Genomic DNA, 115,343 nt, shown 5'->3' on the forward strand with positions numbered 1-115,343 from the left:
TGCGCAAAAATAGTAATCGCACCAATCCGCACATATTCCACAACCTGGAATAAGGCTTGCTCATTTTCTTCTTCATCATCTTCTAAATCCGATGACAACTGGCTGATTTCGGTAAAATCTTTAACCAACTCTTGAATATCTGCGGCTAACTTATTGAGTTCGCTTTGCACCACGCCAAAGCCGACTAAAAAGCTTTGTACCCATTGTGCCAAAGCTTCGGTTCGATCTTCCACCAAGGCTTCCTCATCGGGTAACAATAACTGGAAACCCAATAAGCTATCGCTCATGCCTGCGTAAGTGGCCTCCATCACCTGAGTAAGTTGTTTTTTCAGATCAACGGGTAAACCCTGACCATCGTTGATCAGCATATTCATTTGACTTAACCAGTCGCCATCGGTCGGTAAACCAGCGGCTAACATGCCGCTTAAGATGCCGTGCGCTTCTGCAGGGCTAATCAATATTTTTGAAGACAGTAGCAACTCAGCTAAGTCTTCGTAGTCTGGATAAACTATTCTAGTCACGTGGAATACCTATAAGTATTGGATCCGCTCATCCTAACATTGGACAAGCCTCGTCGTCATGTTATTGACTCACATCACAGGTAAAATCACTATTTTTGTAAGGTCCGTTTGAGTTGTTGACGACGGACTCTCACCCGCTCGATATATTGCTCACGAAATAATTTGATCAGCATCGTTTCTTGCTGACGAACGAAGCGAGCAGGCAGGTAGCTCGTTTTGCTAAATTGCAAACACAACTGCGGGTAAGGATCTCGCTGATTTTCAATCTTTCGGGAGATACGCGCCTGAAATGAGTGTTCATAGCCTTGGGGGCCATACAACAGGCTAAACTCGGCAAACTGTTGTTGAAGCTCCTTTGGCAAATAATCGACAATCTGACTAAAGTCTTGATGGAAAATAAGCCGACCAAGCAATACTTGCCTTGAGATTGGCAAGGGTTCAGCCGTAGTGCGCCACTGGGTACGAAAGCCGCCTTCCGATACATCTAACACTGGAAAAACATGCTTAGCCAGCTGCACCATTGGCATCAATTGACCAATATGAGCCAATTTTTCAGCCGAAACTACGCCATCAATAAAATTTCCGCGGGCCGCTTTAGCATTCACCATTTTGATGAATAACTGGATTAGCCGTACTGGATAAACAACCCGATAGGAACCACGACGTTCCTTTGCTGCAATGCCTGTTTGCGTCATTAAACCAAATTTCCTATGCCGAGTATGTTTAGCGATGCGGACACAAAAGCGCAAGCCGATCGATAATCAAGCCAATGGTCGCCAATAAAACCACGATGTTCAAGCCTAAGCCCACGCTTTATGCCGCAAACAATCTAGATTTGTTTAGCTTTAGAGCAAATTGCTGGTAAATACTCCAGCTTGCCCCTTACTGGGGCGACAACGGTTGCAAGTTAAGCCGCAGCGCTATATATTCAGCGAATAATAGAGTTTAGCTAAGGCAAATCATGGCTCAGGGCGTAGACATAATATTGTTAGGTAAGAGCTATCGGGTGGCTTGCCCGGAAGGTGAAGAAGATAAACTTCGCCAAGCCGCCGACGAATTATCTCAACGCTTACAAACGCTGAAAGAGAAGAGCCGTGTCAGCAGCACCGAGCACTTAGCGATTATGGTCGGCTTGCACCTCGCTTATGAGTTACATAACGAGCAAGCTAAAAATCAAAATTACGCCGATAACATGAATCAGCGAATTAAGGACTTACAATATACCATCGAGCGCGCTTTATTAGAACAAAGCCTGCCCGCTGGCGAGGTCGACGAAAGCAGTTAGCGCACTAACTGAAGTTTGACTAGAGTTAGATAAAAGAGTTTAGTTTTCCTGGGGTGTTTGCCAGTTGGTGATGTCCCTGAGCCGATAATTGTATCTTAAGGGTGATTTTTTTCTGCTTTTGAGCATGCTCAGCCCGACTGAGAAGCCTACGGTATGAAATTTATTTCCCGCCTTGAACCTCATGGTTCAAGGGCTAAAATCAACAGCGGCATCCCGGGTTCTTATTTCTAAAGCGTGACTTGATGTCACCTTCGCTTGTTTTCTTGTGGCTTGTAACACTCCCAAACCGAGCGAGCTTTGATTCATTCATCACCACCTGCAACACTTTATCGCCATTAAACCCACTTTAGCGCAAGCCCTATCGATTCCCATTTCGACTGATTATGCTCACTGGCACCAACTTCTTGTACGCAGGATAAGCCGCATTGTTCAGTCCCTTCCTTAAAACCATACTCAAAAATGAGTTTACTGGCGGCCATTCACGATGATGCGACTCAGTAAGCAGCGGGCTCAACAACTCTGCGCCTTAGCATTCTTCAGTGGGGCTCCTCATGCAGAAATGAACTGGCAACAGCATTGGCAGTTAGAAGCCGAGAGTGGTTATAGTCAAGCCTCAACCAGCCCCCTATTTGCTAGCCAGAATCAAACCTTTAACGATATGGCGCTGCGTTGGTTCCCTCAAACTAACCAGTGGCAGGCTCAGTTGGTTGCCCTCAAGCAAAACCAGCAAACACAATTACGAGTAGCCGAACTATTTTGGAGTGGCGAAGTTAAGGGAAAAGATTTGCTGATTGGCAAGCAAAGGCTCAACTTAGGTGTCGGTTACGGCTTTCGTCCCTTAGACATATTTTCGCCCTACCAACGTAATCCTATCGCCATTCAAGTTGAGCAAGGACTTGCCGTTGTAAGTCTTAGCCAATTTAGCGATGCTGACGAACTGTCCTTATTTTATACCGATGCCTATCTTAGCTATGATAGTGCAGCTTTCGCCCAGCGCGGGATCGGGATCCGCAATTATCGACTTACGGGTCATCAGGAATGGCAAGGTCTAGCGTATGTCGATAATCAGCGTGGATTAAACCTAGGTGGCAGCTGGATCACCACCTTAGGAGATGCTTGGGAACTGCACGCCGAATCTCGCTACCAACAGTATTACAGCCACATGATGAGCCGCCTTGATTTTCCCCCTTTGGATAGACAAGCGCCGATTATTGAGCAGCAATTTGCAAATGGTTGGCAAACCTTATTTGGTATGACTTGGGCAAACTTAGTGGGTGATAATCTGATTATTGAGTATTGGTTTGATAACCGAGCCCTCAGCCTTCGGCAATGGCGAGCCGTGACCCAGCTAAGCCGTGACTTGCAAGTATTAGGCTCGCAATTTGATCCGCTACGCCTTTCGCAAGCGGCGGTATTTCAAGGAAAGAATCTAGTTCAACATAATTTGCTACTGCACTGGCACCGCGATCTGACAGACTGGCAGCCCGCCCTCGACCTACTATTCTCGCCAAGCGACGGCGGACTAATCAGCACTGCAAAAATCAACTATGAATTCAGTCAAGGTTGGACGCTAGGGGCTCAGCTGCGCTATCTTGGAGGCAAGAATGATGCGGTGTATCAACTATTGCCTGAGCGTTACATCGGCTTGATAAAATTAGAGGCACGCTTTTGAAGACTCAACCCTTTTATTCATTATTACGTTCGCTGTTGATTTGTGCGCTATTTTCACTACCGATCGCCTATATGACTCATGCAATTTGGGGTGGCCATTACTCGATGCATTATCGGATTGCAATGAGCTATAGTGTCGTTGGCACCTTCAGCAGTATGTTTGTGAGAGCTCGATTTCCAAAACTCTCTCATCTTTGGAGCTTCACCCTCAGTGCCACTCTCACCCTAAGCATCGGAAGCCTGCAAGTCTGGTATTGGATTAATCCTTATTACAGCAACATTGATTGGCCACTGATGCTAAAAATAATATTGATCTCTTTGGTCTTTATCAGTGTCGTGTACTACTATTTTTTTAGCCGAGAACAGAACTTAGCCATGCTCTCGGCGCTTCAGCAAGCCGAACTCGATAAAATTCGGGCTGAGCAAGCGCTCACCTTAAGCCAACTAAAACTCTTGCAAAGCCAAATTGAACCCCACTTTTTATTTAATACTTTAGCCAACTTAAAGGCGCTGATTGCACTCGATCCAGAGCAGGCTCAGCGACTCCTCGATACCTTGACCGAATTACTGAGGATCACCTTGAAGAAAAGCCGCCAAGCAAGCATTAGCGTCGCCGACGAACTGACTGGCATCCGAGCTTATTTAAGCATTCAACAGATCCGTTTAGGCGAGCGCTTAAGCTTTGCCATTGAACTCACCGATGGTGACTTAAGCCAAGCTCAGCTACCGCCAATGCTATTGCAACCCCTAGTTGAAAATGCGGTATTTCATGGCATCGAGCCTAAACCCGAAGGTGGTGAGGTACGAGTGAAAATAGCCATGTTGCAGCAACGCTGGCAGATTCAAGTTTGTGACAACGGGCTTGGTATCGATAACAAGCAACGACAAGGCAACGGACTTGCCTTGAATAACATTCGACAACGATTGGTCAGTCTTTACCCCGAAAATCAAGCACGCTTGAGTTTAAGCGCTCAAACAGGCGGAGGCACTGTGGCCACTTTGGAATTTCCATGCGAGGCATAGTTGTTGCTAACAAGCCGCGACGGCGCTGCCACCTGAATAAGGACAAGGTGCTGGCCAGAGCTAAGTTATATGCGAGAGTACCCGACTCAGTCACATTGGTTCACAGCCCTAGCCGCTGATGGCATTGGCTCCCACTTGTGCTTAACCCTAGAACTGGAGTTTCTATGCGAGCCATAATTGTTGATGACGAACCGCTACTGCGTTTCCACTTGGATAAGATGCTTGCCGAGTGCTGGCCAGAACTTGAAATTGTTGATAAAGCAGGGGATGGTCCCAGTGCATTGGCGGCGGTCGAGCAATTAGGTGCCGACATCGTATTCTTAGATATTCGGATGCCAGGAATGAACGGAATAGAAGTCGCACAGCAGCTCAATCAACAAGCGGATCCTCCGCAGATTGTATTTACCACCGCCTTCGACCAATATGCGATTCAAGCCTTCGAGCAACAAGCCATTGATTACTTACTGAAACCAATCGATGAGCAACGACTGTTACGCACCTGCCAACGCTTGAAAGCACAAACCCGCAGCAAAAACACGTTTGACTTACCAGCTCTGGTCTGCGCTCTCGAACAAAAGTCGCAGTATCTACAGTGGATCAGAGTCAATAAAGGAGAAACTTTGGAATTGGTGGCTGTTGACAATATCTTGGCTTTTATTGCCGAAGATAAGTACACCACGGTGCGCTGCCAACACGCAGAATATGTTATCCGCACCCCACTCAAAGAACTCATCAAACAACTTGAACCAGAACAGTTCTGGCAAATTCATCGCGCAAGCTTAGTGCGAGTTAGTGCCATTAAGCAGGTGAGCAGAAACTTACTTGGTAAGCTGAGCGTATGCCTGAGCGATGGTCATGAGTATCCGGTTAGCCGTAGTGCGCATCATCTGTTTAAGGCCATGTAGCGATGCTCACATCAGGTTTGTTATCGCACTTTAGCTTTCCCAAAGTGACGATGCCCTGCTAAGCATCTAGCCTTAGATGACCTCTTTTCACCAAAATAACCGTGTCTTGTTCGGCAAAAGGATGGTGTTGACTCAAGTGCGGGCTACGTAGCCAAGTATGTTGTGGGTAACGACCGTGTTCATCTTTCAACTCCCCACTAACCACCAGCAATTCTTCGCCGCCAAAGTGATGGTGAGTCTTAATCACCTTACCTGCAGGGCATTTTACTAGCGCGACTTGCTGTTGTTCGAACTGATGTAAAGGCAGCACAGCAAAGCCACCGAAACCAGACAGCCAAGGCTCGAGATTACTATTGATCCGCACTTCACTCGTATCGGCCAGAGCAAATTGATTCAGCTTCACAAACAGAGTACAGCCCAACTGACTAAAAGGACGATGTTTGCTCCCCGGTGGATTTCGCAAATAAGTACCTGCCGGGTAGTCTCCCTGTTCATCAGAAAAAACCCCTTCCAGTACCAAAATTTCTTCACCTAAAGGATGCAGATGTTCGGCAAAATGAGACTTGGCTTGGTATTGAACAATACTGGTGACATGACCCGATTCTTTGGCCGCACGCTCCAAAGGTTTACGCAATACGCCTATCGATGGGCTAGTTTGCCAGGCCATTTGCTGGGTATTAATCGCCACCGCTTGGTTAAAGTCCATATTCAACATACTCGATCCTGTAAGTTGCTCATAAAACTTGCCCATTAGACTCAGCCTATTTCAACAAAAATGCAAGTATTAAACGATGCTAATTAGCAGCTAAACTAACTCGGGCCACCCGCCGAAACCTCCTACGCCCTTGGCGAAACCAAGATATAACCGCTCATCGCCTTGAACTGCAATTCATCGCAAAGCACTGTCCCCGAGTCGTCTCTCACTTAGGCTTAAACGGTCACTTTCCAATCCCAAGGATGAATCATGAAAAAACTAACGCTCGCAAGCCTATTACTCATCGTGAGTTACTCGGCCATGGCAGATTTAGAGCCACAATTACTAACTCGTTATTTTCAAGCCGCCCAAGGCGATTATTCTGAGTTGGAGCAACTCTATCAGGAAATGCAAACTGCTCAGCAAGGGCAACCCGGCGATGCATGGGCGCTGTTTTATTTGGGCGCAACGGAAACGCTAAAGGGTGATGATGCCTGGCTACCGTGGCGCAAACTTAATTTCACCGCAGATGGCTTGGCTCGAATGGACAAAGCCCTCAATATGATAGGCCCCAACCACTGGCAACAACAATATCGCAGCCTACCACAAGCGCTGTATATGCAGGCAATGGCAGCCATTACCTATAGCAGCGTACCGCAATTTTTTAACTACCAAGAACGCGGCTTCGAGTTATTTCGCCAAGTCCTCGCGGATCCTCAATTACTGAACGCTCCCGTACAGGCCAGCACCTGGATCTACAGTTTTGCCATTGAAACGGCCCTCAAGCAAGACCAACAGCCACTGGCCCAAGCGTGGTTGAAGCAGCTGCGAGCCAGTGGCATCGATGACTCGTATAGCCAACAAGCCGAACAATTATATGCCCAATATAGCAAACGCTAAGGAGCTATCATGTTGCAACTCAACAATATCGCCAAGTCTTATCAAACTGGACAAGTAAAGTGCCAAGCGTTATCGGGCGTCAACCTCCAGATCAAACACGGTGAAATGGTTGCCCTCTGCGGCCCATCGGGCTCTGGTAAGAGTACCTTATTGAACATCTGTGGCTTACTCGACTTGGCATATCAAGGTGAACTATATTTTGACGGCGAGCATCTTCACAACAATGCTCACCATTGTATGTTACTGCGCCGACAGCAGCTCGGCTTTATCTTTCAACGTTTTAATTTGGTGCCCGTGATGAGCGCCTATGAGAACGTGGAATACCCCTTATTACTTAACAAAATGAGTGCAGCCACTCGCCGCAAAAAGGTGTTACAGATCCTTGACGCCGTCGGTATGTCGTCTTTTACCCAGGCGAAACCCGAATGTTTATCGGGCGGTCAACAGCAACGCGTCGCCATCGCCCGGGCGCTGGTTCATCAACCTCGCTTGGTGATTGCCGATGAACCAACCGCTAGTCTTGATAGCGTGAGTGCTCATCAGGTGATTGAATTGATGAAAAGCATCGGTGAAGCGCAACAAACCACCTTTGTAATCGCAACTCATGATAGCCGTATGAGTCTGCATTGTGAGCGACAAATACGACTTCACGATGGGCAAATACAAAGTGGGGGAAATCGCCAATGCGTCGCTTAAAACATGCGCTACTCAATGTACAACGTAATCGCCGTCGCAGCCTCATGTCACTGCTCATTATTGCGATTGCGGTGTTTGCACTGCTCAGTGCCGGCGGTTTCGGTTTATTTACTTACCAATCTTTGGCCGAAGCCGCCGCTCGCGAAACTGGCCATCTTACTTTGTCTAATCGCCAATACCTAAGTCAACAAGAAGACTATTCTCTACAGTTTGGTTTAAACAATTGGCAAGCACAACGCGATAGCTTACTCAGTTTCGCCGCAATTAAGGCCGTACAACCGCGCATCGAATTTAGCGGTTTGATTAGCCACGGCGAGAAGTCTGCCATTTTTGTTGGTCAAGGAGTACTGGCCAGCGAGTTTAGCCAAAAGGGGCCATTTCTGACGCTAAAATCTGGCAAACTGCTCTCCGAAGCTGAAGATCCAACGCAACCACAAATCTTACTTGGAGACACACTGGCAACTTACATGCGAGTTCAAGTCGGCGATTGGCTGACTTTACTCACCACCACGAGCGAAGGTGCTTTGAATGCTTACGATTTTAAGGTGCAGGGCTTGGTGTCCACCGGCGTACCTGACTTGGATAAACGCTTGGTTTACACCTCTCTAAGTTTAAGCCAAGCCTTATTGGGCAGTGATAAAGTGAGCTTGATGTCGGTATTTGCCTTCGCTGATCAAGATATTCCAACTTTACAACGACAAGTGGAACAGCAATTTCCTAGCCTGTTGGTCAGGCCTTGGTGGCAGCAAGCTTTTTTTTATGATGCGGTACGCAACTTATATAACCGCATTTTCAGCGTATTGGGCCTAATAATGGGATTAGTGGTATTTGTTTCGTTATTTAATACACTTAGCATGTCGGTCACCGAACGGACTCGCGAAATTGGCACCCTCGCCGCTTTAGGAACCGCCCCCTCCGAACAACTAAACGGTTTTGTCTTAGAAGCGGTGATATTGGCATTGTTTGGTGCAGCCCTCGGGATCTTGCTGAGCGCAGGGCTATCCCTAACGCTACTATTTGCCGATATTCAAATGCCCGCCCCCCCAGGACGTAGTGTTGGTTACCCCTTATTGATTCACTTTTCTTGGCCGCTCGCCGGCATCGTTGCCTTGAGCGTCGTATTGATCTGCAGCCTAGCTTCAGCCATTGCAGCCCGAAAAGGTCTAAAAAAACCGATTACAGAGGCTCTAATTTATGTTTAATTTATTGAAATATTGGTTATTTTTATGTTTGTTGCCATTTAATGCCGCCCATGCCGACAGCGAAATCCAGCAGCGTTTATTGCAAGCCGACTCTTATCGACTGCAAAGTCGTTCGGCCAAAGTAGTGACCATCGTGAGTCAATATAAGCACCAACAACGAACCAAGCAGCATCGCTATCATGTATATATTCGCCCAGAACAAAAGTCACTGGTGGTATTTAAAGCGTCAGCCGAACGCGGCCAAAAATTACTAATGTTGGGTGATAAATACTGGTTATTAATGCCCAATAGTCGACGGCCGATTCGCATAACACCAATGCAAAAACTACTAGGCGAAGCCTCGGTTGGTGATATCTCGACGCTCACTTGGAGTGAATCTTATCGAGGCAAAATTGGCGACTCTGCCGAACTCAATGGCAAACCCGCTATCAAACTACAATTGCAGGCTAAAACCAGTGGAGCCACTTATCAAAAAATAGAGCTATGGGTGGAGCAAGCCAATAACTTTCCACTTCAGGCCGATCTTTACTTAAGATCCGGGAAACTAGCCAAACAAGCCTATTTTAGTGCGGGTCAGCGCGATGGCAGAATCGTGGTACAAAGCATGACTCTGATAGATAGCATTCAAAGCTATAAAAGTACCCAGATTGACTATCAATCCATCACCGACTATCGCTTAGCCGACAAATACTACAATCCAGCTTATCTCAGTAAACAATCATTAGATCAATTGTAAATTCACATTTTAGATTGTTTTCACCCCACCGAGTCACCCGTTTATTCGAGTCTCTCGGTATTACTCTCCCGCTCCTCGCGTGTGAGGTATTTACAGTTAAATACCTCACGAATTAACAAGTTTAAGGACATTCTTCACCCAGAAACCTACCCAGCCCTTGTTCCCTGCGTTTCAGCTGGTAAAATCCCTCCCAGAATTTTTAAGTATCCGAGAAAGAGCAACCCATGGGCAGAAGTTTTGAAGTACGTAAGGCCTCGATGGCCAAAACCGCAGGTGCTAAGACCAAGGTTTATTCTAAATACAGTAAAGAAATCTATGTTATCGCTAAAAACGGCGGTGCCGATATCGACGCAAATCTGCAATTACGCAGTGTAATTGACCGCGCCAAGAAAGATCAGGTACCTAGCCATGTTATCGATAAAGCCATAGAGAAAGCGAAAGGTGGAGCAGGTGAAGATTACGTACCAGCCCGCTACGAAGGTTATGGCCCTGGCGGTTGTATGGTGATTGTTGACTGTTTAACCGATAATAACAGCCGTACCTTTACCGACGTTCGTCAAGCTTTTGTTAAAACCAAATCAAAAATTGGCAACCAAGGCAGCGTGGCTCACATGTTCGATCACCAAGCAATCTTTGCTTTTCAAGGTGACGACGAAGATGCCATTTTAGAAATCCTATTAATGGATGACGTAGAAGTCACTGACGTAGAGTGCGAAGACGGCATGATTACCGTGTTTGCTCCTCATACTGAGTACTTCAAAGTTAAAACTTCACTGATAACAGCGCTACCAGAACTAGAGTTTGAGATGGAAGAAATTAGCTTCATTCCGCAAAACTACACCAAAATTAGCGGTGATGATGTGGCGATGTTTGAAAAATTTCAAGCTATGTTGGACGACTGTGATGACGTACAAAACGTTTATCACAACGTGGAACTTGACTAATACCAATTGAAATCGGTTGATGATCAAAAGTTACCCGCTTAAGATCGACAAAACAAGGCTGAAATTGAAGTCACCATTACCGGACGCCCAATTTCAAAAACCATGCTTCTCGATTTTAACCCGCTCCTATGATCAGCATCTTGTTTCGCTCGGTATAAACTCAAGTGGACCAACCAAGCCTGATACACTCAGGCTTGGGGGACTTTAAAACTTGCTTCCCTCTGCATCTCATTGCACACTGAAACAATCTAATAGCAACTTAAGCCTTTGGTATGAGCAAACTTGATGCGGCGCAAGATCAGCAGTGGCGACAACAATTACGCCATCAGATCCGCCAACAGCGCGGCAGCTTAAGCCCCACCCAGCAGCAACAGGCCAGCCAAGCGATCCTCGAATACTTACAAGCGGATCCCACCCTAGTAAAACCACAACGAATCGCCTTATATTTAGCCTTTGATGGGGAACTGGATCTTTCATTAATTATCGACTGGTTGTGGCAGCAAAACAAACAAGTCTTTGTCCCTTTAGTCGACCCAAATACCAATGGAAACATGTGTTTTCATCACTATCATGCCAACACACTGATGCAACAAAACCGCTTTGGGATCGCCGAACCCATTTTTGACCCAGCGGCGGTCATTCCCGGCCAGCAATTAGAACTGATCTTAACCCCTTTGGTTGCTTTCGATGCCGAGGGAAATCGACTGGGTATGGGCGGTGGCTATTACGATCGTTTATTGGCGAATATAGAAACCGATCCCCCGCTGGTGGTTGGCTTGGCTCACGACTGCCAGCAAGTCGATGCAGTTCCTGTTCAGGTATGGGATCAGCCCTTAAAACGGATCCTCACCCCCAGCAAAGACTGGCGCTGGTAAGCGCCTAATTTAGCTCACCCGACGCGCAGCCTAAAAACAACAATCGACATTGGCGTTCACCTTTGTGCTTGGTTATACTGCGCGCCAAATAGCCAACTTATTGGCAAATTCTCACAACTATCGCTTCGGAGCATCGCAATGACACAAGATGAAATGAAAAAGGCCGCAGGCTGGGCCGCCTTAGATTACGTACAAAAAGACACGATTGTTGGTGTTGGCACGGGTTCTACGGTTAATCATTTTATTGATGCTCTCGCCACCATGAAGAATCAAATCATCGGTGCCGTATCCAGCTCTGAGGCATCAACCGAAAAACTATTGGCTTATGGCATTGAAGTATTCGACTTGAATAGCGTCGACCAATTGTCTATTTATGTCGATGGAGCCGACGAAATTAACGGCCAAAATCATATGATTAAAGGCGGTGGTGCGGCATTAACCCGAGAAAAAATTGTTGCAGCGGTCGCCGAAAAATTCATTTGTATCGTCGACAATACCAAACAAGTGGATGTTTTAGGTGAGTTTCCACTACCAGTAGAAGTGATCCCTATGGCTCGCAGCTATGTGGCGCGTGAATTGGTAAAACTGGGAGGCGATCCCGTATACCGAGAGGGAGTTGTCACCGATAACGGCAATGTTATCTTGGATGTACATAGCATGAAGATCATCAACCCGCTTGAAATGGAACGTGATATCAATGCTATTGCTGGTGTCGTGACCAATGGCTTGTTTGCCGCTCGCGGCGCAGATCACGTGGTGATTGGTACTCCAGAAGGCGCTCTAAAACGCTAAATAAGCAAGCGAACAAAAAAATGGGTGCTTTCTGCACTCCTTTTTTTGTGACATATTCCAACCAGTCTCAATTCGTCTCTAATTACTGCCAGCCAAGTACAAATATACCAAATATAAAACTATCAATCATGGCAAACTCAGTGTTTTAGCCGAAACATGAATAAATTTTGATGTAATAAAATTACATTCCCTAAGTGGTGCTTTTTTGCTAAATTTACTCGCTCAAGCGGTAACATGGGTTTTAGGAAGCAAACATGGCAAAGTATTCGTTAGGCAAGGAAAAAATTAAGGTTTTGTTATTAGAGGGTCTGCACCCGAGTTCATTACAGTCCTTTCAATTAGCTGGTTATGAGAATGTAGAAATGATCAAAACTTCGCTAGCAGAAGACGAACTGATAGAGAAAATCAAAGATGTTCATTTCATCGGTATTCGTTCTCGCACCAACCTCAACGAACGAGTGCTTGCCGCCGCGAATAAGTTAGTGGCTATTGGTTGTTTCTGTATTGGTACGAATCAGGTTGACTTAGCCGCCGCGCAAAAAAAGGGCGTTCCCGTATTTAATGCTCCCTTCTCTAATACCCGTAGCGTTGCCGAGTTGGTATTAGGTGAAATCATCTTATTGTTTCGCGGTATTCCAGAGAAAAACGCCAAAGCACACCGCGGCGAGTGGATCAAATCTGCGGATAATTCTTTTGAAGCTCGCGGTAAAAAATTGGGCATCATCGGTTATGGTCATATTGGCACCCAACTCGGGATCTTAGCTGAAACCCTAGGCATGCAAGTCTACTATTACGACATCGAAAGTAAGCTATCTTTGGGTAATGCAAGCCAAGTAAATGACTTAAACCAACTCTTGGCGATGAGTGATGTGGTTAGTTTACACGTGCCTGAAACCCCCCAAACCAAATACATGTTTGGAGAAGCTCAATTTGCAGCAATGAAGCAAAATTCAATTTTAATCAATGCTTCACGCGGTACTGTAGTCGATATCGAAGCGCTGGTTGCTGCTTTAGAAAGTAAAAAATTAGCCGGGGCAGCTGTCGATGTATTCCCAACCGAGCCAAAATCAAACAAAGAAGAATTTGTCTCTGCGCTACGTGACTTCGACAACGTCCTATTAAGCCCCCATGTTGGTGGTTCAACTCAGGAAGCCCAAGAGAATATCGGCATCGAAGTGGCTGCGAAACTAGCCAAGTACTCAGACAATGGTTCAACGCTGTCAGCGGTTAACTTCCCAGAAGTGGCTCTGCCTGAGCATACGGGCACCAGCCGCCTGTTACACATTCACCATAACCAACCGGGCGTATTAACCAAAATCAACTTAGCTTTTGCTGAAGATGCGATCAACATTGCTGCTCAATATCTACAAACCAATGCTAACATTGGTTACGTTGTAATTGATGTAGAAACAGCACAAGCAGATCAAGCGATAGCCAAACTAAAAGAAATTGAAGGTACAATACGCGCGCGTATTTTGCATTAATTTGATTCGCTAAGTCGCAAAAAAGCCAGTCTAAATGCTGGCTTTTTTTGTGCCTATAGAAAACCAGTCTAGGCAAATTACTTGTACAAGACTCAAATTGCTATATTCTTAGTGTACTCTGTTTCGTCACTTATCCTAGATAGCTGGCTTAGCCTTCTTAATCCCTTTGGATAATTATGACATCAGCACTGCGGCTTCGTTACCAAACTATCGAGTTTGGTAGTACCGACATTCACCTTTGCACCTTGCGTGACAATCAGCAATTTAGCGACCCAGATGGTATCGCATTAAAATTAGGGATTTCGTCAGCCACTTGGCCACTATTTGGTATTGTTTGGCCTTCAAGCATGGTACTGGCCCATCATATTTCAGACTATCAAACAGGCAACAAACGCATTCTTGAGATAGGCTGTGGTATTGGACTTTCTAGTTTATTGCTTAATCAACAAAATGCCGATATTACCGCGACCGATTACCACCCCGAAGCAGAGTTTTTCTTGCAGCGCAACACCTTACTTAATGGAGATAAATCCATTGACTATCAACGAGTTGATTGGGCAGACAAGCGAGATCATTTAGGTCGGTTTGATTTAATCATCGGCAGCGATCTGCTTTATGAAGATGAGCATATTAAACTACTGGCAAATTTTATTGAAAACCATGCCAACCGTAAATGCGAAGTGATTTTAGTTGACCCCGGTCGAGGTCGAAAAAGTAAGCTGAGTCAGTGTATGACCCAATATGGATACCTTAATACTCATAAAAAACCGCTACATACTGACTATTTAAATACGCCTTTTAAAGGGCATATCTTAAAGTTTTGGCGTGATAGTTAAATCAAGCTGGCAAAATGATGGTCCAGTGCACATGTTGATGTGATTCAGCTTCGCGCGAAATTAGCCCTTAGGGCGACTCAATAAACCTTTGCAAATAAGCCGGAGCTTGGTGTTTACCATAGTATTTTTCAACCACCTTTAAATATTGGCCATTCTCTTTAATCATCTGAAAACCAAGCCAAAAAATGTCTTGTAAATGTTTATACTTATGAGAAAAAATGATATCTCCTTCGTCAATAAATAAGGGCTCCTCAGCCTGCGCAAATTTACTGACATCCTCGGGGAAATGCTGCTTAATGACAGCCCATCCTCCTAGCTCGGTGGCAACAAACATATCATCGCGTTCCGCATACACTTTTTCCACATTTTGATGCAAAGTTCGAACTAATTCTGGTTCAATATCGGCTTTAGCAAACTCTGGGAGTAAAGCACCACCACGAATATAACCGATTTTATAGCCTTGCAAATCACGAAGCTCTTGGTAGTCCAGCCCTTGAGGGAAATGGCTCTTTAAATAAAATAATCGGATATTAACGGCGTAAATAGGTATATATGATATTTGCAACTTCGCATCATCATAGTAGAACCAATTATGAGTCCCCAGGGCTCCGGCGACCGCGTTAGTTGCAACGGCCCGAACCACTCGGGGCAGAGAGTAAACCCGATAATTAACCTTAATTCCCACTGCTGCGAAGGCTGCGCTAGCAAGTTCAGAAAGAATCGCTTCTCGACCCCCCATTAACGGTGGATAGTCTATTGTCGCCAACTCAACGGTATCGATATCTAGTTGAGGGTCCGCTTGAACTCGGCCAGAGGTCACGATGAGAAATGTAATGAGCATTAAGCAAACGCCCCAGAGTCGTCTTGCAAAACAAACCTTCATCGCTCATCACCGCCTTGCTATTAGCTAATAGGGCTGAAATTCATAAGTTTTGTAAGTATAACCAAAGAAAACAAAACACCTAATTTTTACATCGCAGATGCTCACGACCACGACCCACACCTTCGCCGAGTATCTTAAAATAGTAAATGTTAAATATGTTTAGGATCGCCGATTAACTTACACTCTAAATAACAAGCAAACAAAAGCTGAGGAAGCGTTTAAAAGTCATATCAAGTGGGAATGCCAGCCTCATTCAGCTGTTTAGTTAGATCATTTCCGGAGGGGTTGCGCTAGAGCGAACCAACAACTGAGTTGGCACGACCGTATCTTGGTTAACTTTACCACCTGTCAATATTTTTAGTAGGGTATGCATCGCTATTTTACCAATATCTTCTTGCGGTTGGCGAATGGTCGTGAGTTCTGGATTAGTGTATTCGGCAAACAGGAGGTCATCAAAACCTACGATAGATAATTGCTGTGGTACTTTAATACCAAGCTGAGTCGCAGCCTTCATCGCCCCTAACGCCATCATGTCATTAAAACAAAATAAAGCAGTCATCGAGTAATGCTGCTGTAAACGCATAAACGCACTATAGCCAGACTGAAAACTAAAATCCCCCTCCTCAAAAGCCGCTTCATTGAGCGTATATCCAGCTTGAAGTAGAGCATCTTGATAACCCGCTTTACGGTCAATACAGATAGGATTTTCCATGGGACCGGTAATACAAGCTATTTGGTGATGCCCTATATCCTGCAAGTAATCCACCGCCCGTTTAGCCGAACCTCGATTATCGATGCGGACCGTTGGTATAGGAAAATCGGGAAAATATTCACAAGCCATAACCATTGGAATGCTCGTCCCTTGTCGGATCTCCATCGGTAGCTCGGCAGTTAAAGAGATAATGCCGTCAGCCTGCTTGCTGCGGACTAAGTCCATATATTCTTTGGCTTGTTCTACAGTGTGGATAGAGTCACCGAGTAATACTTTATAAGCATTTTGTAAGGCAATCTGCTGTATACCACGCACAATATTTGCAAAAAACATATTGGCGATATCCGGCACAATAATGACCACTGTTTTCGATTCACTTCGCCTCAGGTTACGAGCGATAACATTAGGAGCGTAGCCCGACTGGGCAATCGCCAGCTCAACCTTAAGCCGAGTTTTATCCGATACTTTTGCTGGATCCGTCATAGCACGAGAGACCGTAGCAGTTGATACTCCAGCAAGCTTGGCAACATCTTTTATGGTTGGCATGAACAGTCCTAGTTGCTAATAACACCAGCACAAAGCTTCGGTCGACGCTCCGTAAGTTCATCTAAATGTAACGGATTACATCGGTTTTTGCAAAAGCGCTTTACGCTATTTGCTTTACGGATAACGTTTCTTAACCGGTGACCATTAAAGCTCAACATTGATCACATTTACGCAACAACCGCTAGATAAAAGCCAACATCTTGTATAGATTTTATCCACCAATGAAAAAAACACATGACGAAGCGAAATAAACCACCGGAGTAAATGAACAACATGATAACTCTTAAAATACAAAAATGTAATCGATTACATTTAGTCATTACTGATTCAACGGATCGATAAGGAATACCGATGAAAAACCTACAAGGACCCGCGCTATTTCTGGCTCAATTTGCCAGTGATGAGCCCCCCTTTAATACCCTCGATAATATTGCCCGTTGGGCTGCGAGCTTAGGTTACAAAGGGGTACAAATACCGAGCTGGGATAAACGTTTATTTGATCTGGAGCGCGCCGCCAACGATTTAGCATATTGCCAACAAATTTTAGCGCTGCTTGACGGTCACGGTCTCACCCTGACCGAATTATCGACTCATTTACAAGGCCAACTGGTGGCAGTACACCCCGCTTACGATGAAATGTTTGACGGCTTTGCCCCCGAGCAGTTTTACGGCAAACCAAAAGAGCGTCAACTATGGGCTGTCGAGCAATTGTTACTGGCAGCAAAGGCATCACAAAACCTTGGGCTTCACGCCCACGTCACTTTTTCCGGAGCCTTGCTATGGCCTTATATGTACCCGTGGCCACAGCGTCCAAAAGGGCTAATTGAAACGGGTTTTGCCGAACTCGCTAAGCGCTGGCTGCCCATTTTGGATGCCTTCGACCAAGCTGGTGTCGATCTATGTTATGAAATACATCCCGGAGAAGACTTACACGATGGCGTGAGCTTTGATCGATTCTTAGCTGCAGTTAAATACCATCCACGCTGCAACATCCTATTTGATCCGAGCCATTTTGTTTTACAACAACTCAATTATTTAGACTTTATTGACCGCTACCACCCACGTATAAAAATGTTCCATGTCAAAGACGCTGAATTTAATCCAAGCGGCCAACAAGGTATGTATGGAGGCTACCAAAGCTGGAGTGAACGAGCTGGCCGATTTCGCTCCTTAGGTGATGGGCAGGTTGATTTTGTGAGCATTTTTTCCAAGCTGGCACAGTACGACTTTACAGGGTGGGCCGTGGTGGAATGGGAATGCTGCCTGAAACATCCTCAAGCAGGCGCTGCCGAGGGAGCAACCTTTGTCAAGAGAAACCTCATTCAGGTGACCGATAAGGCCTTTGACGACTTTGCCGATAGCGCAATCGATCAAGCAGCCAACTTACGCATTTTAGGTTTATAAGGAACAAGGTATGACTAAGATTAAATTAGGCATGGTTGGCGGGGGAAGTGGCGCATTTATCGGTGCAATTCATCGCATAGCCGCCCGTTTAGATGATCAATTTGAGCTGGTCGCTGGCGCCCTCAGCGCTGATCCGAACAAAGCCAAACAATCGGCAGCAGAACTTGCTATTGAACCGACACGCTGTTATCTCGATTATCGAGACATGGCCGAAGCCGAAGCGGCACGTAGCGATGGCATCACAGCGGTAAGCATTGTGACGCCAAATCACTTACACTTCCCGATTGCGGAAGCGTTTTTACAGGCTGGCATTCACGTCATTTGTGACAAACCAATGACCTGCTCACTACAAGAAGCCTTAAGCCTGCAAACATTGGCCACTCGCAGCGGAAAATTATTTGTATTAACGCATAATTATAGCGCCTACCCGATGATACGGCAGGCCCGCCAAATGGTCAGCGAAGGGATCTTAGGTAGACTGCGTTTAGTTCAAGTCGAGTATGCCCAAGATTGGCTGACCACCGCCACCGAAAATAGCGGTAATAAACAAGCCGCCTGGCGCACCGACCCCCGACGTTCTGGTCCTGCAGGTTGTTTAGGTGACATTGGTACCCATGCTTTCAACTTAGCCACCTTTGTCTCTGGCTTACAAGTCGAACAAGTCAGCGCAGAACTCACCAGCTTCGTCGAAAATCGAATATTAGACGATAACGTACATGCAATGCTGCGTTTTGAGCAAGGTGTACGCGGTATGTTGTGGAGTTCGCAAGTCGCCCCCGGCAATGAAAACGGGCTGCGGATCCGGGTCTACGGTAGTGATGGCGGTTTAGAATGGGCGCAAGAGCAGCCCAATCAGCTAATTTACAGCCCCTTTGCGCAACCAAGCCGGATCTTAAGTCGAGCTGGTTATGGTTATCAATCAGGATCCCCCCATTTAGTTAGAACGCCGGCAGGCCACCCCGAGGGTTACCTCGAGGGCTTTGCTAATTTATATCAAGAAACCGCGCAAGCTATCCGACTGTGCGCGGCAGGAAAATCTCCCACTGAAATCTTTGCCAACAGCCTATTACCGGGCGTAAAACAAGGTGTTGAAGGCTTACAATTCATCAATGCAATGTTGTTTTCTTCACAAAATAACGGCCAGTGGACCGCTTTGGAGAATGGGCATGAAGCAAGCTGAACCCATTCTAAGCCTAGAGAAAATCAGTAAACACTTTTCTGGGGTACCTGTATTAGATGGCATTAGTGCACAGATAATGCCCGGCGAAGTGATGGGGATTTTAGGCGAAAACGGAGCTGGAAAATCCACGCTACTGAAAATTATTTCCGGTATTTATCAAAGTAGTGGCGGTCGAATTTCAGTCGCCGGAAAACAAGTAAAGATCAATAGCCCTAGCGATGCGAAAGCACTCGGTATCGCCATGATCCCTCAAGAATTTAACCTCATCGCTAGTTTGAACGTATTTGAGAACATCTTTCTTGGGCAAGAACTCAAGGGGCCAATATTACTCAATAAAAAAGCGATGCGCCAACGAACTCAAGAGTTATTAAGTTTACTTGAAACCGAGCTATCAGCAGATGCCCTGATTGAGCAACTGAGTGTCGCCGAAAAACAGATGGTCGAAATAGCCAAAGCCTTGGTTAATGACGCTCGACTGCTGATTATGGATGAGCCAACAACCGTGCTCACCAGCCAAGAAGTCACGGTGTTATTTAAACTGATTGAAAAGTTAAAAGCGCAAGGTGTCACTATTTTATTCATCTCGCACAAGCTTAAAGAGGTAAAACAATTATGCGATCGGCTGATGATCTTGCGTGATGGTTCACTCATCACGATTGAACAGGTAAGTGAAATCAACGAACAAGACATGGCCCGTAAGATGGTTGGTAGAGAACTTAATCAAGTATTTCCTCTGCGCTCGGAAATTCAATCCCAGCAAGCACTAAAGATTCAGCAGCTCTCAATCAAAGGCCTGCTGCACGATATCAGTTTTAGTGTACGCCGGGGTGAAGTTCTGGGTTTTGCTGGCTTAGTCGGTAGTGGCCGAACCGAAATGGCAGAGGCAATCATGGGCCTCCGCCGACGCCATTCTGGAAAAACATGGGTTCAGCAACAAATGGTATCGATCCATAACATTAAGGATGCCCTAAAACACGGTCTGGCTTACTTAAGTGAAGATCGCCAAGGCTGTGGCCTTACCATGAACTTTAACCTACCCGAAAACATCAGTTTGATTTCTTTAAGCCAATACTGCAAAGGCTTAATTAATCATCGTAAAACTCACCAGACAGCCGAACACTATGTGAAGAGATTCGATATTAAAGCCGCGTCATTAAATAGCGAATTATTGTATTTGAGCGGAGGGAATCAACAAAAGGTTTATCTGGCGAAATGGATGGACACCCAACCACAAATTTTAATCCTCGATGAACCCACTCGGGGAGTGGATGTAAATACCAAGAAAGAAATTTATCACTTTGTACAAAACCTTACCGAACAAGGCTTAGCGGTCGTAGTGATTTCCTCCGATATGGAAGAGTTAATAGGCCTTGCTCACCGGGTACTGGTAATGCGCGAGGGTCGGATCCAAGGAGAACTCAAGGCCCAGCAAATTAATGAACAACAAATTATGTTTCTGGCGGCGGGGCTAACCTCACAAGCGACCACCACCACACCTCAACGACAGGAGAGCGAGCATGAATGAGCTTGCAAAAATGAAAACTAAAAACCAGCCGAAGCGAGCAAGAACTTGGCTCAGCAGATTGCCAACACTTAGTATTTCAAATTGGGCTCCACTCCTCGCGCTGTTAATTTTGATCTTACTCTCGGCCTTAGCGAGCGAACACTTTCTGATCCCCAGAAACCTCACGAATGTACTACGCCAAGTCTCTTACACCGGAATTATCGCCCTTGGGATGACCTTTGTGATTATCGCTGGTGGGATCGACTTGTCGGTCGGTTCGATGCTGGCCTTGGTCGGTGTATTAGTCATTATGTTACTCAACTATTTAGGGGATGGTTGGACTAGCGTTGTCATCGTAATTGTCGCAGCAATGGCAATGGGAGCTGCCTTTGGGGCGCTCAACGGCTGGCTCACGACCAAAGGTAAAATTGCCGCCTTCGTTTCGACTCTAGCCACCATGTCTATTTTTCGCTCACTCACCCTTTACATTAGCGATGCTGGAGAAATGGTCTCGCAAAACTCCTATTACCCAGATCTCGGAGGGGGCTACTGGCTAGGTATTCCGATCCCAGTCTGGCTATTTTTGAGTTTAGCGCTATTAGGCCATGTGGTATTGCGCCACAGCGCGTTCGGGCGCCACCTTTGCGCGGTGGGCTCAAACCCTAAAGTGGCAACTTACTCGGCAATCAATGTACAAGGCGTGTACTTATTAAGCTTTGTGATTGTGGGGTTTACCGTGGGTTTATCCGCACTCATGCTTTCGTCACGGCTGAATTCGGTGAGCCCTGGAGACGCGGGCCTATTTTACGAGCTGGATGCGATTGCCGCGGTGGTGATTGGCGGCACTTCGCTATCCGGTGGCAAAGGAACCTTATGGGGGACGGTTATTGGAGCCATCATTCTGGGGATTATTAATAATATGCTGAATTTATTAGGGGTTTCTCCCTATCTACAAGGAACGGTAAAAGGCTTGGTTATTTTGATTGCGGTATTAATGCAATTCAAACGAGACCGCTAAAGCCACGCCGTCAATTTAATACGAAGGAGAGCAAGTCATGAGTTTATTACAACACATAGGAAAACTGCTACTGGGTATTGTGCTTGTCAGTTCACTAAGCATCAATATCGCGATAGCAAAAAACCTCAAAATTGGAGTATCGGTACCCTCAGCAGACCATGGTTGGACCGCTGGGTTGCTGTGGTGGGCAGAAAAAGCTGCCAAAGATTTTAAACAGCAAGAAGATGGGCTGGAGTTTTATGTAGTCGCAGCCAGCTCAGGCTCAAAACAAGTGGGGGATGTGGAAGATTTAATGATTAAAGGGATCGATGCGCTCGTCATTTTACCCCACAATCCAGCAACGCTACAGAAAGTTATCGAAGAAGCCTACAACAGCGGTATTTATACCGTCGTGGTTGACCGAGAACTGGAAGTTCCCGCCCAAAATGTATTTATTGCCGGAGATAACGCAGGTCTTGGCAGAGTCAGTGGTGAATGGCTTGCAAAAGAAATGAAAAACAAAGGAAAGGTGGTTGTGATTGAAGGCATGCCCATTCCGATTAACAAGCAGCGAGTAGACGCCTTTAATCGAGTGATAGCGAAACATCCAGACATCACCATATTAGACAGTCAGCCAGCCGATTGGTCGACCCAAAAAGCCTTGGCTGTCATGGAAAACTATTTACAAAAACACCCTAAAATTGATGCGGTATGGTGCCAAGATGACGATATGTTAAAGGGTGTGATGCAGGCAATCAAAGAATCTGGGCGCAGCGATATTAAAACCGTTTTAGGTGGCGCAGGTTCACAGGACATTATAGCCATGATCGTGAATGGAAACCCCGTGGTAAGAGCCACAGTGACCTATCCACCAAGCATGATTGCTTCAGGGATTGCGTTAGCAATTACCGGGTTACGTCATGAACATTTAGGTAGAATGTATCACAGTGCACCATCACGAGTGATTTTAGCGGCCGAACTGGTTGATACCCACAACGCCCAAGACTTTGTGGTAAGCGATGCCGCCTATTAAGTCGACCGACTAATCGTATATTGATGCAACTCTCCAAGTCACAAGTCCATTCCACGCGGCAGGACTTGACTTGGAGAGTTCTCACAAAATGCCAGGCTTATTCGACGGCTTTAAGTGTTTCAAGGGTAATTGGCTGCTGCATAAAATCGAGCATGTGTTGCGGTAAAGCTCTCCCACCGTAGTACTTTTGAATAATGGTTAAATATTCTCCATTCGCCTTGATGGCTTCAAAACCCTGTTGGAATAACGCAGCCCAATAGCGCTGTTGACTCGCGAAAATAATATCCCCACTAATGTTGAGGATCGCTTGCTCTGCGGACGAAAACTTATCGACATGCTCAGGATAGTAGCGCTCAATAATCGCCCAGCCTCCAAGCTCGGTAGCGGCAAACATATCATCTCGTCCCGCATAAACCTTATGCACATTTTGGCTCAAATTTCTCACTAAATCCGGTTTAATCCCTTCACGTTCAAATACAGGAATCAGTGAACCGCCACGGATATAACCGATTTGGTAGTCTTTGAGTTCGCTTAAATCTTGATACTTGAGTCCCTCGGGAAAACGAGATTTTAAATAAAAGAGCAGCATATTCAGGCTATACATACGAATGAAAGCAACCGGTTCATCAGCGGGCGCATAATGAAACCAACTATTACTGCCTAAGGCCCCTACCACACTATTACTGGTAACCGCTCTCACCACCCTCGCCAACGGATACACTTTATAAGTAACGGTTATTCCCATCGCATTAAAGGCCGCCGTTGTAATATCGGTCATGATGCTGTCTTTCTTGCCCAGTAGCGGCGGATAATCAATAGTGACAAACTCGACTTCGGTGGGCGGCACTGGCTGTGCGGCCAGCGGCAAAGCAAAGTTCATCATCAGCGCCAACCACATCAGCTGCAGCAAAGAGAGCGATTGTTTAAACTTTTTATCCATGTTAAGTGCTCTGACAATTCAAACTAATTCTGCAGGTTCAGCGTAAACCAGCAACTGAAAGCCAACTCGTACACCACAAGCTAAGCCTATTCGTAGTCCGTCGTGAAGTTTGAGAATCGGCACCTTTCATCAACCGTCCGGCACAAGGATACTGGCCGCTACTTGATCGTCACTAGGTTGAGTCAACTACATCCTCTGGCTCGGACTTATGATTCGCTTGTCCAATCAATCATCTTCGGTTAATAAGTTAAAACTAACATCGACGTTATCACTAAATACTAGCTGAGCAGCCTGATAGGAACTACTATTCCCATCCGCAGCTAAATTCGCCCGTTCTGTTTTCATCATTGGCACCCCCGCTTGACTGCGGTAGTTCACCTCGGCGACGGTACCTAAACGGCTATTATATGCATCGGCCAGTTGTTTGGCTTTTGCGTAGGAATCTTCCACAGCCATCGCGCGAACCTGATGCTGATATTGTTCTGCTTGTGAGCTGGTATATTGCAAGCGACGAACCTCATTCACACCACTGAGCATCGCAGCATCCAATACGCGAGTGAGTAAGTCCAGACTTGAGAGCTCTACAACGATACTACGTTGTGCACGGTAACCGACAAATATTCGTTCGCGGTCTTGATAGCGGTACTCAGCTTGAATTTGTAATTGGCTAGCTTCGAAACGATCAGATTCGCTGAGCAGATTAGCCAATTTTGACTGTGTGACCTTCACGATTTTATCCACTTGTTGCTTCGCATCACCAGCGGTCTTCGCCAGACTCGAGGCCTGTAAATCAAGTTGTACCTGATCGGCAATTACCAATAGCTTCGCTTCACCATTCGTATGTAACAATGCGGCAAATACTGGTTGAGCTGTCGCGCAACAGCAAATGACTAGCGCTAACAGATAATTCTTCATCTTATTCCCTCGTAAGCCCTCGGGCATATTCATCTTTTATGGTTAATCTTCTCTAGATAAAAACCCTTGCGGAGCCGTTGAACCGCCTTAGTAGAGGCTTTATCTGCCACAGACCCCGGAAATATATCCGCTCAATCTGCCTTAGCAAACAATCAACAAACATCGCTTCATCGCCGCTGCCCAATCAAGTTGAATTTTTCAGGTGGCGCCACATAACCTTGATAGGCATCCACCGGTAGGCTGGCTAAACGCTCAACTTGCTGTTGATTCTCCACCCGTTGTGCCACCGTCACAATTTGCAAATTTTTAGCCGCACGACAAATAGCACTCAAGAAATGACTATCGCCCCCTTCAACCAAAGCCTGAGCGGTATAACCATAATCAATTTTCACATAATCTGGTTTGACTCGACTTAAGTAACTCAGTGAGTTTAGGTTACGACCATATTGATCGATGCCAATCTGAAAACCAAGGTCACGCAAGCAATCGATGCATCGGCTAAGTTCACTATTTTCATGCAAAAATGCGGTCTCTGGGATCTCAAAAGCCATCCGCTTTGCCACTGTTTGCTGCTGCCGGGCAAAACCAACCAACCAGTTTAAAAACTGAACATCACTCAAGGCCGACAAGGTGAGATTAATGGCTAAGCTTAAGTCTAGCTGTCGATGCAAGGCAATGGCGGCTTTTTCTACCACCATTTGGTCAAATTGAGCGCCCAGTCTAAATTGTTCAATTGCCGGCATAAATTGCCCAGCGGCATAATCTTGAGCATCGACCTCGATAGTCGTAAACAGTTCATGGTGTAACACACTATCGGTATGAATAAACTGAACCACTTGAGTTTTATAATTCAAGCTTTGCCGCTCAATAGTGCTTTCCAGTAACTGTTTCCATTGGCTACGAGGTATCGCATTATCTTCAACCGCTGCCAGACTATAATACCCCTCACGTTGCTCACGCGCGGCATGCAAAGCTGCATCGGCGGCAGTCAGTAATTGGCTAATATTCTCATCATGCTGGCGCAATACTAAACCCATCACCATCGGCCGACTGAGATAATGCTGCCAAGGCCCCAGTCGTTGCATAATGTCTTGATGCGCTTGCTTGGTCAGCGCTAACAATTGTTGCTTATCAAAGCCTTCCGCTAAAATAGCGAACTCTAATTTACTAATGCGAGCAAATACCAATTGTTGTTGTTGCTGGATATAACTAGAAAATAATTCGCCCACGGATTGAATCAAGTGATCACGTGCGACAAAACCATCTCGCAGATGGATGGCTTCTATCACATCAAGTGAGAGCAAGACCACACCTCCAACTCCGGATTCAGCCAACCAAGACTGACTCTGACTGACAAAATAAGCTCGATTGCCCAAACCTGAGACCGAATCCTGAAAAGCTTGCTGACGGAGGATGCTCGCCTCCCGGACCTGTTGCTCAAACTGCTGGGCAATACTATCTGACATATGATTAATCGCCCCCACTACACTGCGCAGCTCTTGAGTGCGAGGCAAGGGGATAGTTTGCCCAAAGTTACGCTGTTCCAACTGTTTGGCTTGCTCTTGAATTTGTTCTAGCGGCTTTAATAAATAACGTAGCGCTCGCATCAGCAATAGTACTGTAACCAAATAGCCCACCACAAACAGTTTGGCGAGATCAAGCATGGCATCCCATAACTGCAAGTAGGCATAGCCAGAGTGAGCAACCACATTTAATTCGCCCAACTGCATCCAACCACTAGTGAGCACCTGCTGTTGGGCGCTCGGTTTAAACCACGCCAGCGAGATAAACCAGTCAGGTACCCCCTCAATGCTGGCGCTATTACGTCGATCAATCAATTGATTATCAGTGAACATTTTCAGGCTAATTTGCTGATAGTAGCCACTGTCGAACATCGCGTTAATCACCGACTCGGCCGCCACTTTATCATTCGCTTCAAGATAAGGACTCAAGGACAATCCCAAAGAGGTAACTGTATTATTCACATCTGAGAGCTGCTGTTCAGACAAATAAGTTCGAGTATTGTTAACATCAATCGTAAATACAACGGCAAGTAAGCCACCATAAATCAGCAATACGACTATCAATAATTGGCGATATAAGGTCATAGTGGTCCCCTAGCCCTCAAAATTCTTTACTGGTTTTTTCAATTGATTGAGCCGCCAGCGCTGTTGTAAATCGGTCCATAATTTAAGCCGAGAAGAGTTACCCGCCAACTGACCTCGACCTTTTTCTTTCATTAGCCAAAGATGCTGACCGTTGAAGCTATAGATCGGTACTAAGTCGCCACGTTGTGTCGCTGGCAGGATCCTTGGATTGATGTTATCAAGAATAATGGGAACCGAAGCCGGAGTTTTATAATACGCAACAACCATATGAAACTGATTATAAGTCAAAGACTTAACGTAGACCAAGCGCATCTTGCTATCATCAACCCCTAATTCGATTAAGGAGAAATATTTGGCGATGCTAAAATCGTCACAATCACCAGCGGCTGCGCCTAAAAATTCAACCGGAGTCGCCCAGTAATCTTTTTGTCCCCAAACTTCAATATCATCGACAAATAACATTTGATTGAAAAAATCATTGACCCGATTGAGCTGCTCGGCCTCTGCAATGGTTTGACTCTCGGCAATCAACTGACGCCAGGCGCGAACTCTTAATTCGGCTCTTTCACCATAAAAACTGCGGACCGTGGCGGCAAGCTCTTCCAGTTGATAGGCCGAAGCGAGTAGCAGCATTGGCCAAATTAAAGCCATCAGCCACCAGCGTGAAAAAAGGCGCCGCATGCCGCTAACCTAAGGCTTTAACTGAGACGTGTAGATAGTCCATTTAGGGACCACATTGCGGTATTTTTGTTGCACAAATATACGGACTCGACGATTGGCAGCCGCCGCTTGAGGTGAATCATCATCCACCAACTGTTGGCTTTCGCCCATAGGCTGTAGTTGGATCCTCTGCTCACTTATTTGAAAACGCTCAACCAGTACCTGGCTCACAGCCTTCGCCCGTTGCCGCGAAAGCTGCAGATTATAGTCTGCACGACCGCTAGCACTGGCGTAACCTTCAACCCCAATTTCAACCTGAGGATAACGCCGCATAAATTCAGCGACTTGCTGTAACTGCGGCTCAAACTCACGCTTCAATTGACTCGAATCATTTTCAAAAAATACCATCAGCTCATAACTATCAACATTTAATTGATAAGCAGCACAACCATTATTATCAATTTCAGCCCCAGATTCGGTATCGACGCAAAGATCTCGTTGATTAATGACCCCATCGCGATCTTGATCAGCACGGTCGTAGCCCGCCAATTCAACCCTATAAGGCTCAACACTCTGGCTACAAGCCATCAGATTGAAGATCGCCAGTAGGATGACTGCGCTCAATTTAAGCATTAAAAAGTCCAATCTTCGGGTCGGTCTACCCGTAATCCTTCGAGCAATTGCCCAGTGGCATTCAGCAGACGGTATTTCGCTCGTAATTCGTCAATATCGGCAGCAATAAACTCATTTTGAGCTTCAAATAACTCGTTCTCAGTATTCAGTACATCCAACAAACTACGCTTTCCCAAATTAAACTGTTTTTTGTAGGCGCTCACTGTTTGGTAACTCGCATCAACGTGCCGCTGCAAGAATGATTTTTGACGAACCAATACATCCCAGGCATTCCAAGCCAAGCGCGTGCCCTCAGTGACTTGACGCAGCGCATCCTCATTCATCGATTTGGCCCGATTGACCTGATAAGCGCTCTGACGAATCGCCGCTGAATCACTGCCACCATTAAATAAGTTATAACGCAAGCGTAGCATCGCCGCTAGCTCATAATCTTTGGTATGAGCGAGACCGTTTTGGTTACGATTCCAATCCCCATCTAACTCTAAAGCAACCTCTGGGTAGTTACGCGACTTAGCCACGGTATTTTGGGCATTCGCGGCTGCAACATCATATTGCGCAGACTTTAATGCGGGGTGAACTTTCAAGGCCGCATCAACCGCACTATCAAGATCCGGCGGTAACAAGTTCATATCGGCCGCCGGCATGACCAAATCCTGAGGGAGACTATTCACCACTCGCAAAAACTGGCTTTGAGCATCCAATAGGTTATTTTGAGCGGAGAGAGCATTGGTGTTCGCTCGAGCCACTCGACCGTTAATTTGAGTAAGATCGGCACTAGAACCTAGCCCGGCATCGGTGCGCTTCTTAATATCCCCTTGGATCGCCAGATGAGTTTGCAAATTATTCTCAGCCAAGGCAAGCAATTGCTGTTGCTTGAGCACCTCTAAATAAACATTCACGACCTGCAACGCAATATTCTCGGCATCGTTATACAATAACCACTGATCGGCCCGCGCCTCATTCTCGGTTCTCGATACCTCACCGGTAGTCGCAAAACCGCTAAATAATAACTGACGAATACTAATACCAAGCTCTGTAGGATTGGCGCTATTGGTACCTGACGCGTTTGTTTCCCGTTGCCCCCACCCCGCGCCAGCATTCAAATCAACCTTGGGATAAAAGCCGCCCTTTGCCCCCTGATATTGCTCACCACTTGCCTTAAACTGGTTAAAAGAAGATTGTAATTGAGGATGCTCGGTTAAAGCTTTGGCCACCGCTTGCTCTAAAGATTGAGCCGAAGCGAAATTACAGCTCATCATCAATCCAAACGTAATGCTTAAGCACAACTTGTTCATTAACTCTCCTTGTTAACTGGTACGTTCACGATTAACGTTCTCTTAACGCAGTCTGTCGCGCCTTCATAATCGGTTTTAATAGATAATCCAAAATACTCTTTTTACCGGTGATAATGTCTACATTGGCCAACATTCCAGGAATAATTGGTAACTGCATGTTATCACTACCTAAGTAGTTTTTATCTGTACGTACCCGCACTAAATAGTAGCTATGACCTTCTTCATCCAAAATCGTATCTGCGCTTATTAATTCTAAATGACCATTCAAACCACCATAAATTGAAAAGTCGTAAGCACTGAATTTAACAACAGTTTTAAGCCCCGGACGAAGAAAAGCAATATCTTTAGGTTGAATTTTCGCCTCAACCAATAAATTATCTTCCATAGGCACGATTTCCATGATGCTCATCCCTGGTTGCACCACTCCACCCACCGTATTGCTATAGATTTTTTTCACAGTCCCCTTGACTGGCGAGACCACTGAAGTACGAGCGACTCGATCCCGCAGACCAACTTGGCCCTCGGTTAATGGCTGCAATTCAGATTCAATTTTATTCAACTGCTGACGCGCATCACTCAAAAAAGCGAGCGCAATATCTCGACGCTTATACACCGTTTCGGCGATAGCACTGCGAATTTTTGGTTCTAATAGCTTGCTACTTTGAAGTTCGCCATTCAGGTCGTTGGCTTGACGTTTCAATTTTAACAATTCGACCTGAGAAACAATACCTTCTTTGGCTAAGGGTTTCGTGAGGGCGAGCTCTTCTAGCACCAAACTGTAACTCCGCTGAGCATGCTCTACCTTAGACTTAAGCTCCAATAACTCCTGTTGTTTCTGCTCAATTTGACCTGCGGTAATCGACAATTGATTTTGTAAGGCCCGCAACCTAGCCATCTTTTGCAACTGCTGACCCTTCACTTCTTCAGGGTACTTTTGGCTAAACTCGGCATCAAAGTCTATGGGCTCATCACTAATTAATACTTGTTTACGCCACTGTGTCATGTCCAACTCGGGGTGCATTTTAATACTGGTAATTTCGCTACGCAGGCGCGCTACATCAGACTGAAGATTAATTAAGCGTTGCTCTCGTTCACGAAAATCGGAACGAAAACGAGTATCGTCAATCAACAATAAAGGCTGGCCTATTTCAACAGTATCGCCTTCTTTCACCAAAATTTGTTTAAGAATACCGCCTTCAAGATTTTGAATGGTTTGAATTTGTTGGGAAGGGATAACTTTCCCCGCGCCGACCGTAACTTCATCCACTTTGGCCCAATGAGCCCAATATAAGGCGCAGATCATCAAAATAAAGATCAACCATAGTAAACGACGCGAACTACGCGGCGTTTTCATTAATATCGCGGCGTTAATATCATCCACAAATTGCAGATCACTCTCAGAAACATTTAGCTTACGCTTGGCCATTTGGTGACCTCACTTGACCAGTACGCAGTAGCTCTAGAACCTTTGCTTTACTGCCATCGGCAACCACTCGACCACGTTCCAATACAATAATCCGATCAACTAAATCCAACATCGACATTTTGTGTGTAATTAAAATAAAGGTTTTATCGGCGACAACTTGTTTCAGTTGTGCCTTCACTAAATTCTCAGAGTGAGCGTCCATACTGCTGGTCGGTTCATCGAGCACTAATACCGGAGGGTTAAACAGCAAAGCACGTGCTAAAGCGACCGCCTGGCGCTGTCCCCCTGATAAATATTGACCCCGCTCGCCCACTTGACGATCTAAACCTTCAGGATCTATATCAGTAAACTCATTCACCCCAGCTAACTCTGCTGCGCGAAAAATCAGCTCATCTTCGATATGCGGCACCCCGAGGGTGATATTTTCCCGAATAGAGCCATAAAACAGATTAATATCTTGAGGTAAACACCCCAGTTTTTGACGAATATCTGCAGGACTAATCTGTTTTAAATCAACACCATCGAGACGAATAGCGCCTTGCTGTTGCGTATAAAATCCCAGCAGAAGTTTTTCAATGCTGGTCTTTCCTGCACCGATTTTCCCGATAATCGCGACTTTTTCCTTGGCTTTAATCGCAAAGCTTACCTGTTTAAGCACTTGAACTTCAGAACCCGGATAAGTGAAATCTACATCGCTAAAACTGATATCGCCATCGAAATGAGAACGATGCATATAACGCTCTAGATTCTCATCCGGCAAAGCCATAATCTGTTCTAGATTTTGCAATGCCGATTGCGCCTGATTATAACGCGTTGCCAATAATGAGACTTGAGAGAAAGGAACCAAAGCGCGTCCGGTTAACATAACCGCCGCCACCAGGCCCCCCATCGACAATTCACCAACAGAGATTTGAAATACCCCAACCACCACTAATAACACCGTGGTACTTTGTGAAACAAAGCCGTTAACGCTGCCCACCGAAGTCGCCAATTTGCGAATTTGCATATTCCAAGTGGCGATATTACCGACTAACTCTTCCCACTTATGCTGGAATTGGCTTTCTGCCCCCGCTAACTTCAAAGACTCGATACCAGAAAGACTTTCGATTAAATGAGCATTCTTTTGACTGGCAAATCGGCTACCTAGCTCGACCTCTTGATGCATCTTACGTTTGATCCAAAATGAATACAGAAGCATCACCAGCGCCGCCCCAGCAGGCACCAATACCAAGGGGCCGGCAACCAGTGCAATAATCGCAAGGAACAGCAAAGAAAATGGCACATCAACTAAAGCGGCAATCGTGGCGGAGGTAATAAATTCTCGGATCGAATCGAACTCTTGTATATTTTTTGCGAAGGCACCTACCGAGGTAGGACGAGTCTCCATCTTCATGTTCAGCAATTTTTCGAAGATTCGGGCAGATAATAAAATATCTGATTTCTTAGCTGCTAAGTCTAAAGTGTAAGCACGCATCTGCTTTAAAGCGAAATCGAACACCAAGACCAGCGCCATTCCAGCTGTCAATACCCATAAGGTATCCATCGCTGAATTGGGCACGACCCGATCATAAACATTCATCACAAATAAGGGCGAAGCAATTGCAAATAAATTCACAAATAATGATGCGACCAAAGCGTCTCGGTAGATAGGAGCCGAGCGACGCAAAGTACTCCAGAACCAATGACCACGGTTACTCTTTAAAGCTTCCGGAGAACGCGCATCAAAACGATAACGTTTACGAACATAACAACAAAAACCGCTATAACTCGGAGCCAATTTGTCTAAAGTAATATGCTCGTGGCTATCAGGTAATTCCGGCCAAGCTACTTCAATATCTTGCTGGTTACGAGCAAGCAATACACAACAGCGACCATCTTCTAATAGCAAAATACAAGGCAATAATAAGTCGGGAATTTTATCAATTGGTTTTTTAACCAAAGATGCATCCATTCCGGCGCGTAATGCCGCGCGAGGTAATAACGCAGGCGTCAACAAGCCCTCTTTTAACGGTAGACCAGCCGAAAGCGCCTTCGCTGAAAAAGGCTTGCCGTAATACTTGGACAAAAATACCAAACTATTCAGTAAGGGGTCACTGCGCTCAGCAGCAATATCTAAATCACGGTGATGGTGTTGCTGTGGGTTGGCTTCCTGCACCTTGCATCCTTTACAATATAAAACATCAAGAGCAAGCCTTAGCTTACTCTTGTAATTAAATTAACCCAAATAAAAAGGTTTAGTTATCGACATTAAGCTGTTGATCTTCAATTAATTGAGTCAATATTTCGCTATCACTCATACCGCTAAAATCAACATTCTCGAGGGTAATAGTCTGATGAACACTGAAACCATTGTCGCCACCATCTTTATCAATTGAAATAATGGTATCGACACCACTTCCATGAGTCACCGTTTCGAAGGAGAGGAAAGATTCCAAACTGGCTTCCGTTTCCCCTTGTAACAAATCACTTAAGTTAAGCACATCACCGCCTTCACCAACAGTGAAATCGGTAATCGTATCATTCACGCTCGCTTGATCATCATTTGCTAACCAAGCAAACATATCACTATCATCACCACCAGTAAGTATATCGTTACCCTGACCACCAATGAGTAAGTCTTCGCCGCTACCGCCAATCAAGACATCATCACCCTGATTTCCTATTAAAGCATCTTGACCGCCGCCACCCAGCAAACTATCGCTATGCTCATTGCCAATTAAAATCTCATCGGCGTCACTACCTTGTAGCGTTTGACTATGTTCACCAACAATTTCGACCGTGGCGGTATCCGAGAGACCATCAGCATTGATGCCATAATCAAACTGCTCCAATACATCTGTTGCGGCCGATTTATTGTACTCCGCAGTATCGGTCAAAATAGTTAAATCAAGTTGATAAGCTTGGCCATTATCAGCACCCTGTTCCGCGACAATTTGAATATAATAATCACCTTGATAATCGGCAGTGTAAGTTTCCTTGGCACCGGCCCAGTAATCATCGATAACGGCTATCTGCTCTCCTGATTCATTATATAAATACACATCCACATCCACGGACCGAGAAGCATCATCATTAGAGCTGACATTAATACGTAACTGTTCGCCTACTGCCAATGTCACCTTAAACCAATCTTGGTCAACACCACCAACGACTGAAATATCACTCTCTAAAGTCCCTTGAAAAGCGTAAGAGTATCCGTCAATGTTATTGGTATTGATGATATTGCGATCATTGGCACTGAATAAAGAGCGGTCACTTAAATCAACCGCCGTTAACAATGAATTATTGATTGGCGATAAACCGCTATCGAGCGGATTTTCAATCGCGATTGTGGCCACGGCTTCAGTTTCAAAATTACTTTCATTAATACCTAAACCGATGCCATCATCGGATTCAAACACGATATTAGCTGAATCATCCAGACTAGCACTACCGCCTTGCGCATCACTAACACCACTCAATTCAATCGCATGCCCCTGATCATTCCATAATAGGGCCAGACTCGGAATACTGATACTGCTGGTGCCATCCTGAGAAGTGATCACATAATCACGATTAGCATCAACAATTGGTTCAAATACAGTATGAATTACAATGTCGGTAACAGCACTGTCACCATCGAAGTCTGACACTGTGACACTGAATTTTTCTTGTTGCGCCCAGCCATCACTATTCAAGCTGAGTTCATAGCTATAGGCACCAGTCACAAAGTTAAGGACTAACAAGCCCCCCAGAGCAGTGGCGATACTCAGGGTTTGTTGCTGCTCTGGTCTAGCATCTGGATCATAGGTATAAGTGGTACCATCAACCTTTATAGCGCTCACGTAGCCATTATCCGCTCCCACCATGAAACCACTGGTTGATGCCGTGTCAACTAAGCCTAACGAGCCACTCACTGCCTCGTCTAAATAACTTTCTACCAAGCTAGTCGATAAATCAGTCACATCATTTACAATAAATGCGTATTCATCATTCGCAGAATCTGAAGCAATGTCTTGTAACACCGATAAGTTGGCATTACCAATCCCCACTCCATAGCTAATATCGACATTCTCATTAACAAAAGTATCCCAAGCATCCTGTCCAGTTAAGCCCTTATACTCGACCGTCTCGTCAATACCATAACCCTGATTCGGTTCACCATCGGAAATAAAGTACAACAGCGTACTATCGGCACTCGGTTGCTCGGCAACGATGCTGGATTGAATAACTTGATTCAAGGCTGAATCATAGTGAGTACCGCCTCCGGAGGCTAAGCTTTGCAAGTAGTCTAAGGCGTCGGCCACGTTATCAATGATCCACCCACTACTCACTTGAGAATCAGAGAAACCAATGATTTGTACATTCACATTGCCCTTATCGTCGGCCTGATCAATCAAATGGGTTAAAGCATCGACGGCAATTTTTAAGTAATCGAGCCCATCGCCATGCTCTCCATTATTCATACTCGCCGATGTGTCTAATACCAAGACTAAATTAGTCGTGACCGACAAGGGGCTCGACTCCAGAGTCAATGCAACCTGACTACCGACAGGGGCATCATCGACAATACTCACCTCAAGTGTCGCCTGACTGGTAAAACCAGCGGGAGCATTACTAACAATATAAGAGAAACTCTCGCTTTGACCATCACCCGCTAAGCGCGAGGTATTTAACTGGTATTGATAGTCTCCCTTACCAAAGCCATCATAGGCTTCGGTATACACCGTTAATACACCCTGCTCAGTGTCAATGCTAATCACGCCATTAACATCAGCAGTATACGGGCTGCCTTCATAGGCAATACTACTTATCGATAACTCGGAAAAATCTCCGCCGTCGTTGGCTAATAAGTTTCCACTTGCTGAACTATTGGCAACCCCAGGTGCCGAGCCTGTGGCCAGGCCCGCTTCAAAGACCTGCGCGCTGTCACTGTTCAAATCAATAATATTGCCACTTACCGTCGCTTGACTTTGTTGACCCCCTTGATCCTCTATCGTATAAGAGAAACGAACATCGCCACCACTATCAGGGTTCGCGGTAAAGCTAATTAAACCCGCTTCACTCACATTCACAAGCCCTTGTTCGACAGCAATAGCCTGGGCGGTTCCGGGAGTTAACAAAGTACCACCAATGGATTTAATGCTAATCGCAGCACCCTCTGGGTCAGAATCATTCGCTAAAAGATCGAGTGATACAGTACCTCCCGATGCGAGTAAATTGAAATGGTCATTAATCGCCTCTGGCGCATCGTTGACCGGGGTGAGATCGAGACTGGCGCTGGCATCAACGCTTAATGGATCGCTGAGGCCATTGGTGCTGCCATTATCGGTAATTTGATAAGAGAAGCTGACGCTGCTGTCATCATTGGCCGCCGGCGTATAAGTCCAGCTACCGTCACCGTTGTCCACTAAACTACCGTTACCGCTGCTCAGTTGCAAGTTGCTGACACTGAGATCGTCGCCTTCCAAGTCGCTGGCATTGGCCAATAGTTCTTCGCTGGTAATCAGCCGCGCGCCGCTGTCTTCGGCGATGGGGGTCAAGACGACCGCACTTGATTCGGGTGCATCATTCACCGGAGTGAGATCGAGACTGGCGCTGGCATCCACGCTGAGTGGATCGCTGAGGCCATTGCTGCTGCCATTGTCGATAATTTGGTATGAGAAACTAACGCTGCTGTCATCATCGGCCGCCGGCGTGTAAGTCCAGCTGCCATCACCGTTATCCACTAAGCTGCCGTTACCACTGCTCAACTGCAAGTTACTGACCGTTAAATCGTCGCCTTCCAAGTCGCTGGCATTGGCCAGCAGTTCTTCGCTGGTGATGGTGCGCGCGCCGCTATCTTCTGCAATAGGCTCTAAGACTACTGTGCTGCTCTCAGGGGCATCATTCACCGGGGTGAGATCGAGGCTGGCGCTGGCATCCACGCTGAGTGGATCGCTGAGGCCATTGCTGCTGCCATTATCGGTAATTTGGTATGAGAAACTAACGCTGCTGTCATCATCGGCCGCCGGCGTGTAGGTCCAGCTGCCATCGCCGTTATCCACTAAGCTGCCCGCGCCGCTGCTCAACTGTAAGTTGCTGACCGTTAAATCGTCGCCTTCCAAGTCGCTGGCATTGGCCAGTAGTTCTTCGCTGGTAATCAGCCGCGCGCCGCTGTCTTCGGCGATAGGCTCTAAGACTACTGTGCTGCTCTCAGGGGCATCGTTGACCGGAGTGAGATCGAGGCTGGCACTGGCATCGATGCTTTGGGGATCGCTCAGGCCATTGCTGCTGCCATTATCGGTGATTTGATAAGAGAAGCTAACGCTGCTGTCATCATCAGCCGCCGGCGTATAAGTCCAATTGCCATCGCCATTGTCCACTAAACTGCCGTTACCACTGCTCAGCTGCAAGTTGCTGACCGTTAAATCGTCGCCTTCCAAGTCGCTGGCATTGGCCAGTAGTTCTTCGCTGGTAATCAGCCGCGCGCCGCTGTCTTCGGCGATAGGCTCTAAGACTACTGTGCTGCTCTCAGGGGCATCGTTGACCGGAGTGAGATCGAGGCTGGCACTGGCGTCCACGCTGAGTGGGTCGCTGAGACCATTGGTGCTGCCATTATCGGTAATTTGATAAGAGAAGCTGACGCTGCTGTCATCATTGGCCGCCGGCGTATAAGTCCAGCTGCCATCACCGTTATCCACTAAACTGCCGTTACCGCTGCTCAACTGCAAGTTGCTGACCGTTAAATCGTCGCCTTCCAAGTCGCTGGCATTGGCCAGTAATTCTTCAGAGCTAATGATGCGCGCGCCGCTATCTTCGGCGATAGGCTCTAAGACTACTGTGCTGCTCTCAGGGGCATCGTTGACCGGAGTGAGATCGAGGCTGGCGCTGGCATCCACGCTGAGTGGATCGCTGAGGCCATTAGTGCTGCCATTGTCGGTGATTTGGTATGAGAAGCTAACGCTGCTGTCATCATCGGCCACCGGCGTATAAGTCCAACTGCCGTCGCCATTGTCCACTAAACTGCCCGCGCCGCTGCTCAGCTGCAAGTTGCTGACGGTTAAATCGTCGCCTTCCAAGTCGCTGGCATTGGCCAGTAGTTCTTCGCTGGTAATCAGCCGCGCGCCGCTGTCTTCGGCGATGGGAGTCAAGACGACCGCACTCGATTCAGGTGCATCATTGACCGGAGTGAGATCGAGACTGGCGCTGGCATCCACGCTGAGTGGATCGCTCAGGCCATTAGTGCTGCCATTATCGGTGATTTGATAAGAGAAGCTAACACTGCTGTCATCATCGGCCACCGGCGTATAAGTCCAACTGCCGTCGCCATTATCCACTAAACTGCCCGCGCCGCTGCTCAGCTGCAAATTGCTGACCGTTAAATCGTCGCCTTCCAAGTCGCTGGCATTGGCCAGTAGTTCTTCAGAGCTAATGATGCGCGCGCCGCTGTCTTCGGCGATGGGGGTCAAGACGACCGCACTTGATTCGGGTGCATCATTGACCGGGGTGAGATCGAGACTGGCGCTGGCATCCACGCTTAGTGGATCGCTGAGGCCATTGCTGCTGCCATTATCGGTGATTTGATAAGAGAAGCTGACGCTGCTGTCATCATCGGCCGCCGGTGTATAAGTCCAGCTGCCATCACCATTATCTATCAAGCTGCCCGCGCCGCTGCTCAGCTGCAAGTTGCTGACCGTTAAATCGTCGCCTTCCAAGTCGCTGGCATTGGCCAGTAATTCTTCAGAGCTAATGATGCGCGCGCCGCTATCTTCGGCGATGGGAGTCAAGACGACCGCACTCGATTCGGGTGCATCGTTGACCGGAGTGAGATCGAGGCTGGCGCTGGCATCCACGCTGAGAGGATCGCTCAGGCCATTGCTGCTGCCATTGTCGGTAATTTGATAAGAGAAGCTAACGCTGCTGTCATCATCGGCCACTGGTGTATAAGTCCAGCTGCCGTCGCCATTGTCGATCAGACTGCCCGCGCCGCTGCTCAGCTGCAAGTTGCTGACCGTTAAATCGTCACCTTCCAAGTCGCTGGCATTGGCCAGCAGTTCTTCGCTAGTGATGATCCGCGCGCCGCTGTCCTCAGCAATCGGATCTAACACAAGCGCCGTACTTTCTGGGGCATCGTTGACCGGGGTGAGATCGAGACTGGCGCTGGCATCCACGCTTAGTGGATCGCTGAGGCCATTGCTGCTGCCATTATCGGTAATTTGATAAGAGAAGCTAACGCTGCTGTCATCATCGGCCGCCGGTGTATAGGTCCAGCTGCCGTCGCCATTATCCACTAAGCTGCCCGCGCCGCTGCTCAGCTGCAAGTTGCTGACCGTTAAATCGTCGCCTTCCAAGTCGCTGGCATTGGCCAGTAGTTCTTCAGAGCTAATGATGCGCGCGCCGCTGTCTTCGGCGATGGGGGTCAAGACGACCGCACTTGATTCGGGTGCATCATTCACCGGAGTGAGATCGAGACTGGCGCTGGCATCCACGCTTAGTGGATCGCTGAGACCATTGGTGCTGCCATTGTCGGTAATTTGGTATGAGAAGCTAACGCTGCTGTCATCATCGGCCGCCGGCGTATAAGTCCAGCTGCCGTCATCGTTGTCCACTAAACTGCCGTTACCACTGCTCAGCTGCAAGTTGCTGACCGTTAAATCGTCGCCTTCCAAGTCGCTGGCATTGGCCAGTAATTCTTCAGAGCTAATGATGCGCGCGCCGCTATCTTCGGCGATGGGCTCTAAGACTACTGTGCTGCTCTCAGGGGCATCGTTGACATGTATGATGGATAACTGATCGCTGGCAGAATCTGTTTGACCGTTAGCCGTTACCTCCACCGTAACACTCAGTTGGCTAAGGTTTAAGCTGTCATTATTCACTGCCGCAACGCCAGCCTCGCTAAGCTTGACAGTGTTACCATCGATCACCAAATATCCATCGTCGTTATTCAATAACTGATGAGTTTGAACATCCCCTTCCGGGTCGCTGGAACTGAAATTAGCAACCACAGTATCAGTGCTAACCGAGTCTTCAGTGATATTGTCTACGGCTAAAACTTGGATACTGGGACCTTGGTCTCCTGCATCAACCCGAGCAATCACAACCGTTGCTGTATCGTTAGTACTAAGTCCGTTAGCCTCGACCTGAACCGTCAAATTTAACTCGGTTAAATTCAGCTGATCATTATTAATTGCAGCGATCCCTTCGGGGGTCAATTTCACCTGATTGCCATCAAGCAAAAAATAACCCTGACTATCATTGATGATGCTGTGACTCAGCGGATCACCATCAGGATCACTAGACACAAAACTGGCAACCACTGTATTTTCATCAACCGCCCCTTCACTAATAGTTTCCGTATTAATACTAATGGTGGGTGCTTGGTCATCCGGAAAAGGTGCAGTTGTATCCTGAACATTCGCTGCGAGTTGATTAACCGTGGGAGTCGGATTAACTGTTATACCTTGGGTATCAAAACCGACTTCAGCAATAATTTCGCTGCCGACTCGCTCAATGCTAACAAAACCACCATTGCCCTCACTCACTGCAGCTGTTTCGCCGCCAGCCGCCGTCGCTTCAAATAAAGTCGTGGGGTCCACACCATCCAAAATCGCTTGTTGTAAGGCTTCGATGTCAACATCATTCACCGCGCTCAGCTGCTGCGCTTGTCCTGTGGTAACATCTACTGGTAACTGAGTGCCGCTGTTCTCTCCTAACTGATATTCAGCACCACCATAATAGAAACCTAATTGCGCTCCCTGGGAACTAATAATTAACTCCCCAGCTTGAACTTGATCGCCTGGCTGCAGAGCCCTAATATTGCCAAGTTCATCCACAGCAAACGCTTGCCCTTGAATAGACACGATTGTTGCACTTGAAGTTGCAATGCTCTGTTCCATATTTATTTCCTTTCAACATGATCGATGTTCTAGATTTCTGCGGCGACAATACTCACAGATAACACAGTTGTTAAAGTATAAATTTTAGCCATCAGATTAACATTTAACGAATGAATTTTACTAATTCAAATTTTAACTTGCGATCTAGGGCCCTGAAACACATACCAATAACAGAATCACCAATCAACAACTGATTGATTCACATACTCTATAAAGAATAACTAAAACATTCATCAACTAGAAGGTGTAAACCAATGAAGAGAAGTATTATCACAATAAACACAATTAAGCAGCGATAAGCTCTAAGTTCCCAGCATAAGTATCAATTTGGGTTGGTGATAATGCGTCTTTAATCAAGACAAATAAGGGAGTGGAAACTTTGAGAACAAGCAAAATAGATGATAATCAATACACTGAAAACAAAAAGGCTCGCCGAGGCGAGCCTTATATCACACGGTATCGCTATAAAATTACAGTACGTCTACTGCATTCAAATCAGCAAAAGCGCGCTCTAAACGTGCAACCATGCTTTCTTGACCTTTACGTAACCAAACGCGTGGATCGTAGAATTTTTTATTCGGTTGATCAGCACCTTTAGGGTTACCAATTTGGCCCTGTAGGTAAGCTTCATTTTCAACGTAGTAAGCACGTACGCCGTCCCAGCTAGCCCATTGAGTATCAGTATCAATGTTCATTTTGATCACACCGTAGCCGATAGACTCTTGAATTTCTGCTTGAGAAGAACCTGAACCACCGTGGAATACGAAGTTAAGTGCATTTGGAGCAATACCAAATTTCTCAGCACAGTAAGCTTGTGAATCACGAAGAATAGTAGGAGTAAGTACAACGTTACCCGCTTGGTAAACACCGTGTACGTTACCGAAAGAAGCAGCAATCGTGAAACGAGGGCTAATCGCGGTTAGTTTCTCGTATGCATAAGCTACGTCTTCTGGAGAAGTGTAAAGCTCAGACGCGTCCATATCAGAGTTATCTACGCCATCTTCTTCACCACCAGTACAACCCAATTCAATCTCAAGGGTCATGTTCATTTTAGCCATGCGAGCAAGGTATTCGCCACAGATTTGGATGTTTTCTTCTAGTGGCTCTTCAGAAAGGTCAATCATGTGAGAAGAGAACAAAGGCTTACCAGTTTGAGCGAAGAATTCTTCACCCGCATCGAGTAGACCGTCAATCCAAGGTAGCAATTTTTTAGCTGCGTGGTCAGTGTGAAGGATCACAGGAACACCGTAAGATTCAGCAACAGCGTGAACATACTTAGCGCCCGCAACAGCACCTTGAATCGCTGCGCCTTGGCCTTCAAGTTTAACGCCTTTACCAGTGAAGAAACCGGCACCGCCGTTTGAGAATTGAACAACAACTGGCGCTTTAGCCTTGGCTGCAGCTTCTAATACACCGTTAATCGTGTCAGTGTTAACTACGTTAACCGCTGGAAGTGCGAATTTGTTTTCTTTAGCAATAGCAAAAACTTTTTGCAAATCGTCGCCAGAGATAACCCCAGGTTTTACTGCATCGAAGATCTTAGACATATCAATGATTCCATCTACTTATATTTAATTAAAATTATGAACACTTCTGTGCTTTATTACTTATCACAGTGCGGAAGCAAAGCTTCCACACTGTCGCCAGTTAACCTTTAGCACGCTCCTCAAGCATTGCTACGGCAGGTAATACTTTACCTTCTACAAACTCTAAGAAGGCACCGCCCCCAGTAGAGATGTAAGAAACCTGGTCTTTAATTCCGAACTTATCAATCGCTGCTAGTGTATCACCACCGCCGGCTACAGAAAAACCAGCTGATTCAGCAATCGCTTTAGAAATGCCTGCTGTACCCGCTTCAAAATTCTTGAATTCGAATACGCCCACAGGACCATTCCAAAGAATAGTTTTAGCATTACCAATGATTTCTGCAAGCGCCGCTGTTGAATCAGGACCCAAGTCGAAGATCATGTCATCATCTTGAACTTCTGAAACATGTTTAATTTCAGCTTCAGCATTTTCATCAAATGCTTTGGCACATGCAACATCAGTGGCAACTGGAATAGCACACTCTTTCATCAATTTTTTAGCGGTTTCAAGTAAGTCCGCTTCGTAAAGAGACTTACCTACGTTATGACCTTCAGCGGCGATAAAGGTGTTTGCAATACCACCACCAACCACTAATTGGTCAGCTATTTTAGAGAGTGACTCTAATACAGTTAGCTTCGTCGAAACTTTAGAACCACCAACAATCGCAACCAATGGACGTTCTGGTTTATCCATTGCCTTACCTAATGCTTCAAGTTCAGCCGCAAGTAAAGGACCAGCACAAGCAACTTCAGCAAACATACCTACACCATGAGTCGACGCTTGAGCGCGGTGAGCGGTACCAAAGGCATCCATCACGTAAACATCACATAGTGCAGCCATTTTTTTAGCTAAAGCTTCTTCATTTTTCTTCTCACCAACGTTGAAACGAACGTTTTCAAGAACCACCAATTCACCAGCTTTAAGCTCTAAGCCATCGAGGTAGTCAGTCGCAAGACGTACTGGCACATCTAAAGCTTCATTTAAGTAGTCAACCACAGGCTGAAGAGAAAATTCTGCGTTATATTCACCTTCAGTAGGACGACCAAGGTGAGAAGTAATCATCAACTTAGCGCCTTGCTCTAAGGCCAACTTAATGGTTGGAATCGATGCTAAGATACGAGCATCGGAAGTCACTTTTCCATTTTTTACAGGAACATTCAGATCTTGACGTACTAATACGCGTTTACCAGCAAGATCTAAGTCGGTCATTTTGATAATTGACATTATCTGTCCTCATTTAGTTTTAAATTAAACTTACAACCCAGCCGCTTGGCTAAGCCGATAATTCCATCTGACTCATTAAAACGGTGGTGTCTAACATACGGTTGGCAAAGCCCCATTCGTTATCACACCAAGCCAACACTTTGACTAAGTGTTGGCCACTTACTCGTGTTTGTGAGCCATCAATAATGCTTGAATGACTATTGTGGTTAAAATCGATAGACACCAAGGGTTCTTCGGTATAGCTCAAGATACCCGCTAATTTACCGCAAACTGCCGCTTGAATGGCTTGATTTATATCAGAAACTGTAACTTTTTTACACAAAGTTACACTCAAGTCCATCGCCGTAACATTCTGTGTTGGCACCCGCACAGCGATAGCCTCAAACTTACCTGCAAACTTAGGAAGAATACGCTCTACACCTTTAGCCAGCTTGGTATCAACTGGAATAATTGATTGCCCGGCCGCGCGTGTTCTACGCAGGTCACTGTGGTAAGCATCGATCACTTGTTGGTCATTCATGGATGAGTGAATTGTAGTAATAGTACCACATTCCACACCGAAGGCCTCATCCAATACCTGAATCACAGGCACGATACAGTTCGTAGTACAAGAGCCGTTAGAGACAACCTTACTCGCCGCATTCAGCATATGCTCATTAACACCATAGACTACCGTGTGGTCAACGCAAGGATCGGCTGGATGAGAGAACAATACTTTTTTAGCGCCAGCGTCAATATGCATTTGCGCATCAGCGACTGAACTAAAACGTCCGGTGCACTCCAGCACGATATCCACCTTAAACTCAGCCCACGGCAAAGCACTTGGTTCACGGTTATGCAGCAGCTGGATCTGCTGACCAGCCACTGATAAACATTCCCCCTGTAGCGAGACATGTTCAGCAAAAGTACCGTGGGTAGAATCATACTTAAGTAAATGAGCCATAGCCTCTGGACTAGCTAACTCGTTAATCGCCACCACTTGGATCTGAGCTTGTCGCTGAGACTCAAATAACGCTCTAAGCACACTTCGGCCAATTCTGCCAAAACCATTAATAGCGACCCGAATAGGATGATGCTGCATAGTATTTTGCATTTCCATAAATAAGCAACAAAACAAAAAACCCTCTATAATTCAGAGGGTTTTACTCATAAATAATAACTAACGACTGTCTTACAACAGTTCGTTAGCCATCTTCACGAGGTTCTCTTGAGTGAAGCCAAACAACTTAAATAGCTCACCCGCTGGCGCAGACTCACCAAAGGTGGTCATTCCTAAGACCTTTCCATCGAAACCAACATACTTATGCCAGAAATCGGCGATACCCGCTTCAACTGCAATTCGTTTACGGACTGCGAAAGGCAATACAGATTCACGATATTCGGCTGATTGCGCATCAAAAACATCTGTTGCTGGCATAGAAACTACTCGAACAGCCTTACCTGCAGCGCTCAGTTCTTCATAAGCAGCCACGGCAAGTTCAACTTCGGAACCCGTTGCAATCAAAATAAGTTCTGGCGTAGCAGCACAATCTTTCAATACATAACCACCACGAGCAACATCAGCCAGTTGTTGAGCATCACGCGCTTGCGGTGCCAAACCCTGACGAGAAAAGATTAACGATGTTGGGCCATCTTTGCGTTCAATCGCATGACGCCAAGCAACCGCTGACTCTACCGAGTCACAGGGACGCCAAGTGCTCATGTTGGGGGTTAAACGTAAACTCGCAGTTTGTTCTACCGCTTGGTGAGTTGGACCATCTTCACCCAAACCGATCGAGTCATGGGTATACACAAAAATAGTCGGTTGCTTCATTAATGCAGCCATGCGTAAGGCATTACGTGCGTATTCCATAAACATTAAGAAAGTCGCACCGTAAGCTTTTAAACCACCATGTAAGGTCACACCATTCATGATTGCCGACATACCAAACTCACGCACACCGTAATGCATATAGTTACCGGAAGCGTCCTCAGCAGTCACCGCTTGAGAACCAGACCACATCGTAAGATTAGACGGAGCCAAATCTGCGCTGCCACCCAGTAATTCAGGCAATTTAGGACAAAAAGCTTCTAAGGTTTTTTGTGAAGACTGACGCGTCGCGACTTTAGCTTGGTTAGCTTGTAAATCAGCAATATACGAATCAGCAAATGCTGTCCAATCACTTGGTAAGTCGCCGTTCATACGACGTTTATACTCGGCCGCAAGTGCTGGGTAAGCAGCTTCGTAGCCAGCAAATAACTGATTCCACTCTGATTGTGATGAGCCACCAGCCTCTTTTGCATCCCAAGCTTGATAAATATCTTGAGGAATTTCAAAAGCAGCATAGGGCCAATTTAAAAATTCACGAGCAGCCGCTATTTCGTCAGCACCAAGTGGTGCACCGTGACAATCGTGGCTACCCGATTTATTCGGTGAACCAAAACCAATCACAGTTTTACAACAAATCATGGTTGGCTTGCTTGTTTCAGCTTTGGCTGCCGTAATCGCAGCCGCAATTGCGTCGCTATCATGGCCATCGACACCACCAATCACATGCCAACCGTAAGCTTCGAAACGTTTCACGGTATCGTCGGTAAACCAACCTTCGACATCACCATCAATCGAAATGCCATTGTCATCCCAAAAGGCAATCAATTTACCTAAACCTTGAGTACCAGCAAGTGAACAAGCTTCGTGAGAGATCCCCTCCATCAAGCAGCCATCACCGAGAAAGGTGTAGGTATAATGGTCAACCACAGGAAAACCATCTTTGTTGAATTGAGCCGCTAATATTTTTTCTGCTAAAGCCATACCCACAGCGTTGGTAAGACCTTGACCAAGCGGACCGGTAGTGGTTTCTACACCCGGCGCATAACCATATTCTGGGTGGCCTGGCGTTTTAGAATGTAATTGGCGAAAGTTTTTTAGTTCTTCGATAGGCAGTTGATAACCAGAAAGATGCAGTAGAGAATACAACAACATCGAGCCATGACCATTCGATAGAACAAAGCGGTCACGATCTGCCCAATTTGGGTCATTCGGGTTATGTTTCAAAAAGTCGCGCCATAGCACTTCAGCAATATCAGCCATTCCCATGGGGGCTCCAGGGTGACCAGAGTTAGCTTGCTGAACTGCATCCATACTTAAAGCACGAATGGCGTTGGCGAGTTGACGACGAGAAGACATGAATTTCTCCTGCAAATTATAGGCTATAGGGTATCGAGAGGCGCGTATTGTCACAAAGTCAACGATGTTACTCAATAATTATCTAAAAAGAATCGGTAAATTTATGGCTGAGTTCCACTTATTGAGTACTCACGTGGACAATTACTCAAAATAATGGCGCAAATAACAGAACCGAAGAGACAATGTCCCAACGCAAAAATGTCTAAGTGATACCGATCACGTTTTTTTGATTAAAATCATACCAACCTGTCGCAAAAGCACGTAACCTAGTTACACACTCCTCGCTCTGGAGTGGTGACAACACAATCAAACATTAAATGATTAGCAATAACGGATTATTCCTTTGATAGATGAGTTATCGGCTTCTACGCCTCTCCACCCCTTAATTCATTTTCGTCATCCGTTACCTGCGACAAGAGCTTATTTTATATGTTTGAACCGCTGAGTCGGCACCAACGAAACAGCATGGTGATTTACTTTCACCCCAACTAAGCGCTGATTAATTTTATGGACGTATGAATAATTATTCATACGTTGAAGTCATTCTTGCTATTAAGGTTTTAGATTTAAAATGCCTAAGTCTCCCAACTTTCGGTTTTTTCAAGGTGGATTAATCAAGCACCGAACCACCCCTAAATTCTTTACCACCCAATACGATTACATGGTTCTGATTGCTCTTTCTGGCTTTGTTGGCGCAACCGTCGGTTTAGTGATCGCGATGTTTGAAGAACTGATTAATTGGGTTGGTGACTTTCGGATTCACTTAGTCGAGAGCGCTTCGCTAAGTCCTTTCTTAAGTATTATCGCAGGTGCCTTGATTGGCGCTCTGATCACCGCCTTGGGATTTTGGTTAACGGCTCGCTTTGCGCCGGAAGCTTCAGGAAGCGGGATCCCGCACTTAGAAGGCGCTCTGGATGGCTTACATGATATCCGTTGGCGTCGAGTGCTACCGATAAAGTTCTTCGCTGGGGCGCTCACCATCAGTTCCGGAATGGTACTTGGAAGAGAAGGTCCTTCGATTCAAATCGGTGGTTCGGTAGGTCGAATGTTTGCCGGCAGGGCCAAACGTTATCAACACGCCACCCATATCTTAACAGCGGCGGGTGCTGCCGCTGGTTTAGCGGCCGCCTTTAACGCCCCTTTGGCCGGCGTGCTATTTGTAATTGAAGAGATGCGGCCGCAATTTCGCTATAGCATTACCTCATTCAAATGCGTCACCTTGTCTAGCGCCGCGGCAACCATTGTGATGCGCTCGATTCATGGCCAATCGGCAGTGATGGATATTCCGAACTTTTCGATTCCAGCACTCAACTCTCTGTGGTTATTCGCTTTACTAGGAATTATTTTTGGTATTGTTGGCGTTAACTTTAACCGTTGGGTCTTGAGTACCACGGCTAAAGTACAACAGCTCCAAAAAAACCGAATTTCGCGGATCGTGATGACAGGTGCGGCATTTGGTGCAGTATTTGCGACCCTGCAAAGCTTGGTTCCCGATATCACCGGCGGCGGAGTAGAACTCATCACCGAGTTGTTTAGAAATCCAATTGTTTGGGGTGTTTGCCTGTTATTGTTTGTGCTTCGCTTATTTACGACCATTGCGAGTTTTGGTTCGGCTGCACCTGGGGGAGTATTCTCTCCCATGCTCGCACTGGGCACTCTGCTTGGATTAGCATATGGCAGCTTAATGGCAAGTTATTTTCCTGACCTGGTTCCTGAACCAGGCATCTTTGCCATTGCTGGCATGGGGGCTCTGTTTGCCGCAACAGTTCGAGCGCCAGTCACTGGCATCATTTTAGTGGTTGAGATGACCGATAACTACCAGCTCATTTTGCCGTTACTGGTTACTTGTTTAGGAGCGACCTTCATTGCCCAAGCCTTGAAAGGGAAATCACTATATTCTGAACTATTGAAGCAATCACTGCGTAACAATCCTGAAATCAAACGTCAGATCAACGAAAGTCACGAGGATAGTAAAACAAGCTAAACTCGCAATCGCTGTGCGTAAGGATCAGGCATTACGGTTCAAAATAGTAAATGACCCAGATATACAGCCATCACATCGGAAAGCACGAGCCCAAAGTTAAAGTCATCGCCAAGAACGATAGCACAATTGCTGAGCTTGTTCTTTTCGTCCCTCGTCGGCAACACTCAGCAGCGACTTGTTATATGGTACATAACATTTGATTCAGCGCTTCCCAAATAAAAATCATCAGTAAAGTGGGCTTTAAGCCCGGTAACAGTATTGCTGCAAGCCCCCTGATTCAGTCGCGAGGGTAGCCATTCTCACAGATTATTCGCAGATTCATGATTTAATGAGCGAATAGAGTGGAAAAATAAAGTCAGCGAAACTAGAATAGACGTCCAGATGGTCATCCATCTATACGTCATCAACATTACATTCTAAGAGAGTCCAATCACATGACTACACACTTGTTTACTTCAGAATCAGTGTCTGAAGGGCATCCAGACAAAATTGCAGATCAAATTTCTGACGCTGTATTGGACGCAATTTTAACCCAGGATCCCAAAGCCCGTGTAGCTTGTGAGACTTACGTCAAAACGGGCATGGTGATGGTTGGCGGGGAAATCACAACCTCAGCCTGGGTGGATATTGAAGAATTAGCTCGCTCAACGGTACGAGAAATCGGTTATACCCACTCCGACATGGGTTTCGATGCAGATTCTTGTGCGGTATTAAACGTGGTTGGGAAACAATCTCCAGACATCAACCAAGGCGTTGACCGTGCTCGACCAGAAGAACAAGGTGCCGGAGACCAAGGTTTAATGTTTGGTTATGCGACCAACGAAACCGATGTGCTTATGCCAGCACCTATTACCTACTCTCACCTACTAGTCAAACGCCAAGCAGAGGTTCGCAAGAATGGAGTCTTAAGCTGGTTGCGCCCAGATGCAAAATCTCAAGTTACCTTTGCTTATGAGAATGGCATCATTACCGGGATCGATGCAGTAGTCCTTTCGACCCAACATTGCGACAGCATTTCCACCGAAGATTTGCGTGAAGCGGTAATGGAAGAAATCATTAAACCAGTGCTTCCAGCACAGTGGCTCAATGACAAAACCCAGTACCATATCAACCCCACAGGTCGTTTTGTCATTGGTGGGCCAATGGGCGACTGTGGCTTAACTGGCCGTAAGATCATTGTGGATACCTATGGCGGCATGGCGCGTCATGGCGGGGGGGCTTTCTCCGGTAAAGATCCATCAAAAGTGGATCGTAGTGCCGCTTATGCAGGCCGTTATGTCGCCAAGAATATTGTCGCAGCAGGTTTAGCAGAGCGTTGTGAGATTCAAGTGTCTTATGCGATTGGAGTCGCCGAGCCGACTTCTATTAGTATCGAAACCTTTGGTAGTGGTAAACTCGCTGAAGACAAATTGATTGCCTTGGTACGCAAGCATTTCGACCTTCGCCCTTATGGTATTTTGAAAATGCTCGACCTGGAGCGCCCCATCTATCAAGCCACAGCCGCTTATGGTCACTTTGGTCGCAACGAGTTCCCATGGGAACAAACCGATAAAGCCGAAGCCCTGAAAGCCGATGCTGGCCTATAAACCCAAGCTTCACTAGCTTGAAGCAGCCGAAAGCGTATAATCAGCGATTATCCTTTCGGCTTTTTGGATCTTAAGGTGCAACAACTTTCGCAACAGGTTGAAGCTTGCTTTCAACAAGCAGAACGCTTCTATCAACGTGCATTTACACGACCAGAAATCGTGTTATCGGCACGTCGCAGTAAAGTTGCGGGCAGCGCCAACCTAATTCAATGGCGACTACGCTTTAATCAGCATTTTTACCAACAACAACCACAACACTTCCTCGCTCAAACCGTGCCTCACGAAGTGGCTCATCTAATTTGCCACGCCCTCTATGGTCGAATCAAACCACACGGCAAAGAATGGCAAACCTTGATGCAACAGGTGTTCCACTGCTCACCTACAACCACCCATCGTTACTCCCTGGAAACTCTCGAGCTAAGCACGGTGATGTATCGCTGCCAGTGCCAAAACCATCAATTGGGGATCCGCCGTCATAATAAAGTACTGCAAGGGGCTCGCTATCAATGTAAACGCTGTAAACAAACCTTGGTTGCTCAATAAACCATAACTTGCCAGCCAAATGAGCAGCACTAACAACCGCAACGATTTGCAGGCTAGGCTTCGAGCGACGAACAGTTTATCCTTAACAACCTTATTTGCTTCAATTTTCACTCGCTCAGGAGCCGACACTTAGCATGCGTATTCCTCGTATTTATCAACCCTCCCCACTCAACGTTCAGCAAATCGTTGAATTAGATAGCGAGGCCGCCAACCATGTCGGTCGAGTATTACGGATGACAGCAGGCCAACACTTAGAGCTATTTAATGGCGACGGCAACAATTACTCCGCAAGTATCGAAAGTAGCGGCAAGAAGCAGGTGAGTGTAAAAATATTAACGCAACAACTTAATGCCAGCGAATCCCCCCTCAGGATCCATTTAGGACAAGTGATTTCCCGCGGTGACCGCATGGAATTTACCATTCAAAAATCGGTGGAACTGGGGGTCAATAAAATCACCCCACTCACCAGTGAGCGCTGTGGGGTCAAACTTAACCAAGAGCGTTTTGAGAAAAAACGCCAACAATGGCAAAAAATCGCGATTGCCGCCTGTGAACAATCAGGGCGCAGTGTCGTACCCGAGATCGCCGAACTACAGAGTTTTGAGCAGTGGGCTGGTGAAAACAGTCAAGCAATGAAGTTGAATTTGCATCCAAAGGCCCCATATAGCATTAAGACCCTCCCCATTCCGCTGCATGGCGTAAGATTGTTGATCGGGCCCGAGGGAGGGCTCACAGAGCAAGAAATTGCGGTCTGTAACCAGCATCACTTTCAAGAGACCCTACTCGGTCCACGAGTGCTGCGCACCGAAACTGCCGCACTAACAGCAATAACGGCTTTGCAATGTCAATTTGGAGACTTAGCATAAATGAGTATTAAACTCGGGATCGTGATGGACCCCATCACCCAAATCAATATTAAGAAAGACTCAAGCTTCGCCATGTTGATGGAAGCGCAAGCACGTGGCTATCAAATCTATTACATGGAAATGCAAGACTTGTATCTGGAAAATGGTCGCGCAGCAGCCGCTATGCGCCCTTTGGCAGTCCAAGAAAATGCCCAGTCTTGGTTTGAATTAGGCCCAGAAGTCGATCAAAGTTTAAGTGAATTAGATGTGATCCTGATGCGTAAGGATCCCCCCTTTGATACCGAGTTTATCTACGCCACCTACATTTTGGAGCGCGCCGAGAGCGAAGGTTGTTTAATCATTAACAAACCTCAAAGCTTACGCGATGCCAACGAAAAACTATTTACCGCCTGGTTTGCCGAATTCACTCCGACAACCCTGGTCAGCAGTGACATGAAGCGTCTGAAAGCTTTCCATCAACAACATCAAGATGTGATCATGAAGCCACTGGATGGGATGGGCGGCGCTTCGATATTTCGCTTAAAACAAGGCGATCCCAATGTTGGCGTGATCCTCGAAACCTTAACCAACCACGGTCAAGAGTACTGCATGGCTCAGTGTTTTATTCCTGAAATTGTCGACGGCGACAAACGGATCTTAATCGTGGATGGCGAGCCGATGCCCTATTGCCTAGCAAGGATCCCTTCAGAAGGTGAAACTCGCGGTAATTTAGCCGCGGGCGGACGCGGTGTGGCTCAACCGCTATCAGAGAGTGACTGGAAAATAGCAAACGCAATTGGCCCAGAACTCAAAGCCAGAGGGCTGGTATTTGTCGGCCTCGATGTGATTGGTGATAAAGTCACCGAAATTAACGTCACCAGCCCGACTTGTATTAAAGAAATAGAAGCAGCCTTCAATATTTCGATTACAGGCAAGTTAATGGATGCCATTGAAGCTAAACTTATAGTATCAACCTAAGTGAAGTGGTCAGCCATGAATACACTGCAAAACCAGTTCTTATTAGCGATGCCTAGCCTGAATGACCCGTTTTTTAAACGAGCGGTGGTTTATATCTGTGAGCATAATGAACAGGGCGCGATGGGCTTAGTCATTAATGTACCAGTGGATCTCTCGGTCGAATCACTACTGGCACAAATCGAACTACATGACGCTACCGAAGTACATCGAGAGCATCTAGACCGCCCGGTATACCAAGGTGGACCGGTGGCTCTGGAGCGTGGATTTGTGTTGCATTCATCCATGCATGGCTTTAGCAGCAGCTTGAAAGTAAGCGACGATCTGATGGTCACCACCTCCAAAGACGTATTAGACACACTTGGTACAGACGCCCAGCCTTCGGATTACATCGTCACCTTAGGTTATGCCAGCTGGGAGGCGGGTCAATTAGAACAAGAGATTGCCGATAATTATTGGCTTACCCTGCCAGCCAATAGCGAAATCATCTTCAAGGTTCCCAGCAATAAACGCTGGGAGGCTGCAGCCAAAAGCCTGGGGATCGATGTTTGGCAACTGTCCAGTGAAGTGGGGCACGCCTAACATGGCAAGAGCTGGAGAACGTTCGGTATTAGCCTTTGATTTTGGCACCAAGAGTATCGGGGTAGCTATCGGCCAAGAGCTCACCGCCAGCGGCAAACCGTTGGCAGCGCTCAAAGCTCAGGATGGTATCCCCAACTGGCAAACGGTGGAAAAACTACTGGCACAATGGCTACCCGACCTGCTGGTTATCGGCTTACCCCTCAACATGGACGGCAGTGAGCAGGAGCTGACCACCCGTGCAAAAAAATTCGCCAATCGCTTACATGGGCGATTCGGCTATCCCATTGCGCTGCAGGACGAGCGTCTAACCACCGTTGATGCCAAGGAAAAACTGTTTGAATTAGGTGGTTACAAGGCGCTAGAAAAAGGTGCTGTCGATAGCCTCGCGGCCGCCTTAATCTTTGAAAGCTGGTGTTCAGAACAAGTTTGAGCGCCTAAGCCTTAAATCCGGCGAAACAACTTAAGCCGATGAGAGCAAGGGACGCGATCCACTGCTACCAATCTGATTCATGATATGACCTATTTATTGCGCAAAATAAAGTTGTCGATAACGAGGCATAAACTGCAGTAACGAGTGAATCTAATTACAAGATGAATAACGTAATTAGCACTGATTTAGGCCCGCAAAATGAACTGATAATTAGCTAGATTGGTATGATACGAGGCGCTCTCCCACTCACTCCTTGCTCGCATAAAGAACAGCTAAACCTCTCATGAACGGAAAGCGGTGTGGTTCGCAGCGAAAATATCAATCATCATTCAATTAGCTGTTATTAACGTCACAAATATCAGGCGAATAAATGCGCAAAATCAATTTGCCCACAGGCAATTTCAAACACCGAGCAAGCATATCTCAAACAAGTCATCCGATATACCGAGTATATTTAAAGCCCCTATTTATAACGTTGAGATCATAAAATTTTTAATTCATGACAAAGCTGTAAAAAATTGAATAAAAACACTCTCATACATATATCAAGTCGATACCCCGAACCCGCCGGTCAAAAAACAGCCAAAACTATCCGCTAAATATTTCCCTAAATATGTGATGAAACTAGAAATTAATACAATAAAATTAATGTGTTAGCTCATTTTAATAAATACAAAGACATTCATCACAAAAAAATATTAAGAGATTATTATATTACAAATGAACGCGTCACACTGATGACTAATATTAACGACTAAAAGCACCGATTGAAGTGTCATGTTACCTGTAAAACAAGCCAATAAATTTAATCACAAATTTAAAGACCACTTACATCAAACATTCGCGAAGTTCATGAGGATGCTGGAAAAATAAAATGTCTTATAAAAAAATAAATAATAATACTCTACGCCTAAGTACCCTTGCCTTAATCACATCCAGTTTATTACTCACCGGATGTAATGATAGTATTGAATACACCGCTGATGGAAAGGATGATGCTAGTCAGCAACAAGATCTACAAGTTAAAAATGCTCCCTTTGGCTGGGTTACGCAATATAAAGATCCAGACGGTAATGCTCATCAAATTACTGGTGGCGCAGGTGCCACTGAAGACAGTATTTATGTCGTTTCTAGCCGTCAAGAATTAAGAGATGCACTGAATAACATTAATAGCGAAAACTATATTTCCGGAGATAGTGCTGCCGAATTGAAAGCCAAACTTGAGCCCAAAATCATCTATTGGCAAGGTACGATTCGCGGTGATGAATTAAGCGATGGTAGCTATGCGGATGCCGAATACTATAAGTCCAAACCAAATAGAACTAAATTTGATTTTGATCTCTATGTGAAGGCTTTCGACCAAGATTATCGCGATGAATTGCAAGCGACCATCGACGCAAATGGCGCTGATGCGGAGGCCGCTAAAACGGAGCTTGACCTGTTAAAAAGACAGAATGGTCAACGTTCTCAATATGCCAATAATCAAAAATCACAAATTCAATTTCAAGTACCACCCAATACGACTCTGTTAGGGGTCGGCAATGATGCCAAGTTAATTGAAGGCTATTTATCTCTAAATACACTGAGCCATACCTTTGATCGCACAGATAACAGCAACATTATTATTCGCAATATCACTTTCCAAGCTCCCCGTGATTTTGCTCCTGCGTGGGATGCTGGCGATGGTGACTCTGGTAATTGGAATGCTCGGTATGATGCCGTATCGATTAATGCCAGTAATAACATATGGATTGACCATTGTTCATTTTCTGATGGAGACCACCTTGACAAAGACGAAGAGAATATTTTCGGTAAACATGTCCAACGCCATGATGGCTTGTTAGATATAGAAGATGACTCCGATTATATTACTCTCTCTTATAATATTTTTTCAGAACACGATAAAACAATGATCATCGGCTCTGGAGATGGCGATACCGGAGACTATCGTATTACCTTCGAAGGTAACTATTGGAAGAACAATAAACAACGCACTCCACGAGTACGCTTTGGCAAAGTTCATTTAATTAATAACTATCATCAAGGTGCAACTGACGCCGATTACCCCATTCTGTATGCCATTGGAATGGGTTATGGATCATCGATACTTTCTGAAAGTAATGTATTTGATTTCCAAGGAAGTGGTGCTGAAGAAAGCACAATTATTGGTGCTTATAAAGGAAGTAAATTTAAAGACAATGGTTCTTGGTTTAATGATGAGCCCGCTACAGAATTAAATCAAATAGCCATAAATAAATGTACCGAGCTACAAACAAAAGAAAAAGAAAAAGCAGCCCTGGAAAATAAAGAGCCAGCGAGTTGGGCATTAGAAACTTGTACCAACCAGTTAGATTGGACCCCTCCTTATAACTATACAGTGGGCCGTAATCCATCGGTGGTTAAAGATTATGTGCTGGACAATGCAGGCATCGGAAAACTAAATATTTCTGTTCCTAAATAATTCATTCAAAAAAGCCTCGAAAGATTCGAGGCTTTTTTTTATTAATTGAATACAATTATGATTGCGGATTCGACCAAATTTCTGGATCAATTTGTTTTTGCAATTCTGGATGGTCCTTACTATCAAAGCAAGGAAGCTTACCCGCATCTAGTTGACGGTTATAATCTTTTGCCAGCTTAACCACAACGCCCGACAACATCAGGATCGCCACGAGGTTAACAATTGCCATCAGTCCCATGGATACATCGGCCAGGTTCCAAATAATATCAATTTTAACCACCGCACCAAACATCACCATCGCCAACACCAATAGACGAAAGATCCACAAACCAGCTTTATGATTATGCTCAAGAAAAATCAGGTTAGTCTCTGCGTAAGAATAATTCCCGACAATTGAAGTGAAAGCAAAAAAGATGATCGCAACACCAACAAAATAGCTCCCCCAAGCACCAACTTGACTACTAAGCGCTTGTTGAGTGAGCGCAATCCCGCCACCCGCAAGAGACTCATTATAACTCAGCAAAATAATCGCCGCAGTGGCAGTGCAAATGACAATAGTATCGATAAATACCCCCAACATTTGCACATACCCCTGGGAAGCCGGATGCGGAGGATAAGGCGTCGCGGTTGCAGCCGCATTCGGTGCGCTGCCCATACCCGCTTCGTTGGAAAACAATCCTCGTTTGATACCATTCATCATTGCGGCAGCGAAAGCACCAGCTCCCGCCTCTTCAAAACCAAAGGCCGAGCGGAAAATAAGACTAAACACCTCAGGCATCTTATCGATGTTGATTACCACAACCACCAAGGCAACTAAAACGTAGGCTAAAGCCATCACGGGCACCACCAGTTCCGCGAATCGAGCAACACTGCGGATCCCGCCAAAAATGATCAAGGCTGCCGCAGCCACTAATACTAGGCCCACCAATACCTTATCGAATCCAAAAGCTTCATTGAGGGCGGAAGCGATAGAATTGGCTTGCACCGCATTAAAAACCAAACCAAAGGCAACTATCAGGCAGATGGCAAAAACCACGCCCATCCAGCGTTTACCTAAGCCTTGTTCCATGTAATAAGATGGACCACCACGAAAGTTACCATCGCTATCTTTAACTTTATACAACTGCGCAAGGCTACTCTCTGCAAAACTAGTCGCCATGCCCAGGAAAGCAATTAACCACATCCAAAATACCGCGCCCGGGCCACCCAGTGTGATAGCCACGGCAACCCCAGCGAGGTTACCAGTGCCGACTCGCGCCGCTAAACTCGTACATAAGGCCTGAAAAGAAGAAATACCACTAGCATCGCCCTTACGGCTAGACTTCATCACTGAGAACATGTGGCCAAAATGTCTAATTTGAATGAACCCAGTTCTAATCGTAAATAACACCCCTGAGCCAACCAATATATAAATTAGTAGATTTCCCCAAAGTACATCATTCATCCAGTTTATAACTTCATTCATACCTATTATTCACCTCTTTTTTGGACGTTGATGTCATACCTTCAACATACTTTTGCGGAGGCGAAGTTTAGAGAGGCACCAATAACCATGCTTTGATATATAACAAAAACAAGATAAAAAAGCGCATATATATAAATAAAAGGCATTAACGCTATAAAATAACCACTTTAATCCTACAAAATAGCTATATGTTTTGCGATTTATAGTCAAAAAAATGCAGCTCAGAAACTTTTTTGTAACATTGGTATTTTACTTTCATTGAACCTGTGGTACTTATTAACTGCAACAACATACAAGGAGATAACCATGGATAGGCTAGACTTGGATACTGTTGAAACCAGCAAGGCTTCTCGCAGCTCAAACAAAAAGCGCAAATGGCGAGAAATTGAGGCAATAAAAGATAAAATCCGCTTACAGAAGGAACTACAGTCAATCGACCATAGTTTCGATCTTCATACCGAATACGAATATTAATCTGTGACGAAATACGAATATGACAGGAAACCCGGTTAAGCCGGGTTTTTATTATATTCGCAAGAGCCCCCCTTCAACGGAAGGGAGAAATCATCGAAGACTCATCCTCTGCGGTACAAAAGTTAAACTATTTGTCAATTTTTACGACTCACCTAATCTCGCCTACAAAAAAAGCGTGAGCTAAGCCCCAAGAACTGCAAACGACACATGCAAATTATAATAATTAGCGCTAAATTCTTCATCGAAACGTTTGCGCAAACGTTTCGATGAAGAGTAAATCTAAATAAAAATCGTTCCCTAATCACTGACAGAGATGATAACTATCATGAAAAAAGCACCCCTACTCAATGCTGAACTGTCTTACATTATCGCCAAATTGGGCCATCAAGATCAGCTCTGTATCGGCGACGCTGGCCTACCAATCCCCGACAGCTGCCAACGCCTTGATCTCGCATTAACTAAAGGCATTCCTAGCTTTATTGACACCGTTAAAGCGGTACTTGGTGAAATGCAAATTGAAGCCGTGACTCTCGCCGAAGAAACCTTGAGCCATAGCCCACAGTTGCATGCACAGTTGCTCCAGCTAATCCAACAACAAGAGCAATTATCGGGTCAGTCAATCCGCCTTAATTTGCTAAGTCATGAGACTTTTAAACAACAAACAGCAAGTGCAAACGCCGTCGTCAGAACTGGCGAATTCACCCCTTACGCCAATGTTATTTTCCACGCAGGCGTGGTGTTTTAGCCCTTTATCCGAATCTGGAGCTTTCATGACTCAGCCGATCCTAGAACTCAACAATATCGAAAAGAGCTTTCCTGGCGTGAAAGCCTTAGATGGCGCTAGCTTGCGTGTTTATCCCGGTAAGGTAATGGCCTTATTAGGTGAGAACGGTGCAGGAAAATCCACCTTAATGAAGGTGCTCACCGGTATTTATAGCCTCGATAGCGGGAAGATTAACTATCAAAATAAACCAGTCAGTTTTGATGGCCCTCGCGCATCGCAAAGCGCAGGTATTAGTATCATTCATCAGGAGCTCAACCTGATCCCTGAGCTAAGTATTGCCGAGAATATCTTTTTAGGTAGAGAACCTACTTATGTCTTTGGCGGAATCAATTGGCCACTCATGTATCAACAAGCCGACCGACTATTGGCTCGTCTCAAAATTCAACACAGCGCCAAGCAATTGCTGGGTTCGATTAGTTTAGGTGAACAACAAATGGTCGAAATCGCCAAGGCGCTGTCCTTTGAATCCAAGGTGATCATCATGGATGAGCCCACCGATGCACTCACCGACACCGAAACCGAAGCTTTATTTGCCGTGATCAAAGAGCTCCGAAACCAGGGCTGCGGCATTGTTTATATTTCCCACCGTTTAAAAGAAATATTTGAGATTTGCGATGACATTACGGTGCTGCGTGACGGCAAATTTATAGGTCAACGCAGCATTGACGATATCGACGAAGATAGCATGATTGAAATGATGGTGGGGCGTCGTCTTGATGAGCAATTCCCTCGTATCAACCACCAGCATGGCAATACCTGCCTTGAACTAAAAGACTTAAGTGGCTCCGGCATACGTCAAGTCAGTTTCCACTTAAATAAAGGCGAAATTCTCGGTATCTCTGGTTTGATGGGCGCAGGTCGAACTGAATTGATGAAGGTGATCTATGGTGCCCTCAACCGTGATTCTGGTGAAGTCTATTTAGAAGGAAAAGCCATTCACCCTTGCAGCCCACAAGAAGGCTTGGCCTTAGGCATCGCTTACATCTCGGAAGACCGTAAAAAAGAAGGCTTAGTTTTGGGGCTATCGGTCAAAGAAAACATGTCTCTATCTTGCCTGAAACAACTTTCTAATGGGCCACAATTGAAGCATGGCGATGAAATTATCGCCGTCGAAGACTTTATCACGCTGTTCAATATCAAAACCCCCAGCCGTGAACAAATCATCGGTAATTTATCAGGCGGCAACCAACAGAAAGTAGCGATAGCAAAAGGCTTGATGACCCGTCCAAAAATCCTGATTTTAGACGAACCCACCCGCGGCGTAGACGTCGGCGCCAAAAAAGAGATCTACCAATTAATCAATCAATTTAAGGCTGAAGGCATGAGCATTATTTTAGTGTCTTCAGAAATGCCTGAAGTACTGGGCATGAGTGACCGAATATTGGTGATGCACGAAGGCACCATAAGCGGTGAATTTAGCGCCGAACAAGCCGATCAAGAGACACTAATGGCCTGCGCTGTTGGTAAAAAAATTAATGAGGACGCAGCATGAACAGCAAAGCCCTAGCGAAACAAAGCCCCCAAGCCCAAACACCAAGCATATTTAGTAAGCATTGGTTAATTGAGCAAAAATCGTTGATTGCGCTGATTTTACTCATCGTCGTCGTTTCAATACTAAATCCCAATTTTTTTACCCTAGATAACCTCCTTAATATTCTGCGGCAAACCTCTGTTAACGCCATTATTGCGGTTGGCATGACACTAGTGATTTTAACCGCAGGGATTGACTTAAGTGTCGGCTCTATCTTGGCCCTCTGTGGAGCCTTTGCCGCCTCAATGATTGGCTTGGAAATCCCCGTTTACATCGCGGTGCCAGCCGCACTGTTAGCGGGAACAGCTTTAGGTGCGGTGAGTGGACTGATTATTGCGAAAGGGAAGGTTCAAGCTTTCATCGCAACCTTAGTCACCATGACTTTACTACGCGGTGTGACCATGGTGTACACCGATGGCCGCCCCATCTCTACAGGCTTTACCGACGTTGCCGATAGCTTCGCATGGTTCGGTACTGGTTATATGCTGGGGATCCCTGTGCCTATTTGGTTAATGGCATTGGTATTTGCTGCGGTTTGGTACCTACTAAATCACACCCGCTTTGGTCGCTATGTGTATGCACTCGGTGGCAACGAGGCGGCGACTCGCCTTTCTGGAATCAATGTAGATCGCGTAAAAATTGGTGTTTACGCCATTTGTGGACTGCTTGCAGCCTTAGCTGGCTTGATCGTCACCTCTCGGCTCTCCTCGGCTCAACCAACCGCAGGAATGGGCTACGAGTTAGACGCAATCGCCGCCGTGGTATTAGGTGGAACCAGTTTAATGGGTGGGAAAGGACGGATTATGGGTACCCTTATTGGCGCCTTAATCATTGGTTTTTTAAACAATGCCTTAAATTTATTAGACGTATCTTCGTACTTCCAAATGATCGCCAAAGCATCGGTGATTTTATTGGCAGTCATGGTAGACAACAAAAACAAATAATAGATAGAACCTCAACTACAAGGAACATCGTTATGAACAAGCTCACGACATTACTTTCTATGGCTGTACTTGGTACTGCGATCAGCACCACCGCCGCCGCCGATACTCTCGCGATGGTGGTATCAACCCTAAATAATCCATTTTTCGTATCGATGAAAGATGGTGCTGAGGCAAAGGCTAAACAACTCGGTTACGATCTGTTGGTCTTAGATTCACAGAATGACCCAAGCCGCGAGCTTTCCAACGTGGAAGACTTAACAGTACGTGGTGTAAAAGCAATTCTGATCAACCCAACTGACTCCGATGCGGTCTCAAACGCAATCCGCATCGCCAATCACGCCAAAATTCCAGTATTAACGCTCGATCGCGGTGCTAGCCGTGGCGATGTGGTCAGCCATATCGCTTCAGACAATGTCGCGGGCGGAAAAATGGCAGGTGAATTTATAGTGCAGCAGGCTGGCGCAACTGCAAAAGTAATTCAGTTAGAAGGGATCGCAGGAACCTCCGCGGCACGCGAGCGTGGCCAAGGCTTTATGCAAGCGGTCGAGAGCAGCAAAATGCAGTTACTCGGTAGCCAACCTGCTGACTTTGATCGCACCAAAGGGCTGAACGTGATGGAAAATATGCTTGCTGCAAATCCTGATGTTAAGGCTGTATTTGCGCAAAACGATGAAATGGCGTTAGGCGCTTTGCGTGCGGTACAAGCCTCAGGCAAAAAAGTACTAATCGTTGGTTTTGATGGCACCGACGACGGTATTGCTGCAGTAAAACGCGGTTTGATGGCAGCAACGATTGCCCAACAGCCTGAAAAAATTGGAGCCCTAGGGATTGAGACTGCTGATAGAATGTTAAAAGGTGAAACGGTAGAGAAATACATTCCAGTCCCTTTAAAAGTGGTCACAAAATAAGCCTAAAGAAGCACTTTACTTACAGCTAAATAATCAACCGGAACTGAGCAGAACAAGCTTCCAGCTCAGTTCCATAAGTAGCAATCATCGAGGTAACAAATGAGCAAATTGGTTGTATTAGGCAGTGTCAATGCTGACCATGTATTACAGGTGAATAGTTTTCCTCAACCAGGTGAAACCTTGCAAGGTAGCGGCTACCAAGTGGTTGCGGGCGGTAAAGGCGCAAACCAAGCCGTCGCAGCCGCACGCCTAGGGGCCGATATTGCCTTTATCGCCTGCATTGGAGACGACGCCTTTGGCCAGCAAAGCCGTATCAATTTTGCCAAAGACGGAATCAATACCGAAGCGGTAATGGAAATCAGTCTCTGCCCTACTGGCATTGCTATGATTTTAGTTGCAGCAACTGGCGAAAATAGTATAGCCATCTCCGCCGAGGCAAATGCTCAGCTAACGCCACAACGCTTAGCCGCTCACACCTCGTTAATTGAGCAAGCCGATACCTTATTGATGCAATTGGAAAGCCCTATCGAAACGGTGACCGCTGCGGCTCAATTAGCAAAACAGCACCAAACCCGAGTCGTACTCAACCCAGCCCCAGCAAGGGCACTTGATGATGACTTATTGGCTCTGATTGATATGATCACCCCCAATGAGACCGAGGCCGAAGCGCTCACTGGGATCAAAGTGGTGAACGCCAGCAGCGCTGCTCAAGCCGCTCAAGCTTTACACCTAAAAGGCATCCCATGGGTATTGATCACGATGGGCAGTCAGGGGGCATGGGTCAGCCATCAAGGTGAAGGCAGGCTAGTTGCAGGCTATACAGTCAAGGCGCTAGATACCACGGCAGCAGGAGATACTTTTAATGGCGCCTTGGTCACCGCTTTATTAGAACAACAGCCAGCAGAATCTGCGATACGTTTCGCACATGCCGCTGCAGCACTCTCGGTCACGAAATTTGGAGCCCAACCTTCAATTCCTGATCGACAACAGGTTTTTGAGTTTATTGCACAGCAAGATTCTGCGACTATAGGTAATTAATAGTCTGATTAATCAGGAGAATTTAATCGCCATGGCGACCATAAAAGATGTAGCGAAACATGCTGGAGTCTCTACTTCAACGGTAAGCCATGTATTAAATAAAACCCGTTATGTAAGCGAAGATATCATTCTTAGAGTGATGACTGCAGTCGATCAATTGCACTATGCACCATCGGCTCTGGCTCGCAGCTTAAAGGTACAACACACCAAAACCTTCGGCATGTTGGTCACGACATCTACCAACCCCTTTTTCGGTGAAGTGGTTAAAGGCGTGGAGCGCAGCTGTTACCAACACGGCTACAATCTAATTTTGTGTAATACCGAAGGTGACCAGGAGCGGATGAAATCAAACCTGGACGCCTTACTACAAAAACGGGTAGACGGACTACTACTCATGTGCGGCGAACTAGAAAACCCCGAATTCGATTTATTTAGCCGCCATCAACCAGTCCCAACGGTGGTGATGGACTGGGGTCCAGTCAACTTCCCCAGCGACAAAATCCAAGATAATTCACTGCAAGGTGGTCAATTAGCCACCCAACATCTAATTAGCCAGGGCCATCGTCAAATTGGCTGCATTACTGGGCCTCTCGACAAACAAACTGCGCAACAACGCTACGCAGGATTTTTGCGAGCGATGGAACAGGCGAAGCTACCAGTAAATCCAGCTTGGGTCGCCTCTGGTAACTTCGAATGCGAGGGCGGCGAGCAGGCATTTCGAACTATTCATGCGAATGCTCCCCTGCCAAGTGCGTTATTCGTATCTAATGACATGATGGCCATGGGGGTGATTAATACCGCTAGCAAGCTCGGTATTAAGGTTCCTGAGCAACTCTCGCTGATCGGTTATGATGACATTAAATTAGCCAAATACATTACTCCCTCACTCACCACGATTCATCAACCCAAACACCGCTTAGGGCAGCAGGCCGTCGATAGCCTACTAAGAAAAATAGAGTATCCCGGTCAACCAAACCAAATTATCCAGTTAGAGCCAAGCTTAGTGATCCGTGACAGCGTTCTGACTTATTCTGCCTAATTGAGGCTAAAAACCAGCTTCTTAGCGGGTTGATTCAAATCGATTCTAAACCGAATCGCCTGAGCTTTCCTCATGCGGTTCCGAGAGCTTAATCCGCTCAGCTAAAGCTTTATATTGCTCTTGCACTCGATGACCAAATAAAGGATCTTCGAAATTACCATGTTGCCAGCTTTGCTCTATCGCCCGCCAATCATCTTCCGTTAAATGTCTTTTTAAGGCCGGGAAGATCACCTCTTCTTCATAATTCAAGTGATCCCATTGGGCTTTAATAAATGCTTCTAATTTGTCGCTAAATTGATCCAGAGGAACCACCGCGTCCAATAAAATAATATCAATAATATCGCTGAGCTCGGCGGTCATCTCCAGTAAGTCGAGATGTTGCTGCTTTAGTTGCCCAGACAAGTCATCTTCGACAACTCGATACTTGGTATAATAATCGTAAATCAGATCTTCTTTAGGATGATGGCAACGGTCAGCGTACTCTTGCATATAACTAATAATATGAGCAATTAATTTATATTTAACTGCTTTTTCGTTACGAATATGCTCCAGTTTCTGCTCCAACACTTTTAACAACTTGGCGATATTCTGATGGTCTTGATGAAGACTTTGTAACATTGCTGCTCCTTAGCTAACCGCACTCTTAGATTCAGTATAAGGTACTTATTATTTTTAGATTATTGCGCTAGATCGTCTATTAGACCGATTGCCTCTTTGCCTAGTTCACAAATTTTACAATCCCTGTTCAAGGCTTCGCAAAACGAGCGTTGAACAATCAATATGACTTATTGTTCAACAAACACCCACCCCTTGTACAGCATTTAGTCAAGAATGTTCGGTTGCAAGCATAATTACCAAGCTAACGGTTTGCACTGAGTCAACAAACACCGCAAAAAAAATTAAAAAAAACCCTTTTTTGATTAAGGTCAATTGTAGTATAGTTTCAGCAAGTGGCGATAATGATTCAAGTAATGGCTCAGGCATCGCTATATGCTGTAATAAAATTACACTTTTAAGCTAATGAGGTATGTTATGACCACAGGTATTCAAATCACTAAAGCAAACAATCAAGCCCTACTTGGTTCTTTTTGGCTGTTAGATAACGAACAAAATCAAGCGCGCTGCCTTTGTGTTAAAGATGAACTTTTTGCAGAAGATGAAGTCGTCGCCATCGATACATTGGGTCAGATCGAATATCGCGAAGTACCGATGAAAGCACAGGCACTGGAAGAAGGTGGTCAACACCTTAACGTGAATGTACTACGTCGCGAAACGTTAGAAGATGCCGTGAAGCACCCCGAAAAATATCCACAGTTAACCATTCGTGTTTCTGGTTATGCAGTACGTTTCAACTCGCTAACCACTGAACAACAACAAGATGTTATCACTCGGACTTTCACTGAGTCGCTATAACACGCAGTCTGCAAAAACAAAAAAAGCATGCTTTAGCATGCTTTTTTATTACATGAGATCCAACCTAGCTCTAACGACGCTCGCGTACCAAACCTTCTTGAATGGTAGAAGCCACTAGCTTACCCTCTCGGGTATAAAACTGTCCTCGAACTAAACCCCTACCCTGAGATGCTACCGGGCTATCAACCACATATAACAACCAATCATCTAAGCGAAAATCGTGATGAAACCACATACTGTGATCAATCGTTGCGGCTTGTATTTCCGGTTCAATAAAAGAGCGGCCATGGGGCTGCAAGGCGGTCGGTAAGAAGTTAAAATCTGAAGCGTAGGCCAGCAGATAACGATGAATACGACTATCATCGGGCATTTGACCATTCGCCTTAAACCATACACAGCGTTTTGCAGCTCGTTTTTCTGGTAATAAAGGGTTAACAAACTCGACCGGACGCATTTCTAAAGGTTTATCACAAATAAATTTGTCGCGCACCGCATCGGGCAGCATCTCTCGTAACTGAAATGCATACTCTTGTTCAGAGAGTAGATCTTCTGGAGCGGGAACCTCTGGCATCGCATCCTGATGCTCAAAACCAGCAGACACCTCTTGGAAAGAAGCCGTCATGTAAAAAATTGGCTTGCCAAATTGAATCGCTTTGATTCGGCGAGTAGACACACTGCGTCCATCACGAATGCTTTCAATATCATATACAATCCGGTGATTCGGATCGCCTGGCCTTAAAAAATAAGAGTGAAATGAATGCACCTGGCGATTTTCGGCTACCGTTTCTTTGGCTGCCGACAATGCCTGTCCCATCACTTGCCCACCAAACACTGCACCAAAACCTAAATCTTGGCTTTGGCCACGAAATAGTCCTTCTTCTATGCGCTCTAAGCTCAAAAGTTCGAGCAGATCTTTTAACACTTTACTCATAATAATCGTAATTTTTGAGGTCAATCGGTGCAATATGCGCGAGAAGTTTGCAAAGATCAACTCAGCCAAAGCGAATAACAGTTAATGTTAAAAACGTAAATAAAGTATCCCGAGACAGATTGTTGGGACGAGCGTCGATGATGTGAGCAGACCTGAAAATAACGGTAGACAGTGCGCTCGGTAAACTTGAAAGCCTCAGCTTGGTCAATTTTGATTCTCGCTTGAAACTCTTAACCAAGAGAAAAACCATATAGACTAGAGATTTAAGTGATTAACGATAACCAGCCCTTTAAGTAAGATAAATAAAAATGTGCGTAAATTGATGAAGATTTCGTTTGCTTTGCTCAGCTTTATTACTGTTTCAATAACGAAACGCACTCCAAAACGACCACTTGCATAGCAGCCTCCCAAACACAAAAAAAAGCAATGGGTTTCACACCCACTGCTTTTTTTAACGAAGCCGAAAATTAAATTATAAGCTCAGTAATAAAGCTCTTAATTGTGCGAAATCTGCAGGCATCTGCTTCGACAGTAAATCTAGATCCGCACGATCGGCAAGCGGTTTAGGAATATCGATTTTGCGCTGCAAGATCTCTTCGACACTTTCCTTAAATTTAGCCGGGTGAGCGGTACACAGAAATAAACCTTGTTCGCCATCCATCAGCTGTTCGCTCAATTGCTGATAAGCGATTGCGCCATGCGGCTCACATAAATAGCCCTGTGCATCCAAAGCTTTAAGCGCCTCCGCAGTCTGTTCATCGGTCATCACCCCCTTGGCTAGGTCACTTAAAGACCAACCTTGAGTTTTAAACAGCTCTTCAACGCGTGGCCAGTTATTGGGCTGGCTCACATCCATCGCATTGGAAAGCGTAGCCTGAGTCGGCTTAGGCTCCCATTGACCAGAAGCAAGATAACGAGGCACCGTATCATTCACATTAGTCGCGGCAATAAAACGCTTAATCGGCAAGCCCATAGCTTTGGCGATTAAACCTGCGGTGAGGTTACCAAAGTTACCTGAAGGCACCGAAACCACCAGCTGTTGCCGCTCTGCTTTACTTAACTGTGCGGCCGCTTCAAAGTAGTAACACACTTGCGCAGCCAACCGGCTAATGTTGATCGAATTCGCCGAATTCAAACCAATCGCAGTTTTTAGCGACTGATCATCAAAGGCCTGTTTCACCATCGCCTGGCAGGCGTCAAAGTCCGACTCAACCGCCACCGTAGTAATATTGCCACCAAGGGTACAGAACAACTTTTCTTGCAATGGGCTGATTTTTCCTTTGGGGTAAAGCACCACCACATTGATATTTTCCATACCGTAAAATGCGTGTGCCACCGCCGCCCCTGTATCCCCCGAAGTTGCGGTTAAAATGGTGGTTTTTTTACCTTCGGAGAACTTGGCCAAACACTGCGCCATAAAACGTCCACCAAAGTCTTTAAAGGCCAAAGTCGGTCCGTGAAATAACTCTAATGCACTGATCTGCTCGGTCACTTTTGCCAAAGGTGCTGGAAAAATAAAGGCTTTAGTGACCATTTCCAATAGGCTTTGTTCAGACAATTCGTTATCGAGTAACGCAGCCAATAGCTTGGCACAACGAGGATGAAAATCGAGTTCAAGCAAACTATCGATATCATCAAAGTGAGGAATCGCTTCAGGGAAGAATAACCCTTGTTGTTTACCTAAACCTTGTTTTACCGCTTGGGTAAAACTAACCTGCTCGTCGTTACATTTTAAGTTGTATAAATTCATAGCGATGTTCCTGTTACTCGAGTGCCTTGTTCATCAATTTTACAGATATGGCAAAATCCATCTTGATTTTGAATAAAATGTTGCTCTAACCAGTCTTTTAGACGCTGCGCCTGTTCCAGCACTGGCGTGACCACAAATACCGTCGGACCTGACCCAGAAATACCACTCGCCAATGCACCACTTTGTGCAGCATAGCTGCGAACGTCAGTAAAACCAGGGATCAATTCAGCCCGATAAGGTTCAGCAATCACTTTGTCTTTTAGCAAAGACGCAGCAAGTTCAGGCTGTTTGCTGTAACTGGCATGAACAAACCCTGCAAGATTTCGCCCGTATTCCAAGGTATCTTGGCGACGATACTGGGCGGGTAGAATCGCCCGAGCTTGGGCAGTGGAAATATTAATGCCTGGATAGGCGACAATCCAATACCAATCCTCAAAATGTGGTATCGCTTGGCTGGTTGCTCCAGCTTGTTGCAGCATCAATTGCATCCCACCGAGATAGCATGGTGCCACATTATCATAATGCACACTGCCACTAATTTGCCCTTCGAGCTCCCCCATCATGAGTAGCATTTGCTCTTTATCGAATGGGAAGTCTAAATAGGCATTCAAGCCTTCTAAGGCTGCGACCACCGAACAAGCGCTCGAGCCTAAACCACTGCCAATAGGCAAGTTCTTTTCCAAGGTCATTTTAACGCACCCTAGCACTTGCCCATGATGCGCTAACAACTGCTGAGCAAAATAATGGTAGCAGTCATAGAGAATATTTTGTTTCGGGTCAGCGGGTAGCTTATGCGCGTAAGGCCCTACATTCTCGATCAACACATCAGCGCCATCGGCCGCCTCAATTTGTACTCGGTCGCCCAATAATTGTCCATCTATCGGTGATAGGGCCGCGCCTAGAGAATCAAAACCAACACTCACATTAGCCGTTGAAGCGGGTGCGTAAACCACAATACTCATGTTACACCTCCTGCTTCCAGTTGAGTGTTCGAAGCACATCGGCGAATACCCCAGCAGCCGTTACCGCCGTGCCCGCACCGTAGCCACGCAAGACCAAAGGAATAGGCTGATAGTAACGGCTATAAAAAGCCAGCGCATTTTCGCCATCTTTTACTCGGTTAAGCGGATCGTCGGCAGCAACCGCCGCCAGCGAAACTTTACAAACGCCTTGATCGATACTACCTAAATAACGCAATACCTTCCCCTCAGCTGCCGCATCCTGTTGTAACGTGGCGAAATACCCGTCAGCCTCGGGGAGGCGCGCCATAAAGGCTTCGGTATCACCACTGGCATCGAAGTTAGGTGGCAGCGCCTGCTCGATTTGGATATCATCAAGGTTTAGTGGCATACCCGCTTCGCGTGCCAAAATCAGCAACTTACGGGCGACATCCATGCCCGATAAGTCATCTCGCGGATCAGGCTCGGTAAAGCCGTTTGCTCGGGCGATGGAAGTCGCTTCAGAAAAGCTCATCCCTTCATCTAACTTACCAAAAATGAAAGAGAGTGAGCCAGAAAGGATCCCGTTAAAACGCTCTAACTTATCCCCCGCCTTGAGCAGGTTCTGCAAATTCTCAATCACCGGTAAACCAGCACCCACGTTGGTATCGTATAAAAACTTACGACGCATCGACAACGCAGTTTTACGCAGTTGCTGATAATACTCAAGACTTGAAGTATTGGCTTTCTTGTTCGCGGTTACCACGTGGAAACCATTGGCCAAAAATTCAGCATACTTACCAGCAACATCATCATTACTGGTACAGTCAACGATCACCGGATTAATTAAATGACTTTGTCCCACTAATTCATTCACATTGGCCAGCGTGAACCCACCATTCTCGCTGCAATTGGCCAGTTGCTGTTGCCAATCGTCTAGCGCGAGGCCTTTAGGATCGAGTAATAGTTTGCGGCTATTAGCCAAGCCACAAACGCGGATCGCGATTTGTTGATCTTTTAGATGCGCCTGCTGAGCATGAATTTGCTCTAACAACGCGCCACCCACGCCACCCACGCCAATTAAAAATAAATCGATGTAATGCATGCTCTCAAAGAAATTTTGATGACAAGCTCGGATCGCCTCCGCCACTTTATCTTGGGAAACCACCGCCGAGATAGAGCGTTCGGAAGAACCTTGTGCAATCGCCACAATATTAATCCCAACTTCCGCTAACGAAGTAAAGAAGCGTGCCGCAACCCCTTTACTGCGGCGCATGCCATCCCCCACCAGCGAAATAATCGCTAATTGGTCGATGGTCTCAATCGGCTCCAGCAATTGATTGGCTAATTCCAGCTCAAACTCTTCATTTAAAGCCGCTAAGGCGCGGACCGCATCAACACTATGAATACAAAAGCTAATGCTATACTCGCAACTCGATTGAGTAATCAGCGCCACAGAAACATGACTACGAGAAATACTTTCAAAAATACGGCCAGCCATGCCCACCATACCTTTCATGCCAGGACCTGAAACCGTCAACATAGTCAGTTCGGCAAGGCTAGATAAAGCTTTCACCGGTAAATCATCTTGCCCTTGGCTTTGTGCGCCAATTAATGTTCCTTCCCCCTGAGGATTAAAAGTATTCTTAATTAGGCAAGGGATATGGTACTGAGCAATCGGGGCAATGGTTTTGGGATGCAGTACCTTAGCGCCAAAATAGCTTAACTCCATGGCTTCTGGATAGCTTAAACTACGTAACAAACGGGCATCTTCAACCAAGCGAGGGTCGCAATTATATACGCCGTCGACATCGGTCCAAATTTCACAGCATTCTGCATCTAAACAGGCCGCTAATACCGCGGCGCTATAATCGGAACCATTGCGGCCAAGCACTACGGTTTCACCCTGCGCGTTACCCGCCGTGAACCCAGGCATCAAATAAATTAGGTCTTGCTGGAGCATGCTCTGATTCAAACGCTGCTTACTGGCCTGAATGTCGACCACAGCCTCCAAGTAGCCCCCCGAGCTGGCCAGCAATTTTTGCTGAGGAATAATGATCTCTGCACTATGGCCACGCACTGCTAGCAGATAACTCATGGTGTGAATGCTCAGTTTTTCGCCTGTAGACAATACCTTGGCGCGAATATTATCTGGGCATTGTTGCAGTAAGGCGACCCCTTTTAGTAACTGGCGTAATTCACCCAACTCTTGGTGAATCATCAACTGCATTTGCTCAATGGCAAAACCTGCATATTTATTCTTTAATTCACCGAGCAATTGCTGGAAGGTGGTTTCAATACGATTTAATAAACCCTCTCCATCGTTGCCGTGACTAACCATATCCACCACTGCAACTAAATCGTTGGTGACTCCCGCAGGAGCAGAGAGTACCACCGCCAATTGTGACTGATGTTGGTTACTTAATACTATATCGGCTGCGCGATTAAAGCGCTCAGCGTCGGCTAAAGATGATCCACCAAATTTTAAAACTCGCATTGTTCCTCCCAAAAAAAAACCCGTATCGTGATTGATACGGGCTTTCTTCAATGTAGTTTATCGCTACAACAAGCCCGTCCCGCATGTGGTGGTGCGGGTAATAATACCGGTGGTTGTGTAAGCAAAATATACTGACATCTGAATAAAAATTTAAATTCCAATTATGTTCATACCATAACCAGCTGGGCTAAAGAGTCAAGTTTTATTTAGCTCAAAACTCATCCAAGTCAACAATCATTTCCGAGATAAAAATTTGAACGCCCGTTTAAATCCTGCCATAGTGGATAAAAAAACAACAATAAGAAAACGCCGATGAAAAACTCGATGGAACACATCGCAGCAGAAACGATGCTGCAACGCTTCAACAGCTTCTACCAATGTTTCTTAGAAGTCACCCGCGGTGCGAAACAACGCTTCGAAACCGCTGACTGGATGTCTGTACAACTCGCATCTAGAGAGCGGATCCGGCTATATGATCATCATGTCACCGAAGCGAGGGCAGCCATCAAACAACTAACTGGCCATCTACAACGTAGCGCTCAATTTTGCGCCGCAGTAAAATATCGGTATTCCCAGTTAATTAGCCAACATGAAAATTTTGAAGTCGCTGAATCTTTCTTTAATTCGGTGTATCAAAGACTATTTCATCATCGCTACATCGAAGAAGACCAACTATTTATTCGACCAAGTCGTAGCAGCAAACGCTTTGACTATCAATTACTCACCCATCGTTACCAACATACCGAGCTGCAACAGCTACTGGTCGACTTATTTAAAGACTATGACTTCGCCATTCCATACGAAGACTTATCACGCGATATCAATTTTATCCAACAGCGACTCCAACAGCAGCCTCAGCTCAAGCAGCAACCATTACACCGCATCACCATGCTGCAGCCAGTGTTTTATCGGAACAAAGCCGCCTATTTGATAGGCCACTATCAAAGCGAAGCGCTGTCTTTCCCCATCGTATTTCCATTACTCAACCAGCAAGCCCAGGTTGCGATAGACACCGTGTTAATCGATAGTGATCAGGTGAGTATTATCTTTGGCTTTGCCCGCGCCTATTTTATGGTCGACGCCCCTGCACCAAGACGAATTGTAAACTTTTTAAAGCAGCTACTCCCCAATAAAACCGATTATGAGCTGTTTACCGCAATCGGCTGTCAAAAACATGCTAAAACCGAATTTTATCGTCACTACTTAAACCACTTACACAACTCCAAAGACCAATTTGAACTCGCCCCCGGGATTAAAGGTATGGTGATGAGCGTATTTACCTTGCCCTCTTATGACGTTGTATTTAAAGTGATAAAAGATCGCTTCACTCCCCCCAAAGAGGTCAGTCGGGCGGTCGTCAAAGAGAAATACCGCTTGGTCAAACAACACGATCGTGTCGGCCGAATGGCCGATACTCAAGAATTTACTAATTTTGAATTCCCTTTAGCCCGCTTTAGCCCTGAGTTACTTGCAGAACTGGAACTCGTCGCGCCGTCTGCGCTCAAAATAGAAAATGACGTACTCACCATTAAACACCTCTATACCGAACGCAAAATGGTCCCGCTAAACATCTACTTAGAGCAAGCCGACGAAACGCAAACTCGGCAAGTGATCGATGAATATGGCAACGCCATCAAACAACTAGCCGCAGCCAATATCTTTCCTGGGGATATGTTATTTAAGAACTTTGGGGTCACTCGGCATGGGCGAGTCGTATTTTATGATTACGATGAAATATCCTATATGACGGAGTGTAATTTCAGAGAATTTCCACAATCCCCCTATCCTGAAGACCAATGGGCCGTACATCCTAGCTATTCTGTTGGTCCCAATGATATTTTCCCAGAAGAATTTGCAACGTTCTTGCTAGGGAAACCAGCCGTAAAACAAGCATTTAGAGAATTGCATGCGGAACTGTTTCAGGCCAGCTATTGGCAAAGTTTGCAACGCAACATCGAAAATGGTCAATTTGAAGATGTCTTTCCTTACCGTAGGCATTGCCGATTTATCAACCGTTAGCTACCAACTTTCAAGCCGTGACTCGTTCCGCCATCGCGTAAATATTTTTTGTGATCGACCGTGATCTTCTGTATGAGATCGACCATAATAGTTATTGGGAAAAATAATAATAAGGGGCAGCAGTGACTAAGTTTAGTTTTAAGTATTATTTTGCTGCTCTTTTGATGATCACGGGTCGTTCAGCGTTCGCTGCAATCCCAAATATTGATAACCAATTAAGTATTAGCTACGGTGATGGCCAACATCTACAACTATCAACCCGCAGTCAAATTAAAAACTGGTATGTAACAGGCTATAACAACAAACAATTTATTTACACAGGGCCCCGGGATCAAACTCAATCATGGTTTTTTAACGGCGGTTACCAGCATCAACTGCGTAACGAATTCTCACTCTTTGTCGAAGCAGGGGTGAACAATCAATACGACGATATTGCGACACGTAGAGGCTTTAATCTTTCGACAGGCTTAAATTACCAGCCGCTACGGCACCTATCACTTCAAAGTAAATTGGTACAAATTCACCAACCTGATGATGACACCACCGAACAAAGCCTCGAGGTATCGAGTACATTACACCTACTCAATAACATTGATGTAAAAGCTGTCTATCAAATTGAAGCACAAGATAAGCAAACCCAGCAACAGCTTCAATTTGGTTTAGGTTATCGCTTTTAAGCGAAGCCTTCCGGCAGATTTAAGGCCTGTTCGCTCAGCAAGATCCCATTCTCATCCGCATACAAATACATCCCCGGTAGAATTTTTACACCAGCAAAATTCAGCTCGCAATTAACATCCCCGACACCTTTTCGCTCGGTTTTCATCGGGCAAGCAGCTAATGCCCTTACTCCCAAGTCAATCGTATTAATCGTCGATACGTCTCTAATCGCACCGTGGATGACCACCCCAGACCATCCTTGAAGATAAGCCGAATCCGCGATCAAGTCGCCCATCAATGCATGTTGAATATCGGCACCACCATCCACCACTAATACTCGCCCTCGGCCCGCAGTGGCTAATAACTCTTTGACTCGACTGTTGTCTCGCCAACATCGAACCGTCACCACTTCACCGAAAAAGCAAGTTTTCAATCCATAAGACCGAAAAATAGGGGTTAACAGCTGAACCTGTTGCGGATAGAGATCACATAATTCCGGCAATAAATCTTGCATTCTGATACTCCTTTATCATTTGTTGATATCCCTGTGGATTATCAAACCAACGACTCGCGGTATTGCCAAGACATGAGTATGCTCGGCTTATATCATTACTATCATAGAGATAACAATCACCATCAAGCCAGTAAAAAGCTCTCTGTTTGAAAACCTTTGCTACATATTGCGCATCAATTAACGAACATTCAACAACCGCGCTAAATTCGTAATGATTAAGATCAATAGCGCCTGCAAAGACCCAAGAACAAGGCATTTTATGGACACGCAAATATGTAAGTAAATGACAATCTAACCAGCGATTAAACTGCTGAGATCGGGTAACCCCTTTAGGATTGTTCGCGGTAATAACAGCAAGCCCATGATATTTAAGGGCTGTATCTGCCAAAAATATAGTGTTTTTATACAAATTAAACATGTAGTTTATTTTCAGTAATGACGCGTATAAATTGCCATTATGACCATTTCCGATTGATTTGAATCAAATCCGCTTCAAAAAACGTAAGCTTTTTTCAGACTCAAGTTGTTATATCACTGTTAAGCCCATAGAATATGTTCACTGCTTGTAACGAATCATGCATACAGAAGATCTCTTACGCTGACTTACGTCTCGTTTTGAGCACACTATTTGTTTATTTTTTTTGCCATATGAGAAGTTTTAACACAAACTCAACATGGCATTGTAGCTAGTGTTTACTTCATCTTCTATAAAACACCGAACAGTTCGCAAGCCAACTTTTTTCTATATAGCATTGGGGAAGACCATGACACCAAATATTCTAATTGTCGAGGACGAACTGGTCACTCGTAATACGCTAAAAAGCACTTTTGAAGCCGAAGGTTACAACGTGTTTGAAGCGATTGACGGCAATGAAATGAACAGCGTACTTGAAGCTCATTCAGTTCACTTAATTATCATGGACATTAATCTTCCAGGTAAAAACGGTTTATTGCTTGCCCGTGAACTTCGAGATCGTGAACAAATCGCGTTAATGTTTTTAACTGGTCGCGACAATGAAGTTGATAAGATTTTAGGTTTGGAAATTGGGGCCGACGACTACATCACCAAGCCTTTCAACCCTCGCGAATTAACCATTCGTGCGCGCAACCTACTAAATCGTACCATCAATGGACAATCGGCTAATGAAGACAAGGGCTCTGTAGAAGAGTATCGCTTTAACGGCTGGACCTTAGATATTAATAGCCGATCGTTAGTAAGTCCTAACCAAGAAACCTACAAACTGCCGCGTAGCGAATTTCGTGCAATGTTGCACTTTGTAGAAAACCCTGGACAGATTCAAACCCGTGCAGATTTATTGAAGAAGATGACAGGGCGGGAATTGAAGCCGCATGACCGGACGGTTGACGTAACCATTCGTCGGATCCGCAAGCATTTCGAATCAATACCAGAAACACCAGAAATTATTGCAACCATTCATGGTGAAGGTTATCGTTTCTGTGGTGAAATTGAATAAGCAGCTCACTTACAAAAAACCTCGCAGTTTCGCGAGGTTTTTTTATACTTGTGAGGCGCTCAAATAACGAGCAACATGAATAAAGGTGACGAAACTCAGACAACTCACAATCATGTTGCTGAGGTAAAAAATCGTCAATGTTTTGATCGATGTTCTGATTTGTAGTTATTTTTCTACATATTCTTTTGTTATCAATCTTGTATAATATGCGCAGAATTTTTTAACAGCATCCTTAACGGAGAGTCACTTCAATGAAGAAAACAAAAATAGTTTGTACCATTGGCCCAAAAACTGAGTCAGTAGAAATGCTAACTCAATTAGTTGAGTCTGGCATGAACGTTATGCGCCTTAACTTCTCTCACGGCGATTTTGCCGAGCACGGTACTCGAATCAACAATCTACGTGAAGTTATCAAAAACACCGGCAAATCTGCCGCTGTTTTATTAGATACCAAAGGCCCTGAAATCAGAACGATTAAACTAGCTGGCGGCAACGACGTAAGCTTAGTCGCCGGTCAAGAATTCACGTTCACGACCGACCAAACTATTATTGGTGATAAAACTCGCGTAGCCGTTACCTACCCAGGTCTTGCTGCAGACTTAAAAGTTGGCAACATTATCTTAGTTGACGATGGTCTTATCGAAATGGAAGTTATTGCCGTTTCTGATGACGAAGTGAAGTGTACTGTTCTTAACAACGGTGATTTGGGCGAGAACAAAGGTGTTAACTTACCTGGTGTAATCGTACAACTACCAGCTCTATCAGCAAAAGATAAAGGCGACTTAATCTTTGGTTGTGAGCAAGGTGTTGATTTCATCGCTGCATCGTTCATCCGCAAGAAAGAAGACGTTCTAGAAATTCGCCAACTGCTTAAAGAAAATGGCGGCGAAACCATTCAAATTATTTCTAAAATCGAAAACCAAGAAGGTGTTGATAACTTCGATGAAATCTTAGAAGTATCTGACGGTATCATGGTTGCTCGTGGTGACCTAGGCGTAGAAATTCCTGTAGAAGAAGTTATCTTCGCTCAGAAAATGATGATTGAGAAATGTAATCGTGCTCGTAAGCTAGTGATTACAGCCACTCAAATGCTTGACTCAATGATTAAAAACCCACGTCCAACCCGCGCAGAAGCTGGCGACGTAGCCAACGCAATCTTAGACGGTACCGATGCGGTTATGCTATCGGGTGAGTCAGCTAAAGGTAAGTACCCTGTAGAAGCAGTCACTATCATGGCTACTATCTGTGAACGTACCGATGCCGTGATGCCTTCTAACCTAGATCCTGCACGTGATAGCGGTAAATTGCGTATCACTGAAGCGGTATGTAAGGGTGCAGTAGAAGCTTCTGAAAAATTAGCGGCACCACTTATCGTGGTTGCTACTGAAGGTGGTAAGTCAGCGAAGTCAGTTCGTAAATACTTCCCACAAGCAAATATTTTAGCGATTACCACTAACGCAAAAACTGCTGCTCAGCTTTGTTTATCTAAAGGTGTGATTCCTCACGTTGTAGAAAGCATCGATAATACTGATGCGTTCTACATGCTTGGTAAAGAACTTGCGATTGAATCAGGGTTAGCCAATAAAGGCGACATCGTGGTTATGGTTTCAGGTGCACTCGTACCATCAGGCACCACCAATACGTCTTCTGTTCACGTATTATAATCACTCGCTTGATTGCTATCCAAAAAGGCGCCTGAGGCGCCTTTTTTATGAGTTCTGATCCAAAGGATGAAACCCACTTAAGTGCTCCATGTCCAGCAAAATAGAATCAATTTGTTCCAAGGCTAAAGCATCGATATTCATGGCTCGAGGATAAATAGGTTGATGCCGGTCATCCAACCAATGACTCACCCAGTAATTTGTAGAGAGCAAAAATTCCCGAGCATATTGCTCACTGACTTCCAAGCAACCACGTAAACAAACATCGAGATAAGATTGTAAAATAGGGCTATTCGCTTGAGGGTGCCAATATTCATGGGCAACATAAGTATAAATTTTCACAGCAGCCTGCGGTAAGGGATGTAATAGCTCCAACTGCTGTAAGTTTAAGCAAACTCGCTCATAATCTCGTTCTCGCTCATCTAATTCGGGCAAAAACTTTTCATCAAATGGGATCAATACCCCATTCACCGTTGCTTGCGGCTCAGGACTAATCACCACTGCAGAACGATCATTACCGCCTTTCAAACCGCTCCAATAGCGCTGATAACCATGTAAACGGGCGGCATAAGCCTGTTCCCCTGGAAAAGTTCGTTGCCGACAATCGGCGTCAATTAAACTACCATAGCCAAATATGTAAATCATTGCACCTTCCTCAGTAAAGCCACTCAATAAATACATTAATCAACGGCGGCACAGCAACCCAGCTAAAGACCTTCATTCTAAGCCCTTGTAACAAATAAACAATGACCAATGAAATAATGACAGCACAGCTTTATCTTATCGGTCATCCGACTAAATCAGGGCCTTTTGTAATATTCACGATCTAATCAATAAACCTTACAAGGTTTGTCGCTTCACATCCTAGCGACGAACTTATTTCTGCCGCTAGCTAATAATCAGCACAAACAGTACCATAGCTCGCATAATCGCAATTTATTTATTGGTAGTTAAGAGGGAATATGGACACAACAACCCGCACCATGCAAGTCAGTAAACGGATAGCCTTAGTGGCACACGACCACAAAAAAGGTGCCTTAATGAATTGGGCCAAAATTCATCAGGACGAACTGAAAAAACACCAATTATTTGGCACTGGCACCACCGGGACTCTTCTTTGTCAACAAGGCTTTGAAGTCACCGCTTTACTCAGTGGCCCAATGGGTGGCGACCAACAATTAGGCGCGATGATCGCAGAAGGAAAGATCGACCTAATGATCTTTTTTTGGGACCCTCTCGACGCAGTGCCTCATGATCCTGATGTGAAAGCCCTACTTCGCCTAGCTGCTGTTTGGAACATCCCCATGGCAACCAATCAGGCAACGGCTGACTTCATTCTCTCCAGCCGTCATTTTAACCAAGAGTTTACTGTTGATGTCCCCGATTATGCAGGCTATCTAAAAGATCGGACTAAATAAGCCAACGTTAAGCAGCCGTTCTGCCATCGCTATTGTCAGCACGGATCCGAAATAGCTTACCCGAGTGAGTTCGATTGGCCTTATAATCAGCTTGCAAAAAACGAGGACGGATAGCCTTTAAATGCTCTATTTGTTCCTCGTTGAGTTTTCCTACCGGTAAACCCAAAGCCTTGTAACTAAGCATCGGGCGGGCAGCAAGATTGATCATCATATCAACGTTTGTCCGTTGCTCTTGAATGTGTTGCAGCTCCATCGCTTTCAACACTCCATTTTCGAGTAAGTTTTTCACCGCAGGCTCCGCCAAAGGCAGATGAAGGACACTCCGTCGGGTAATCACAAACTCACGTAACACCGCTCGCTCTGAATGGTCTAAACAAGCAATCATCGCAGCTAAACGGGTGTGTTCGCGGCGCTCATTTAAATGTCGCCCCACAGCCGTCGCGATTAATAATAAGCTACGGCTGATAAAATAAGCCAACCCCACCACACAACTTATAGTAAATACCAAACTTAGCTGAGCATTAAAACCCATTTCGGGTAACCAATAACTCGGGATCAACAATAATAAAGCGCTTGTCACCACTAGCCACGCCATTAAAATGTCTAATATGCCCCAACGCGCAATTAAACGACTGAGAAATTCCATTGTTGCACTCTCCTGCCAAAAACCTGACTCTTCGAGGATAGTGATAGCAAGGCTTATGCCAAACAATGATCAAGCGCTGAGAGATTTCGAGCCAAAGGGGCGGTAAAGCAACAAACTTAAGTCGCGAGCGACTCAGGCACCCTTGCTAATGCAGCTTGCATGACCTCAATGCCTGCGCCTGCTTTATGGGCATTCTCACTCAGGTGGCGTCGCCAGGATCGCGCGCCGACACAACCTTGAAACAAACCCAGCATATGCCGAGAAATATGCTGTAAACGACCGCCGTTAGAAAGATGCTGTTCAATATACGGATACATTAACTGAACCACTTGATGACGCGAAGGCTGTTGCCGCTGAACGCCAAAAATCCGTTGATCCACAACCGCCAATAAATAGGGATTCTGATAGACCTCTCGACCGAGCATCACCCCATCGAGTTGTTCGAGATGTTGCTCAGCTTGCTCTAAACTATTAATGCCGCCATTCACACTTATCGTTAACTGCGGATAATCTCGTTTCACTTGATAGGCCCGGGTATAATCCAAGGGAGGCACATCTCGGTTTTGCTTAGGGCTTAAACCCGACAGCCAAGCCTTACGAGCATGAATAATAAAAGTACTACAACCTGCTGCTGCGACAGGCTCAATAAAATCGGTTAAAAATGAATAGCTATCTTGCTCATCAATACCGATCCGAGTCTTAACTGTCACTGGTATCCTAATGTGTTGTTGCATGGCATTCACACACTCTGCAACCAAGCTGGGTTCAGCCATTAAACAGGCGCCAAAACGGCCATTTTGCACCCGATCCGAAGGACAGCCAACATTCAAATTAACTTCATCGTAGCCCAACTGCTCCGCTTGTTTAGCACACTCCAGCAGATCTCGAGGATTAGAGCCGCCTAATTGCAATGCAAGCGGATGCTCCTGCTCAGAAAAACCTAAATAGTCACCTTTCCCATGTAAAATCGCGCCCGTGGTCACCATCTCGGTATACAACAAGCTATGCTGACTCATCAAACGATAAAAATAACGACAATGCCTATCAGTCCAATCAAGCATGGGTGCAACGGAAAACCGATTATTTAAATACTTACCACCTAAGTCATTGATTCTTTTTTCTTTATTAGTCATTTAAAATCTCGTTGAATATTGTGTTATTGCCTATTTTGACCAATTCTGATACATTTTAAGAATATTTTGACCCCAAAATGACCCCAAAATGCTTGATGCTTTGACCCCAAGAATTTTGGATTGACCCCAAAATAACCCCAAATTAATAAGAGGTGAAGGTATGGCATCAGTTAGTATAGAAGAGCGAAAATCGGCAAATGGTAATTCTAAATTTAGAGTTAAAGTTAGAGTTACAAAAAACGGTAAAAAAATCGCTGAAAAACAAGATTCATTTTCTACTCGCAAGCTTGCAAAAACCTGGGGTGAGAAAACCAGAAATGAAATGGAAGCGATAGAAGCCAGAAAAAAAGCTGGCACATTTCGAGAGGAAGAGAATCTAAAAGAAGCAACAGTTGGTGAACTGATTGATCTCTATCTGAGACTTCATGATCCTGACGAACCTAAAAAACCTAATGATCTAAGTGATGATATTGAACCACTTGGTAGAACAAAAATGTATGTTCTCAATGCTTTACTTCATTACCCTATTTCAGCAATTCTTGCTAGTAATCTTCGTGCTGACGATATTATAGCGCATTGCAAACTTAGAAGAAATGAAGATACAAATCCAAAACCGCAGACCGTTTTTCATGACGTAACTTATTTGCATACTGTTATGCAAAGCGCAAAATCTTTCTTTAAAATTAATGCAAATTTAAAATATCATGAAGAAGCGATCCCACTTCTTGTTAAATATAGATTGATCGGTAAATCCAAACCAAGAACAAATCATAGACCTTCTGATGAACAACTTCAGATTATGAGAAAAGGTTTGAAAGAAAGACAAGAACATCGAAGTGCCATAATTCCCTATTTAGATATTCTCGATATATCTTTACTTACCGCAATGCGAATCAGTGAAATCACTAGTGTTCGGTGGGAAGATTTTAATTTTGAGAAAAAGACTTTAATCATTCGTGAACGTAAAGATCCCGATCCGACTGAAAAAGCAAACAAACACTCAGTAATACCTTTGATTGGTGATGCGGCAGACATAATCGCAAGGCAGAAAAAATCAACTGACCCAGAAAAGTCAGATTTGATATTCCCATTCAATTCAAGAAGTGTAACCGCTGGTTGGCAGAGAGTTAGAAAAGAGCTAGGTATTGGTGATATTAGGTATCATGATCTTCGTAGACACTGCTTAAGTAACTTAGCAGAAAGAGGTGTTCCGTTGAACGTTCTTGCTAAAATCAGTGGTCATAAGAGCATCAATATACTTCATAATGTCTATCAGCATTTAGAAATGGAAAACTTTGATATTGATTCATTTACTCCTGCATTCATTAAGAAATAAAAAAAGCCCGTATGGGCTTTCTTTTTAATGTATGTGTTTCCTATCAACATCAATTTTATACTTATGATGAATATCTTGTATTAGTATATCTATAATGTTTTCACCGATAACGCCAGCGTCATTTTTTACATTAAGTTCGTTGGTGTTAAAGATGTAGACTAAATCAGCTATAAAACTTTTCATTTCTTTTTCTGAAAGATGCTGCAAGTCTACATTCATACTATCTCTTACTTCATAAGCTGTAACTACATTTTTTAAAGTATCATTTTCATCCATTAGTTTTTCTATCTTCTCAATTGATTCAAGTAAACTTTCTGTCGCTTCTGATAAATCATCTTTATACTCATTCAATTCAAAAACTCTGTTTTTATACTTGTCTTTTAGAATCAAATATTTTCTTTCTATCTTTCTAAATTTTTCAATTTCTGATGCACCCATAATATATTTCCTTTTGTTGTTATATCCTTCACTTACATTAACAACATACATTTATTATAAATCAAATATATCAACACAGATATATTGAAAAAACCGATAATACAAAGAAGAATCAAATTAAATAAAACAAAAATAATTAATTAAAAAATAACTATTCAATGAATAACATCCTTCAACAATCCTAATACATTTGAATATTTAAGATATTTTTCCCGAAATGAAAAAATAATTCCATTTTAAAAATCCCCATTTTACAAGTAAAAATGAGCGTAACAAAAATCATTGTGACACTTTTCATTTACATATTAGATTGGCCATATACGATATAAGTATCAAAGAAAAACAAGGAGCTTAACAATGAAATACGCACAATTACTTAAATCAAAATTAGCAGAACAAGAAGCACAAATCTTAAATTCAGTAGAAAAGCACAAAGCAATGATTCAAGCATTTCCAATGTCAAAAAGAGAACAGATAAACTCTGTCTGGAATGACATTTATGAAAATAATAATGTTTTAGAAGATAAAAACAATTTGTCAGATATTGAATATTCTGAGTTAAAAATAATTCAAGCATCAACGTTTGAAAAATTTGAATCAGAATTAGATAGATAAAGGAGAATGACTTATGGATGACTTACTTGAAATCTTATCAGCATTAGCACAACAAAGAATTAGATTGATAGAAACTTACAGAACAATAAAATATTACTTAGATTGTGGATACTGCTCAATAGTTGAGATAAAAGAAGATTTGAAAGAGCTAGTTTTTGTAAAAGACAACGTGATAATAGATATATGCTCAAACAATAAATTAAATTCAAATGATTTTATAGAACTAACAAATCATCAACACGATACTATTAAAATAATAATAAATGAACTTTCTTAAGCCTTGGTTACAAGGCTTTTTATATAGCATAAAAATATTTTTATTTACAAATGAAAAATACATGATAAAAAAAATAACCATTGCAAACATAAATATGGTAATGGATTTAATTTTACAGGATGTAAGACAAGGATGTTCTGCTTGCAAAAAAGGAGAGTAAGATGATAAACAAAATCACAATATCAGCCAATGCCAAATGTTTTAACTTTTATACTGATGAAACATTTATTTTTGATCATGAGTTCTTAGAAGAACTACAAGTAACAATTGTTGATAATGTTACTTTTGAAACAAATCACTTAAAATCATTTCATTCAAACGACCCTGAAAGCCTATATGACCTTGCAGAAGAAATATCACTTGATAACCCGACCTTTTCAGAAAGAGCCGTCAGGCATAGTCTAAACCACGCTTACAGCACCCTAACAGATAAGTATGACTTACATGTATCTGTTCTAAATTCAGAAAGTGATGAATATCTAATCTGTGGTGATACGCTTGATTTACATTCACTGAATCAAAACGAGTTTGAACGATTCATCCATAGCTTTCAAAAAGCCCCCATTTCTAACAAACTTTTTTGTTCTATCTAGTTAATAGAGATTGTAGATAAACTCTTTAAATACAGACCCTTTCACCGTTCCAATGTTTTATTTTGTTCCTTTTCATTTACATAAGTATTTTTACTGATACATTGACAGTAACAACAAAAGGAGTCAAAGATGATAAACATAATTAGATCTGTCGCTGATACAGACAACGACCTAGAAAATTATATAGTAAAGCTTACCGCCCTACTCGGCACAAAACGCCCTCAGTTCGCCTCTGTGCTGCGAAAACTCATAGAATCCAACTGTGTTCACGAACATTCTATTTCTAGCTCTGATATACGTGATTATTTACCTCAGAAATCAACCGCAAGTGATCAAGCAACAGCATTAAATCAGTTTAAAAAAGTTGGTGTTAATACAGGTATTTTCTCATCTACAAGCGCAACAGGCGTGATGTTGAATCAATCGCTATTTTCATCTAATGGCATAGGTTTCAATAGTTTCATCATTAATTACGAAAATTCGATTAAGACGATTTCTAATTCAGATCTAAATTCTGATTATAGTGTTTCTACTTCATTCACTTCTGACGATTACTTGAATGACTTACTCAACCTGATAAGGATTGGTAAGCCAGCGAGAGACAAATCACTATTAAAAGTTATTCAAATGTTTGATGAAAAAGGAAAAATCAATATCACGTATGGTCATGGTAGTTTTGGCAAGATGTGTGAAGAAGTCGGTTTGAAGAACAACAGAGCTTTAAGAGATAAAATAGAATTATTGGTTTCTCATAATATTTTCAAAAGAGATAAGAATCATTTGCAGTTATCGAGTTCAATAATCTTATCAAAAAAATGGTTCAACGACTTAGAAAGTAATCAACATTCTTTACTTGTAGAATTTAAAAACAAGAACATAACAATCAAAACCTTGCAGTAGGTCTTTTTTATATATCTTATATATCTTATATATCTTATATACCCTATATACCTTATATACCTTATATACCTTATATACCTTATATACCTTATATATCTTATATGTCTTATATATCTCATACATCTTATATACCTTATACATCTTATATACCTTATATATTTCTCAATCTACCGCCATAAACATAAAAATATCACCAAAGCTAACATCCTGACAAACCTTTGAATCTACACAAAAAACAAACCTTCAAAAAATATAAATATACATCTTATATAATATATATATGTTTTTCATTGACACCTTTAGAGGTCCTGATAACATTGACTATATAAACGAAATGTAACACAACAAGGAGTTAAAATGGATATACTAACAGTGGCATCAATAAAAGGCGGTTCAGGAAAATCAACAACTTGCGAGCAATTAATGTTTACAATGGAGCGAGAGCTTTTACTGAATCTTGATCCTTACGGAACATATGAATTAACGAATGCATTACGTTCAGCAAATGGATATAGGAAAATTAATTTTCTAAATATCACATCAATTGAACAGTTCAAACAAGCTATTGAAAAGCATGCTGATAAGAAAATAATCATTGATTGTGGCGGTTATGAAAGTGCTTTAACTATGGCTGCGATGAGCGTAGCAACAATCATCATCACACCAATAAATGATTCTATTAAAGAAATGGCAACGCTGAGGAACGTTAACGCAACGCTTACTTCTATCAGTGAAAAAACAAACAAACCTAAAAAAGCTTATGTTCTTGTAAATCGTGTGCATCACGCAAAAACATCACTATCTGAATTTGATAATTTAACGAGCAAATGTCCTAACCTAGTGCGTCTTAACTCTACCATTAGCTTTAAGAAAGGATTGCTTGAAACCGCTACTTCAGAAGGTTTAACGATTCCTGAGTATGAATTGAAACGTGTTCAGTCAATACGAGCTAAACAAGCTCAAGAACAACAGCAAATGGATACTGATAAAGCTAACGGCAAAACTATTACTCTAAAAAAATTCGTTGCTCCGAAACTCAATCAATCGGTAAGTGAAATTTACGCACTTGCAGACGAAATCAAATCAATTATTAACGCATAAGGAAAAAGAAAATGACTAAGAAAAAAGTAGATATAAATGCAATTGAAGAAATGCTAAAAGATATGGATAAAGCTTCAGAAGGTGCAGCACTAGTAGAAAACGAGAACGTAGAACCTATCAAAATCGAACGTGATAGATCACTAACTAAGGGCAACAACAAACTTATAACTTCACTACCAGAATCACTTGAAGCTGATTTCTATGATTTAAAAGCTTCAGGTTTGGCTAAAGGTTCTTATACTCAATATATAATTCAATGTGTAATCAAACAGACAGATCTAAATCTAAAGGAAAAGGAGAGAAAACAACGTGAACAGGTTTAAAACTAAGTTCGATTTTGGAGAAGATAAATCTTTGTCTTCTTCAAACTGAACCATCAACGCAAGGCGATAGTATGACTAAATCATTCAGAAACTAAAAAAGGCACTTTTTCAGAAAGTGTCTTTTCTTTGCGAAGCATAAAAAATCAATTTAATAATTATACCTAAACAGATATATTAAAAAGAAACATTAACATTATAATACCTTAAGAAACCTCTAAATCTAAAGAAAAAAACCCTTCATCATAAAAACATAGAATCATTTGTAAAATCATGTCTCTTTACTATCAGAAACGAAATGATAGAAATATATTAAGGACACTTAATATTAAAAGGAATTAAAAAATGAATTTATGCAAATCAGCAATACTCTTATCAACACTTTTCACAATCCAAGCTCAAGCAGAATGGGTTGCAATCGTAATACCGCCAGAAGGTATGTATACAGAACCTAGCGCAGCATTGAACGTAACTCAAGATAACGTCAAAGGCACATACGAAGTCGTTAAATCAGAGCTATATTATTCAGATATTATAGTAAGTGAAGAAGGTTGTGATGTTCTTTTAGATGGTGATAAAAAATCAGGAAATTGGGAATACTTAAACAGCGGAGGTTGTTCTGATAATGATTCATTTACCCTTTCAGCAACGGGTGATTTAAGTGAGACAGTTTCACTTTGGGCGAAAGCTCCTTCTTGTCAATACTGGAATAACGGATGGTTAGCAGCAGCACAAGACGGTTCTGGAACAGGATTAGTTTATAACTCTCAAAGCTGTTCTATCAACAATTCAGACATTAGAAGCTTAATGAGCTATGACTCTGTGCCAGCGTATTACCTCAATTCAATTAATATTGACATAATGGGGGGCGGTGAAGGTGGTGAAGGTGGCACTCCTGCGCCCAATGAAGGAGAAGGAGAAGGTTCTGTAAATCCTGAATTTAACTTACCAAACATTCAATACGTTTTTGGAGACATAATCATTGATCATCCATTTTTAGAAACGTTAGATTTATCAAATCTTAGATATGCAGGTTCAACAATAATTCTAAGAGGAATGCAAAACATAACGTCATTTGATTTAAGTAAACTTAGTTATAATAACTACAACATAAATATTCTTGGAGCAATGTCGGCAACAGAACTTGATATTTCAAATGTAGAAAACGCTGGGACTATAGATATTTCTTACACCAATATTTCAAACATAACTAAATTTGCAAATTTAAAATCAGGATTGATCATTACAAATAATGACAACGAAGCTTTCTTTCCTCAAATTACTACATTTCCTGACAGAGATACGAATTTTTGTAGAGCAATCAGATGGGGCGACATAACACTATCAAGTTCAATCTCTCAATCGAATGCTGAAAGTGCTTGTCAATGATAGAAAGTTTAAATTGTATAATAGATAAACAATAAATTAGTAGAACACTCTTGATTTAAATTTTATACATGATAAATATAATTAAGTAAGCATATTACTATTCCTTAAATAAAAAAGTTTTTCCACATCAAATGATGTGGTTTTTTCTTTTAGTATAAAGAAAAATCAATTCACTTAAAAAATATATCCCCTCCCCTTCTTTTATTATATCTAAATTGTGATATTCCTATAATTAACACAAAGGAATAAAACAATGAAAATAAACAAGGGAAACATACTAAAACTAATAATTACACCAATCTTGCTTTTAAGCTTATCAGGATGCTTTGAACATACCAATGATGCTTGCATTGAAAAAGCAGAAGAAGTAACGATAACTTATAAGTCTTGCAAAGATCAGAATAAATTTCTCACAGAAACAAACTTTCATGTTCTCGATGCTAAATCATCACCATACTATGATACTAGCGGAGGTTTATCTGAGTCAGAAGTAACAAGGCTCAATAACAACGCAATCAACGCTGAGAACAACCTAACTAAGCTTTACGAAATTCAAATGTATGTGGCTGATATTGTTCTATCTCTTTTTGTTTTCGCTACTTTCATCATTGTTCCAATAGGGCTTTACAGAACAATTCAAAGAGCGAAAGAAGGAAAGCCGCACAAGGTTTATTTTAGCCTTACTATGTTCATAATAATTTCTTCATTCACTTATTATGTTGTTTCATCTAATCATTTTACCAGAAGTATTGCAGGTAGCTTGAATGCTGTTTCACAAGTCCTATTTACAGCTAATGTAAAATTATCACTGACTGAAAGCCAACAGAAAAAAGCCCAAATTAAAAGTTACAGTAAGAATGAACTTCTAGAAGATGCTAGAGCTTTAATTCATATCGGAATATGTCTTAACAACAATCAAAGAAACACGCTTGAACGTCAACAAATCGGTGTTGATTTAAGTTATGAAGAAATCAAAACAGAAGAAGGTGAAAAAGAATATATTTATAACAAACTTACCTCTCAAAAAGATGTTGTTGATTTTTACTATGAAAAGAACGTTCCATACGTCAAATATTACGAAAAAAGAACTAATAAAAAAATCTCTTATACTATTAACAAATATGGATTGATTCATAAAATCTTTCTTGCTGATTGTGGTGAAATTACAGCGACTAATAAGAAAATATCATCAGCCGTTTTCAATATCATGGAAGAAGTAAATTTCAATAGTATTACTCACAATGCGATAAAAAATAAAACACTTGAATCATCTTGGAATGAGATTCAAACAGCATATGAAGAAAAGTATTTGATGACAGAAAATGCAAAGTTGAGATTGATGCAACTTGCGATAATCTACTTACTTGAATACAAAAAAGGTTTTATTATCGGTTCTGTAGAGCTTGGATATGATGCAGGTAAAAACCCTGATTATCTGGCAGGGACACAAAAATACATTGATTTTGATTCGAGCAATTTACAGTCATTTTTGTCTAAAACGGATGCTATATACGACAACATCAACGAATCTATCTGTATCACCAACGCTGAATTAGTAAAAGAGACAATCAACGATTTAGAAGATTTCGATACAACGTCATTTATGAGTCAATATGATTGTGTAAATTTCGATAAAGAGAATGGAACTCTTTCAGCAGCAACTACTTCAAATAAAATTTATGATAATAATAACAAACAAGAAATTGAAACAAACATCGTTAGATTGGTAAATAAAACCAATCCTTTAGTTGAAGATTCTGTAGAAGATTTGATCGCTGGTTATGCTGCAATTGATGATCTGTTCATTGAGATTGTAGATAGCCTTTACAGTTTTGAAAAAGATGTAGGAACGATAATCAACAAGGGTTATTTCGCACAAGGCGATTTTTATCACTATCTAAACACGAATACCAACGGCTACTTGTCGATGTATTCAGAATTAAACGATGTTCTTGATATTAGCTACGCTAAAGCTTTACCCAACTATGCATCTGGTGATGATAATGTTGAGTCTAATTTACATGCTTATACATCTGGTCACATCAACTACTTTTTAAATCCAATCTTTGATCAGATTGATGTATCTCTAAGTGTTGCTCCAAGTAGCTACTCTTCACAAGCAATCGAAATTGCTACAGATTCAAGCCGTTACAATTTTGACAGAACAGAATTAGTTTCAACAAAGAATGCTGAAACACTGTTCTACAATGGTCTTGATGCAATGACAAACATCTTTAAGTCATTAGATAAATTTGTTTGTGCTGATGATGAAACCTGCGCTGAAAAACAAGAAGATTTTCAAGGTGTGCCAGAGGTGCAAAAGCTAAGTGAAAACCTCAAAACAGGTTCAGCATTCGCATTTGGTTCAGGTTTTGCTCTTAAAGCAGGTGGTATGATGATTCAAGCATCAACTAAACAATCTTCAGAAAATTCAACTTACAAAAAAGGTAAGAAGAAAAAGAAAAAATCACATTTAAAAAGTATTGGTAATGGAATTGGTTCAGCGATAAACGAAACTGGCAATTTGATGATTGGATCTGGTGTAATCGCTGTAGTATCAGCAACCATCATTGATTTTCAATTCAAGTATGAGAAAATATTTTTACTATTTACTGAAGTGTTTGTTACCTTCTACCTCCTTCTTCTGCCTTTTTTTATACTGATTTCTTACTCTGTTTTCATTTGGACTTGGAAAGATACAGAGATGAGTAAAAAAGTTGTTATGTTTAGTTTCAATGCAACTGTATATCTATATATGTTTTTATTGGCGTTATCTATTACACTTCCAATAAACAATATAGCTAGAGCACTAATTATGAAATATATGCCAACGATTTCAAGTTATACAAACTTTGATTCTGATTCTAGCTCAATGATTCTAGGTCTTATCGGACCTGTTTTTCAAATCATAACAACAATCATAATCACTTTTGGATTAATATATATTTCACTTAAAACAATTTTGAAAGAAGTTAAACCATTGGTTGACAATGTGATGCAGAATGGTTTTAACAACTTAGAAGAATTCATTGACAGAAAAGAAAGTGAGAAGTTTATTGCAAAAGTAATGATCACAAATAAAACTTTAAAAACAATGGCAAATCAGAAACAAAAAGATAAAGAATAAAACGCTTCACCTTAAAATAAAAAGACTGTATTTACGGTCTTTTTTTTACCCATGAATATATCTAAATTGAAATAATGTTGATTCGTGATATTAAGATACTATCACAAAGGAATTAACGCTATGAAAAGAAATGGTAGAAAGTCGATAAAAAGACAAATCAGAAAAAACAAATCGGCAAATAGAAAGAATAGAATTAAAAAAGTTAAAATAAAAAATTTAAATAATATTTTAAAAACAAATTTAAAGAAAAAAACTTTAGAATTAAATTTAAAGCAAAACATTAGCAATGATAATGAAGCAACAGTAAGTGTTCCAAGCTCAACACAGAAAGTTTTAACTGATGTTCATTCAAACAAAAAATTCTATTTTTTCTTATCTATTGTATCGACTCTAATTTTTTCTTATCAGTCTGAAGCTGTGAATGCTCTTATCTCAGAAGAGTCTTCACGCACCAATGACCAGGATTGTTCATAGCATCTTCCAAAGCATATCAGATGAAGTTTATCCGTCTTACGTGTCGTTAGATACTCCAACACAACTTGCAGCACTAGCGCAATCTCTCAATCAAATCCTGTTGGATTATGTGCCTGTCATTGTATTAATTTTCTGTGTTCTTTTTCTATTAGAATCACTATCGCCTGAAGGGGCTTCAAAAGGAACTAGAAGTAGACTTATGGCTATGGCATTTGTTTTATTCATAGCTTCTCCATATAACACTCATGAATATAAAACGGCTTCAGGTCATACAGAACAGATTAATAATTATAGATATATCATTCAGACTGCTTTTGCAAAAGTCGTTGAATCAGGTGAAAAGCTGATTGATTTTTTCGATAGTGAAGAAATCACTATTCATTCAATTCAACTTCCAAATCCGAAAGTTCTTAAGGATAACTATCTAGATGTTTCTCATGTGTTTTTAAAGAACGTTGAATCACCACAAGACGTTTTAGATACGAAACTGAACGTTAGCCTTAAGGATGATGCTTATACCGCTAGATTTGAAATGGGAGGCTCAGAAACCATCATCTCAAATATGAGCAATACGATAATGAACCAAAAAGCAGAAACGATTGATGAAACGTTAAACGAAAAAGAAATGATTCAAGATTTTTATCAGTCTCTTTTTGAGCATAGCTATCTTGTAGCTCAAAACATCTCTAATGCTCAATTTTCTGCTGATAAATCTCTCTCAAGTGATTTCACTGATTCACAGAATTTAGGTCATAACGAATCAGTTCTAGAAGGAGACTATAAGCAGTATTGCTCTGATATTTATAATTATGATTTATCTGGGGCTGATATGATCGTAATGAACACATATCTAGATGTTGCAGCACAATGCGCCAGTCATAATTTCTTGGTTAAGCATTATGCTAGTCCATTCTTTGATTCTGAAGAAATCCTTAACGGTCAAGGTGTATTGAATGATTTGAATGCAATGCCATTTGGTCATTCAGTGTTTGAGCTTAGTTTTGATGATATTAAGGCAAAAGCAAAATCTACATGTTCTTCAGGTGGGTATTTTTCTTGTGCTGAAGCGATTCAAATTGCTGAAAAAGCATATGTAAAAACCAACAAGAAACTTGGTTTAATCACTACGCCAGTGAATTCGATAAATGATGTAGTTTCAAGCTATGTTGACATTTCAGGTGATGTGATGAGGCGTAGATTTCATACACAAACAACTGTCAAAGGTGTTGGTTATAAGGATCTGACTTTAGATAAAGACGCTCTCTTTTCTATAAATTTCACTAGAAACATCGAAAAGCAAAACTTTGAAGTTCTTCATCCCCTTCAGATGATTGATATAGCAGATATACCAAAACCTGATTTTGGCACTATCGTAAACACTGTTGCTGGTTCTGATATTATGTCTCCGATTAATCGTTTTACATCTTGCTACAACGCATTTAATCAGATCAGAAGTGGGTATAAATGTAACTCAGTAACAGAAGAAATGATTGATGCAGGAACAGGGCTTGTTCAATGGGGTGTGAGCTTCAAAACTGGTGCAATGCTTATGTCATTCAACAAGAAGAAAGGCAAAGCGTTCAAAATGAGTTCTGATAAGCTTAAAAAATATGGTTCTGCCGTTGGAACAGTTACAGCAATCATTGCTCCTTCCGCTTACGATAACTACTTCAAAACAAGTCCTTACTACAGTTCAGTAGGTGCTACAACAATGTTGACGACTACAGCGATTCTTCAATACTTTGGGCTTGAAGCAATAAAGTTCTTAAGCTGGCTTGGAAGTGTTGCAATTGGTATTGGATTCTTTTTCTACAGCCTTCCGTTGATGATTCCATTGATGTTTTTCAAGTTTACACTACTGAGAGCATACAAGTTAGTTATCGACCAAACGATAGCTTTTAATCTGTTCTTCTTAAATGGTTTTTCTAGAGGCATGGATGGAATCGAATCAGTTTATGATGAATTTATTATAGATTTACATGCATTGTTTATGAACTTCATTTTACAAGCGATTTCTCCAATAATAATCGTTTTCTCATATACAATCATCTTCCAATATCTCCACGATATTATCATAAAGATTGATGGTAATTTCGGCACTCAGATAATGAATATAATCATCTTACTCTTTGAACTTTTAGCTGTATTCCTATTGCTTAGAATGCTGCCAAAAATGATGAATGGTCGTATTGATGCATGGTGTAACTTCATGAAATCATCTTTTGTTAAGTAAAACGTTAAAAATTGAAGAAGAATTATTTATATAGCTCTTCTTTTTTTTCGTTTATCTAAAAAGGTTTTATCTCCTGAATCTTCGTTACTCTTTATTTTTCGTAAATATATGTAAGTAATGATAATAAGCATTACAAAACAAGGAGAATATTATGCTAGAAGAAAAAGAAATTATTGATGCTGATTTTGATGATGTAATTGATAATGAATCATTGAAATTTGGCACACCAACCATTCAATCACCAATGATTGATAATATGTTTGATTTTGATTTCATTAACTCAATGTTTCCAGATACAAAAGAAGCATTGAAAAAACCAATTGAAGAGATTGACGAAACGATCAAGAAGTCGAAAACTCGAAAAGAATTTCTTGCTGAAATGCACGAAGGTATTTTTTCAAAATACGATAAGAAGAAAAACAAATATTATCTTGAAGGTGAGTTGGCTTTCACTGTTAGAAAGTCGCTTATAGGAAGAAACAAAGGTGTAGATTGTGGATTCAATCCATCAGTTCAAGTCATTTCTGATAGTCTTTCAACGTGCAAGCACCCGATCACTGACATTCCTGTTGATAATCCTGAGTTTATGGACAATTTCAAACAAGGCTTGATCAAAGCACTTGATGATAATGATTTTGATATTGATACGCTGAAAGTTGCGAGAGGTTGCCCCAACCGTGATGAACTACTTTCAATCATTGATGAGGTTAAAAATCGAAACTCTTTTAAGCTTGGTGAAGAACTCGATGACCAAGATGAAGATGTTAAGAATGACAAGGTTCAATCAGAAAATAAATCTACACAGCAGAATGCTGTGTCTCCTGACGATGATGAAGAACCTGATTTCCCACAATTACCGTTTCTAGGTAAGAAACGTATTGAAGTTCCTTCTTTACCTGCTCCTACTGATCCAGAGCATGAAGCATTGGCTTTACCAGCTCCTAATCCTAATTCTGATGTAGACAGAATGCTTGAATTTGACGATTGGGATTTGACGTTTGAAGATGAAAATCTAGATTTTGAACATGCTATAGAGCAAGATTTTGATCTAGAAATGAATGAACTCGATAAACCTTCAAAACTCGTTTTAGACAGAGATGAAAAAAGAAATGAACTGCTTCGTTCGATTGAAAAAGATTCTCAACCTTCACCTGAATCATCTAAACCAAACCGAAGTAGAAAGAGAAGTTCAAGATTATCAGTATAAACATAAAAGCCAACATATGTATGTTGGCTTTCTGCAAATCTTTACTAGAATGTTTGACACAATGTTTCTTATGTCTTAGATTACTTGTGGTAACTAATTCGATAAGGTAAAGATCATGTCAATTGATAAGAAAAAAGAAATTGAGAAACTAAAAGAGCAACAGCAAAAAGAAAATGAAGCACGAATTAAACAACAAGAAAAAGAACTTCAAGATCGTATCGAACAATTAGAACGTCAAGAAGAGATTGAAAAAACGTTGAAGAATATTCTTGAAGAGGAAGATTCAGCACTAATTGGATTAACGATTAATGCCCTAATGCCTTGGATAATTAGTAACGCCAGTGAAATTAATGACGAAAATTCAAAAGAACTAACTAAACGTTTAGGTAAAAAATCTGCTCAAAAATCCCCAAGCAAATCCAGACCGTCATATTTCTTAGTTGATATTGTTGCATTAAAAGCTGAAGCAGAAGGTTTTTGCACTGAACTTTTAAAAGATAAAGATGTAGTTCTTCTTGAAGAAGATAATAATTATGCTGTTGTCTATAATAAAGCTTATGCAGGTAAGATTAGAAATGCAGCTAAAGCATTGAATACATCTGCTGGTGATTTGTATCGAAAAAATTCCAATGCTAAAAAGACATTAGAAGTAGATCACGGTCTTGACCTATCGAAATTGAAGAAGAGCGATTTTGACTCTTATACATATTCTTCTTAAGAGTATTATATGCTTCGCAATAAAAAACCGCCTAGTGCGGTTTTTTTGTTTCTGATTAAAAATTACTTAAGAGCTTTTGCAATTGCAAATTTAATTAAATAAATTTCAGGAAAATCAAAACTTAGGTGAACACGTTTGAAATCAGGATGTGAATCTATTATATATTTTCTGCTTTTTAAACAGCTTAACAATGCTTGTTCTAACGTTGATGTGTCGTGAATCATTGGAAGTGAAGTAAAATCATTTTCAATTCTCTTACTGATTTTACGAAAGCTTTGAACGTCTTCACTTGTAACAGCTTCAACTAAGTATTTAGCGTGAGCATAGCTTAAATTCAATGCTTTAAGCTCTTGATCTACTTCGCTGATTTTGTCTTTATCATCACTAATTTCATCAAGAACAAATCTAAGTGATTCACCATAAACACGATTCGCAATAACGACTCTACCGATTTCTTCAGTCATCTTCTCAATCAAGTTGGGATCTGCAATGGCGTTTGAATAGTTGCTGATATGAACCGATTGTTCAAACAACTCTTCAAATTCTTTAGCTACGATTTTCGATTCAGTATTTGCAGATTTTACTATCTCAGCATTTTTTTTAGACTTAGATTTTTTATAATGCCTAATTGCCAAATCCAGTTGATATTTACCCTTACTCAGGCTAAATGTTTTTTCTACCAGTTCATCTATATCTATCTCTAGAATCATTGCTAAATAGTAATTGTCATATTTATTATAATAGTTATTGATTATATGAAACTCATCCATAAGTTATTCTCCTTTTTAATATATCCATACCAATATATTTATCACGAAGAATTTTATTTTCAACAAATCAATGAAAATAGAACCATGATATTCACTATCAATCATCACCACTTCACTTGAAAAACATACAATTTCATAGAAAAATTCATAGATAATTTCCCAACCTTATCAATATTTATCTAGCAATTATTCCTTTAAAACCAAGTCATAATTATTCCAATGCAGATATATTAAACAAAATAATTTGAAAGTTTTTCTCTAAATGGTATTAGATCAGTATCGTTTACATACAAGGAGATAAACATGAACAAAGATGAGCAAAAACTAGATACATTAAAACAATATTATAATAATGATATTTTCAGCAAAGAAAATTATAATGGATTAGAACTTTATTATGAAATTGATGCTGTGTATGCACTTGTAATTGATTCTTACCCTGATTCGATTCAAAATCCATCAAGTTACATGAATCAAAAAAAGACTCTGAAAGATTTATATAGGGCTTTAGAAAATGGAATAGAAAAATACTTCCCTCAGTTGCATCTAATGAAAAATGAAGAATTAATCACTGTAACAAGGGAAGAAAAAGAAGCTGATGCAAGACGAATCGAAGCAGAAAAACAACGATTGGTTAAAGAACAAAAGCAAGCTGAAAGAAAAGGTTTTGAAGATAATCATGAAACAATTTTCAGATACAAATCAAGCAACTCACTGATACCTAATTACGTTGATTTCAAACCTAATGACACGACTTTGAACATCATGAAGAAATACCTTCACGATAGTTCTTTAATCGAGCTTGAAGAGCATTTTCAATTTAGTAAAGAAGACTATTTTCGCTTAGAAATTAAAAATGGTTGTATCGTTAATTTTGAGAACCAAAACCTCAATGTCGGATTCATGTATGCAATGAATTTACTGAGCAATAAAATGTATACCGTCAAACCTCTGGCAACGCCTAAGCCATTGGTTAATCTTCTGATTTCTGGTAATAAAAAACATGACATTAAAGCTGGCACTTCTGATCCATTAATCAGACAAAAGCTTAAAAAACTTCCTTTAAGGATTTTAGATAAAGATAGAATTGATTTCTGTAATTTCGTATTCAGACACATTCAAGCAATTGAAACTTTCAATCCATTTTTTGAAAAAGATTTAGATTTTTATATTAAAAACTCGATGCGATATGACAAAAATAAAGAACAAGTGATTAGTGCGATAAACAAATATTTATCTGAAAATCATATGTCCATTTCTGAGCTTTTCGCTGTAGATACTTCTGATAAAGAAGGTATTGAATTGCATGAGATGTGTAGAAAACAACTGGTTGCGATTTTCACTGTGTTAATCAGTAAATACTTCAAGCTATACATTGAAAATAGTATTGATATGTCTGAATACACTAAGAATGATAAATCATCTGGTGATACTGAAACTGAGAGTCCTACACCAGACAAAAAATCTAATGGAACAAAGATTATGAAAAACCGAATTTAAAGCCCTGACGGGCTTTTTCTAATCAAGATTCAACTTAACTAAAGGAGCTTCAGCACAATCAATGCATTGTGAATTTGATTTGTGCAATCGCACTCCCTGACAATCATTACAAAATTTATAATAATCATCAGATTTAGTTAGTTCTTCAAGACTTTCAATTTCTTGTTCATAACGTCTAACTTTTTCAACGTTCGGTTCAATCAAACCTAGTTCACTAGATAGCATTCTGTAGTAATACGTTAGCCGCTTGTAGATTTCTAGCTTGTCCATTTTTTGAAGTTCTGGTTCTTGTGAATTCTCACCTTCAACATCTAACATATTCATTTTTAGCTGTTCCTATGATATCAAAGCTCACTACTACATTTAGCAGTGAGCAATGCTAGTTATTCGTACAAGTTCGTAGCAAAAGTGTTATAGCTATCAGCCTTCACGAACTTAGCAGGGTTATCTAAGGCTTTACCGTTCTTGTCTTGCGATAACGCTTTAAAGTGTTCAATACCACAATCAATTTTAGCTTGCTCAGAAGCACGTAAATCATCAGAGAAGATACTAGATTTGGTTTCAACTACAAAATAGAGCTGATCACCCATACCATCTTCTTTATCAATCAATACCGCCCAATCAGGGTTATAACTGCCTAATGGAGTATCAATCTTAAACCACGCTGGTAATTTGGCGTAAAGCTTAACGTCCGTTGATTCTTCAAGCTTTTCTGCAAACTCAAACTCTGTATCAGAATCACAAATGATGTAATCGTAAACAGATTTGTTCGCCTCAACCATATTTTTAAGATAACCAGTAAGTTCTTCTTCTTGGAACAACTCCTGAGCGTAATATTCTTCATCTCCAATTCTGTGATATGAGATACCATCGACAATAGCTAAACGCATTTGTTTACGGATCACTTCACTAGCAAGTTCGATGAATCGCTGTGGGTTGTTCTTGAATGCTTCTAACTTATCACCTAGTCCAAGCAGAATATCTACCACCGTCTTACGGGTTAGGTTCGTGTTTGATTCAAGATACGTTACTACGTCTGGAAGTTGGAAGTTGCGATTACGGTAGTATTGGATCTTTGACTCTTCATCAAAAGTCTCAAGTTCCGCTTCTGTTACCGCCACTTTCACTTTTTTATATTCAAACTTCGCACTTGCAACCGCAACTGACGCTCTGATTTCCTTGATGCACTTCTGTACAAGCTCACCAACGCTGAAGTTCACTCGATAAGTCGTCTTATACTTAATTCTGTCCCAGAGTGCTTTAAAATCATCCCCAAGCACGATTTGCTTACCATTATCTTCACGAAGCGTTGCTGTTTTCTTCTCTTCATGTTTTTTAATGCTTAAACCTTTAGCAACCTTAGTTAAAGTTGCAAGAATCGCATCAGAATGTTCTTGAACACTTTCAGGTAAACTAACCGTATTATCAACCAGATCAGTTTTAAGAGAATCTAAGATTTTGCCTTTCTTGTCGATGTAACCTTTATCCGCTAAGTGCTGATAAATCTCTTCTGATTTTTTAGCACCAAGAAACTCTTTAGTGTCATGCTCATCAGAAATAACAATATTTGCAAATTGGTGTTTTTCAACTGCACCAAACTTGATCCCTTCCTCTTCCTCAATCTCTTTTTGAAGAGCAGCAACAAACTGATCATAAGATTCATTTGCCATTACAGTAAGCGTATTAACCTCAAAGCCATACGGTACACGTTCACCCGATTGGTCTACTGCTAAACGTAAACCACGACCAATCTCCTGACGCTTCTTCATCACAGAGTTAGTTTCGTTTAGAGTACAAATTTGGAATACGTTAGGGTTATCCCAACCTTCTTTCAAGGCTGAGTGAGAGAAGATAAATCGAAGCTTTTCATCCATTGATAAAAGCTTTTCTTTGTCTTTCATAATCAAGTTATAAGCAGATTCATCAGCAGCAGTTTTACCACCTTCACCTTTTGCTGAAAGTTTTGATTCAGCGTAAAGAGGATTACCTGACGCATCTTTTTTCTTATCTTGAGCAAAGTAGCCATTGTGAACAGAACTAGCTAGTTCTTTGAGCGCATGTTCATTTAAAATTGACTTACCTGCATCATTCTTATCCCAAATTGAAGGATATAAAACACGATACTTTGGCTTTCTTAATTGCTGTGTAAACTCTTCCTCAAACCACTTGGCAAATTTACCCTGAACAGGTATTCCATCACTTGAATAGCCACGGTAATTCGCTACTTTATCAATGAAGAACAGACTCAGAACCTTAATACCTTTCTGGCTTAGAATTTTGGAATGATCCATTACATCTACGCCAGTCGTAATTTTTCTATAAAATTTCAGCTCTTTTTCAAGATGCTCTTCAACAGTCTTAGATACTTGTAATCGCTTATAAGTATCTTGATCAACTTCACCTATTGATTGACTTAGCTCTAAGATGTCATCACGGCTCGTAAAGTCGATATACTCGCTACCTTCTTCGCAGTAAATGTCATTGATTACATAACCTTCATAAACAGTTCGTCCACCAGAAGCTTCAAATAAATCCGTTCCACTCTTAACTGTGATTGATTTACGTGGCTGTAGCTTTCCTGTTTTAGTTTGAGCGTCAATTTCAATTTTAGCTGTGATTGGCGATTTCTTATTATCAACACTGATCAGCTTGATATACGCTTGGTTATGATTGTCTTGAACTTCCAATGAAGCAACTTCAATCTGTTTGACCAGCTTACGCTCATACGCATCTATCGAATCGAGCTTATAAAGCATGTTGAAGTTTTCAGTCAACGTTGCTGAGTATCGGAACGTGCAAAGCGGATTTAAACTCGCAATTGCTTTTTTACGGTTAGCTGTAGATGCCACAGATTGAGGTTCATCAATTAGAACAACAGGATTTGTTGCTTGAATGAATTCAATTGGCTTCATCCCGTTCAGGCGATCATCGGTTCGGTGAATCAGGTTAGCTTTCGTCTCTTTCTCTGGGTCTGTGAAAGACTTACTGAAAGCGTCAATGTTGATTACCATAATCTGAATATAATCATTAGTAGCAAAGTTTCTTACTTGCTCACGCTTTGAAGAATCATAGACAAAGTAATCATATTGAACGTTCTTATACTCTTTTCTGAAATGGTCTTCAGTCATTTGCAGAGATTTATAAACACCTTCTTTGATTGCCACTGATGGAACAACGATGATGAATTTTGTTAATCCATAACGTTGATTCAGCTCAAAAGCACTACGTAGGTAAACGTATGTTTTACCTGTACCAGTTTCCATTTCGACAGTAAAATCAAGGCTTGGAAGTGCTTGTTTCGTAGTTTCAGTCTGAGGTAAGCCATTAACTAACTGAACATTACGAGTATTTTCATATAACTCTTCTGGTAATAGGCTCAATGCATTAGCAACACCAATACCATCATTTCTCTCAAACATATCAGCTTGAATAGCGTTTGATACAGAGAAGTTAGATTGAAACGTTTCTTGCCCTTCAAATACACCAACAACCGCATTAATCGCTTCTTTTTGATGATCAAGATCAGGGTTAAACTTTATCTTCATTTCAGACATAATTTACCCCCTAAATGCTTTTAACATCGTCAATGCCAGCTTGCTTCAAGATCTGAATAGCATTTGTTTTTACGTTGCTATCAGCAAATCCAGCATCTTTGAATACAACTTGGGTAGTTTCTGGATCAAGTTCTTCTTTCAGCTTGGCGATACCTTCTACAGTTTCACCTGTAATTTCATCATCTAGGCAAACAATCAAAGCACCTGCACCAACAATAAATACAGTATTTCCATTAACCACTTCTGTTTCTACAGGTGTGGTTAGGTCATAGCCATACTTTAAGAATATTTCATACAGAACATCTTCGCTTGAACGATCAGCCTTGATTGATTCAGTTGCTTGCTGAAGGACTTGTTCAAGGTTGTCAAAGTCTGCATCCCAAGGGCGGATATTTGTCTCATCAAGTTTAAAAGTATGAGCGGTTTGAATATCATTAGCTTTACAAACCCTATTAATTCTTTCTTGAGTAAAATCAGAAATTGTTTTGAAATCTTTTTTTCCTGTTTCTTCAGGTATCTGAACAAGAATAAATTTTCTATCGCCTTTATCTTCTACATTTTTTTCGATCACAGCTTGAGCTGTAGTTCCGCTTCCAGCAAAAAAATCAAGAACAATAGAATCTTTTTTTGAGCCTATTTCGAGTATTCGCTTGATTAGAGAAACAGGCTTCGGAGTGTCAAAAATATCTTTTGTCTCTGAAAACAGCTTTTTCAATTCTTGTTTAGCTGTTTGGTTATGACCAACTTCTTGGTAAGTCCATAATGTTAAAGGCGTGATACCTTGTTTAACTTCACTTAAAAAACGTTTAATTGCTGGAACATTGTTCCCCGCTTCACCAAACCAGATTCGATTGTCTGCTACCATATCAGCAAACTTAGAACGTGAAACTCTCCAACAAGCCCCTGCTGGAGGTGATACGACTCGACCAGACGGCGTTGTTATCTCATAATCACTAGTCGCAGAATATGTTTTAACTGATAGATCACCAGCTTTCCAAGGTCCTCTAGGGTCATCATCACGATTCGTATATGCTGAATTCTGTTTATCAGTTCTTGGAAGCAAGTTTGGTCTCCACGTAGACTTATCTTTTGCATAACACAGAATAAAGTCGTGGTTATCTGATAACCATTTTGCATCATTTGAAGGTGAGTATTTCTTTTGCCAAATAATATTATTTATAAAGTTATCTTCACCGAAAATCTCATCACATATCGACCTTAGATTACTTTGCTCTGTATCATCAATAGAAATAAATATAACGCCATCATCAGACAACAAATTCCTTGCTAGTTTCAGTCTTGGATACATCATATTTAACCAGTTTGTATGATAACGTCCTGACTTTTCAGTTTGAGAAGATGTAGCTTTTCCATCAGAATCCATCTGCCCTGTGATTTGAAGATAGTTTTTTACATTATCTTTAAAGTTATCAGGATAAATAAAATCTTTACCCGTATTGTATGGTGGATCAATATATATCAAGTCAATTTTTTTGTGATAGCTTCTTTGAAGGACTTTTAATACCTCAAGGTTATCTCCCTCAATAAAGATATTGTCAGACAATTCCCCTTCAGCATCAAACACAGGTCTCAACGTTGCTGTAGAGGGTTTTAGCGCTAATTGCTTGCATTTGTCCTTATCTGGCCACGTAAAACCAAACCTTTCATTTTTATCAGAGACTTCACTACCAAGTTCTATCTTTAAAGCTTCAAAATCAACAGAATTTCCATTCACAACATTTGGGAACATTTGTTTCAAATACTTAATGTTTTCTGAGACAAGTTCTGAACTTTTGCTTGCAGTATCATTCTTTGTAATTTTCATAAGTTTTCTTATCTGTAGTGTGAACTTCTACTTCTTGTTGAAGAAAAAGCTTCCATAGTTTTCATACAATTTAGTTTTCTTAAATCAATCGCTTCGATAGAACCTCTGTATAGGCTTCCAGATAACTGATTCGCTTGAATTGAACGGATGTCTAAGAACACTATTGTACTTTTTTCATCTGCATTATATGCGATAGTTTTAAAGGTAGTATTACTCAAGTTATTCGACATCCAATTCCCTGCTTTATAATTTCCAGCATCATCAGTATAAGGTAGCCATGTTTTACAAGATTCTTTAGGTCTCTTTAACTCAAGTACATTCAAACTATCGTCTATAGACGATAGCTCAAACGCATCAATATCATTAACCGTAAGATATCGTGATAAGTTACTGATAGTCCAGGCTTGAAATGAATCGTTGTAAGATCTATTTTTTGGTTTTGCATCTCCTACATTCGATAAAAAGTCGCTATCAAATTGTGCAAAGAATTCTCTTAAGCCTTGTCCTGTCTCTACACGACCAGTCCAGTTACTTTCAACGATGCCAAATTCATCGGGTGTATCATCCGAAAAGATTAGTAGCGGAATTTTATGTTTCGTAATTTTATTTAGTTGTATCAAGTGATCCTTCACTGATTGATTCATACAACTTTTCCATACGCTACGAGGTGCATTAATCGCCAATAGGAAGATATAACCCATTCTAATATTGCCAAAAAACCGCAGACTTACTTTCGCCTCAGTAGGCAGCCCTAACCTAGAACTATATGAACTGTGATCAGATACATAGTAGTTAGAAGTCGCCAAATGGTCGTTTATCCAATCCGATTTTTGTGTGTACATAATTTGTCATCCTAGCCAGATTTTTAATGTCGGCACAAATGACTTTTGGTTCATTCATAAGGCCAAAGGCCTTGATTATACCCTATGGACCTGATATAGAAAGGACTAAGATAAACAAGACCTTATCTTGTTTATCGACAGTTTGATTTTCTTAGCCTCCACGTTCAATTTCAATTTTTGATTCATCTGCGTTTCTTTTTTTAGTCTATTTCTTATTCCAGTTAAATCAGCTTCAAGAGTCGCCAACTTATGAAGCAAAATCGTTTTATCTTCATTACTTTTTGCTACAAACTTAAGTTCAGTTAAATCACCTTGAATGCTCTTTGTTCGATATACTCCTGATAGACAACTAACGTCAAGAGCTATTAGCATTGAAATGAAGTCTTGATAAAGCTCAAAGTAGTTAAGGCTTGAAACATTTTTCAGTGAAAAATCATTAAGAAAATTATTCTCATTTTCCGTTAAGCTCGTTGAACTTAACCAATCACTGTTGTAGATATGCTCAATAACCAGCTTACTCTTGTCTGCTTGGTTGATACGCTTATCGGCTAGGCTTATCGCTAGTTCTTCACCTAGTTCTAAAAGTAAAATCACTGGATAAGGAATCAGCGTATGTAAGAGCTTGGCTACATTCTTGAGTTTGGTTTTATTCTTGATTTCACTTTTCAGTACAACACGAATTACCGCTATCTCTATGTACTCAACGGTATCAGTTACATAAATAGGAACATTGAGTGTTTCTGGCTTAAGGGTGTTCTGCCACTCGATAGATTGAATAACGTCCGTTACTAGCTTTTTATCATTACTACTCAGCTCATTGTTATCCACCAGCATCTTCTTAGTGATACGAGTGCCAAGGAACGTTGAATCAGGAAGGGCTAAATTCTCACAAACCTTTTCAATCAAACTGCTATGTTCTGTTTTATCGTTATTTCTAAAGTTAATTAGCTCCATTACAAGATCACCATGTAACTAACAACTTCAAAATCATTGACGTTTTGAGTGCTTGATGCAGATAAGACCGTTCCACCTCTATTGAAGAGACTCGTTGCTCCAATTTCTTCACTCTTACCAGCAATGTTTTCTACCGCTTTAGCGAGAAGATTCTGGTAATGCCTCATTTGTTTACCGTTTTGAGAACGTCTTGAAAACTGATTGTAAGCGTCTGTTGATTGGTCAATATTGGTTAACTCTGAGCCTAGTTTTTTACATAGATCGAGGATCTGTTTTGACTGAGTAAACGAAAGTAAAATTTCTTCTTCATCAGAAATATAGACAAGATAGTAAGGTGCAAGTGAATAGCTTTCTTCAACTTGAACTTTTCCTTTAATGTCTTTTAGACAAAAGATCACGCCTGATTCAATCTCATCACCAAGACCTGAAAACTGACTCGATTCTGATTCAAATGCTTCTTTGTCTATAACCACTGGCGCAAACAAACCTATTGGTGATTGTTCCAATACACCAGTATTGTCATTCTCTTTGCTACTCAAGAACCCAGACAAGTCCATCCTAAAATCATTTAGAGTCAAATCAGTAATAGATACACCACCTGAAATTTCTTCAAGATCAACAACTGCATTTTGAAGTTGCTCAAGTTGCTTTCTGCGATACTCTAAATCATTCATTCCTTTATTGATTTTAGGGTCTTGCTCTATAACGTTTTCTTCACCCGTTGCTGAAATATCAAGTAGTACCATTCGCCCACTAACTCTTGCTTCAAGATTGATATACTCATCCAATTCCATGTTTGGCCAAAAATTAACAAGCTGAATCACATCATTTACAGAACCTAAACGGTCTATACGTCCAAAACGCTGAATGATACGAACTGGATTCCAATGAATGTCATAGTTGATTAAGTAATCACAATCCTGAAGGTTCTGACCCTCAGAGATACAATCGGTAGCTATTAGAATATCGACTTCTTCTTTAAACTCTGGAAAGACTTTTTCACGCTCTTTTGATTTAGGTGAGAAATGAGTTAAAAGGCTATTCAGGTCAGTTTTGAACTTTTTACCATCCGTTCCACGCAAGGTCGTTTCAGTGCGTTGACCTGTAATAATGGCTGAGTGAAGACCCAACTCTTGTGAAGCCCAAGATGATAAGTTTTTGTATAGATACTCTGCTGTATCGGCAAAAGCAGTAAAGATAATAACTTTTTTATTATTACCATTTATCGGGTTCTTGCATTTCTCAAGATACGCTTCTTTCAACATAGAAAGTTTTGCATCACGATCTGAGTTAATGCTTTTTGAAACTCGAACGATTTCCTGAAGAAATACTCTATCAGCTTCAAGATCTTGAGCGAATCGAACCAAATCCATATCTTGAATACGGACTTTGGTTTTATTACCAATTAGATATGGAGCGAGTTCTGGTGAGTTAAACTCTAGCTCATCAATCTCTTCTATTGGCGGAGCAACAAACTCTTCTGTTAGTTCATCACTAAGATTAGGCTTGATGTTAGCGTTAAAATTATGAATTTTGTTTAGTAGTGTATCTACCTGAGTAAGCACTTTTTCTGATGTTAGCGTGAACGAATGGATTGAGCTTTCCATACGCTTAAGAAGATTGATACGGATAAGATGGATCAAGCTTTCTTCACGGTCTACTTGCTTAAATACACTTTTACCGCCTTTAACCTCTTGGTCATATCGTCTCGCATATTCAGCTTTCTTATCCATTCTCACGTATTTCATAGGTGAGTAGAACGCAAGTGATAACCTTCTAATGGTCTTATTCACTTCTTCCAATGGAGGGAACTGGTCTTTAAGATCAATTGATGCTTTTAGGTTGACAGGTAGTAGTCTAGTCGGGAACTTTCCTATATCAGCAGTACCATAATATTTTTCAATATGCTTACGAGAACGAGCTATTGTATAAATATCCAGTAATTTGAAATAATCGAAATTCATCGAGTCTAAAAGGTCTTTCGATGTTCGAATATCAGGATCTTGTTCAGCCCACTTAGAGAAGCGAGTTTGAGCTTGTCTTAGCGTCCCTTCAATACTGTTGATACCGTGATCATGTAAAGCTTGGTCATTCGCCTCAGTGATAAACGCTACTTGGTTTTTCATATCATTTAAACGGTTATTTACAGGCGTAGCAGAAAGCATCAATACCTTCGTTTTTACCCCTGCCTGAATGATATCTTCAAGTAATCTCTGGTAACGGTTTCGACCGTCTTTCTTAGGATTGTTGTTTCTGAAGTTATGAGATTCGTCTATCACGATAAGGTCGTAGTTACCCCAATTGATAGTTTCAAGATTAATATCACCAGAATAACCACCTGTTCTACTCATATCAGTGTGATTCAAAACATCGTAGTTAAAGCGATCACTAGAAAGTAAGTTTCTTTTGTCGTTCTGCGTGTAGATTAGCCAATTATCACGTAGCTTCTTAGGACAAAGCACAAGAACCTTATCATTGCGAAGCTCGTAATACTTGATTACGGCAAGTGCTTCAAATGTCTTACCTAAACCAACACTATCAGCGATGATACAACCGTTAAAATGCTCAAGTTTGTCGATTGCACCTAATACACCATCTTTCTGAAACTTATACAGCTTGTTCCAGACAATTGTATCTTTAAACCCTGTTTTAGTTTTTAGGATCTTGTCTTCTTGCAGATCACCCACAAAGTCTTTAAAAATATTATATAACGTAATGAAGTAGATAAACTGTGGTGTTTGATCAGTCGTTAATTTGGCAAGCTCCGCTTGTAGAAGTGCCTTTGCGTCTTTAACTTGTGCTTTGCTTCCCCAAACTCTATTAAAGAACCCTAAAAGCTCTTTAGCTTGATCTGCATTAGCAAGACTAATCATGTCAAAGCCATTCGACTCTGTTAATCCAATACCTTGACCATTGAATTGAGCACCGTTTATCGCTATTGATTCTGAATGTGAATTTACGTGCGTAATGTGCTGATGAACAGCTCCAGCTTGTTGCACTAAGCGAACAGATGCCTTTTCCTCTAACCAATGAGCAAACTCTTGCGCTATTGCTTTTTGATTTAACTGGTTACGGAACTTGTTTTCTAACGCTGTACCATTCAGCGCACCGAAAGGCGATTCACTACCTAGTGAATCAAATGAATCGAACCCTTTAGCTTGAGAGAATAACAATCGTGCTGAATCTAACTGACTCAACGAATCTTTTAGATGATCGAACGCATAGATGGAGAAAAGCCCCGTCATTACAGACAGCTTATCGTTCGCTTGAATCGAATTGGAAAGCGTTTCTGATACTTTAGTTGTTACGTTATCAATTAGCATACTGACTATATCTTCCTTGTATCTAAACCAGCAGCTTTAAGCCGTGAGGTAAGGTTTCTCATCTTACTAAACTCTGTGCCATAACTAGGTTTTATTCCCAACTCTTCACAAAATTCTCTTGCGGTAAGATTGCTTAGTTCATCAGCATATTTGATAGATTGTAGACAGAACTCCGTCATGTACTGATTACGAGGTGCTGAAGCGAGTGCCAGCTTGATTTCTTCTATAATTTCTTTGTTCATAACGTATCCAATACGAGTCGAAACAACTTCTAGCTATTTTAGCTAATTTTGCAAAAATAGCTATTGGATATGAATATTATTGAGCAGAAGAGAAGCATATCGAATACGCTCTCTTCTAAAAAATCACAACGAAAGTTTGGTTGATTTGATTTTCTTCTTGTTGCTGTTCTGAACGCTCTTAGTTTCTTGGTTTTTGTGAGATTCAATCACTTCTATGACAAGTTTTTTCTTATCTTCTGGTAGCGATTCAACAAGCTTCAACAATGCCTTTTCGTTTCTCTCGATGTATCGATCATCTTTGTTGCTGAACTTGATTTCAGTGATGCCGTTTTTCGTTACCATATCGACAATCTGACGATTTACCTGATCTTGAATCTTGTCTTGGTAGTCGATGAAATCAGGGTTTCGTAATAGGTGAACACCTGACGCATCAGTAAAAGTAAATTTTGTTTTGTTCTTACTGAATTTCTGAACATTCTTATCAAATCGCTGAAGCTCTTTATCTAGTCTCTGTTCGATGAGCTTTTCAAGTTGTTCATCAGTGGCTTTGTTAGGGTATTCGACTCTAACTTTATTACTATTAGAATCTGTTGAGAACATCATCTCTACTTGCAAATGACGTAAATGATCAAAATTATTGCATCCTTCAGGGGGAGTGATAGTTAAGACCTGCCCCTCGCCTAATGCCCTTGCTCTTTCTAACTGCAATGCAGCAATGAACGCCCCTGCTGCTTTAGGATTTGCAATGTTACATGTCGTTGTCCATGTAGTATCTGAAGTTTGTTTTTCTTTCGCTATTGCTTCACCAGTGGTTTTATCAAAGTATGATAATGATCCATCTTCATTAGGTTTTGCTTCAGCGTTAAAGTAGTCAAACAAGTCAGTGAAGCGTTTCTGCAAATACCATTCCTGGTCCACTGTATTCATCAATGTCAGATCTACGTTTGTATAGACGGTTTGACGATAGTTTAAAGTCTTTGGCATAACATCAAACAACTCGTTTTGATGCTTCATAATTGCTTCTTCATCAAGGTCAAAGAGCGAGATTAAGCTTTTACCCTGTAGTTCTGGATTGATGAACGTTGAAGCCTTGAATTTAGTCAGTTTAGCGTTGTTTTCCATTACTCCATTTTTCTTAAAGTTATTGTCCTGAACCGTGTGATACGCCATGTTTCCTTGCTTGTTCAGATTCACAATCAAACCTGCATTGTGGCAACGAATTTCAAACTCTTTAAAAGCATGAAGCTTTGCAAGCTTCTGTTGTTCTGGTGTTGTGGTAAGCTTCAAATCACGCTCTAAATCAACTTTCGTTTTTTCTATAATAGAAGTCAGAACATCTTCAATTTTATCGACCTTTTGACCTGATTTTAGATTCCTGTCAGCGTCAAATCGTTCTGTGAATTTTTTAACTGCAACTTCAAAATCTTTACCTTTGAAGCTTGCGGTATTCAGTTCAACTTTAGAATCGTCTAGTGTGATTTTCATCTTTCCAAAACTTTTAGGTGTTAGATGTATACCCTTTTCTTTAAGTGATGCAATAACCTCTGCTGTTGATTTGCTACTGCTAAGTTCGTTATGGATATTAGATTTAAGATCGTTGTAGCTCTTTCTAGCTTCTTTCCAGTTTTGACCATTACCGATACACTCATTAAGGAACTCTCTTCTAGCGAACAGACCTTCTTTCTTCCAGTATCCGATTGCGATACCTTGATCTAGACACCATGAATATTTCTTCTCAAAGGCAATGTGAACCTTTTGCTTTGTATATGAATAAGAAATTGGATTTAAAAATCGTCCAGAAACAGGATCGAAAGGAGCAAACATAAAATGGTCGTGTGGATTTTCTTCACCAACGATATGCTCATTACTCATCTTTTCAATATCACTAGCTTTGGTTTTTCGTCCTTTGATGCCACGCTGTTTTTTCGTTTCATTCATATACATAGCGATTATGTCAGCACTCATATAAGTGTTGATTGCGCTCATCTTTTCTTCTTCTGTATTAAGACCTTTCAAGATCTCGACTAGATCTTTATCAATTTTGCACTTGTTATCTTTGCCCTCCAATACACCATTTTTCAGATTGTCTTTGATGCGCTGGCGTTCATGCAATTTATAAGTGCAGTTCCCTTTCTCGTAGTGAATACCGTCTTCACCTGTAGCTGTATGACACTCATTTTTATAGTCTAAACAACTACTCTTATTACTGTGCTTCACATAAGTATGAAAAATGTGATTGTGATTATCTTGACAATACTTTTCAACAACCTGTTCAATCTCGTCATATGTCATATCTTGTCCTTCGCTTTTTAGATAAGCCCCAAGATCTGACATATGCTTGTTACCCTTAAATAATAAGTTGAATCTATCTTTTGCAATCTCTCTTTTGTTTTTCTCTGAAATAACATACATAACATGATGTTTGAAATTATCGACTGTAAATGCAACCTTTGTCATTTTAAAAATCATTACAATATCCTTATTAATATATCTAACCTGATATATTACATTTATCATGAATATTATTTTAATCAACGATTCTTAAATCATTATATTACAAACCTTGAAAAACATTAGCATTATAATATTTTTATTGAAATTTAATTATATTTACAATATTATTTTGAACATATATTTTACAAACATTTTGTTAGTAGTATAAATATTATAAGGGGTAACACTTACAGGAGAATAAAAATGAAACAATTAAAAGACAAAGAAAAAGGCTTGTATTTTGAATTATATGGGAACTTAGTTACAGAAAGAGAATATATAAAAGAATGGTGCATTGAAATCACAGAGAATTCTTCAAGTTTAGATGAGTTTGAAGAAAAATATGGTTTTAATTATGATCTTGATGATGATGAAGTTTACGAAGATTTCTTGCACCACTTTGATTATGCAGTAGAAAAAAACAGGAAGGACGGTTTTACAATTGATTTAGACCCAAATGACTTACTTCATTCAAAAGTTAGTTTTGAGAGACGTTATCATAAAATAGATTTTGAAGATTGCGACTTAGAAACAACAGAAAAAATATTAGATGGGTTAGAAGTAAAATATTTTGCTGGCAATACCGATTTAGACTTTGAAGAACTAGACATTTACGAATGTGAAAAATATATATCTTATATAGATAATGATAAATTAATTTTCAAGTCAGAAGCAAATAACACAAACTATAGTCTTACTGAGTTTATCGAATTTCAAGTTGAAAGATTTGATGGTGAAGCTTCTGAAAAACAACTTCATCAGGCTCTAGATTTAGTTGCAAAACTACCTAAAAATCAGAGGTTACACTTAGATATTGACGTTATAGATATCGACAAATCAACTGATACATATTCAATGTTTGAAATGAAACATGCTGATGTTCATTGGTTAATGGATGAAGAATCATTCTATGTTCACCAAGGTTCTGTTTATGACCTAGATTTCAATCTTGTAAAAGATGATGAACTAGTCATTGGCGATATAAGTTTTACAGATTATATTCTAGAACAACATTCAAATTCACCACAACGAAAACTTAATGATATAAATAAATTACAAAATGATTTAGCTATTGAATTGAATGAAACACTTCCTTCATATCGTGTTATGGAAATGCATAACAATGAAGATAATAGAACTCTATCTGAACAAGTAGAAACGCTCTCAAACAACATTCTTAGATTTGGTGATTGTGAGATTGAAGAAGGTTATTTGGTTAATCACCAGAATATGATTGCGTTTGTCATACCAGAAAAAAATCTTGAGCAAAAAGCTTTGTTTGAAGATGCTCAATCAAAATTTAACTTCAGTTCTGACAAAATCACATTCCAGTTTAAAGATTTAGAAGGTGATATAGATTATCTTGTTAGAGAAGATCATCAGAAAGGTTTTGTTGAACTGAAAGGTCAATACTACCAAGTGTTCGAGAAAAAACCTGATTGTCATGGTGATGCGACAACCGCTATATTTTTAAAAGTCGATGAAGACTTTGCCTTGAAAAAAATCTGTGAGATTGAAGAGGAAAAGCTTGAATCAGTCTATGGTGTAAAGCTTGATGATATGAAGTTTGAATCAGGTAAAGTTGTAGCAGATTTTAAAGTTCCGAAATTTGATTATATGTTTGTTATTACCCATCACAAGCAAAAAGATGAAATGTTATTTGATGATATTTCTGTTTTTGAAGATGCTGTAGATAGTGCTAATCCTGATTCTAACCCTAGTGATCAAGATCTTTATTTGTCTTTGACTAATCTTGTTGAAGCAAAATCAAAGCTTAATCATAAGTCTTTAAGTAATGACGAAATAAATAGAAAAATAAACTCTGAAGAACTTAAGGGGTAATCCTCCCATTATTAACCGCATTTATTCGTAGAATTCATGCTGCCGTTTTTAGTGGTGGGAACCCTCCATTTGCAAGGTGTGGTCGTTGATGATTGTAGAACCATAACCATTGGGTCGCCCGATCTTGAACATCTTCAAGTGTGTCAAACAAATACTTACTCACTAAGCCAAACCTCATAGTACGGTTGAACCTTTCTATATAGGCGTTTTGTTGTGGGTTTCCTGGCTGAATATAATCGATTCGAATGTCGTGGTTGTTGGCCCATTTAATAAACGCATGGCTAATGAACTCAGGACCATTGTCGCAGCGGATCGCAACAGGTTTGGTTCGTTGTTCGATGAGCTGCTCTAAGATCCGAGTGACTCGTACTGTGGGCATTGAAAAATCAGGTTCTGACGCCAGACCTTCACGTTTGTAATCATCTATCACATTGAATAAACGGTACTTCCGGCCATCAGATAGCTGATCATGCATAAAGTCCACGGACCAAACTTGGTTTGTTTTAATCGGCTCTTTAAGAGGCTCTGGCGTATGGCGATTCAGGCGTCGTTTTGGCCTAATACGTAAGTTTAGAGCCAATTCGCAGTAGATCCGATAAACCCGCTTATGGTTCCATGTATACCCTTTAACGTTCCGCAAATGGTGAAAACACAGGCCAAAGCCCCAGTCAGAGCAGTCTTCACTGTTGCACAGCGTTACTAACTCCTGAGCTATCAACTCATTCTCAGGTTGAAGCTTCGATTTATAGCGATAGCAGGTCTCGCTGATCCCAAACCAATAGCATGCACTTTTAATGCTGATGTGATAGTTCGCCACCGAACGCTGAGCCATCAATCGACGCTCACAGGGCTTCACCACTTTTTTGCCATCGCCTCTGAGATCACCTCTGCTTTAAGGCGTTCTTCCGCATACATCTTTTTAAGCCGTCGATTTTCATCTTCGAGTTCTTTCATCCGCGCCATAAGGGATGCGTCCATACCGCCGTATTTCGAACGCCACTTGTAAAAGGTTGCGTTGCTCATTCCATGCTCACGACAGAGCTCAGGAACAGGTGTACCAGCCTCAGCCTGCTTGAGAATAGATAAGATCTGACTGTCCGTGTAACGTGACTTTTTCATGTTGAATCTCCTGTATTTACTATACGAGAAAATTCTACTTTTGCATGGGATTAATTTTCGGGGGGATTACCAAGGTTGATGCACCACAAAAGAAAAAATCTCGCTCTCTAAGGATGTAAAATCAAAGAGGTTTTATGAACATCAAGATTGAAACATTGATGAATAATCCAAAAGCTTCATTACTTACTAATGAGGCTTCTTGTCGTTCTCTGAAAGGATTTATTCAGCACCATCGAAAACTCATTGATGATTCAGATTCTAAATTCACCATAAAAAGCTTTGTAAGCCAACATGAGAGTGAATTAGATGAAATACTAGCACAGATTGACGTTGTGGTTTATGACAGCTCAAAACCGATTACAGAGCTTGAAATCATCACAGAACAAGGTGTTTTCTTTTTTGATGAAATCCCTGAATCAACTTCAAAGAAAATCTTAGAACAGCTCAATATTTCTTATGTTGAACGTTCTATTGAACTGAATGAGCACAGAGAAGATTTTATCGCTTTTGTCGATAAAGGAGTTGTTCTTTACAAATCGAGCATTGATAGAATCTGTTATGAATGTGAAGATTACAAGAATTCACTCAGTAATAATTATCTTAATACCTTCAGCTATTTTCTTGTGATTGAAGATTTTTTTGAACCATACAAGAAAACGTATATCGACCAGAACAGCGAAATTTATACGCTCCTTTTTGAGCAATACGCTGATACTTTACCTGCGTCCGATATGTATTTTATACGTGATGAATGTGTTTATAATAATCGTTTAGAATCGGTTTATGACTTTCAGTTCTATGTTGAAGAACACGATTTTTCATTAGCTGATTATGTTCGTGGTGATGCGAGAATCAAAGTTGCTCCTGCGTTTCTAC

At 42.2% G+C, this 115,343-nt stretch carries 95 protein-coding genes and 1 other RNA gene (2 of these 96 running past the window's edge); 56 read left to right on the plus strand and 40 right to left on the minus strand.

All coding sequences use genetic code 11. The annotated features are described in order from the left end of the window. Positions 1–521, minus strand: partial view of a UPF0149 family protein gene (locus tag ACRRS0_RS17985; RefSeq protein ID WP_432451842.1) — the 5' portion only. It extends 46 nt beyond the left edge of the window; 521 of the gene's 567 nt are visible here — the first part of the coding sequence; its start codon is at positions 519–521; its stop codon lies beyond the left edge, outside the window. An 89-nt stretch (positions 522–610) separates the two neighbouring features. Further along, on the minus strand, positions 611–1,216 hold the full coding sequence (locus tag ACRRS0_RS17990; RefSeq protein ID WP_432451841.1) for a hypothetical protein: 606 nt from the start codon (positions 1,214–1,216) through the stop codon (positions 611–613). 266 nt (positions 1,217–1,482) lie between these two features. Here ACRRS0_RS17990 and zapA point away from each other — a divergent pair, with 266 nt between their 5' ends. The 5 genes from zapA (at position 1,483) to ACRRS0_RS18015 (ending at position 5,405) form a co-directional block, all read left to right on the plus strand. Next, on the plus strand, positions 1,483–1,806 hold the full coding sequence (gene zapA / locus ACRRS0_RS17995) for a cell division protein ZapA (protein WP_432451840.1): 324 nt from the start codon (positions 1,483–1,485) through the stop codon (positions 1,804–1,806). A gap of 42 nt (positions 1,807–1,848) precedes the next feature. Beyond that, positions 1,849–2,030: non-coding RNA, 6S RNA (gene ssrS / locus ACRRS0_RS18000), on the plus strand. 260 nt (positions 2,031–2,290) lie between these two features. Further along, positions 2,291–3,478, plus strand: coding sequence for a hypothetical protein (locus ACRRS0_RS18005; protein ID WP_432451839.1), 1,188 nt, complete (start codon positions 2,291–2,293; stop codon positions 3,476–3,478). Beyond that, entirely contained in the window at positions 3,475–4,500 is a 1,026-nt protein-coding gene (locus tag ACRRS0_RS18010; protein WP_432451838.1) for a sensor histidine kinase, read from the plus strand. The genes ACRRS0_RS18005 and ACRRS0_RS18010 overlap by 4 nt, the downstream gene beginning before the upstream one ends. A gap of 164 nt (positions 4,501–4,664) precedes the next feature. Then, on the plus strand, positions 4,665–5,405 hold the full coding sequence (locus ACRRS0_RS18015) for a LytR/AlgR family response regulator transcription factor (protein WP_432451837.1): 741 nt from the start codon (positions 4,665–4,667) through the stop codon (positions 5,403–5,405). Positions 5,406–5,463: 58 nt separating this feature from the next. Here the strand turns inward: ACRRS0_RS18015 and ACRRS0_RS18020 are convergent, their stop codons facing one another. Continuing rightward, the gene (locus tag ACRRS0_RS18020; RefSeq protein WP_432456142.1) at positions 5,464–6,120 is read right to left on the minus strand and encodes a cupin domain-containing protein; all 657 of its coding nucleotides are present in this window, start codon (positions 6,118–6,120) and stop codon (positions 5,464–5,466) included. A gap of 249 nt (positions 6,121–6,369) precedes the next feature. Between ACRRS0_RS18020 and ACRRS0_RS18025 the strand changes: the two genes are divergently transcribed. From ACRRS0_RS18025 to ACRRS0_RS18065, 9 genes are all read left to right on the plus strand, one after another. Next, positions 6,370–6,999 carry a hypothetical protein gene (locus ACRRS0_RS18025; protein ID WP_432451836.1) on the plus strand — a complete coding sequence of 210 codons (630 nt, stop codon included), beginning with the start codon at positions 6,370–6,372 and terminating at the stop codon, positions 6,997–6,999. Between the two features lie 9 nt (positions 7,000–7,008). Next, positions 7,009–7,695 (plus strand): ABC transporter ATP-binding protein, encoded by a 687-nt coding sequence (locus ACRRS0_RS18030; RefSeq protein ID WP_432451835.1) that lies wholly within the window; start codon positions 7,009–7,011, stop codon positions 7,693–7,695. Further along, positions 7,683–8,897 (plus strand): ABC transporter permease, encoded by a 1,215-nt coding sequence (locus tag ACRRS0_RS18035; protein WP_432451834.1) that lies wholly within the window; start codon positions 7,683–7,685, stop codon positions 8,895–8,897. Before ACRRS0_RS18030 ends, ACRRS0_RS18035 begins: the two co-directional genes overlap by 13 nt. Further along, entirely contained in the window at positions 8,890–9,633 is a 744-nt protein-coding gene (locus ACRRS0_RS18040; protein WP_432451833.1) for an outer membrane lipoprotein-sorting protein, read from the plus strand. Before ACRRS0_RS18035 ends, ACRRS0_RS18040 begins: the two co-directional genes overlap by 8 nt. 224 nt (positions 9,634–9,857) lie before the next feature. Further along, the gene (locus tag ACRRS0_RS18045) at positions 9,858–10,577 is read left to right on the plus strand and encodes a YebC/PmpR family DNA-binding transcriptional regulator (RefSeq protein ID WP_432451832.1); all 720 of its coding nucleotides are present in this window, start codon (positions 9,858–9,860) and stop codon (positions 10,575–10,577) included. Positions 10,578–10,849: 272 nt separating this feature from the next. Further along, complete coding sequence (locus ACRRS0_RS18050; protein WP_432451831.1) at positions 10,850–11,452, plus strand: 5-formyltetrahydrofolate cyclo-ligase; 603 nt, start codon at positions 10,850–10,852, stop codon at positions 11,450–11,452. A gap of 138 nt (positions 11,453–11,590) precedes the next feature. Continuing rightward, on the plus strand, positions 11,591–12,244 hold the full coding sequence (rpiA, locus tag ACRRS0_RS18055; RefSeq protein WP_432451830.1) for a ribose-5-phosphate isomerase RpiA: 654 nt from the start codon (positions 11,591–11,593) through the stop codon (positions 12,242–12,244). Positions 12,245–12,498: 254 nt separating this feature from the next. Then, entirely contained in the window at positions 12,499–13,728 is a 1,230-nt protein-coding gene (serA, locus tag ACRRS0_RS18060) for a phosphoglycerate dehydrogenase (RefSeq protein ID WP_432451829.1), read from the plus strand. Positions 13,729–13,904: 176 nt separating this feature from the next. Further along, positions 13,905–14,564, plus strand: a complete 660-nt coding sequence (locus ACRRS0_RS18065) for a class I SAM-dependent methyltransferase (protein WP_432451828.1) — start codon at positions 13,905–13,907, stop codon at positions 14,562–14,564. Between the two features lie 67 nt (positions 14,565–14,631). Here the strand turns inward: ACRRS0_RS18065 and ACRRS0_RS18070 are convergent, their stop codons facing one another. Further along, entirely contained in the window at positions 14,632–15,405 is a 774-nt protein-coding gene (locus ACRRS0_RS18070) for a substrate-binding periplasmic protein (RefSeq protein ID WP_432451827.1), read from the minus strand. A gap of 307 nt (positions 15,406–15,712) precedes the next feature. Continuing rightward, the gene (locus ACRRS0_RS18075) at positions 15,713–16,705 is read right to left on the minus strand and encodes a LacI family DNA-binding transcriptional regulator (RefSeq protein WP_432451826.1); all 993 of its coding nucleotides are present in this window, start codon (positions 16,703–16,705) and stop codon (positions 15,713–15,715) included. Between the two features lie 351 nt (positions 16,706–17,056). On the opposite strand from ACRRS0_RS18075, the gene ACRRS0_RS18080 reads away from it, so the two are divergent. The 5 genes from ACRRS0_RS18080 to ACRRS0_RS18100 are packed head-to-tail and all read left to right on the plus strand — an operon-like array spanning position 17,057 to position 22,823. Further along, positions 17,057–18,109 carry a sugar phosphate isomerase/epimerase family protein gene (locus ACRRS0_RS18080; protein WP_432451825.1) on the plus strand — a complete coding sequence of 351 codons (1,053 nt, stop codon included), beginning with the start codon at positions 17,057–17,059 and terminating at the stop codon, positions 18,107–18,109. A gap of 10 nt (positions 18,110–18,119) precedes the next feature. Then, positions 18,120–19,289 carry a Gfo/Idh/MocA family protein gene (locus ACRRS0_RS18085; RefSeq protein WP_432451823.1) on the plus strand — a complete coding sequence of 390 codons (1,170 nt, stop codon included), beginning with the start codon at positions 18,120–18,122 and terminating at the stop codon, positions 19,287–19,289. After that, entirely contained in the window at positions 19,276–20,814 is a 1,539-nt protein-coding gene (locus ACRRS0_RS18090) for a sugar ABC transporter ATP-binding protein (RefSeq protein WP_432451822.1), read from the plus strand. Before ACRRS0_RS18085 ends, ACRRS0_RS18090 begins: the two co-directional genes overlap by 14 nt. Continuing rightward, positions 20,807–21,811 carry an ABC transporter permease gene (locus ACRRS0_RS18095; protein WP_432451820.1) on the plus strand — a complete coding sequence of 335 codons (1,005 nt, stop codon included), beginning with the start codon at positions 20,807–20,809 and terminating at the stop codon, positions 21,809–21,811. Before ACRRS0_RS18090 ends, ACRRS0_RS18095 begins: the two co-directional genes overlap by 8 nt. A 37-nt stretch (positions 21,812–21,848) precedes the next feature. Next, a complete protein-coding gene (locus ACRRS0_RS18100; RefSeq protein WP_432451819.1) occupies positions 21,849–22,823 on the plus strand; it encodes a substrate-binding domain-containing protein in 975 nt (324 codons plus the stop codon). Between the two features lie 97 nt (positions 22,824–22,920). On the opposite strand, the gene ACRRS0_RS18105 is transcribed toward ACRRS0_RS18100, so the two are convergent. From ACRRS0_RS18105 to tkt, 13 genes are all read right to left on the minus strand, one after another. After that, a complete protein-coding gene (locus ACRRS0_RS18105) occupies positions 22,921–23,763 on the minus strand; it encodes a substrate-binding periplasmic protein (RefSeq protein WP_432451818.1) in 843 nt (280 codons plus the stop codon). Between the two features lie 225 nt (positions 23,764–23,988). Beyond that, positions 23,989–24,678 (minus strand): SIMPL domain-containing protein, encoded by a 690-nt coding sequence (locus ACRRS0_RS18110; protein ID WP_432451817.1) that lies wholly within the window; start codon positions 24,676–24,678, stop codon positions 23,989–23,991. A gap of 167 nt (positions 24,679–24,845) precedes the next feature. Further along, positions 24,846–26,786 carry a bifunctional diguanylate cyclase/phosphodiesterase gene (locus ACRRS0_RS18115; RefSeq protein WP_432451816.1) on the minus strand — a complete coding sequence of 647 codons (1,941 nt, stop codon included), beginning with the start codon at positions 26,784–26,786 and terminating at the stop codon, positions 24,846–24,848. A gap of 9 nt (positions 26,787–26,795) precedes the next feature. After that, a complete protein-coding gene (locus ACRRS0_RS18120) occupies positions 26,796–27,467 on the minus strand; it encodes a transglutaminase-like cysteine peptidase (protein ID WP_432451815.1) in 672 nt (223 codons plus the stop codon). 9 nt (positions 27,468–27,476) lie between these two features. Beyond that, positions 27,477–28,079, minus strand: a complete 603-nt coding sequence (locus ACRRS0_RS18125) for an OmpA family protein (RefSeq protein WP_432451814.1) — start codon at positions 28,077–28,079, stop codon at positions 27,477–27,479. Beyond that, positions 28,079–29,374 carry a TolC family outer membrane protein gene (locus ACRRS0_RS18130; RefSeq protein ID WP_432451813.1) on the minus strand — a complete coding sequence of 432 codons (1,296 nt, stop codon included), beginning with the start codon at positions 29,372–29,374 and terminating at the stop codon, positions 28,079–28,081. The genes ACRRS0_RS18125 and ACRRS0_RS18130 overlap by 1 nt, the downstream gene beginning before the upstream one ends. 31 nt (positions 29,375–29,405) lie before the next feature. Then, entirely contained in the window at positions 29,406–30,800 is a 1,395-nt protein-coding gene (locus tag ACRRS0_RS18135) for an HlyD family type I secretion periplasmic adaptor subunit (RefSeq protein WP_432451812.1), read from the minus strand. Beyond that, a complete protein-coding gene (locus tag ACRRS0_RS18140) occupies positions 30,787–32,955 on the minus strand; it encodes a type I secretion system permease/ATPase (RefSeq protein ID WP_432451811.1) in 2,169 nt (722 codons plus the stop codon). Before ACRRS0_RS18140 ends, ACRRS0_RS18135 begins: the two co-directional genes overlap by 14 nt. A gap of 79 nt (positions 32,956–33,034) precedes the next feature. Then, positions 33,035–40,657, minus strand: a complete 7,623-nt coding sequence (locus ACRRS0_RS18145; RefSeq protein WP_432451809.1) for a retention module-containing protein — start codon at positions 40,655–40,657, stop codon at positions 33,035–33,037. A 470-nt stretch (positions 40,658–41,127) separates the two neighbouring features. Beyond that, a complete protein-coding gene (fbaA, locus tag ACRRS0_RS18150; protein ID WP_432451808.1) occupies positions 41,128–42,204 on the minus strand; it encodes a class II fructose-bisphosphate aldolase in 1,077 nt (358 codons plus the stop codon). 100 nt (positions 42,205–42,304) lie between these two features. After that, positions 42,305–43,468, minus strand: coding sequence for a phosphoglycerate kinase (locus tag ACRRS0_RS18155; RefSeq protein ID WP_432451807.1), 1,164 nt, complete (start codon positions 43,466–43,468; stop codon positions 42,305–42,307). Positions 43,469–43,517: 49 nt separating this feature from the next. After that, positions 43,518–44,549 carry an erythrose-4-phosphate dehydrogenase gene (gene epd / locus ACRRS0_RS18160; RefSeq protein WP_432451805.1) on the minus strand — a complete coding sequence of 344 codons (1,032 nt, stop codon included), beginning with the start codon at positions 44,547–44,549 and terminating at the stop codon, positions 43,518–43,520. 90 nt (positions 44,550–44,639) lie between these two features. After that, positions 44,640–46,634, minus strand: coding sequence for a transketolase (gene tkt / locus ACRRS0_RS18165; protein WP_432451802.1), 1,995 nt, complete (start codon positions 46,632–46,634; stop codon positions 44,640–44,642). 571 nt (positions 46,635–47,205) lie between these two features. Here tkt and clcA point away from each other — a divergent pair. From clcA to ACRRS0_RS18205, 8 genes are all read left to right on the plus strand, one after another. Continuing rightward, a complete protein-coding gene (clcA, locus tag ACRRS0_RS18170; protein WP_432451801.1) occupies positions 47,206–48,618 on the plus strand; it encodes a H(+)/Cl(-) exchange transporter ClcA in 1,413 nt (470 codons plus the stop codon). A gap of 434 nt (positions 48,619–49,052) precedes the next feature. After that, positions 49,053–50,204, plus strand: a complete 1,152-nt coding sequence (metK, locus tag ACRRS0_RS18175; protein WP_432451800.1) for a methionine adenosyltransferase — start codon at positions 49,053–49,055, stop codon at positions 50,202–50,204. A 75-nt stretch (positions 50,205–50,279) separates the two neighbouring features. Next, a complete protein-coding gene (locus tag ACRRS0_RS18180; RefSeq protein WP_432451799.1) occupies positions 50,280–50,747 on the plus strand; it encodes a SprT family zinc-dependent metalloprotease in 468 nt (155 codons plus the stop codon). 134 nt (positions 50,748–50,881) lie between these two features. Continuing rightward, positions 50,882–51,613, plus strand: coding sequence for a 16S rRNA (uracil(1498)-N(3))-methyltransferase (rsmE, locus tag ACRRS0_RS18185; protein WP_432451798.1), 732 nt, complete (start codon positions 50,882–50,884; stop codon positions 51,611–51,613). Then, the gene (gene gshB / locus ACRRS0_RS18190; RefSeq protein ID WP_432451797.1) at positions 51,614–52,570 is read left to right on the plus strand and encodes a glutathione synthase; all 957 of its coding nucleotides are present in this window, start codon (positions 51,614–51,616) and stop codon (positions 52,568–52,570) included. A gap of 15 nt (positions 52,571–52,585) precedes the next feature. Beyond that, positions 52,586–53,149 (plus strand): YqgE/AlgH family protein, encoded by a 564-nt coding sequence (locus tag ACRRS0_RS18195; RefSeq protein ID WP_432451796.1) that lies wholly within the window; start codon positions 52,586–52,588, stop codon positions 53,147–53,149. Between the two features lies 1 nt (position 53,150). Then, on the plus strand, positions 53,151–53,579 hold the full coding sequence (gene ruvX, locus ACRRS0_RS18200; RefSeq protein ID WP_432451795.1) for a Holliday junction resolvase RuvX: 429 nt from the start codon (positions 53,151–53,153) through the stop codon (positions 53,577–53,579). Between the two features lie 874 nt (positions 53,580–54,453). Then, positions 54,454–56,040 (plus strand): pectate lyase family protein, encoded by a 1,587-nt coding sequence (locus tag ACRRS0_RS18205; protein ID WP_432451794.1) that lies wholly within the window; start codon positions 54,454–54,456, stop codon positions 56,038–56,040. 55 nt (positions 56,041–56,095) lie between these two features. Here ACRRS0_RS18205 and ACRRS0_RS18210 read toward each other — a convergent pair whose 3' ends face one another. Then, complete coding sequence (locus ACRRS0_RS18210) at positions 56,096–57,505, minus strand: alanine/glycine:cation symporter family protein (protein ID WP_432451793.1); 1,410 nt, start codon at positions 57,503–57,505, stop codon at positions 56,096–56,098. 306 nt (positions 57,506–57,811) lie between these two features. Here ACRRS0_RS18210 and ACRRS0_RS18215 point away from each other — a divergent pair, with 306 nt between their 5' ends. The 7 genes from ACRRS0_RS18215 to ACRRS0_RS18245 all read left to right on the plus strand — a co-directional run bounded on the left by ACRRS0_RS18215 (position 57,812) and on the right by ACRRS0_RS18245 (position 64,223). Further along, a complete protein-coding gene (locus ACRRS0_RS18215) occupies positions 57,812–57,979 on the plus strand; it encodes a DUF3545 family protein (RefSeq protein WP_432451792.1) in 168 nt (55 codons plus the stop codon). A gap of 325 nt (positions 57,980–58,304) precedes the next feature. Beyond that, positions 58,305–58,724 carry a D-ribose pyranase gene (gene rbsD / locus ACRRS0_RS18220; protein WP_432451791.1) on the plus strand — a complete coding sequence of 140 codons (420 nt, stop codon included), beginning with the start codon at positions 58,305–58,307 and terminating at the stop codon, positions 58,722–58,724. A 25-nt stretch (positions 58,725–58,749) separates the two neighbouring features. Further along, the gene (rbsA, locus tag ACRRS0_RS18225) at positions 58,750–60,255 is read left to right on the plus strand and encodes a ribose ABC transporter ATP-binding protein RbsA (RefSeq protein ID WP_432451790.1); all 1,506 of its coding nucleotides are present in this window, start codon (positions 58,750–58,752) and stop codon (positions 60,253–60,255) included. Continuing rightward, the gene (gene rbsC / locus ACRRS0_RS18230; protein ID WP_432451789.1) at positions 60,252–61,238 is read left to right on the plus strand and encodes a ribose ABC transporter permease; all 987 of its coding nucleotides are present in this window, start codon (positions 60,252–60,254) and stop codon (positions 61,236–61,238) included. The genes rbsA and rbsC overlap by 4 nt, the downstream gene beginning before the upstream one ends. Positions 61,239–61,270: 32 nt before the next feature. After that, on the plus strand, positions 61,271–62,146 hold the full coding sequence (rbsB, locus tag ACRRS0_RS18235) for a ribose ABC transporter substrate-binding protein RbsB (RefSeq protein WP_432451788.1): 876 nt from the start codon (positions 61,271–61,273) through the stop codon (positions 62,144–62,146). 99 nt (positions 62,147–62,245) lie between these two features. Further along, positions 62,246–63,184 (plus strand): ribokinase, encoded by a 939-nt coding sequence (rbsK, locus tag ACRRS0_RS18240; RefSeq protein ID WP_432451787.1) that lies wholly within the window; start codon positions 62,246–62,248, stop codon positions 63,182–63,184. A 31-nt stretch (positions 63,185–63,215) separates the two neighbouring features. Continuing rightward, a complete protein-coding gene (locus ACRRS0_RS18245; protein WP_432451786.1) occupies positions 63,216–64,223 on the plus strand; it encodes a substrate-binding domain-containing protein in 1,008 nt (335 codons plus the stop codon). A 45-nt stretch (positions 64,224–64,268) separates the two neighbouring features. Here the strand turns inward: ACRRS0_RS18245 and ACRRS0_RS18250 are convergent, their stop codons facing one another. Beyond that, complete coding sequence (locus ACRRS0_RS18250) at positions 64,269–64,841, minus strand: hemerythrin domain-containing protein (RefSeq protein WP_432451785.1); 573 nt, start codon at positions 64,839–64,841, stop codon at positions 64,269–64,271. Positions 64,842–65,255: 414 nt separating this feature from the next. Between ACRRS0_RS18250 and grcA the strand changes: the two genes are divergently transcribed. Then, entirely contained in the window at positions 65,256–65,636 is a 381-nt protein-coding gene (grcA, locus tag ACRRS0_RS18255; protein WP_432460100.1) for an autonomous glycyl radical cofactor GrcA, read from the plus strand. A gap of 70 nt (positions 65,637–65,706) precedes the next feature. Here grcA and tesB read toward each other — a convergent pair whose 3' ends face one another. From tesB to thrA, 4 genes are all read right to left on the minus strand, one after another. Then, positions 65,707–66,567: an acyl-CoA thioesterase II gene (gene tesB, locus ACRRS0_RS18260; protein ID WP_432451783.1), complete on the minus strand. Its 861-nt coding sequence runs from the start codon at positions 66,565–66,567 to the stop codon at positions 65,707–65,709. Positions 66,568–67,039: 472 nt separating this feature from the next. Beyond that, positions 67,040–68,317 carry a threonine synthase gene (gene thrC, locus ACRRS0_RS18265; protein ID WP_432451782.1) on the minus strand — a complete coding sequence of 426 codons (1,278 nt, stop codon included), beginning with the start codon at positions 68,315–68,317 and terminating at the stop codon, positions 67,040–67,042. Further along, positions 68,314–69,279 carry a homoserine kinase gene (thrB, locus tag ACRRS0_RS18270; RefSeq protein WP_432451781.1) on the minus strand — a complete coding sequence of 322 codons (966 nt, stop codon included), beginning with the start codon at positions 69,277–69,279 and terminating at the stop codon, positions 68,314–68,316. Before thrB ends, thrC begins: the two co-directional genes overlap by 4 nt. Position 69,280: 1 nt before the next feature. Further along, positions 69,281–71,752, minus strand: coding sequence for a bifunctional aspartate kinase/homoserine dehydrogenase I (gene thrA, locus ACRRS0_RS18275; RefSeq protein WP_432451780.1), 2,472 nt, complete (start codon positions 71,750–71,752; stop codon positions 69,281–69,283). A gap of 312 nt (positions 71,753–72,064) precedes the next feature. Here thrA and aceK point away from each other — a divergent pair, with 312 nt between their 5' ends. Then, complete coding sequence (gene aceK, locus ACRRS0_RS18280) at positions 72,065–73,771, plus strand: bifunctional isocitrate dehydrogenase kinase/phosphatase (protein WP_432451779.1); 1,707 nt, start codon at positions 72,065–72,067, stop codon at positions 73,769–73,771. A 122-nt stretch (positions 73,772–73,893) separates the two neighbouring features. After that, positions 73,894–74,448, plus strand: a complete 555-nt coding sequence (locus ACRRS0_RS18285) for a hypothetical protein (RefSeq protein WP_432451778.1) — start codon at positions 73,894–73,896, stop codon at positions 74,446–74,448. On the opposite strand, the gene ACRRS0_RS18290 is transcribed toward ACRRS0_RS18285, so the two are convergent. Together ACRRS0_RS18290 and ACRRS0_RS18295 are read right to left on the minus strand one after the other, a co-directional pair. Continuing rightward, entirely contained in the window at positions 74,445–74,942 is a 498-nt protein-coding gene (locus ACRRS0_RS18290; protein ID WP_432451777.1) for a putative 4-hydroxy-4-methyl-2-oxoglutarate aldolase, read from the minus strand. The two genes, ACRRS0_RS18285 and ACRRS0_RS18290, sit on opposite strands and share 4 nt — an antisense overlap. Beyond that, complete coding sequence (locus tag ACRRS0_RS18295) at positions 74,914–75,360, minus strand: DUF3293 domain-containing protein (protein WP_432451776.1); 447 nt, start codon at positions 75,358–75,360, stop codon at positions 74,914–74,916. The genes ACRRS0_RS18290 and ACRRS0_RS18295 overlap by 29 nt, the downstream gene beginning before the upstream one ends. 346 nt (positions 75,361–75,706) lie before the next feature. Between ACRRS0_RS18295 and arcA the strand changes: the two genes are divergently transcribed. Then, entirely contained in the window at positions 75,707–76,417 is a 711-nt protein-coding gene (arcA, locus tag ACRRS0_RS18300; RefSeq protein WP_432451775.1) for a two-component system response regulator ArcA, read from the plus strand. A 251-nt stretch (positions 76,418–76,668) separates the two neighbouring features. Then, positions 76,669–78,081, plus strand: a complete 1,413-nt coding sequence (gene pykF / locus ACRRS0_RS18305; RefSeq protein ID WP_432451774.1) for a pyruvate kinase PykF — start codon at positions 76,669–76,671, stop codon at positions 78,079–78,081. A 45-nt stretch (positions 78,082–78,126) separates the two neighbouring features. On the opposite strand, the gene ACRRS0_RS18310 is transcribed toward pykF, so the two are convergent. Next, positions 78,127–78,723 (minus strand): gamma-glutamylcyclotransferase family protein, encoded by a 597-nt coding sequence (locus ACRRS0_RS18310; RefSeq protein WP_432451773.1) that lies wholly within the window; start codon positions 78,721–78,723, stop codon positions 78,127–78,129. Positions 78,724–79,040: 317 nt separating this feature from the next. Between ACRRS0_RS18310 and ACRRS0_RS18315 the strand changes: the two genes are divergently transcribed. Beyond that, complete coding sequence (locus ACRRS0_RS18315) at positions 79,041–79,496, plus strand: methylglyoxal synthase (RefSeq protein WP_432451772.1); 456 nt, start codon at positions 79,041–79,043, stop codon at positions 79,494–79,496. Positions 79,497–79,503: 7 nt separating this feature from the next. Here ACRRS0_RS18315 and ACRRS0_RS18320 read toward each other — a convergent pair whose 3' ends face one another. After that, the gene (locus tag ACRRS0_RS18320) at positions 79,504–80,142 is read right to left on the minus strand and encodes a super-infection exclusion protein B (protein WP_432451771.1); all 639 of its coding nucleotides are present in this window, start codon (positions 80,140–80,142) and stop codon (positions 79,504–79,506) included. Between the two features lie 116 nt (positions 80,143–80,258). Next, a complete protein-coding gene (dusA, locus tag ACRRS0_RS18325; protein ID WP_432451770.1) occupies positions 80,259–81,275 on the minus strand; it encodes a tRNA dihydrouridine(20/20a) synthase DusA in 1,017 nt (338 codons plus the stop codon). A 160-nt stretch (positions 81,276–81,435) separates the two neighbouring features. Here dusA and ACRRS0_RS18330 point away from each other — a divergent pair, with 160 nt between their 5' ends. Then, a complete protein-coding gene (locus ACRRS0_RS18330) occupies positions 81,436–82,611 on the plus strand; it encodes a tyrosine-type recombinase/integrase (protein WP_432451769.1) in 1,176 nt (391 codons plus the stop codon). Positions 82,612–82,635: 24 nt separating this feature from the next. Here ACRRS0_RS18330 and ACRRS0_RS18335 read toward each other — a convergent pair whose 3' ends face one another. Further along, entirely contained in the window at positions 82,636–83,049 is a 414-nt protein-coding gene (locus ACRRS0_RS18335; protein ID WP_432451768.1) for a hypothetical protein, read from the minus strand. 357 nt (positions 83,050–83,406) lie between these two features. Here ACRRS0_RS18335 and ACRRS0_RS18340 point away from each other — a divergent pair, with 357 nt between their 5' ends. From ACRRS0_RS18340 to ACRRS0_RS18395, 12 genes are all read left to right on the plus strand, one after another. Next, the gene (locus tag ACRRS0_RS18340) at positions 83,407–83,664 is read left to right on the plus strand and encodes a hypothetical protein (RefSeq protein ID WP_432451766.1); all 258 of its coding nucleotides are present in this window, start codon (positions 83,407–83,409) and stop codon (positions 83,662–83,664) included. Between the two features lie 13 nt (positions 83,665–83,677). After that, positions 83,678–83,941 carry a hypothetical protein gene (locus tag ACRRS0_RS18345; RefSeq protein ID WP_372317324.1) on the plus strand — a complete coding sequence of 88 codons (264 nt, stop codon included), beginning with the start codon at positions 83,678–83,680 and terminating at the stop codon, positions 83,939–83,941. Positions 83,942–84,102: 161 nt separating this feature from the next. Further along, positions 84,103–84,534 (plus strand): hypothetical protein, encoded by a 432-nt coding sequence (locus ACRRS0_RS18350; protein ID WP_432451765.1) that lies wholly within the window; start codon positions 84,103–84,105, stop codon positions 84,532–84,534. A gap of 129 nt (positions 84,535–84,663) precedes the next feature. Then, positions 84,664–85,434 carry a hypothetical protein gene (locus ACRRS0_RS18355; RefSeq protein WP_432451764.1) on the plus strand — a complete coding sequence of 257 codons (771 nt, stop codon included), beginning with the start codon at positions 84,664–84,666 and terminating at the stop codon, positions 85,432–85,434. A 357-nt stretch (positions 85,435–85,791) separates the two neighbouring features. After that, positions 85,792–86,535, plus strand: a complete 744-nt coding sequence (locus tag ACRRS0_RS18360; RefSeq protein ID WP_432451763.1) for a ParA family protein — start codon at positions 85,792–85,794, stop codon at positions 86,533–86,535. 11 nt (positions 86,536–86,546) lie between these two features. Further along, positions 86,547–86,858 (plus strand): hypothetical protein, encoded by a 312-nt coding sequence (locus ACRRS0_RS18365; protein ID WP_432451762.1) that lies wholly within the window; start codon positions 86,547–86,549, stop codon positions 86,856–86,858. Positions 86,859–87,200: 342 nt separating this feature from the next. Next, positions 87,201–88,244, plus strand: a complete 1,044-nt coding sequence (locus ACRRS0_RS18370) for a hypothetical protein (protein ID WP_432451761.1) — start codon at positions 87,201–87,203, stop codon at positions 88,242–88,244. A gap of 253 nt (positions 88,245–88,497) precedes the next feature. Next, positions 88,498–91,371 carry a hypothetical protein gene (locus ACRRS0_RS18375; RefSeq protein WP_432451760.1) on the plus strand — a complete coding sequence of 958 codons (2,874 nt, stop codon included), beginning with the start codon at positions 88,498–88,500 and terminating at the stop codon, positions 91,369–91,371. A 120-nt stretch (positions 91,372–91,491) separates the two neighbouring features. Further along, positions 91,492–91,845, plus strand: coding sequence for a hypothetical protein (locus ACRRS0_RS18380; protein ID WP_432451759.1), 354 nt, complete (start codon positions 91,492–91,494; stop codon positions 91,843–91,845). After that, on the plus strand, positions 91,826–94,078 hold the full coding sequence (locus ACRRS0_RS18385; protein ID WP_432451757.1) for a hypothetical protein: 2,253 nt from the start codon (positions 91,826–91,828) through the stop codon (positions 94,076–94,078). The genes ACRRS0_RS18380 and ACRRS0_RS18385 overlap by 20 nt, the downstream gene beginning before the upstream one ends. A gap of 151 nt (positions 94,079–94,229) precedes the next feature. Continuing rightward, positions 94,230–95,285 carry a hypothetical protein gene (locus ACRRS0_RS18390; RefSeq protein ID WP_432451756.1) on the plus strand — a complete coding sequence of 352 codons (1,056 nt, stop codon included), beginning with the start codon at positions 94,230–94,232 and terminating at the stop codon, positions 95,283–95,285. Positions 95,286–95,400: 115 nt separating this feature from the next. Next, complete coding sequence (locus ACRRS0_RS18395; protein ID WP_432451755.1) at positions 95,401–96,003, plus strand: hypothetical protein; 603 nt, start codon at positions 95,401–95,403, stop codon at positions 96,001–96,003. Positions 96,004–96,065: 62 nt separating this feature from the next. On the opposite strand, the gene ACRRS0_RS18400 is transcribed toward ACRRS0_RS18395, so the two are convergent. Continuing rightward, positions 96,066–96,773 carry a hypothetical protein gene (locus ACRRS0_RS18400; RefSeq protein ID WP_432451754.1) on the minus strand — a complete coding sequence of 236 codons (708 nt, stop codon included), beginning with the start codon at positions 96,771–96,773 and terminating at the stop codon, positions 96,066–96,068. A 303-nt stretch (positions 96,774–97,076) separates the two neighbouring features. On the opposite strand from ACRRS0_RS18400, the gene ACRRS0_RS18405 reads away from it, so the two are divergent. After that, the gene (locus ACRRS0_RS18405; protein WP_432451753.1) at positions 97,077–98,273 is read left to right on the plus strand and encodes a hypothetical protein; all 1,197 of its coding nucleotides are present in this window, start codon (positions 97,077–97,079) and stop codon (positions 98,271–98,273) included. An 18-nt stretch (positions 98,274–98,291) separates the two neighbouring features. Here the strand turns inward: ACRRS0_RS18405 and ACRRS0_RS18410 are convergent, their stop codons facing one another. From ACRRS0_RS18410 to ACRRS0_RS18445, 8 genes are all read right to left on the minus strand, one after another. Further along, on the minus strand, positions 98,292–98,597 hold the full coding sequence (locus tag ACRRS0_RS18410; RefSeq protein ID WP_432451752.1) for a hypothetical protein: 306 nt from the start codon (positions 98,595–98,597) through the stop codon (positions 98,292–98,294). A gap of 59 nt (positions 98,598–98,656) precedes the next feature. Beyond that, entirely contained in the window at positions 98,657–101,827 is a 3,171-nt protein-coding gene (locus tag ACRRS0_RS18415; protein WP_432451751.1) for a type III restriction-modification system endonuclease, read from the minus strand. A 10-nt stretch (positions 101,828–101,837) separates the two neighbouring features. Continuing rightward, the gene (locus ACRRS0_RS18420; protein WP_432451750.1) at positions 101,838–103,652 is read right to left on the minus strand and encodes a site-specific DNA-methyltransferase; all 1,815 of its coding nucleotides are present in this window, start codon (positions 103,650–103,652) and stop codon (positions 101,838–101,840) included. Positions 103,653–103,660: 8 nt separating this feature from the next. Next, positions 103,661–104,296, minus strand: a complete 636-nt coding sequence (locus ACRRS0_RS18425; protein ID WP_432451748.1) for a hypothetical protein — start codon at positions 104,294–104,296, stop codon at positions 103,661–103,663. A gap of 303 nt (positions 104,297–104,599) precedes the next feature. Beyond that, the gene (locus ACRRS0_RS18430) at positions 104,600–105,448 is read right to left on the minus strand and encodes a DUF4391 domain-containing protein (protein WP_432451747.1); all 849 of its coding nucleotides are present in this window, start codon (positions 105,446–105,448) and stop codon (positions 104,600–104,602) included. Beyond that, a complete protein-coding gene (locus ACRRS0_RS18435; RefSeq protein WP_432451746.1) occupies positions 105,448–108,771 on the minus strand; it encodes a helicase-related protein in 3,324 nt (1,107 codons plus the stop codon). Before ACRRS0_RS18435 ends, ACRRS0_RS18430 begins: the two co-directional genes overlap by 1 nt. Before the next feature lie 5 nt (positions 108,772–108,776). Next, positions 108,777–109,013, minus strand: a complete 237-nt coding sequence (locus ACRRS0_RS18440; RefSeq protein WP_017035588.1) for an HTH-like domain-containing protein — start codon at positions 109,011–109,013, stop codon at positions 108,777–108,779. Positions 109,014–109,136: 123 nt separating this feature from the next. Continuing rightward, positions 109,137–111,482, minus strand: coding sequence for a hypothetical protein (locus tag ACRRS0_RS18445; protein WP_432451745.1), 2,346 nt, complete (start codon positions 111,480–111,482; stop codon positions 109,137–109,139). A gap of 228 nt (positions 111,483–111,710) precedes the next feature. Between ACRRS0_RS18445 and ACRRS0_RS18450 the strand changes: the two genes are divergently transcribed. Next, on the plus strand, positions 111,711–113,348 hold the full coding sequence (locus ACRRS0_RS18450) for a hypothetical protein (RefSeq protein ID WP_432451744.1): 1,638 nt from the start codon (positions 111,711–111,713) through the stop codon (positions 113,346–113,348). A 34-nt stretch (positions 113,349–113,382) separates the two neighbouring features. Here the strand turns inward: ACRRS0_RS18450 and ACRRS0_RS18455 are convergent. After that, positions 113,383–114,467 (minus strand): IS3 family transposase gene (locus tag ACRRS0_RS18455; RefSeq protein ID WP_432451743.1). Its coding sequence is split into 2 segments (ribosomal slippage): positions 113,383–114,218 and positions 114,218–114,467, totalling 1,086 coding nucleotides; the frame shifts between segments, so codons are not numbered across the junction. A gap of 134 nt (positions 114,468–114,601) precedes the next feature. Between ACRRS0_RS18455 and ACRRS0_RS18460 the strand changes: the two genes are divergently transcribed. Next, a protein-coding gene (locus tag ACRRS0_RS18460) for a hypothetical protein (RefSeq protein ID WP_432451742.1) crosses the window boundary here: on the plus strand, positions 114,602–115,343 show its 5' portion. The gene runs 356 nt beyond the window's last position; 742 of the gene's 1,098 nt are visible here — the first part of the coding sequence; it begins with the start codon at positions 114,602–114,604; its stop codon lies beyond the right edge, outside the window.

This window comes from Agarivorans sp. QJM3NY_29 (genome assembly GCF_050870835.2).
Taxonomy (GTDB): Bacteria; Pseudomonadota; Gammaproteobacteria; order Enterobacterales; family Celerinatantimonadaceae; genus Agarivorans.

Excerpts from the sequence above, each read along its gene's own strand:
- ACRRS0_RS18120 (WP_432451815.1), bottom strand. The coding sequence starts at position 27,467 with ATGCGGCGCCTTTTTTCACGCTGGTGGCTGATGGCTTTAATTTGGCCA.
- ACRRS0_RS18390 (WP_432451756.1), top strand. The coding sequence starts at position 94,230 with ATGCTAGAAGAAAAAGAAATTATTGATGCTGATTTTGATGATGTAATT.
- rpiA (WP_432451830.1), top strand. The coding sequence starts at position 11,591 with ATGACACAAGATGAAATGAAAAAGGCCGCAGGCTGGGCCGCCTTAGAT.
- ACRRS0_RS18195 (WP_432451796.1), top strand. The coding sequence starts at position 52,586 with ATGAATACACTGCAAAACCAGTTCTTATTAGCGATGCCTAGCCTGAAT.
- ACRRS0_RS18095 (WP_432451820.1), top strand. The coding sequence starts at position 20,807 with ATGAATGAGCTTGCAAAAATGAAAACTAAAAACCAGCCGAAGCGAGCA.
- serA (WP_432451829.1), top strand. The coding sequence starts at position 12,499 with ATGGCAAAGTATTCGTTAGGCAAGGAAAAAATTAAGGTTTTGTTATTA.
- ACRRS0_RS18395 (WP_432451755.1), top strand. The coding sequence starts at position 95,401 with ATGTCAATTGATAAGAAAAAAGAAATTGAGAAACTAAAAGAGCAACAG.
- thrA (WP_432451780.1), bottom strand. The coding sequence starts at position 71,752 with ATGCGAGTTTTAAAATTTGGTGGATCATCTTTAGCCGACGCTGAGCGC.
- grcA (WP_432460100.1), top strand. The coding sequence starts at position 65,256 with ATGACCACAGGTATTCAAATCACTAAAGCAAACAATCAAGCCCTACTT.
- ACRRS0_RS18435 (WP_432451746.1), bottom strand. The coding sequence starts at position 108,771 with ATGCTAATTGATAACGTAACAACTAAAGTATCAGAAACGCTTTCCAAT.
- ACRRS0_RS18365 (WP_432451762.1), top strand. The coding sequence starts at position 86,547 with ATGACTAAGAAAAAAGTAGATATAAATGCAATTGAAGAAATGCTAAAA.
- ACRRS0_RS18080 (WP_432451825.1), top strand. The coding sequence starts at position 17,057 with ATGAAAAACCTACAAGGACCCGCGCTATTTCTGGCTCAATTTGCCAGT.
- ACRRS0_RS18425 (WP_432451748.1), bottom strand. The coding sequence starts at position 104,296 with ATGAATCAATCAGTGAAGGATCACTTGATACAACTAAATAAAATTACG.
- ACRRS0_RS18330 (WP_432451769.1), top strand. The coding sequence starts at position 81,436 with ATGGCATCAGTTAGTATAGAAGAGCGAAAATCGGCAAATGGTAATTCT.
- ACRRS0_RS18015 (WP_432451837.1), top strand. The coding sequence starts at position 4,665 with ATGCGAGCCATAATTGTTGATGACGAACCGCTACTGCGTTTCCACTTG.
- ACRRS0_RS18355 (WP_432451764.1), top strand. The coding sequence starts at position 84,664 with ATGATAAACATAATTAGATCTGTCGCTGATACAGACAACGACCTAGAA.
- zapA (WP_432451840.1), top strand. The coding sequence starts at position 1,483 with ATGGCTCAGGGCGTAGACATAATATTGTTAGGTAAGAGCTATCGGGTG.
- pykF (WP_432451774.1), top strand. The coding sequence starts at position 76,669 with ATGAAGAAAACAAAAATAGTTTGTACCATTGGCCCAAAAACTGAGTCA.
- ACRRS0_RS18085 (WP_432451823.1), top strand. The coding sequence starts at position 18,120 with ATGACTAAGATTAAATTAGGCATGGTTGGCGGGGGAAGTGGCGCATTT.
- ACRRS0_RS18135 (WP_432451812.1), bottom strand. The coding sequence starts at position 30,800 with ATGGCCAAGCGTAAGCTAAATGTTTCTGAGAGTGATCTGCAATTTGTG.
- ACRRS0_RS18100 (WP_432451819.1), top strand. The coding sequence starts at position 21,849 with ATGAGTTTATTACAACACATAGGAAAACTGCTACTGGGTATTGTGCTT.
- rbsC (WP_432451789.1), top strand. The coding sequence starts at position 60,252 with ATGAACAGCAAAGCCCTAGCGAAACAAAGCCCCCAAGCCCAAACACCA.
- rsmE (WP_432451798.1), top strand. The coding sequence starts at position 50,882 with ATGCGTATTCCTCGTATTTATCAACCCTCCCCACTCAACGTTCAGCAA.
- ACRRS0_RS18385 (WP_432451757.1), top strand. The coding sequence starts at position 91,826 with ATGACCAGGATTGTTCATAGCATCTTCCAAAGCATATCAGATGAAGTT.
- ACRRS0_RS18145 (WP_432451809.1), bottom strand. The coding sequence starts at position 40,657 with ATGGAACAGAGCATTGCAACTTCAAGTGCAACAATCGTGTCTATTCAA.
- tesB (WP_432451783.1), bottom strand. The coding sequence starts at position 66,567 with ATGAGTAAAGTGTTAAAAGATCTGCTCGAACTTTTGAGCTTAGAGCGC.
- gshB (WP_432451797.1), top strand. The coding sequence starts at position 51,614 with ATGAGTATTAAACTCGGGATCGTGATGGACCCCATCACCCAAATCAAT.
- ACRRS0_RS18445 (WP_432451745.1), bottom strand. The coding sequence starts at position 111,482 with ATGATTTTTAAAATGACAAAGGTTGCATTTACAGTCGATAATTTCAAA.
- epd (WP_432451805.1), bottom strand. The coding sequence starts at position 44,549 with ATGCAGCATCATCCTATTCGGGTCGCTATTAATGGTTTTGGCAGAATT.
- fbaA (WP_432451808.1), bottom strand. The coding sequence starts at position 42,204 with ATGTCTAAGATCTTCGATGCAGTAAAACCTGGGGTTATCTCTGGCGAC.
- ACRRS0_RS18045 (WP_432451832.1), top strand. The coding sequence starts at position 9,858 with ATGGGCAGAAGTTTTGAAGTACGTAAGGCCTCGATGGCCAAAACCGCA.
- ACRRS0_RS18380 (WP_432451759.1), top strand. The coding sequence starts at position 91,492 with ATGAAAAGAAATGGTAGAAAGTCGATAAAAAGACAAATCAGAAAAAAC.
- ACRRS0_RS18415 (WP_432451751.1), bottom strand. The coding sequence starts at position 101,827 with ATGTCTGAAATGAAGATAAAGTTTAACCCTGATCTTGATCATCAAAAA.
- aceK (WP_432451779.1), top strand. The coding sequence starts at position 72,065 with ATGAAAAACTCGATGGAACACATCGCAGCAGAAACGATGCTGCAACGC.
- rbsK (WP_432451787.1), top strand. The coding sequence starts at position 62,246 with ATGAGCAAATTGGTTGTATTAGGCAGTGTCAATGCTGACCATGTATTA.
- ACRRS0_RS18155 (WP_432451807.1), bottom strand. The coding sequence starts at position 43,468 with ATGTCAATTATCAAAATGACCGACTTAGATCTTGCTGGTAAACGCGTA.
- ACRRS0_RS18215 (WP_432451792.1), top strand. The coding sequence starts at position 57,812 with ATGGATAGGCTAGACTTGGATACTGTTGAAACCAGCAAGGCTTCTCGC.
- ACRRS0_RS18295 (WP_432451776.1), bottom strand. The coding sequence starts at position 75,360 with ATGTTTAATTTGTATAAAAACACTATATTTTTGGCAGATACAGCCCTT.
- thrB (WP_432451781.1), bottom strand. The coding sequence starts at position 69,279 with ATGAGTATTGTGGTTTACGCACCCGCTTCAACGGCTAATGTGAGTGTT.
- rbsA (WP_432451790.1), top strand. The coding sequence starts at position 58,750 with ATGACTCAGCCGATCCTAGAACTCAACAATATCGAAAAGAGCTTTCCT.
- ACRRS0_RS18345 (WP_372317324.1), top strand. The coding sequence starts at position 83,678 with ATGGATGACTTACTTGAAATCTTATCAGCATTAGCACAACAAAGAATT.
- ACRRS0_RS18340 (WP_432451766.1), top strand. The coding sequence starts at position 83,407 with ATGAAATACGCACAATTACTTAAATCAAAATTAGCAGAACAAGAAGCA.
- ACRRS0_RS18025 (WP_432451836.1), top strand. The coding sequence starts at position 6,370 with ATGAAAAAACTAACGCTCGCAAGCCTATTACTCATCGTGAGTTACTCG.
- clcA (WP_432451801.1), top strand. The coding sequence starts at position 47,206 with ATGCCTAAGTCTCCCAACTTTCGGTTTTTTCAAGGTGGATTAATCAAG.
- metK (WP_432451800.1), top strand. The coding sequence starts at position 49,053 with ATGACTACACACTTGTTTACTTCAGAATCAGTGTCTGAAGGGCATCCA.
- ACRRS0_RS18065 (WP_432451828.1), top strand. The coding sequence starts at position 13,905 with ATGACATCAGCACTGCGGCTTCGTTACCAAACTATCGAGTTTGGTAGT.
- ACRRS0_RS18210 (WP_432451793.1), bottom strand. The coding sequence starts at position 57,505 with ATGAATGAAGTTATAAACTGGATGAATGATGTACTTTGGGGAAATCTA.
- ACRRS0_RS18070 (WP_432451827.1), bottom strand. The coding sequence starts at position 15,405 with ATGCTCATTACATTTCTCATCGTGACCTCTGGCCGAGTTCAAGCGGAC.
- ACRRS0_RS18005 (WP_432451839.1), top strand. The coding sequence starts at position 2,291 with ATGATGCGACTCAGTAAGCAGCGGGCTCAACAACTCTGCGCCTTAGCA.
- ACRRS0_RS18245 (WP_432451786.1), top strand. The coding sequence starts at position 63,216 with ATGGCGACCATAAAAGATGTAGCGAAACATGCTGGAGTCTCTACTTCA.
- ACRRS0_RS18040 (WP_432451833.1), top strand. The coding sequence starts at position 8,890 with ATGTTTAATTTATTGAAATATTGGTTATTTTTATGTTTGTTGCCATTT.
- ACRRS0_RS18400 (WP_432451754.1), bottom strand. The coding sequence starts at position 96,773 with ATGGATGAGTTTCATATAATCAATAACTATTATAATAAATATGACAAT.
- ACRRS0_RS18050 (WP_432451831.1), top strand. The coding sequence starts at position 10,850 with ATGAGCAAACTTGATGCGGCGCAAGATCAGCAGTGGCGACAACAATTA.
- ACRRS0_RS18450 (WP_432451744.1), top strand. The coding sequence starts at position 111,711 with ATGAAACAATTAAAAGACAAAGAAAAAGGCTTGTATTTTGAATTATAT.
- ACRRS0_RS18370 (WP_432451761.1), top strand. The coding sequence starts at position 87,201 with ATGAATTTATGCAAATCAGCAATACTCTTATCAACACTTTTCACAATC.
- ACRRS0_RS18130 (WP_432451813.1), bottom strand. The coding sequence starts at position 29,374 with ATGAACAAGTTGTGCTTAAGCATTACGTTTGGATTGATGATGAGCTGT.
- tkt (WP_432451802.1), bottom strand. The coding sequence starts at position 46,634 with ATGTCTTCTCGTCGTCAACTCGCCAACGCCATTCGTGCTTTAAGTATG.
- ACRRS0_RS18075 (WP_432451826.1), bottom strand. The coding sequence starts at position 16,705 with ATGCCAACCATAAAAGATGTTGCCAAGCTTGCTGGAGTATCAACTGCT.
- ACRRS0_RS18440 (WP_017035588.1), bottom strand. The coding sequence starts at position 109,013 with ATGAACAAAGAAATTATAGAAGAAATCAAGCTGGCACTCGCTTCAGCA.
- ACRRS0_RS18315 (WP_432451772.1), top strand. The coding sequence starts at position 79,041 with ATGGACACAACAACCCGCACCATGCAAGTCAGTAAACGGATAGCCTTA.
- ACRRS0_RS18250 (WP_432451785.1), bottom strand. The coding sequence starts at position 64,841 with ATGTTACAAAGTCTTCATCAAGACCATCAGAATATCGCCAAGTTGTTA.
- rbsB (WP_432451788.1), top strand. The coding sequence starts at position 61,271 with ATGAACAAGCTCACGACATTACTTTCTATGGCTGTACTTGGTACTGCG.
- ACRRS0_RS18405 (WP_432451753.1), top strand. The coding sequence starts at position 97,077 with ATGAACAAAGATGAGCAAAAACTAGATACATTAAAACAATATTATAAT.
- ACRRS0_RS18115 (WP_432451816.1), bottom strand. The coding sequence starts at position 26,786 with ATGACCTTATATCGCCAATTATTGATAGTCGTATTGCTGATTTATGGT.
- ACRRS0_RS18430 (WP_432451747.1), bottom strand. The coding sequence starts at position 105,448 with ATGGAGCTAATTAACTTTAGAAATAACGATAAAACAGAACATAGCAGT.
- ACRRS0_RS18375 (WP_432451760.1), top strand. The coding sequence starts at position 88,498 with ATGAAAATAAACAAGGGAAACATACTAAAACTAATAATTACACCAATC.
- ACRRS0_RS18030 (WP_432451835.1), top strand. The coding sequence starts at position 7,009 with ATGTTGCAACTCAACAATATCGCCAAGTCTTATCAAACTGGACAAGTA.
- ACRRS0_RS18410 (WP_432451752.1), bottom strand. The coding sequence starts at position 98,597 with ATGAATATGTTAGATGTTGAAGGTGAGAATTCACAAGAACCAGAACTT.
- ACRRS0_RS18320 (WP_432451771.1), bottom strand. The coding sequence starts at position 80,142 with ATGGAATTTCTCAGTCGTTTAATTGCGCGTTGGGGCATATTAGACATT.
- ACRRS0_RS18035 (WP_432451834.1), top strand. The coding sequence starts at position 7,683 with ATGCGTCGCTTAAAACATGCGCTACTCAATGTACAACGTAATCGCCGT.
- ACRRS0_RS18360 (WP_432451763.1), top strand. The coding sequence starts at position 85,792 with ATGGATATACTAACAGTGGCATCAATAAAAGGCGGTTCAGGAAAATCA.
- ACRRS0_RS18125 (WP_432451814.1), bottom strand. The coding sequence starts at position 28,079 with ATGCTTAAATTGAGCGCAGTCATCCTACTGGCGATCTTCAATCTGATG.
- ACRRS0_RS18335 (WP_432451768.1), bottom strand. The coding sequence starts at position 83,049 with ATGGGTGCATCAGAAATTGAAAAATTTAGAAAGATAGAAAGAAAATAT.
- ACRRS0_RS17990 (WP_432451841.1), bottom strand. The coding sequence starts at position 1,216 with ATGACGCAAACAGGCATTGCAGCAAAGGAACGTCGTGGTTCCTATCGG.
- ACRRS0_RS18290 (WP_432451777.1), bottom strand. The coding sequence starts at position 74,942 with ATGCAAGATTTATTGCCGGAATTATGTGATCTCTATCCGCAACAGGTT.
- ACRRS0_RS18350 (WP_432451765.1), top strand. The coding sequence starts at position 84,103 with ATGATAAACAAAATCACAATATCAGCCAATGCCAAATGTTTTAACTTT.
- ACRRS0_RS18090 (WP_432451822.1), top strand. The coding sequence starts at position 19,276 with ATGAAGCAAGCTGAACCCATTCTAAGCCTAGAGAAAATCAGTAAACAC.
- ACRRS0_RS18110 (WP_432451817.1), bottom strand. The coding sequence starts at position 24,678 with ATGAAGAATTATCTGTTAGCGCTAGTCATTTGCTGTTGCGCGACAGCT.
- ruvX (WP_432451795.1), top strand. The coding sequence starts at position 53,151 with ATGGCAAGAGCTGGAGAACGTTCGGTATTAGCCTTTGATTTTGGCACC.
- arcA (WP_432451775.1), top strand. The coding sequence starts at position 75,707 with ATGACACCAAATATTCTAATTGTCGAGGACGAACTGGTCACTCGTAAT.
- ACRRS0_RS18205 (WP_432451794.1), top strand. The coding sequence starts at position 54,454 with ATGTCTTATAAAAAAATAAATAATAATACTCTACGCCTAAGTACCCTT.
- ACRRS0_RS18420 (WP_432451750.1), bottom strand. The coding sequence starts at position 103,652 with ATGAAAATTACAAAGAATGATACTGCAAGCAAAAGTTCAGAACTTGTC.
- ACRRS0_RS18020 (WP_432456142.1), bottom strand. The coding sequence starts at position 6,120 with ATGTTGAATATGGACTTTAACCAAGCGGTGGCGATTAATACCCAGCAA.
- ACRRS0_RS18310 (WP_432451773.1), bottom strand. The coding sequence starts at position 78,723 with ATGATTTACATATTTGGCTATGGTAGTTTAATTGACGCCGATTGTCGG.
- ACRRS0_RS18105 (WP_432451818.1), bottom strand. The coding sequence starts at position 23,763 with ATGGATAAAAAGTTTAAACAATCGCTCTCTTTGCTGCAGCTGATGTGG.
- thrC (WP_432451782.1), bottom strand. The coding sequence starts at position 68,317 with ATGAATTTATACAACTTAAAATGTAACGACGAGCAGGTTAGTTTTACC.
- dusA (WP_432451770.1), bottom strand. The coding sequence starts at position 81,275 with ATGACTAATAAAGAAAAAAGAATCAATGACTTAGGTGGTAAGTATTTA.
- rbsD (WP_432451791.1), top strand. The coding sequence starts at position 58,305 with ATGAAAAAAGCACCCCTACTCAATGCTGAACTGTCTTACATTATCGCC.